Here is a 115343-nt window from a genome sequence, read left to right as displayed (position 1 = left end):
TTAAAGAGCACGGCATGCTCGGAGCACTGATCAACGGCTACACCAACATTGGTGATAACGACACCGCGCAATATCTGGATGAGCAACCGGTATGGGAGTTTTGGGACCGTGTAGCCGCCCTCGACGTGCCGGTGTATTTGCACCCACGGGAACCACTACCATCCCAGCGCCGTATCTATGAGGGTTACTCCTCACTGATCGGCTCGGCTTGGGGCTTCGCCCATGAGACCGCAACCCATGCTATCCGTCTGATGCTCAGCGGCCTGTTTGACCGCTACCCGAACCTGACCATCATCTTGGGTCACCTTGCTGAAGGCCTGCCGTTGATGCTACCGCGCCTGGAGCATCGCCTGCATATGCAACGTGATGGCGCCGGGTTGGGTAATGCGAAAAGGCCCGTCAGCCATTACTTCAGCAACAATTTTTACCTGACCACAGCCGGGCACTTCCATACCAAGGGTTTGCTGGACTCAATCAGCGAGATCGGTGTGGATCGAGTGATGTTCTCTGCCGACTACCCGTACAAGAGCATGGACACCGCCACGCAGTGGTTTGACAGTGCACTGATCAGCGACAACGACCGCATCAAGATCGGTCGCAGCAACGCCGCACGCCTGTTTAAGCTGTAAACCTTACGCTACCGGACAGCGCCACTGTGGTCTGTCCGGCCCCTTCTGATCCAAGCCCGCCGATGCATCACGGCCCTTGTGCAACATGAAAGGGTCACACCTTATGCATTTAATCCTACTGGCAGAGTGATCATTCTCGGGCCAGCAGAGTCAAAGCTTCCAGGCAATAAAACGGAAACGCCAGCAAGCTGTTTAGTTCAAGTTAGACTCAATGTCTCAAACGAGTCAGGCACTGAGCTAACCTTGCTAAACAAAGGCATTCCCTTAATACGTTGCCTGTGTCACATTTTGCCGTTGTCATGGCAATAAGCCTTGATTCCAAAAGGCTTTTTGCTAGCCCTGACAAGGCGAAACAGTTTCGAGATGATGGGCAGAATGACAACGCCATACGGCATAACTGCTCCTCTAATGATGGTCTTGGCTAAGGATATCGACACATGCCAGGTGCATTGCTGCGCACAGGTAACCTTCAGGAATTCAAGGCGTTGGGCGTAGATGGCCAGCCGGTCTACAACGCCGCGCTGCAACTTCGCGAAGCTATTCGCCTGAAAATGGGCCGCGAGGCAGCCAGTTGCCTGGCAATCCCACAACCCAACGAAACCGGCGACCGTATCGACTGGTACGCCCCGGAAGAAGGCGACGTGGTGCCATGGTCTGCCGCCACGGCCGAAGAGCGCAGCGAAGCCTACAAGCAGCTTGAAGCCATGCACGCGCAACTGGGTAATACCAGCGTCAGCATGAAGGCCGATGAGCAGAACCGTGAGAAGCAGATTTTCGGGCGCCTGCTGGAAAAGACGGTCCACTTTCCTGATAGCAACCATGTGTACCTGGTCAACGGCAAACCGGTGATTACCTTTTGGGGCTTCACCGACCACCCTGGCACGTACGATCACGACCCACTGCTGTGCCTGCGCCCGGCAGCACCAGCGGCTAAACCCGCTGAATTCACCTTGCCCCCACAAGCCCCCGCAGTAGCACCCGAAGCAGCGCCGGTTGTGGCGGCTAAACGCCCGTGGTGGCGCTGGCTTTTGTGGCTTTTGCCCCTGCTATTGCTGCTCCTGCTGCTGTTGTTCCTGCTGCGCGCCTGCGCACCGAACGTGCCGCTGCCACTGGGCTTGGATCAGATCGACCTACCGGGCCTACCCGTCACCCGTGATGTCAACGTGCACGACGTAAATGTGCACGGTGCCGACGGCACACTGATCGGTAATGGCGGTATTAATGGCCAGGCTGTTGACGGACAACTGCCCGATGGCCAGCTCCCTGAGGGTCAACTGCCAGAAGGTGACGCACCTGAAGGTCAGCAACCTGAAGACCAAGCGCCAGCAGACGAAGCTGCTCCACCAGAAGCCCCGGCAGAAGAACCGAAGGCAGATGAAACAGGCAAAGACGAACAAACACCTCCAGGCGATGAGGGGACCGAACAGCAGCCGCCTGTAGACCCGGAAATGGGCCAGCCCAACCCGCGTCAACAGCCGCCCGGCAAGGATGTACCGCAAGACCTGAGCATTCCGCCGCAAGCGCTGCAAACAGGCTCCACCGAATTCCTCAACGGCAGCTGGAAAGCCGGCGCTGGGATCCAGGACGCCAAGACCGGCAAGCCGATGCAGCTTGAATACGATTTCAAAGACGGCAAAGGCGAGGTCAAGATGCGCCGTGGCGACGGCGTGGTCTGCTCTGGATCAGTTAACGCCGCCATGCAGGGTGGCAAGCTGGCGATCAACAATCAGGGCCAGGCCACCTGCAACGATGGCAGCACCTACAAGCTACCGGAAGTCACCTGTAGCCCGGACAGCCGCAGTGCAGCGGATTGCTCGGGCAGCTATGAAAATCAGCAGTTCCCCATGTCCATGCGACAGGGTGAAAAGCAGTAGCACTGCCACAGCGTTAAGCGAGTGCAGGCCGTAGGCCTTCAACGCATATAAATGGACGTCCCGGCGGGTTGCCTGAGCAGCCCGCCAGCCAACGAACAAGGGCGGAAGAACAGCACTATGTTTCCAGAGAAAACGGATTACGAAGAGAAGATCACGCTGATCATGGGCAGCGGCGTCCAGTTTATGGACTTTGCCGTTACCCTCGATCTGCGCCGTGAATTGCCTGGGGAGTTTGTCCGCCAGCGCCAGGATGGCCCTCTGGCACGCCTGATGTACGACGATCGCAGCGAGCAGTTCTATCATCCGGCAGCGCCCGGCCAGGCAGTGAGCCCGGCCTACAGTGTGGCGGTGGATCAATCTGTACGCCTACTTAAAGACTTGTGGCTGCCGCTGCCGTTCTTCCGCTTCAGCCCGCCGCGCCGCTTCGATGATGGCCCCTCCAACTGGGCCCGCGTGCGCGTGGTTGAACTGCAACCGGGGCAAGACCCGGACGGCCACACCCACCGCGTAACGCTGGCCTTCGACACCAAAGTATTCCAAAGCCGCAGCGACACCGCCTACCTGGCGCCGACCAACGATGACGTGCGCGCCGGTGCCGCCTTCGCCCTGGCCCATCAGGCCAACGAAATGGGTTGGTTCCTTGATCTGAACTGGGTCAACGACTGGCTGCGCGAAGTGTTCACCGAGCAAGCGCAATTACCACCACTGCGCCTGCAATTGGATGACATCGAGAACGAGTGCCTTGAGCTGTATCACCAAGCTCACTACCTGAACCTGCTGCACGTGCTGGGCACGGCCCTGACTGTGCCGGAAATCAAAGTCGTCTCCAACCGCGACAGCGACCTGCACAAAGCCATCCCCGTGGACATGGTGCTGGACGTCGGCAACTCACGCACCTGCGGCATCCTGATCGAAGATCACCCGCAAGAAAACGACGGCCTGAGCAAACGCTACGAGCTGGAGCTGCGCGACCTGACCCAGCCCGAGCACGTCTACCCGGAACCGTTCGAGAGCCGCATCGAATTCGCCCAAGCGGTGTTCGGTAAAGATCACTTCTCCGTGCAGAGTGGCCGCCGCGAAGCCTTCCAGTGGCCGACTATCGCCCGTGTCGGCCGCGAAGCTGGTCGTCTGGCCAGCCGCCGCCGTGGCACCGAAGGCTCCACCGGTCTGTCCAGCCCCAAACGCTACCTATGGGATGAGGACAACTACGAGCCGGGTTGGCGCTTCAACTGCGCCTACGTCAAAGCGGACAGCGAACCCCACGCCACCGCCGCGCCGGTCGCCAGCCTGATCAACGAAAAAGGCCAGGCGCTGTACAGCCTGCCGTTTGATGAGCGCATGCCGGTGTTCCACCCGCACTATTCACGCAGCTCGCTGATGACCTTCATGCTCTGCGAAGTGCTGGCCCAAGCGCTGATGCAGATCAACAGCCCGTCCCAGCGCCTGCGCATGAGCCATTCGCGGGTACCGCGTCACCTGCGCTCGATCATCCTCACCGTGCCGCCATCCATGCCCAAGCCTGAGCGGGAGATTTTCGCCAAGTGCATGGAGCAGGCCATCGGTCTGGTGTGGAAAGGCCTCGGCTGGCACCCGGAAGACGAGTCGATCAACATCAAAGACCCGAAAAGCCGCGAAACCGCCTGGCCCTACCTGCCGGAAGTGCACGTGCAATGGGACGAAGCCACCTGCGGCCAGGTCGTGTACCTGTTCAACGAAACCCAGAACAACTTTGCCGGCCGCCCGGAAGAGTTCTTCGCCGCCATGGCGCGCCCGGATCAACCGCATAAAGACCGCCTGACCATCGCCTCTATCGACATCGGCGGCGGCACCACCGATCTGGTGGTCACCGAATACCGCCTGGACGATGGCGTCGGCAGTAACGTCTACATCACACCATCGCAGCGCTTCCGCGACGGCTTCAAGGTGGCCGGTGACGACATCCTGCTGGATGTAATCCGCCTGTTTGTGTTGCCATCACTGAGCAATGCCCTGACGCAAGCCGGTGTGGATAACCCGGATGCGATGCTGTCCAAGCTGATCGGCAACGAACCGCTGACCGTGCAGGATGCCGTCCTGCGCCAGCAACTGACCCTGCAAGTGTTCAGCCCGATTGGCCTGCGCCTGCTCAAGGCTTATGAGCAGTACGATCCGCTGGATGCCGGAACACTGGTCAGTGGCACCTTCGGTGAGCTGCTGGGTGACGAGCAACCGACCGATGCGGTGCTGGAATACGTCGGCGGGGCCGTGCGCCGCCAGCTGGGCAATGGCAGCAAGCCGTTCAGCCTGCTGGATGTGGAGTTGAACGTATACCTGCGCCGCATCCACGAGGCCTTCATCACCGAGCGGATGAACATCAGCAAGACCATCAAAGCCCTGTGCGAAGTGGTCTACAGCTACCCGTGCGACGTGCTCCTGCTGACCGGTCGCCCGTCACGCCTGCCGGGCGTGCAGGCGCTGTTCCGCAAACTACTGCCGCTGCCTCCGGGACGCATCCTGCCGCTGAACCAATACCGAACCGGCGGCTGGTATCCGTTCAACAAGCTCGACCGCATCGAAGACCCGAAAACCACCGCCGCAGTTGGCGCCATGCTCTGCCTGCTCAGCCGCAGCCTGCGCCTGCCTAACTTCTTCTTCCGCTCGGCGGCGTTCAAGCCGTATTCGACCCTGAAGCACTTGGGCCTGCTGGACAACAACAACGTGATCAAGGACGGCAACGTCTACTTCCGCGACATCGACCTGGATGACCCGAACTACGAGCTGCCTGATCAAACCTTTGAAATGCGCGGCACCATGCGCCTGGGCTTCCGCCAGCTGAGCGATGAGCGCTGGTCGGCGGCGCCGCTGTACATCCTCAGCATCGAAAACCAGAAACTGCGCGAGCAAGTGGCCTCGCAAGGTCTGGTGCTGAAAGTACGGCTGGGCATCAAACCGTCGCGCAACCCGGCAGAAGGCAGCGAGAGCTTTGAGTTCCTCGGCGCCGAGTCGGACAACGGCTCCGTCAGCCGTTCGCACATTCGTCTTCGACTCAACACCCTGTCCGATGCGGGCCTGGGTGAGTCGCACTATTGGCTCGACAGCGGGAGCGTGTTTCGTAAATGAGTAACTCGCCTGAGCAACTGACCCAACACTGGTCTGCCATCCACTCCGGTTCCGGCGAAGCGATTCGCTGGATCAACGACGTGCGCCGCACTGCGCCGCGTCTGGATAACGAAGCAGACGACCTGATCCTCAGCCTGCGCCGGGTGCGCAACACCGCGCAGCGCCTGGGTGGCGTCTCTAACCTGCCGATGACCGTGGGCTTCTTCGGCCTGTCCCAGGCGGGCAAGTCCTACCTGATTTCGACACTGGCGGCAGGTGCCAACGGCAAGCTGGAAACCGACTTCGCCGGGCAACGTCTGGACTTCCTCACCCACGTTAACCCGCCGGGTGGCGGCAAGGAAGCAACCGGTCTGGTGACCCGCTTCAGCCGTACCGCCAAGGCGGGCCCTGCGGATTATCCGCTAGAGCTGAAGCTGTTCGGTGAAGTGGAAGTGGCCAAGGTGCTGGCCAACTCCTTCTTCAACGACTTCAACACCGAAAAGGTGCTCTACCGCCTCGACGAAAACGCCATCCGCCAACAGCTCAAAGAGCTGGGCAAACGCCGCCAGCACAACCCGGTGCCGGGCGTGACCGAAGATGACGTGGTGGCTCTGTGGGATTACCTGCAAGACAACTTCCCGGCCTCCATTTTTGGCCTCAGCGGCTACTACTGGCCGGCGGCTGTGGAGCTTGCGCCGTGGCTGAGCCTTGAAGACCGCACCACGCTGTTCTCGATCTTCTGGGGCGAGATCAAGGAACTCAGCGAGGCCTACCTGAGCTTCGCCAAAACCCTGAATAAGCTGGGCAACGCCGACCGCGTATTCGCGCCGCTGGACGCTCTGGTGCGCCAGACCGATAAAGGTCTGTCGCAGGCCGACAGCATCATGAACGTGGACATGCTTGAGCGCCTCGGCCGCAGCAGCGACCTGCCGATCAGCGTGCGTCCATCGAAACAGGGTGAGTTGCAGGCCCCGGTGGAACTGACCCTGGCGCAGCTGGCGGCACTGACGGCGGAAATGGTCTTCCCGCTGGTTGAGCCCACCAGCGACCCGCTGTTTGAGCAGGTCGATCTGCTCGACTTCCCCGGCTATCGCGGCCGTCTGTCCGTGGAGTCGCTGGACGACGTGCGCCGTGCGGTGAAAAGCGATGAAGCCAGCCCGGTGGCGCAGCTGATCCTGCGCGGCAAGGTCGCTTATCTGTTCGAGCGCTACACCGACAGCCAAGAAATGAACGTGCTGATCGTCTGCACGCCGTCCAACAAACAGTCGGACGTCACGGCTGTCGGCCCGGTCCTGACCCGCTGGATCGAGAAAACCCAAGGGGCCAAACCGGAAGAGCGCGCCCTGCGCAAGCCGGGCCTGCTGTGGGCCATCACCATGTTCGACATGCGTATCAGCAGCGATCTGGACAAAGGTGAAGACCTGCTGCGTCTGGGCTGGGGCAGCGGCGGCATGATGAAAATGACCATGCTTGAACGCTTCGGCCAGTACACCTGGTTGCAGGAGTGGACAGCCGGGCAGCCGTTCAATAACACCTTCCTGGTGCGTAAGCCGCGCATGAAGGTGACCTTCCTCGACGTGCAAGACGGCAACGAAACTGGCCTCAATCCGTCGGCAACCGATTCACTGGCGCTGATGCGCAGCACCTTCAGCGAGGACGAAACCGTCCAGCGCCACATTCGCAATCCAGAACAAGCCTGGGATGCCATGCTGGCCCTGAACGACGGCGGCATGAGTGCCATCAGCCAGTACCTGCGCGGCGTAGCCCTGCGCGAAGTGAAACTGGGACGGATTAAAGAGCAACTGGACGAAATCCTGCACCTGCTGGATAGCCGTCTCGGTCACTGGTTCCAATCCGAAGGCGCAGGCGAGCTGGAGAAGAAGCGCAAAATCGCCCAGCAAATCTTCGAAAGCATCTGGCCGCGCCGTGTGCTGTTGGGCGAACTGCTGCAAAAAATGCAGGTGCCGGATGACTTGCTGCGCGGCCTCTACCTGAATGTCGGTGAAGATGAAGCGCCGCCGGTGAGCAATATCAGCTCCAGCGCGCCCGCCGATTTCGGAGGCGCCTTAAACCTGGGTGACGACTTCGCCAGCGACGACGGCTTCAGCCTGTTCGGCGACGCACCGGCCAAACCGGCTGCCGACACACCGCGCACCACCGGCAGCGATGCGCGCTTCGCTCAGGCCGTACTGCGCGAGTGGATCAGCCACCTGCGTCATCTGCCGGAAGACGGTCGCCTGCTGACCTTCCTCGGCTTTAACAAGCCTGCAGTAGAAGCACTGGTGGATGAACTGGTGACTGCCGCCAACCGCCTCAACCTGCAAGATCGCCTGCTCAAAGCCATCGTCAGCACCGAACAAATCGGCACAAAGCGCGAGCAACTGGCCGGTCGCCAGGTGCTCACCGCCAAGACCGTGCTGGGCGACTTTATTGGCTGGCTGGGCTTTATCGACATGCCGTTGGAACTGCGTCCCAACAGCCGTATTGAAGCGGGCAAGAAGCTATTTGAGGCGCCACCTGCCATTGAACACGGCAAGCTGCCGGTGCTCGCGCCGCAGCCGCTGGAGCACAGCCGCAACTATGTCGGCGACTGGCTGGTGGCCCTGAGCAAAGTGGCGGAAGACAACGCAGGCCACAGCGCTGGCCGCGAAATCACCCCGGAACAGAACGAAGCGCTGGGCAAGGTGCTCGACACCCTGCACGCGAAGTGAGCGGAATAACCCATGCTGAGAATTGAACTCAAGGCCGCCCAAAGCGGCCAACCCGGCTACGGCGAACTGACCCTGCACGGCTGGGCACAGGAAAACGAAGGCCTGGAGCTGACCATTCAGCGTAACCAAGACGGCCACTATCTGGCAGCTGGTGGCAGCTGGGACAGCAACCCGGTGTGGCACGCACTGGACGGCATGAGCCTGAACGAAGAGGTCCTCAGTGGCGAAGTTGGCCCATGGCTGATCGACCCGCTGATGGCCAACCCGCAAAACGCCTACATGCTGCAACTGCGCAACCCGGACGGCAGCGATAAAGGCGTGGTGCGCATTGTCGGCACCATTCTCTCCTCGCAAGCGGCGGGCAGCTCCCAAAGTGGCGAAAAGCGCGCCGAGCGCCCGGCACCAGCGGTTACACCACCGCCACCCGAGCCAGAGCCAGAGCCGACGCCACTGCCTGAACCAGAACCGGAGCCTGTGCTGACCCTTGATCCGGAACCGGAGCCTGAGCCAATCGCTGCCGAACCGCGCCCACAGCCGACGCCTGTGCCGGAGAAAAAAGGCAGCAAGCTGGGGCTGATCATTGCCATCCTGCTTGTGCTCGCCGCACTGGCTGCCGCTGCCTGGTGGTTCTTCCTGCGTACTCCGGGTACGACGGCTCCGGCCGCCACCAGCGAAGCCAGCACCAGCGCAGCCGACACTGCACCGTGCAGTGTTGGCGCTCTGGGGCAGGACAAAGACGATCTGGTGTTTATCCAGAGCTGCCTGAAGTCCAACCCGTCCAGCGAGCAGGTACTGGCCGCCATCAATGCCGCCAAAGAAGCCAAACGCTGTGGCGTGGTGCAGCGCATTTATGCGCACAAAGCCCAGGCTGGAGATGCTGCCGTAGCCTTTGCCTATGCCCGCGAATACGACCCGGAACACTTCAAGAGCGGTGGCTGTGTCGAAGCTGCTGATGCCGAAACAGCGGCCTACTGGTACGAGATCGCCGTGAACAACGATCCGTCCAATCAGGAAGCCAAACAACGTATGGAGGCGCTGAGCAAATGAGTGCACGTCCCTTCGCTTTGACAGTAATGACCAGCCTGCTGCTGGGCAGCCTGGCCGCCCCGGCGCTGGCGGATGAAAAACCGCTGCTGCAAGAAGGCAAAAAGACCCTCTACCAGCGCGTGCTGACCACCCCGACCTGCCAACTGACTGACAGCGCAGGCGGCAGCGGCGGCAAGGCACAGCCGGCCTTCACCCGTTTTTACGTGTACCAGCGGGAAACTGCTGGCAACGCCGAATGGCTGAAAGTCGGCCCGGACAGCTACGGCAAGACCGTCGGCTGGATCAAGGGCGACTGCGCGGTGGACTGGAAGATGCAGATGACCCTGGCCCTGACCAACCCGGCAGGCCGTGAGCCACTGCTGTTCTTCAAGGACAAGGCCAAGCTGGAAGAATTGTTCGGCAAGGAAGACCCGGCACCACTGCTGGCACCGATCCAGAAGAACATGAAAGACAAAGGCCGTGACCCGGCCGTAGTCGCCCGTGAACCGGATTACGCGGTGGACCTGTCGAAAAACTTCTATCTGCTGCCAGTGCTGGACGCCGAAGAAACCTTCACCGAGAAGGGTTTTCAGGTACGCCTGCTGAATGTCGCCTCGGTCAGCGCCAAGTCCGACGACAAAGCGAAAACTGACAAGGCCGCAGAAGCCAACACCCTCAAAGGCTTCAGCGCCGCGGTGGTGTTCGTGATCGACTCGACCATATCCATGGGCCCGTACATCGACCGTACCCGTGAAGCGGTGCAGCGCATCTACGCTCAGGTCGAAAAAGAGAAACTGCTCAATCAGGTCAAATTCGGTCTGGTGGCCTTCCGCTCCAACACCAAAGCCGTGCCGAAGCTGGAATACACCAGCAAAATGTTCGTTGACCCGAGCACCGTGAAAGACGGTAAGGACTTCCTCGCCAAAGTGTCCGAGCTTAAGGAAGCCACGGTTTCCAGCAGCAGCTTTGATGAAGACCCGTACGCCGGGATCATGCAGGCGCTGGATGAGGTGAAGTGGAACGAGTTTGGTGCCCGCTACATTGTGCTTGTCACCGACGCCGGTGCCATTGATGGCGACAACAAACTCTCCAGCACCGGTCTGAATGCCGAGCAAGTTCGCTTGGAAGCGCAGTATCGCGGCGTGGCCATCTACAGCCTGCACCTGAAAACCCCGAGCGGAGCGAAGAACCACGCCTCGGCGGAGGCGCAGTACACCAACCTGTCCACCAACGCCTTCCTCAACAAGCCGCTGTACTACCCGGTGGATGCGGGCAACGTCGACAGCTTCGGCAAGATGGTCGACAGCCTAGGCGACGCCATCACCGCTCAGGTGAAAGCCGCTTACCGTGGCGATCTGGCTGCGGGCAGTGCGCTGGGTGCCGACGCCGAATACGCGAAGAAAGGCGCCAGCGAAACCGACAAAGCCATTGCCGAAGACGCCGCCCTGCTGGGCCATGCCATGCGCCTGGCGTATCTGGGCGAGAAGACTGGGGCCAGCGCACCACCGGTGTTCAAGGCGTGGATCAGCGACCGTGACTTTGTGCAGCAGAACGTGCCGACCACCGATGTGCGCGTGCTGATGACTAAGAGCCAGCTCAGTGACCTGAGTGACGTGGTGAAGCAGATTGCCGACGCCGCCAACGAAGGCCTGATCTCGCCGACCGATATGTTCGAGCGCCTGCGCTCAGTGGCTGCGACCATGGGCAAAGACCCGAACCAGCTCAAGGACAAGAACATCAAGGTCGCTGACATGGGCCTGATGGCCGAGTACCTCGATGGCCTGCCGTACCTCAGTGAGGTGCTGAGCTTGGATGAAGAAACCTGGAAGGGCATGGAAGGCCTGGAGCAGGAGAAATTCATCCGTCGCCTCAACACCAAGCTCAAGTACTACCAGCGCTACAACGCCGATGCTGACCGCTGGGTGTCCCTGGCGCAGGGCAGCGACCCGCGCGACCACGTTTATCCGGTCCCGCTGGAGGCATTGCCGTAAGCCATGTTGCAGATCGAGAACATGGGCATCCGCCGCGGTGCCGACTACCGCATCAGCCTGCCGCGCCTGAGTCTCGGGCGCGGCGAAGTGGCGGCCATCACCGGCGCCAGCGGCTGCGGTAAAAGCACCCTGCTGGAGATGATCGGCCTGATCCTGCGTCCGGAAGAGCTGGGCCGTTTCCAGTTGGGCGACAGCAACGCCCTGGACGTCGCTGCATTGGTGCAGGCCGATGAACAGGCGCGGTTGGCTGACATCCGTGCTCAGCGCCTCGGCTTTGTGTTGCAGACCGGTGGTTTGCTGCCGTTTTTAAGCGTGCGGCAAAACATCGAACTGCCACGGCGCATGCTCGGTCTGCCGAACAAAAGCGAACTGGTAGAAGAGGCCATTGGCCGCCTGCGCCTGCAAGCGTTGCTGGACAAGCGCCCGGCGCAACTGTCCATCGGTGAACGCCAGCGCGCGTCGTTCGTCCGCGCCATCGCCCATGAGCCGGATTTGCTGCTGGCGGATGAGCCAACGGCGGCGCTCGATCCGCATCAGGCGCGCAACCTATTCGAGCTTATTATCGAGATCGTCCAACGCTTCCAGATTGCGGCGCTGCTGGTGACCCACGACTGGGATCTGGTCCACGACTGCGGCATCCGCAATATCGTCGGCACCCTGCAAAACGGCAAAGGCACGGTGTTCCATGACAAAGGCTGATAAACGTCCCGGCCTCGCCCTGCTGGTCGAACTGGCCGCCCGCGACCTGTGGCACGACCGCAAGGTCTCGCTGTGCATCGTCGCCTCGCTGGTGGCGGTGATCGCGCCGCTGTTGCTGCTGTTCGGCCTTAAATACGGCGTGGTCTCACAACTGAACAACGAACTACTGAGCGACCCGCGCAATCTGGAAGTACGCATGCTCGGCAATTACAACCTCGACAGCCAGTGGTTCGAGCAACTGCGCGCCCAACCCGGCGTCGGTTTTGTCGTGCCGCTGACCCGCTCACTGAACACCACCGCCGACCTGATACGTGACAACCAACACTTTGTCGCCAACGCCGAGGTGATCCCAAGCGCCAGCGGCGACCCGCTGATCGGCGCGCTGCCTGCTCCCGCAGCGCAGGATCAAGTGCTGCTCAGCGCCAGCGCGGCGGACAAGCTCGGCGTCAAAGTGGGCGATCAGCTGCGCCTGCTGGTTTTGCGCAAGCTGGACGGCAACAACGAGCGCGGCAACTACAGCGTCACCGTCGGCGGCGTGCTGGAACACAGCCTGTTCACCCGACCGGCGGTGCTGGTTCATCTGGACTTGCTGGTGGCCATGGAAAACTTCCGCGACGGCTACGCCGAGCCACAGTTCGGCTTCGACAGCGGCAAGCCTGCGCCGGTACGCGAGCGCTTCGCCCGTGCGCGCATCTATGCGCAAGGGCTGGACGATGTAGCCCCAATCGCCAAATGGCTGGATGGCGAGCGCATAGAAAGCAGCACCCGCGCGGCTGAGATTGAATCGGTCAAAGCCATCAGCCATGTGCTCGGCCTGATCTTCGCCGTCATCGCCTGGACCGCCGTGGTCGGCTGCGTGGCCTCGCTGGTGGGCGCGTTTCTCGCCAACATCGACCGCAAGCGCAAAGACCTCGCCCTGCTGCGCCTGCTCGGCTTTCAGCGTTCCGCCGCGGGGCTGTACATCATGATTCAAGCCGCGCTGCTCACCTGCCTGGCATTCGCCCTGGGGTTCGGCGCCTACCTGATCGGCAGCAGCGTGTTTAACCATGCTCTGGGCAGCAACCTGGCGGGCGACGGTTTTGTCTGCAAACTGGAAACTATTCATATTCTGCTGGCCTTCGCCAGCGCATTGCTGCTCGCCATTGTGGTGGCAGCTGTAGGAGGCTTTCGTGCAATTCATATTCAACCGGCTGAAAGCCTGCGTGACCTCTGACGCAGGCTCCACCCTGCGCGCCTGCACCTTGCTGGGCAGCGCACTGCTGGCCCTGAGCAGCATGAGCGCACAGGCGGCATGGGATGAGAAGTATTACAACCCGAAACCGGCCGAGGGTGACGTCATCCTGCCGATGCCCTGCGATGGTTTTATGACCCTGCGCAAAGTACAGGTACCGGTTGCTAAACCGCTGGACGACTATGGCGTCACCCTCGGTCAGGACAGCGACGAGTGGGGCTACATCGAGCAAGCCCGACCGAGCTACATCGCCGGTAGCTTTACGGTGAAAAAACCTGAACCGGGCCGCTATTACCTGTTGGCCAAGTACGAGTTGAGCGAGTTGCAGTATCAGGCCGTCATGAACGACAGCTGCCCGTCACCCTCAGCCAAAATGCGCTTGCCGCAAGTGGGCATCAGCTGGTTCGACGCCACCGCATTTGCCGACAAGTACAGCCTGTGGCTGCGCAAGAACGCCGCTGACAAACTGCCGAAAGAAGACGGCGCAGCGGGCTTCCTGCGCCTGCCCACCGAGGCTGAGTGGGAGTTCGCAGCCCGTGGCGGTATGGCGGTTTCCCAGGCTGAGTTCCGTGACATTCGCTTCCCCACGCCGGATGGCGGCCTCGGCGCTTACGCCTGGTTTGCCGGTTCCCAGTCGGCCAACGGCAAGCTACAGCTGACCGGCCTGCTTAAGCCCAACCCGCTGGGGCTTTACGACATTCTGGGTAACGTCGATGAGATGCTCTTCGAGCCGTTCCGTCTGAACAAGCTGGACCGCCAGCACGGTCAAGCCGGTGGCTATATCGTCCGTGGCGGCAACTACCTGACCCCACAGGCTGAACTGCGTACCGCGCTGCGCCAGGAGCAGCCGTATTACGCCAGCGCGGGCGAGCAAAACAAGCTGAAAACCACTGGCGTGCGTCTGGCCATGGTGGCGCCGGTGCTGACCTCACGCGACCGCATCAAAGAAGTCGAACAGGACTGGAAGAAGCTCGGCACACCGGCCGCCAGCAAAGTCACCGACAGCAAGCCCGGCAGCGCCGACCCGGTCGCCGAAATCAGCAACATCGCCAGCGGCGTACAGGATGACGAGCTGAAGAAGCAGCTGGAAAAACTGCGCAACGACCTGCGTGCTAACACTCAGGCCCGGGACGAGCAGCGCGATCAGGCGATTCGCTCGGAGCTGCAACTGGGCGCCTTCCTCTGCACTAAACTGAAGGACGACGGTCTGTTCCTCGATACCCTCGAAGGCAACTTTGAACGCAGCTGTGGTGCCAACAGCGAAGAACCAGCGGCCCGCTGTGAGGCTCGTAAAGAACAACTGGAAGGGCACCGCAAAGTGCTGGACTTCATGCTCAACTACTACGCCGATACCGTGGTCAGCGCGGGCCTCAACTACACCGCTGCGACCATCGAACCGCAGGTAGATGTCGTCGCCCAGCAAATGGCTGCGCGCAGCAAAAGCAACCTGCGTGACTATCTGGACAATCACTGGAAAAATCTCTCTGCCTACATGAAGAACGGCAAAGTAGCCCGCAGCCAGTGGCTGGACTCATGCAAATCTCTCTGATTAAGGACCGTGCAATGAACGCTGTAACGTTGCTGAAATCATCCAAAAAGCTGGCCACACTCGGCTTGTTGCTGGCCTTGGCCGGCTGTCAGACCACCGGCAGCAGCACCACGGCACCGGCAGACCCACGGCTGGCCAACAGCAGCTCTGCGCAGTTCTTCAGTAAGTCGGGCTTCCAGGCCTGTGCCGGTGGTGCCTTGGTCGGCATTCTGGCCTGCCAGCTGGGCAACCCCAGCGACAAAAACGCCTGCATGATCGCTGCTGGCCTGGCCGGTTGCGGCGTAGGCATGGGCGCTAACTACTATCTGGACAACCAGCGCAGCAAGTACGCCAATGCAGAAGACCGCTTGGACGCCACCATTGCCGACGTGCGCAAAGATAACCAGGAGCTGCAAGCGCTCAGCGATACTGCACGCAGCGTGATCGCCGACGATAAACGCAAAATTGAGCAGATCAAGAAAGACATCGCCAGCAACAAGGTGCAACGCACCCAGGCTCAGCAGCAAATTGCGGCCATTGATGCCAACACAAACTACCTGAAGAAAACCCTGGCCGACGTGCGCTCCAAGCAGCAAGAGTGGATGAAGGTCGCTGAAGCCGAGCGCAACAGTGGCGCGCGCACCGATACGCTGGATGCTGAAATCAACAAGATGCAGAAGCAGGTTGCTCAGCTGGAGTCGGAAATCGACCAGCTCTATCAGCAACGCTCCTCCATCCAACTGGGCTAAGGAATACTGTCATGCTGATTCGCTCCCTTGTTCTGCTCAGTGCAGCCACCGCGCTGGCCGGTTGCGCCGTCACCGCTGAACAGTGCGACCCGCGCAACGCTGATGCAGGCTTTGCCACCAAGTTCGGCTGCAACACCCAGGGTGTCTACGCCCAACGCGTCGACGACAAGGAAAAAATCCTTCTCGACGAGCAGAAGACCAACCAGCTGTTCCGTGAGGTGTACGCCTCCATCGAGCAGGAAAAGACCGCTGTCAAAGGCGATCTGCAAAGCCAGCAGCAACAATACGCCGCGCTGAACAAGTCCCTCAATGCCCTGCTGGCTGAGTTGAAAAACAAGGCCAAAGGGAACCAGCGTATCGAAAGCGAGATCGCAGCTATTGAGAAAGACATGGCCAACATGAACCTGCAGGACAGCCCCGCAGTGCTGGAGAAACAGCACAAGTTGCAACAGCTGCGCAGCAAAGTGTCCAGCCTGGAAAGCGACCTCGGTCTGCGTTAAGCCTCACCCCGCCAGCCTGAGCTGGCGGGCGCCCCACACCTGCTACGGATAAGCCCATACCATGCAACGCATCTCTCGCCTGTCCACCGAAACCCGCAGCGCTGAAGAGGCGCTGAATGGCCATAGCGAGCTGACGCAGATTCTGCGCCGCCACTTGCCCCCAAGCACAGCGGCGCTGTTTGCCAAACCCAAGCAGGCTGACGGCAATATCGTTGAGTGGTACTCCGATCTGGGCGGCCAGTCGGTGCCGTTCGATCAGTTGAGCGAGGCGGAACAACAGCAAGTCCGTCACCTGCTCGACGAACGCCTGAATTCCATCGAAGCGCTGGCCAAACAACTGGACGCACAAGACGGCGACGGGGCCCGTCAGGCAGCATTACTGCGCCAGGCTGCCAGCTACCCGGACACCTCCACCGTTTACTCACTCAACGGCCAGCCACTGGTGACTTTCTGGGGCGGCGGCCAACCGCCAATCCCGCCGGTATCGGCAACTGCCGCAGCCGCCGCGGCGGCCGGTACTGCGCCACTGATTGAAACCGGCGAGCAACCGACGCGTAAACGCCGCTGGTGGCCATGGCTGCTGCTGGCTTTACTGCTGCTGGCCTTGCTCGCGGCCCTGTTGTGGTGGCTGTTCTGCCGCGACAAGCCCGAGCCTGAAGTGCCCGCAACACCGCCTGTTGCCGAAGAACCGGTCAAACCGGAAGAACCTAAAGCCGAACCGGAACCTGAGCCCGAACCCGTGGTTGAAGAACCCAAGGTGGAAGAGCCCGTTGTTGAACCCGAACCCGTGGTCGAGCCGCCAAAACCTGAGCCGAAGCCCGAACCCAAGCTGGAACCGAAGCCTGAGCCCAAACCAGAGCCCAAGCCCGACCCGGCAGAAATTCTGAAGAAGCGCATCGACGGCATGGCCAGCAACTGCAAAGGCCTGCAGGACCTGCAGAAGAATGAGCCGCTGCTCAAAAGCAACCCGGCGTTGCGCAAACAGGTTGAAGACAACCTGATGAAAAACTGCAAAGCGCAGATGATCGAGCAGGCGAAAAACCTCTGCCCGGATGAACGCCCGAAAGAACTGGCGCCGGAAATGGTCATCGTCTTCGATGCCTCAGGCTCCATGGACATCAGCATGCTCGCCACACAGAAGGAGATTGAACAAGCGTCGATGATGCAAGGCGTGGCCAACATTGCCACCCAGTTGCTGCTGGGCACCAACGCACCCAACACCATGCAACGCATCTTCCGCGAACCCAAGCGCATCACCACCGCGCGTGAAGCCACCACTGCGGTGGTGCAACGCCTGCCCAGTGACGTGAATGCTGGCTTGGTGTTGGTAGAAGACTGCCCCGGCGCCCGCAGCGCTGGCTTCTTCAGCCCTAGTCAGCGCGGCAGCCTGCTCTCACGCATCAACAGCATCCGCCCAGTCCAAGGTACACCGCTGGCTGACGGCATCGCCAAAGCAGGACAGATGCTCGATGGCGTCAACCGTGAATCAGTGATGCTGGTGGTGTCGGACGGTGGCGAAAGCTGCCATCAAGACCCTTGTGCCGTGGCGCAGTCGCTGGCGCGCAGCAAGCCTCACCTGAAGATCAACGTGGTGGATATTCTCGGCACCGGCGCCGGTAACTGCTTGGCAGCAGCCACTGGCGGCCAAGTTTTCACCGCCCGCAACGCCGCCGATTTGCAGATGATGACCACACAGGCCGCGAAAGACGTGCTGCCACCGGCGCACTGTAAGCCTTGATGGGTAAAGCCTAGAGCCTCCCTGCGAGGCTTTAGTTACTCGCTTACTCGGGTAGCTGTAACCCGCCAGCAGCCTTGTGCAGCCCACGCAGGTGATCGCCGAGCTGCTTGAGGTTGGCTTCCACCGCGTTAATTTCATCCCGCTGCTGCTCAGCCAACAAGCTTCGCACGTCATGATCCAGCTCGTCACTCAGGCGCCGCAGGCGCTGCTGCCGCTCGCTGCTCTGCTCCTGCAAACGCTGCCATTCGGATGCCTGCGGTAAGCCATAGCCTGACTCCAGCAGCTCAGCCGGGCGGCTAAGAAAGCCGCTCTGATCGAGAATCTGCCGCAGCTTGTCATCCGCCAGTTCAAAACCACTGCCACTGCGTTCACGGGCGTTCAGATAGCGCTGCTTGAGGTCTTCCTGAGCCAGCAACAGCTGTCGGCGCAAAGCCGCTTGCTCCAGCAGTAGCAGTGCTGCGCCGCTACGCAAGTCAGCCTGAGCAAACCAGCGCTGGCGCTCTTTTGCGGGCAGATTGAGCCAATCCTCGACCTTCTCCTGCGGCACGGCCATGCGCTCGCGCAAGATGCTGAACATGGCCTGATAGCGATCGCGGAACGAGTCGAAGCGATAGCCCAGACGCAGCGCCTTACGCGGATCATCCAGCACACTCATATCCGCCAGTCCGCGTCCGGCCAGCACTTCCAGCAGGCCGTTGGGCAGGATACTGTCCAGCGTCTGCAATTCGGGGCGCTCGACTCCACCACGCAGCAATTTGAGGTTCTCGACTGCGCAATTGTTGGAGAGGAACCAGTAATCGCCGTCGTAACTCCAGTGCAGTTCCATGGCCCGCTCGACCATCTGTTCGGTTTCGCTGCGGCTCAGCTTTAACGGAACCGACGCCAGACCACGCAGTTCAATCTTGGTGTACTCCTCAATCACCTGATCCAGCGGTAGCACGAACAGGCGGGAAGGGTAGGCGCCAGTCAGACCGTCCCAGCTGGACAGCTGCACATCCCCTACAAACGCCCGGTAAGACAGCACCAGATGGTGTTCCAGATCCAGGCGGCAATCTGGCCCGCGCGGCCTTCCTGGCGCGCACACCACTAGCCGCAACATGCTGTGCCCCCAGCGGCTGGCCCACTGGTCGTTGCCCTCGGCCAGCAGGTAATCCACCTCATAAACCCGTTCTGGGTCGAGCTTGCCCAGCGGCTCACGGGCGAAATCCCGCCCGGCATTCATATAGGCTAGACCGTCGGCGCAACCACTCTGGGCCGGTGGCGTCCAAGCAAAATGTTTACTCAGGTAACGCTGCATGCTCGGGCGGCGGCAGGCGTAGGAGGGATCTAGGAGGAAATACTCCATATTCACCGCCAGGTATTCCCGGGGGTTAGTCAGCTCGTACAGATCGGGGCTGCGCGCATCCTGATCATTGTTCTGCTCCCGCTCACCTCGTCGCCCCACGTACTGCTGCCAACCCGCCAGATCGAGAAAACGCGGGTCGTCACTGAGGGTAAAACGCCGGGCCTCCTGTCCACGGCAATCATCTGCCAGACCGACCGGCCCTGTGGTCGCCAACTGCCGTTTGCAGCGCATCAGCAGCGCACGCTCTTGAACCGGCCACAGGCGGGAACGGTCGTACAGGTGAGTCAGTTCGTGCAACACGGTGGCCAGCACTTCCCGGCGCAAGGTGCCGTGGGTGCGTCCGTTATCCGCATCCGCCTGTCGCGGATCAAGCAGCTGCGGCAGCAAGCGGGCGTTAAGCAACAACGAATGCAGCGAGTTCAGACGGCCGTAGGCATCGGCAGGCAATTCATCCGACCAAATGACGCTGACTTTACGGTCCAGGCGCTCCACAAAACTCGGAGGCAGGGCAGCTTGCGCCTGCTCAAGCAATTGCAGGCTGTAATCGCGTTGTTCAGAGGTTAGACCAGTCTCATCAAGGCTGAGCTGGAGACTGGCCTGGGCGCCAGCGCTGGCCAGCAGGGCAATCAGCGCCAGCCAGCGAAAAGGCGAGGGGATCACAATGCAAGAATGGCCTCTGCCAGTGCCTGATCATCCGCAATGCGGGCTTCCGGCAGGCGCTCACGCAGTGTCACCAGCGCAGCCTCCAACTGTGCACCACGAATCTCACCATTGCTGGCGACAAAGCTGGCTGCGTCTTCACGGGCTGCACGGATCACCTTCATGTCACGCACGGAAGTCGTGGTGTCCGACGTGAAATCCAGGCTACGGTCCAACGCCCGAATAATAATATTACTGGTTGCCACCAACGTCTGCGCCTGCACACTGGCAGCGCCCAAGCACAGAAGGGACAAGGTTAGGGCTGAAATCAAGCTGCGCATACACACTCCGCGGCTAGTCGAGGGATTGGCTTAGAAACAGGACAACGGCTGGACACGCCAGCCGTTACAACGTCACGGCATCACCCGATGACCACAGCTCAAACGGCTGGAGTCACAGGGTCAGGATAGCCTGAGCCAGCTGAGCATCGCTGGCTTGAAGTTGCGGAGCAACTTGGCGGATGTGCTGCAGAGCAGCCTCAAGGTGAGCACCACGCACCTGACCTTCACTGGCCACAAAGCTCGCCGCATCATCACGGGCAGCCAGCACAACCTTGTCATCACGCCAGGAGGAAGAAATGTCGCTGGTGACATTACCGGTACCAACCAGAGCACGGCCGATAGCGTCGGTGGTGGCGACCAAGCTGGTGGCGGAGGCTGAGGTAGCAGCTGCGAAAAGAACCGCGAAGGACATAAGACGAAGGGAAGACATGGGACAACTCCAAAAACCGAGGAGAAAAAAGGGTATACCTGAAAAATTCTAGCACTTGAAAATACAACTGACTGTCAGACCTTAATAGCCGTACATAGTTTCCGGAATACTGCTTGTAAAAATCGCATAACTGACACTTTTGCACCGGATTCTCGCCGATAAGAGCTTAATTTTTTTTGAGATATTGCTTTAAGGCAATTTTGCTGTTTGAGTGAACATCTGAGACTAGCTCGACCATCTGGAACAGGATCGTCCAGATGAGTAAAACGGATAAAAAATGATAATTCTCGTTAGCTCAAAAATTGATCAAAGCAACATCCAAGCTTCACTCGGAACCCCCGAATACAGCTACTTTTTTCTTCTCAAGGAGTTTCTTCCAGCGCTTGAGCGCCTAGGTACTGTCCGCCAGGTCCAGAGCCGAGAAGAAATTGAAGAGCTGGTGGCTCAGTATCGTACCGCTGGTGAACAAGTGGTTCTTCTAAGCTTCAGCCCTCCACACCAGACACCTATCGGACTGCCGTGCCCGACAGTGGCTGTATTCGCCTGGGAGTTCGACTCACTACCTGCCACTCAAATAGATTTAATCAATGTAGAAAGTGGATATTGGTACGCAGCCCCAGAAAATGACTGGCGGCAGGTGTTTAACCGGATTAGCGGCACAATAGCGACCAGTCGTGAAACTGCGAACCTTGTTGCTCAGGTTATTAAATCCCCGCAGAAAGTAGCAGCTATACCGGCCTCTATATGGGACCGTTATCAGAACTTGTGCCCCAATGGCGGCTGGAATCTCGCCAGTCGCACGAAACAGTTCAGTTTTAAAGGTTTGTTGATCGACAGCCGCAAACTGAAGCTGAATGCAGACGACTGTATCGCCAAACCCATCAGTGAACGCACTCGGCTGAATCGTGCCCTACTTCGTGGCTGGTGGCATGAGGTTCGCCTCCCCACCCAAGCACCATCCCCGAGTTCAAGCCTGACAGCCCCAGCCAAGCCGCCGGCAGAGGAACAGCAGCTCACGCTTAAAGGCATTGTATACACCAGCGTGTTCAACCCTGCCGACGGGCGCAAAAACTGGACTACATTGATAACCGCCTTTTGCTGGGCGTTGCGCGAGCAAGAAGATGCCACTCTGGTTCTGAAGATGTCTCACAACAACATCGACTTGTATCGCACTCAAGTACTTGCCCTATTGGCACGCTTAGCTCCATTTAAATGCCGAGTTGTCGTGGTACATGGCTTTCTTGAGGATAGCGAATACCGCAAGTTGATTGAGGTGACAGACTTCTACGTAAATTGTTCATCGGGCGAGGGTCTGTGCATCCCCCTTATGGAGTTTCTCAGCAGCGGTAAACCGGCAATTGCGCCACTGCATACAGCAATGGCGGATTACCTTGACGAGTCTTTTGCCTTCATCGTCGCAAGTAGCAAACAGCTCGGCGACTGGCCTCATGACCCTACAGGCCTGAACAACACTTGCTCTCGGCGGATCAACTGGGACTCCTTGCGCCAGGCTTACAGTGACAGCCATGTGCTATCAAGCGATGCTCAACGCTATAAAACAATGTCATGCTCAGCACATCGAGAAATGGAGCGTTTCTGCTCAGCTGAAAATGTGAGCAGTCAGCTACAGCATTTTTTGCAACATGTTTTAGATCAGGAGGAAGCAGCGTGATTCTGCTCGTTTACTCCGAGGTCAACTCCCAAACCATAGCCAGTAGCCTAGGTCAGGCCGAATACAGCTACTATTTCGTCCTCAAGAGTTTCCTTCCCACACTGAAAAGCCTTGGGCAAGTGCACGTCGTATCGGATCCTTTTCGCGAAGTCGATCTCCTGTATACCCAAGCACTTAAGCGCGGCGAAACGTGCCTGTTCCTGTCATTCACCTCACCGCAAAATACACCGCTAGGATTGCGTTGCCCGACTATTCCTGTGTTGGCATGGGAGTTTGAGGATATTCCCAACGAGCACTGGCTTGGGCAACGTCAGCAAAACTGGTGCTACGTATTAAAACGATGTGGCCAGGCAATTACCCACTCAGCACAAACAGTGAAAGCAATAAAAGATGCCTTGGGGCAGCAGTTCCCTGTTGTATCAATTCCTGCACCTGTTTGGGACAAGTATGACGAGCTCCGCAGAAAACGCACCCAACAGCGCAGGACTCACATCAGTCTAAACATCGATGGCTTGGTCTTTGACAGTCACAATGCTAACTTCGAGCAACACTTGCCATCCACCGATGTCGTCCTTGCCCATGTCGCTGCTGTGCGCCAAGGTAACAATGCCCCCATAGAAGCGGAGAGGCTCCCATCTTGGCGAAACGAGTCACAACTACGCATTACTTATCGCTATGCACTTGAGTGGCTTCGCTTGGTCGGGCGCCCACTGCTGACCGACCTGCATCAGGAAATACGCCGGCGATTGCTTAGGCAACCTGCCATCCCCCCCGCTGTACCTTTAATGCAGGCACCTGAAACTTGGCCTATAGGCAACCATAAGTTGAACCTATCCGGCGTTGTGTTTACCTCCCTGTTCAACCCCTGCGACGGACGCAAGAACTGGGTAGACATGCTCACTGCGTTCTGCACAGCAATGCGTGACGAAAGAGAGGCAACGTTGCTGTTCAAGCTGACAGCCAACGACTATGTCGAAGCCGTAAAAGCCATGTTGATCTGTATGGCCCGTTTACCGCGTTTCTCTTGTAGGGTCATTATTATCAACGGCTACCTTCAGGGTGAAGATTTCGACGCACTGATTGAAGCAAGCGACTTTGTAGTCAATGCATCTTATGGCGAAGGTCAGTGCCTGCCCTTGATGGAGTTTCTCTCATGCGGGGTTCCTGCCATTGCCCCCTATAACTCTGCAATGCGTGACTACATGGATAGCGATGTAGGCTTTATCGTAAACAGCTGGCGTGAGCTCTGGCACTGGCCGCATGACCCACGGCATGCCCTGCGTACCTGCCAGGAACAGATTGACTGGTCATCTCTGGTTAACGCCTACCAAGATGCCTACCACTGTGCCCGAAACACACCCGAACGCTATGCAGAGCTTTCACGCAATGCCATCGAGCGGATGCAGCACCATTGTTCTGAAGCAGTCGCCCGTGAACGGCTGAAGTGCGCATTAAATATTAAGGATTTGACTTGATGCTTCTGAACAAACTACGAAGTCTTCTGTTCCCACAGCAGTGCGCTAAGACTGAATGCCAAAAAGATACCCCCCCATCCAGCTATGTAGACTCAAGAGAATGCGGGTTTAAAGACGCGATCCAAAGCGGCTGGTATCTACAAACAAACGAACTGTTTAAAGGCTTTTCGATCAGCTCCGAAGATGTGGTCCTAGACGTCGGCTGTGGCCCAGGCGGCGCCACCATGTTTGCAGCCAATATTGGTGCGCATGTAATTTTCAGTGATGTTTTACCTGAAAGAATTGACGACTTGAGCAGACGTGTTGCACAGACTCCGGCCCGCCATGCTCAAGGACTGATCTCAGATAGCAACCCCTTACCATTAGAGGCCGAGACCGCCTCCCGCGTGGTTGCCATGGAGGTTCTTGAGCATGTGGCAGATCCCACTCAGGTACTGAGTGAGTTGTATCGCGTCGGCAAGCCCGGAGCCCTCTATCTTCTAGCAGTGCCTGACGCTCGCGGGGAACACATACAGAAATTCATCGCTCCTGAATCTTATTTCCAATCCCCCAATCACATCCGGATTATTGAGCGCGACGAATTCGTCAAACTAGTAGAGGACGCAGGACTGATTATTGAACAGCACACTACGTATGGATTCTTCTGGACGATCTGGATGCTGTTCTACTGGAGCTGGGCCAAATCACCTGCTGGCCAAACACAGCCTCCAGATAAAGACCTGCTGCAGCCACCTTATCCGGAGCTGCTTAATGACTGGGCTAGAACTTGGAGCAAATTGATCGAGATGCCCGAGTCTGCACCAGTAAAAGCAGCGCTGGACGAATTGCTACCGAAAAGTCAGGTCATAGTTGCTCGCAAGCCTCTTGCAACGGAACCTCAAGCCGAGGCGTCTATCCCTATATAACCAGAACAACTAGCTGCGACCGGCCGGATGGCAAGCTGCCTCAAAGCCGGAGCCCTTGAAACCATTAGCGGTTGGCCATCCAGTTTGGAACTCTCATGATAAGAAAAATTATTAAGCGCGTGTTCGGATTAAAGAGCGTTACCCCCGCGATCACAATCGCCACAGCATCAGCTGAGCAGGTTCAGGAACTCGATACCCACCATAGTGGTTGGTTCCGCGAAGAAACTGGCGAGCTATTTGAGGGATTCCCCATCAGCGCCCAGGATTCTGTCCTTGATATCGGCTGCGGTGCCGGTAGCTACGCTCATTTTACTGCCAGCCGCGGGGCAGAGATCATCGTCGCCGACATTGATGCCGAGAAAATCGCCGCCGCCGAAAAACTTCTTGCCGGCACAGCCGCACGCGCGGTTATACCGCTTGTCACGGATGCCAAGCCCATCCCACTCGAGGACGGTCGGGTCAACCGGGTTGTGGCAATGGAGGTACTGGAGCATGTCGAAGACCCCGTTCAATTCATGTCCGAGCTGGTTCGCGTAGCCAAACCTGGCAGCCTCTTCTTGCTCACAGTGCCGGATACACTCAGCGAGAACGTCCAGAAAAAACTTGCTCCGCCTGTCTATTTCGAACACCCCAACCACATTCGTATTTTCGAGCGTGACGAGTTCGAACAGCTCGTCATCAACGCCGGGCTGGTTATAGAAAAACGCACTTCGTACGGATTTTACTGGTCCATCTGGTGGTTTTTCTTCTGGGCCTGCAAGCAAGACCTTAGTCCCCCTTGGCATCCTCTGCTCAACAACTGGACTCAAACTTGGAACACTTTGTTGAACTTACCCGACGGGGAGAGGATTAAAAAAGCGCTGGATGAAACTATGCCTAAAAGTCAAGTCATCATCGCACGTAAGCCTTGATGGTAAGTGCATGAAAGAACGTATCGGCGACGTTGAGGTTCTACGCGGGATTACTGTACTTATGGTGATGATCCACCACGCCCAAGGCAACCTCTTCACCTAGAACACACCGAAGCTGGAACGGTTTTACAGCCTCTTTTGCTGGTTTTGCTGGTTTTGCTGGCGTTGATCTGTTCTTCGCTATATCTGGTTTTGTGATTGCCCGCGATCTGGTTCCCCGCTTGCAGGGACACTTTGTTGGAAACAGGAATCAACAGATGAATAAGCTTTTGATAACAGGCACAACCGGTTTTGTGGGAGGGCATCTGTTACAGCACCTAGCTACAAGTAAGACCTGGCAAGTATTACCAACCGCGCCGTTCGACCTGTGCAATCAGGCCTCACTTGAAGACATGTTGCGACCTTCTTGCCCAGATGCCGTTATTCATCTGGCCGGTAAAACATTCGTACCAGAATCCTTCCGTGACCCGGCAACCACCTTTCAGATCAACCTACTCGGCACCCTCAACTTATTACAAGCGCTGAAGGCACGGGGCTTCAACGGAACATTTCTTTATGTCAGCTCCGGAGACGTATACGGCCAAGTCGAAACCAACCAGCTGCCAATTAGTGAAAGCCTGCCCCCAAACCCTCGCAATCCATACGCTGTCAGCAAGCTTTCAGCCGAACTGCTTTGCCGGCAGTGGGGGCACAGTGAAGACTGGAGAATCCTGATAGCACGTCCCTTTAACCATATTGGCAGCGGCCAAAATCCATCATTTGTGCTTTCCAGTGTTGCTCGCCAATTAGTGCGTATACAGAAGAACTTACAGCCTGCAAAACTGGCGATTGGTGATGTGGACGTCACTCGCGACTTTCTTGACGTACGTGATGTGACTGCTGCCTACATTTTGCTACTCGAAAATGGCTGTAATGGCTCTATTTACAACGTATGCTCAGGGCAGGAACGTTTACTTCGTGACTTGATCATACAAATGAGTCAACTCGCAGGCCTTGAGGTCGAATTGCATCAGGATGAAGCACGAATGAGACGCACCGACCAGCGCCGCGTGGTTGGTAGCGCTGAAAAATTACAAGAAGAGACCGGGTGGAGACCACGCGTCTCCATAACCGAAACCCTACAGAGCATGCTCTCTGACTGGGCCAGGAGAGAATTAGAATAATGGCAAAGAATGCTTTCATTACCGGGATTACAGGCCAGGACGGCGCCTATCTCGCCAAGCTGTTACTCGAAAAGGGTTATCAGGTTTATGGGCTTGTTGCACGTCGCAGCACGGATACTCGCTGGCGCCTGCGCGAATTAGGAATAGAGGCTGATATCCAATACCTTGATGGCGATCTGGCGGATGCCTGTTCATTGCAACGGGCAATCCTGAAATCACGCCCTGATGAGGTCTATAACTTGGGCGCCCAGAGTTTTGTAGGGAGCTCATGGGATCAGCCGGTCACAACCGGCATCGTTGACGGCCTTGGGGTTACCCACCTCCTAGAAGCAATTCGGCAGCTCTCCACCGAGACCCGTTTCTACCAAGCCTCAACCAGTGAGATGTTTGGCCTCATCCAAGCTGAGCGCCAAGACGAGAACACGCCGTTCTACCCGCGCAGCCCCTATGGCGTCGCCAAGCTTTACGGTCACTGGATAACCGTGAACTACCGGGAAAGCTTCAACCTCCATGCCTCAAGCGGCATTCTCTTCAACCACGAGTCACCTCTGCGAGGCATTGAGTTTGTCACCAGAAAAGTGACTGATGCTGCTGCGCGTATCAAGCGCGGTAAACAAAAAGAGCTGCGCCTGGGCAACATCGACGCTAAGCGCGATTGGGGCTTTGCAGGCGATTACGTCGAAGCCATGTGGCTGATGCTGCAACAGGAGCAGGCAGATGACTATGTTGTTGCCACCGGCATCACAACCACTGTCCGCGACATGTGCCAGCTGGCTTTCGAGTATGTCGGCCTGAACTATCAGGATCATGTGGTGATTGATCCCCAGTTCTTCCGTCCGGCTGAGGTTGACGTTCTGCTGGGTAATCCAGCCAAGGCCCAAACTAAATTGAATTGGCAGGCTAAAACCAGTCTGCGCCAACTGATCGAGATGATGGTCGAAGCCGACCTACGCCGCGTCGGCAAGGAGTAAGCCGTGGACATCATTCCAGTGATCCTATCAGGGGGGGCGGGGACCCGGCTGTGGCCGGTTTCCCGAGAGGGGCACCCCAAGCCATTCATGCGCATGCCGGATGGCGAGTCATTACTGGCCAAAACTTACCGCCGTGCAGCTGCTGTAGCATCCAATCAATGCGAAGTCATAACGGTGACCAACCGTGAACATTACTTCGCCAGCCGAGACCACTTTAAGGCAGCCGGTATAGGCAAATTGCCAGCCCGCTACATTCTGGAACCGGAGGGCCGCAATACGGCCCCAGCCATTGCCATTGCAGCATTCAGCGTCGCTCAGCGCTACGGTGAAGATGCCTTGCTGGTCGTAATGGCGGCTGACCACCTAATTAACGATGTAGAGGCTTTCAGGCGCTCCACCCAACAGGCCGCAGAGCTAGCAAAAGCAGGATATTTGGTCACCTTCGGGATCCCACCTACCTCCCCGGAAACCGGCTTTGGATATATTGAGTCAGGCACCCCACTGGACGAGGCAGGTGCACATCGCGTCTCACAGTTTGTTGAAAAACCTGATCTTGAGACGGCTCAGGAATATTTGCGTAGCGGCCAATATTTGTGGAACTCCGGCATGTTCTGCTTTACCGCCGGAACCTTGCTACGCGAGCTAAAGCAACATGCACCAGAAATTTACGAGCTGGCTCAACAGTGCCTCGAACATAGTCCTTCAAACGACAGCAATGGGTTTATTGTTCAAGAACTGCACGCAGACAGCTTCGGCACTCTGCCAGATATATCCATCGATTACGCATTGATGGAGCGCTCCACGCAGGTAGCCGTTGTGCCAGCTCAGTTTGACTGGAGCGATATTGGTTCCTGGGGCGCCTTCTCGGAGCTGATTCCCGCAGACTCCAGTAATAACCGTGTGAACGGCCAGGCCATTCTGTTGGATACACGCAATACACTTATCTATGGCGAGGATCGGCTGGTTGCCACCGTAGGCCTAGACAACTTAATTGTTGTAGATACCAGTGATGCAGTCCTAATCGCACATGCCGATCGTGCTCAGGATGTTGGCAAAGTCGCTAAACAGCTAAAGCTGAACAAACACGATGCTTATCGTCTGCACCGTACAGTTAACCGCCCTTGGGGCACCTACACAGTTCTTGAAGAAGGCCCCCGCTTCAAAATCAAAAGGATTGTGGTGAAACCTGGGGCAACGCTGTCGTTGCAAATGCATCACCACCGCAGTGAGCACTGGATAGTGGTGCAGGGCATGGCCAAGGTCACCAATGGTAGCCCTGAGCCACAACTGATCAACACCAACGAATCCACTTACATCCCCGCAGGCCACAAGCATCGGCTTGAGAACCCGGGTGTTCTCGATTTGGTCATGATCGAAGTACAAAGCGGCGAATACTTAGGAGAAGACGATATCGTTCGCTTCGAGGATCAGTACGGCAGGATTTCTTGATGGGCGATTTGTGGTCGTACCGTGGTTTTGTTCTGAGCAGTGTCAAACGCGACTTTCAAGCCCGGTACCGTAACTCTCTGCTGGGGCCGCTCTGGCCCCTGTTACAACCGCTGGCGATGATCGTGATTTACACCTTGGTGTTCTCTCAGGTCATGCAGGCACGCCTACCCGGGTTGAATGACGGGCTGGCATATGGCGTCTACATTTGCAGCGGCATTCTCACCTGGGGACTCTTTGCAGAGGTCACTAACCGCTGCCTTAGCATGTTCCTAGATAACGCCAATCTGCTGAAAAAACTCAGTTTTCCGAGGATGTGTCTGCCGCTTATCGTCCTGCTGGGCGCTCTGCTGAACTTTGCGATCACCATGGGGCTGTTCCTGCTTGTACTGATTATCATCGGGCGCTTTCCCGGTGAAGCGGTGTTTGCACTGCCACTTCTAATCGCCCTACAACTGCTCTTTGCATTAGGCCTTGGTATGACGTTGGCCGTGCTGAACGTCTTTTTTCGAGACATCGGACAATTATTTGCCATTGCCCTACAACTCTGGTTTTGGCTAACCCCGATCGTATATCCGCTTAATATCCTTCCGGCTGGCTTGCAGCCGCTCCTCGCCTTTAACCCTGTGACAGGCCTGATGCAGTCATACCAAAACATGTTCCTTCACAATGCTTGGCCACATTGGCAAACACTGTGGCCGATCACCCTAGCCGGAATCCTGAGCTGCATCGTTGCAATCTGGATATTCCGTTCAAATGAAGCCGACATGCTGGATGAAATCTGATGGGCTTGGTGCGTGTTGTAAATGTGGGCAAAGCATACAAACAATACACATCACGCTGGGGCAGACTGGCTGAATGGTTGTTCCCGTTCAGCAAGTCACGGCACCAGCAAAGTTGGGCATTGCGTCACATCAACTTTGAAGTCAGGCCCGGCGAGGCAATTGGTTTAATTGGTGTCAATGGTGCGGGCAAAAGCACACTGCTTAAGCTCATTACCGGAACCAGCCAGCCTACAGAGGGCTCAATTGAGTTTGAAGGCCGGGTCGCCGCGTTGCTTGAGCTGGGCATGGGTTTTCACCCCGACTTTACCGGTCGCCAAAACGCCATTATGGCTGGCCAGCTACAAGGTCTAGCACTGTCCGAGATACAGTCTCTTTTACCGCAAATCGAACAGTTTGCCGAAATTGGTGCAGCCATTGACCAGCCAGTGCGCACTTATTCAAGCGGTATGCAGATGCGCCTTGCCTTCAGTGTCGCAACAGCTAAGCGCCCGGATATTTTGATTGTCGATGAGGCTCTCTCTGTTGGCGATGCCTACTTCCAGCACAAGAGCTTTGAGCGCATACGCCAGTTCCGCCGAGACGGTACTACATTATTGATAGTTTCCCATGACCGTTATGCAATCCAGTCGATATGCGACCGAGCCATACTGCTTGATAAGGGCGGTTTAGCAAAAGAAGGAAAGCCTCAGGTTGTACTGGACTACTACCATGCACTGATGGCGGATCGTGAAGGTACCTCTATACGCCAAGAGCAACTGGGTTCAGGCCATATTCAAACGATTTCTGGTTCAGCCGAAGCCATAATCGAGCAGGTCACACTGCGTGATGAAAACGGCATCGCCATTATTGATGCTGCCGTCGACCAAGCCGTCAGCATTGTTGTAGATACTAAGGTACAGCGACCCATTAATCGTTTAGGAGTGGGCATTCTGATCAAAGATCGCTTTGGTCAGGCTATGTACGGCATAAACACACACAGACTAAATCAGAGCCGAACCGACCTGATCCCCGGTGAGCGCCTGCGTTTCAAATTTGATTTCAGAATGCGCTTAGGGCCTGGTCACTACTCGGTTTCCCTTTGCTTGTCACAGGAAGACTCGCACTTGGCAGGCAATTACGAATGGCGCGACTATAGCTTAGTGTTCCAAGTTATCAATCGTGATAAAGAAAACTTTGTGGGATGTGCATGGTTGGACGCAAACGTCAGCCAAGTGACTCTCTCTCCTGTTACACAACATAGAGGTGACGTTTGAGTCGTCTTTTATTCGAATGCTCTAACGTCTTCCGCTCGCCTTACATCAACTCAGGCATTCAGCGAGTCGTACGTAACATCGTTCGGCACCTACCCTATCAGCACGATGCCGAGTGCGTGCCAGTGATATTCGCCAATAACCAGCTGTACAGGGTCAAGCAACTCCTGCCCGGACCTGAGGAAAAAAAACTACTAGCCCGCACATACCGGTGGCTCAATCGCGCTAACCATGCATTCTGGGGGCTACATAGCCACTACGAAGCGTGCCTAAGCATCTGTCGCACTCAGAACGGCCGGCGGCTGTTATTTGTCCTCTGGCGTGCGCTCGGGTTGCCACTATCCGTTCTCATGCGCCTGCTTGCTCTGCTCGGTTATGACCCAATCCAGCAGCGAGCTGAACCATTCACCAGCATGCCAGGCGATCAGTTAATCCTGCTGGACTCGTCATGGCACGAACAACATTTCGCCACTATAGAAGACCTCAAACAACAGGGTGTAGGGGTGGTCGCTGTAATCTATGACCTGATCCCAGTGACACATCCAGAGTTCTTCGACCAGCGTCTACACAGCATTTACAACACATGGTTTGACTGGGTCATTCACCAAGCAGACGGGTTCGTTTCGATCTCTCGCAGCGTGCACGATGAGCTTAAAGCAGTGCTTGAGCAGCGCCTTGGCCAGAGTCAAGCAGAGCAAAGATGGCACGGATACTTTCACTTGGGCTCTGAACTGGATCTGCGCACAGAAGAAAGCCCTAAGAATCCGGAGCTAGTCGATGTATTTAGCAAAACGTCCAAAATATACCTAGCTGTTAGCACCATTGAACCTCGCAAAAATCACAGCTATATGATCGATGCATTCGAATATGCCTGGGACGCTGGAAGCCAGGCCACTCTGTGCATTATCGGTCGCATTGGCTGGAAGTGCGCCGATCTCATTAACCGTATTCATAACCACCCTGAATACGGACAGCGTCTGTTTATGTTCAACGAGATTGACGATAACGGCCTTGAGTACGCCTACTCAAATGCACACTGCTTAGTGTTCTCATCCCATGCGGAAGGTTTTGGCCTTCCCCTTGTTGAAGCTATGCAGCGAGGACTTCCGGCTATGGGCAGTGACCTGCCGGTATTCCGTGAGATAGGTGGTGAATGCATGGCTTATTTTGATCTGCAAGATCCAAAGAGTCTCGCTCACCTGATCCAACGTTTCGAGCAAGACGGACACTTCCCGGCAAAAGCACCACTCGACCAATGGCGATGGATAAACTGGCAGGAAAGCACCAACCAGTTGATCAGCGCTGTATCAAACGCTGAAGCTCAGATTTTAAGAGAACCAGATGGTGCACATCGCACTTAATGCCAGTATTTTGCGCGCTCCGCGCACGGGCATAGGCCAATATATTGCTGGACTGAGCAAAGCGCTGGCTCAACTGCCCGACACACAGTTGAGTTTTTTTACTGGCATGGGATGGGCGCAGCAATTACCCGCTAACCCTCAAGTCGGTTACTCACGCTTGAGCGCCTTAGCTAAGTGTCTACCTAATGCCTATGAGTTGCGCCGTTATTTACAACAGCAGGCGTTTAACCGTGGTGTTAAAGAGGTGCGCCCGGCGCTGTATCACGAGCCCAGCCTGTGGCCTTTCGACTTTGACGGGCCAACGGTCATGACTCTGCATGACCTTACACACATTCATTACCCCCATACCCAGCCAGCAGATAGGCTGGCTGAGATCGAACGACGCATCGGCCCAGCGCTGGAACGTGCTCAGCACATCATCACCGACTCACAGTTCGTTGCTAACGAACTCAGCCACTACTACTCGGTTAGCCCTGATCGCATCAGCATTGCACATCTAGGTTACGCAGAGCGGTTCCACCCAAGAACAAGCAATTACTTAGAGAGCTTTACTACTCGCCTGAGCCTCAAAGCCAGACACTACTTGATCTGCGTAGGAACATTAGAACCCCGTAAAAATCTGCCATTAGCTCTCGACGCCTATAACCGTTTGCCTGAAGCAGTCCGTCAACGCTATCCACTGCTAATCGCCGGCATGGCTGGCTGGAAAGAACAGGCACTCAGCCAGCCACTTAAGGCAGCCATCAACAGAGGTAATGTCCGTCTGTTGGGCTACTTAGACGATGACACCCTTGCCGCACTCCTCGCAGGCGCCCGAATGCTGCTGTTCCCTTCACTTTACGAAGGTTTTGGCTTGCCTGTATTGGAAGCGATGGCCAGTGGTGTACCAGTAATACTTTCACCCCATGCAGCCATGCCAGAAGTAGCAGGTAATGCTGGCATTTACGCCGACCAGTCAGCTGAAGACTGGCGCGATGCAATCCTACGACTCATCGATGATGACCTTGAGTGGGAGCTCCGACGTAACCAGGGCCTTCAACAGGCACAGCAGTTTTCCTGGAGCAACTGCGCCCGAATCACATCAGCCGCTTATCAAAAGGCTCTGGAATAACTCATGCGTGTACTGCACCTGTTCAAAACCTACCTTCCTGAGACCGTAGGCGGTATCGAGCAAGTCATTTTTCAACTTTGCCAAAGCGGCTTGGCCCATGGTGTAGAGTCAGCGGTTCTAGCCCTAAGCAACACGCCAGAGTCTGGCCCCATCCAGATTGCCGACCACACCGTACACCTTATCAAACGCGACCTTGATATTGCCTCCACAGGGATGTCATACCGGCTTCTGCCAAAGTTCAAGGCTATGGCAAAGCAGTTTGACTTAATTCATTACCACTTCCCCTGGCCAATGATGGACCTGCTGCACTTCGCTGCCGCCACAGGCAAACCCTCAGTGGTGTCTTACCACTCCGACATCGTTCAGCAGAAGTACCTGCTGAAACTGTATCGACCTCTCATGCACCGCTTTCTGCGTAGCGTCGATCACATTATCACCGCCTCGCCCAACTACCTGGCAACCAGCGACGTACTGCAACACTACAAACACAAGACCACGGTAATCCCCTACGGCCTCGATAAATCTATTTATCCTCAGCCAACAATTGCGACTATAAAAAACTGGGAAAGCCGCTTCGGTAAGCGCTTCTTTCTGTTCGTAGGGGTGATGCGTTATTACAAAGGCCTCCACGTATTACTGAATGCCGCGCAAGGTAGCGACTATCCAATTGTTATTGCAGGGGCAGGCCCTCTCGAACCAGAACTGCGCGAACAAGCCCGTCGTCTTAACCTGTCGAATGTTCACTTCTTGGGACGCGTCAGTGAGGACGATAAAGCCGCCTTGCTGCAGCAATGCAGCACCTTAGTGTTTCCCTCTCATCTGCGCTCGGAAGCCTTTGGTATTTCCCTGCTGGAAGGTGCCATGTATGGTAAGTCGATGATTTCCTGCGAAATCGGCACTGGCACGAGCTATATCAATATTCACGGGCAAACCGGTCTTGTTGTTGAACCGGACAATCCCAAAGCATTTCGCTCAGCAATGGATCAACTGTGGAACAATCCTGAGCAAGCTGAAGAGATGGGCGCACACGCTGAGAAACGCTACTGGCAGCTGTTTAGCGCACAAACAATGGGCAAGCAGGTGGCCGAACTGTACCAACGAGTCATAGACGAGCACACTAACGCCAAAAGGGCTTAGACAACGCCTCCTGCCGTTGAGCCTCAGCGATTCCCGCATCTGACAGCAACCGGGGCTCCAGCCTAGCTAACTGAAGACGGCTGCGTGCGTTGTGCAGCCATATCTCGATACGCTCAAGCGCACACAGCCAGCGCTTATATAGAGCGCCTCCTATTAAAGCTACTGTCCTGACTGCAGGCGAGTTACTAATTCTAGGCATCTTCCACCCGATTACCTGATTGCTAAAGCCCAAAAGTGCGCTCAGCTAGCGCAGCAATGCAGGTACAGGCAGATAAAATTGTGCAGACGCACAGATAGCCAAACATAAACTGTAGTGGTCCACAGCTGAAGACCGATGGGACATAAAAAAGAAGCCCCAATGCAAATGGCATTGGGGCTTCAAGAAATCCCATAAAAGGGAGGAGCAGAACTCGGGGTAGCTTAGCGCCAGAAAGGCTTGCTCAGCTCAGCCATGCGCTGGGATTCAGTGATGCCGGCATCGGCCAGCAAACGTGCATCCAAGTGGGCCAGTTGTCGGCGGCTGATTGCCCGGCGGCGCCATTGCATGATTGCTGAGTAGATACGCAGCGGCAGAGCGCTGGCGTTGCTGCGAGAACCGTGATCAAAAAACAGGTCGGAACTGAGGGTACGTTCCATGGTGTTCATCCTTCCGCTTGTGGCGGGATTGTCTTACGTTGCGATGGGTTCATTATCTCCCTGGGCCACTCAACGCAGTAGTCACAGCTGCGCCAAATAGTCGATTTTTTAGTTAGCTAGCTTAACAACTGTTATTAAATTAATAGCATAAACTGTACTGGTCATAAGTAGTTATTCATTAAAAAACTATTTATTTAGCTAAAATCACTACAGATTACCTATACTCCAGGCCTTTCATTACGGTACAGTTTAAAATTGAACTCATAGCAAGATGCAATTGAAAACGCAACCAATTGCCCCCAAAACTCCAAATCCTGACGTATCACTCAGGATTCTGGTATCCATATAGCACAGCATTTGCCTCCCACCACATGTCGCCAATGCCATTGCCGCACCAACAAATTCAAGGCGTAAAAAAACCGGCCAAGGCCGGTTTTTTTACTGCGTAGCCGTCAGTCAACAGCCTTAACCATATCTTCGATGACTTTCTTCGCGTCACCGAACACCATCATGGTCTTGTCCAGATAGAACAGCTCATTGTCCAGACCGGCATAGCCGCTGGCCATAGAGCGTTTGTTAACGATGACTGTCTTGGCTTTGTAGGCCTCAAGGATCGGCATACCAGCGATTGGCGATTTCGGGTCGTTCTTCGCGGCCGGGTTGACCACGTCGTTTGCACCGAGGACCAGCACCACGTCGGCTTGGCCGAACTCGCTATTGATGTCTTCCATCTCGAACACTTGCTCGTAAGGGACTTCGGCCTCAGCCAGCAAGACGTTCATGTGGCCAGGCATACGACCAGCTACTGGGTGGATCGCGTACTTAACGGTCACGCCACGGTGAGTCAGCTTCTCAGCGAGTTCCATCAGCGCGTGCTGGGCACGGGCTACCGCCAGGCCGTAGCCCGGAACGATGATTACGGTGTCAGCGTTGGTCAGCAGGAAGGCTGCATCGTCGCTCGAACCGGATTTAACCGGACGTGCTTCCTGAGCACCCGCCGGGCCGCCTGCATCAGCAGCGCCACCGAAACCACCGAGGATCACGTTGAAGAACGAACGGTTCATCGCCTTACACATGATGTAAGACAGAATCGCACCGGACGAGCCCACCAGAGAACCCGCGATGATCAGCATCGAGTTGTTCAGCGAGAAACCGATACCAGCCGCCGCCCAGCCCGAGTAGCTGTTGAGCATGGACACCACCACCGGCATGTCAGCACCACCGATTGGGATGATGATCAGCACACCAATAATGAAGGCCAGCACAGTCAGCGCCACAAACGCACGCACGTCACCGGTAACAGTGAAGTAGACGCCCAGGCCAATGATCGCCAGACCGAACAGCAGGTTAACCAGGTGCTGGCCCTTAAACACAACAGGCGCGCCCTGGAACAGGCGGAACTTGTACTTACCAGACAGCTTGCCGAATGCGATCACCGAACCGGAGAAGGTGATGGCACCAATAGCAGAACCGAGGAACAGCTCAACGCGGTTAGCCGCCGGAATGGCATCGCCCATATTGGCCACAATGCCCAGCGACTGCGGCTCGACCACAGCAGCAATGGCAATGAACACCGCCGCCAGACCGATCATGCTGTGCATGAAGGCAACCAACTCAGGCATTTTGGTCATTTCAACGCGCTTGGCCATGATTGCGCCCGCGCCGCCACCGACCACCAACGCAGCCAAAACATAACCCAGCCCTTGAGTCAGGCTCAGTGTGATGCCTTGCTTGGCGAACTCTTCAATCTTCAGCTGGATCAGACCAACGGTGGTGATCACCGCAATGGCCATACCGATCATGCCGAAGGCATTACCACGGCGCGAAGTCGTCGGGTGCGACAGGCCTTTAAGAGCCTGAATGAAGCAGACCGAGGCAACCAGATACAGGACAGTAATAAGGTTCATGCTCATCGGTTACTTCTCCGCGGACGCCTTAGGCGCCTTCTTCTTGAACATTTCCAGCATGCGGCGAGTTACCAGGAAACCACCGAATACGTTAACGGCTGCCAATGCGACCGCCAGAGTGCCCATGGCCTTGCCCAGCGGAGTCACGGTCAAGGCCGCGGCCAGGATGGCGCCCACGATAACGATCGCAGAAACTGCGTTGGTCACCGCCATCAACGGCGTGTGCAGCGCTGGAGTCACGTTCCAAACCACGTGGTAACCCACGTAAATGGCCAGCACGAAGATGATCAGGTTGTAGATGCCGTCTGAAATCAGATCCATGTCCGTTCCCCTTAGCCGTTGTTACGGACGATCTGGCCGTCGCGGCACATCAGGCACGCGGCAACAATGTCGTCTTCGAGGTTGAGGTGATACTTGCCTTCGCCGTCGATGATCAGCTTGAGGAAGTCCAGCAGGTTGCGGGCATACAGGGCCGATGCATCAGCCGGCACCAGCGCAGCCAGGTTGCTGTGGCCAACGATGGTCACGCCATGCTTGACCACCACCTTGTCGGCTTCGGTCAACGGGCAGTTACCGCCCTGAGCAGCAGCGAGGTCAATAACCACGGAGCCAGGCTTCATCTCAGTAACAGTGGCTTCATGCAGCAGAGTCGGCGCCTTACGGCCCGGGATCAACGCGGTGGTGATGACAATATCAGCCTGCTTAGCGCGCTCATGCACAGCCTTAGCCTGACGCTCCATCCACGAGGCCGGCATCGGGCGGGCATAGCCACCAACGCCTTCGGCGCACTCGCGCTCTTCGTCAGTCTCGAACGGTACATCGACGAACTTAGCGCCCAGGGACTCAATCTGCTCTTTCACCGCCGGACGTACGTCAGAGGCTTCAATCACAGCGCCCAAACGCTTGGCCGTAGCAATCGCCTGCAGACCGGCAACACCTGCGCCGAGGATCAGCACACGTGCGGCTTTAACGGTACCGGCAGCGGTCATCAACATCGGCATAAAGCGCGGGTAATGATTGGCCGCCAGCATCACCGCCTTGTAGCCGGCAATGTTGGCCTGCGAGGACAGCACATCAAGGCTCTGTGCACGGGAGGTACGCGGGGCAGCCTCCAGCGCAAAAGCAGTAATGCCACGGGCGTTCATACGGACAATGGTTTCATTGCTGAACGGGTTCAGCATGCCAACCAGCACGGCACCGGACTTCATCAGGCCAAGCTCTGCTTCATCTGGCGCAACAACTTTCAGCACAAGGTCAGCAGCAAAGGCAGCGGCAGCGTCTGCGATTGTCGCCCCAACAGCAACATAGGCACTGTCCGGAATACTCGCATTGATGCCAGCACCGGTTTGTACAGTCACCTGATGGCCCTGGCCGATCAGTTTCTTGATGGTTTCGGGAGTTGCGGCAACGCGCGTCTCACCTACATGGGTTTCGAGAGGAACACCGATGTGCACTTCAAATCTCCTGCGTGATCTTTATGTGAACCTGCGCACTACGGGTGGCACGCCGGCGTATAGGGATGATCAGCACAATCCCGGGCTGCAACGACATGAAACAGACGGGGGCGGCATTTTGCAGGTGATGAAGACAGCCTTCAAGGCGTTTTGGAGTAAATCATTGTGATAACTACAAGACACGTAACGCTCAGCACACTCAAAAATCAGTAAAATTCCTTATAAATCAATAGGTTTATTCCATCTACAAAAAAACACATAGCGCCAAAATTGGTCCAAAAAAAATTTCAGCAAACTCGTGCCATTATTTATCAGCATTCCGCTGTAACCCTTACAGACAAAGGGTTATAGCCAATAAGTGTGCAAGAAAAAAAACACCTTACATAACGATGAATTATAATTTTGTAGCGCGCAAACAATAGCCACTACAAGGATTTATAACCGCATAAACACCGCAAATATGCGAAATTTCCTACAAATAGGGGCGCGATGAGTCAGCTGTCTTTAACGCACAGCCCCCTATGCATTGCATTTAGACTGTTCACTATTTCAGAACATTTGCCTCTACATAGCCGCGTGCTTCCGCCACTAACCAGTCGCGTAGGCGCACCAATGCGGGTGACTCCAGCTTGCGTTCTGGGATCATCAGGTAATAAGCCTTATCAGTCGGCATGGTCAGTGCGGTCGCGACCACGAGACGCCCCTCGTCCAGCTCGCGGCGAATCAGAAATGGCGGAATCAGCGCAACGCCCATCTCATGCATGGCCGCCTGAGCCAACATGGAAAACAGCTCATAACGCGGGCCCGTCATATCTCTCGGTGTACTGAATCCTTGGGCGTTGAACCACTGACGCCAGGCATAAGGGCGAGTGGACTGCTGCAGCAAGGGCAGGCTGGAGATTTCTTCAACTGTTAACTCAGAGCGCCCTGCCATCAACGCCGGGCTGCAGACCGGCATCATGTCTTCCCCCATCAGCAAGTAGGCACGGGTTCCAGGCCAGTCGGCATCGCCGAAATACACCGCAGCATCCAGCTCGGTATCGGCGAAAAGGAAAGGGCGCGTCCGGTTAGTCAGGTTTACGGTTACTTCTGGGTGCAAACGCTGGAAGTTCTTCAAGCGAGGCAACAACCACTGCGTCCCGAAAGTTGGCACAACCGCCAACTCGATAGTCATCGCCCCCTGCTGCCCCATAACCGCCAGTGTGTCTCGCTCCACCGCATCAAGCTGACTGGCCACACGCCGCGCATAGGACACACCCGCTTCGGTCAACTGCACACCACGCCGTGAACGGCGGAACAACTCAATGTTGAGAAACTCTTCAAGCCCGGCGATCTGCCGACACACGGCGCCTTGGGTCAGGCTCAGTTCCTGAGCGGCTTTGGTGAAACTCTGGTGGCGAGCGGCTGACTCGAATGCAATCAGGGCAGTTGTGCTGGGAATCTTGCGACGCATCTGTGCATCACCCTCACTCTTTAAGACTAATCTGGCTCATGAAAACCGTTTCGAAGTGAGATTTTTGCACAAGTCATTGAAGAATAGTCGTTTGCCTGCGACAAAATGCCAACCTACGATCAGTACCCATCAAGACGGGCCCGAGCCAGTTGTACGCAGCCCGCCTCTTCCGACATCACGAACACGAGGTTTTTACGATGGCCAAGCCAAGCTTTAACTGGATCGACCCACTGCTGCTCGATCTGCAACTGACTGAAGAAGAGCGCATGGTGCGCGACACCGCTCAGCAGTTTGCCGCTGACAAGCTGGCTCCTCGTGTACAGGAAGCCTTCCGCAACGAGAAGACCGATCCGGCCATCTTCCGTGAAATGGGCGAAACCGGCCTGCTCGGCGCCACTATCCCTGAAGCCTACGGTGGAAGCGGCCTGAACTACGTGTGCTACGGCCTGATCGCTCGCGAAGTAGAGCGTATCGACTCCGGCTACCGCTCCATGATGAGCGTGCAGTCGTCCCTGGTAATGGTGCCAATCAACGAATTCGGCAGCGAAGCCACCAAGCAGAAATACCTGCCGAAACTGGCCACCGGCGAGTACATCGGTTGCTTCGGCTTGACCGAGCCGGATCACGGTTCCGACCCAGGCTCGATGATCACCCGCGCCAAGAAAGTGGAAGGTGGATACCGCCTGACCGGCGCCAAAATGTGGATCACCAACTCTCCAATCGCAGACGTGTTTGTGGTCTGGGCGAAAGACGACGCTGGCGAAATCCGTGGCTTCGTACTGGAAAAAGGCTGGGAAGGTCTGAGCGCCCCGGCGATTCACGGCAAAGTCGGCCTGCGCGCTTCGATCACTGGCGAAATCGTCATGGACAACGTGTTCTGCCCTGAAGAAAACGCCTTCCCGGATGTACGGGGCCTGCGCGGCCCGTTCACCTGCCTGAACTCTGCTCGTTACGGCATCAGCTGGGGCGCCCTGGGTGCAGCGGAAGACTGCTGGCACACCGCTCGCCAGTACACCCTGGACCGTAAACAATTCGGTCGCCCTCTGGCACAAACCCAGCTGATCCAGAAGAAGCTGGCTGACATGCAGACCGAGATCACCCTGGCTCTGCAAGGCTGCCTGCGTCTGGGCCGCATGAAGGACGAAGGCATTGCAGCGGTGGAAATCACTTCCATCATGAAGCGCAACAGCTGCGGTAAATCGCTGGAAATCGCTCGCATGGCCCGTGACATGCTGGGTGGTAACGGCATCAGCGACGAGTTTGGCGTAGCCCGTCACCTGGTCAACCTGGAAGTGGTAAACACTTACGAAGGCACCCATGACGTTCACGCGCTGATCCTCGGCCGTGCGCAAACTGGCCTGCAGGCTTTCTTCTAAGTCCTGTACCTAGCGGGGAAGCGACGCTTCCCCGCCCATCTACGTTCGCTTGAGGTCTACCATGTCTGGTGCTTTGTCTCACATCCGCGTTCTTGATCTTTCCCGCGTACTGGCGGGGCCTTGGGCTGGGCAGATCCTTGGTGATCTTGGCGCCGAAGTGATCAAAGTCGAGCGACCTGGCAGTGGCGATGACACCCGTCATTGGGGCCCACCCTTTGTGAAGGATGCCGACGGTAACGACTCCCGTGAGGCGGCTTACTTCCAGAGTGCGAACCGCAATAAGCAATCCGTCACCGTTGACTTCACCCAACCGGAAGGGCAGCGCCTGATCCGCGAACTGGTGCAGCACTGCGACGTTCTGCTGGAAAACTTTAAGGTCGGTGGACTCGCGGCTTATGGCCTCGACTACGCCAGCCTGAAAGCCATCAACCCACGCCTGATTTACTGCTCTGTGACCGGTTTCGGTCAAAACGGGCCGTATGCCAAGCGGGCGGGTTACGATTTCATGATTCAGGGTCTCGGCGGCCTGATGAGCCTGACCGGTAAGCCCGACGGTGAGGAAGGCGCAGGCCCGGTAAAAGTGGGCGTCGCCCTGACCGATATCCTCACCGGCTTATACGCTACCGTTGGCGTGCTGGCTGCACTCAACCAACGCGAGCAGTCAGGTCTTGGTCAGCATATCGACGTGGCCCTGCTGGATGTACAGGTTGCCTGCCTGGCCAACCAGGCCATGAACTACCTGAACACCGGCGTCTCGCCAAAACGCCTGGGCAACGCCCATCCGAACATTGTCCCGTATCAGGATTTCCCTTCCGCTGATGGCAACTTCATCATCGCCGTGGGTAACGACGGGCAGTTCCGCAAACTTTGCGAGGTTGCCGGCCTTCCGGCTTTGGCTGACGACCCGCGTTTTTCCACCAACAAATCCCGTGTTGCTCACCGCGCGGAGCTGATCCCTCTGCTGCGCCAGGCCACGGTATTTAAAACCACAGCAGAGTGGGTTCGCCTGCTTGAAGCTGCCGGCGTACCGTGCGGCCCGATCAACGATCTGGCCCAAGTGTTTGCCGACCCGCAAGTGCAAGCCCGTGGTTTGCGCGTTGACCTGCCCAATAGCCTCGGCAGTACGACACCGCTGGTGGCCAGCCCCCTGCATCTGTCTGAGACCCCGGTTGAATACCGCAATGCGCCGCCATTGCTTGGCGAACACACCGAACAGGTACTGACCAAGCACTTGGGCTTGAGTGCTGAGCAGATCAGCACACTGCGAGCGGCAGGCGTCGTATAAACCGCTCTGAGATCACTACGGATTTTCCTCTACGCGGCCAAATGGCCGCGTTTTTTTGTCCACCCTGTCAATCCCATCCCGCCGCAAGCCCGCCCGACTGTCGTCGCCGCCACTGATAATTTGAATTATTCGCAATTGGCTGATCTAATTCCTGCTCGGCTGCGTGCATCGTGCAGCCTCCCAATGGCAATGGATTGACCACAATGGGCAACACCTCCTGCGACCTTGAGCAGTTACTCAGCACCGCGAGTCAGATTGTGCCGCGCTTAAGCGGGCATATTGGTGCCGCGCAGGCCGATCAATTGGTCTGCGGAACTCAGGACAACCCTCAACGCATCAGCAATCTCTATGCTTGGTGGCAGCACCAGCACCCTGAGGCGGGTCGCCATTACTGGTCCGTACGCAGCTGGACATTGTTAATCTGGCAGCCCATTTACCTCACCGTTCTGGCCGTGCATGTAAACGGCAAAGCGCCGTGCCTGAAGGATATTGGGCAAACAATCTGCGATGGTTTTGTGGGGGGATTTTGCCTGCCGGAACATTGCCCGCGTCAGGGACAACTCAAAGAGTTGATCGAGTTTGCCGCCGGACAAATCGTCGGGTTTCTCAATGATCAGCTGACAGAATTCAATCAGGTGGCCAGCATTTATCCCAAACTGGCACGCCTGCTCGCCGCAGATTGTGTTGTATCCGCGTTGCTCCTGGCCCATGAGCAGCTTGCGCTATCCAAGGACCATCTGGTTGAACTGGAAGGCTTGTGGATGAACGCCCTAAAGCTTGCGCCCAATAGCGGCCTGACCAGCATTTACACCGAAGACGGCAAAGAGCACATGTGCCTGCAACGGCAAGTGTGCTGTCAGCACTTCCGCCGCCATGATGGCGAGCTGTGCAGCAGTTGCCCGAAACTGAAAAAAGCCGAGCGCGATCAACGCCTGCAAGCGGAGCTGCTCGCCGCATGCTGAAACTGCACAACATCGAAGTCTTCAGGGACCAGCGCAGCATCCTCAAACTGGATCAGCTGCACATCGGTACAGGCCAGTTCACCGTGATCCTCGGCCACAACGGCTCAGGCAAATCGACCCTGATCAATCTGCTGGCCCGCCAGATTGAACCGGATACCGGTCACCTGCAGCTGCTAGACCAGCCGTTACACAGCTTCAGCCAACGGGCCTTTGCCCGCCAGATCGCCTATCTACCGCAACGCTTGCCCGATGTACCGGGGCTGACCGTACGCGAGTTGGTACGTCTGGGACGCTACCCGTGGCGCGGACTCTTCGGCTTATGGCGGGAGGACGACTATCAGCGTGTTGAACTGGCCATGCAGCAAACTGATACCGCGCAATATGCCGAGCACTTGGCCGACAGTCTGTCGGGCGGCGAGCGCCAGCGCGCCTGGATCGCCATGCTACTGGCCCAGGCAGCCCCCATGATTCTGCTGGATGAGCCCACCTCGGCACTGGACTTAGGCCACCAGTATCAGCTCCTCGACCTGCTGCACCAGCTCAACCGGGAGCAGGGCCTTGGGGTGGTGGCGATCCTGCATGACATCAACCTCAGCTGCCGCTATGCCGACCGCATCATCGCGCTCAAGCAAGGCCGCCTGTTTTTTGATGGCACGCCTGAACAGCTACTGGATGAAAAACGTCTCAGTCGACTCTACGACATCGACATTCAGCTTCTGCCGCAACCCGGCCAGCGCTTACCTGTAGCTGCTGTCAGTTGATATGTCCGCTCAACCCACATCTTTCAAGCTCGTTCCGAGCCAGCAGGCCCTGTGGCACCGTTACGGCCTGACCCTGCTGCTGGGCATCGCCCTTATGCTGCTGCATATCAACCTCGGAACCCAATTGCCCCTGGCGCAGCAATGGCAGTTGCTCTTCGCCCCGGACACAAGCGACTTCAGCGCGCTGCACTACCACCTGGCTGTACTACCGCGTACTGCTGTGGCGCTGTTGATCGGTGCGGCGCTTGGCCTGGCGGGTAGTCTGCTGCAACAGATGACGCAAAACCGCTTGGTCTCTCCCATGACCATCGGCGCATCATCCGGGGCTTGGTTGAGCCTGTTAGTCGTCGGCAGTATGGCGCCACAGTTTGCCGCCGAGCATGGCGAGTGGGCGGCATTGGGCGGCGCCCTCGGGGCGATTGTTTTAGTGCTGCTGATCGTCGGCCGTAGCGGTCTCTCTGGTTTGCCGCTGGTACTCGCGGGGATGGCGCTAAACCTGCTGCTGGGGGCCATTGCCGGGGCCATCATGCTGATCTTTCATGAGCAGAGCCGCGGCCTGTTCGTCTGGGGGGCAGGGGATCTGACCCAAATCGACTGGAGCTGGGTGCAGTGGCTGTGGCCGCGCCTGCTCATCGGGTTGCTCGCTTTGCTGCTGGCACCCCGTGCGTTGACCCTGTTGCAGCTCGGCAGCCAAGCCGCACAAGGCCGGGGGATGAACCTGCTACCGGTGCTGTTGGTACTGTTTCTGTTGGCCGTTTGGCTGAGTTCAGTGGCCATAACCGCAGTGGGCATGATTGGTTTTATCGGCCTGATTGCCCCGAACCTGGCCCGCTGGCTCGGAGCCAGATCCTCCCGTGACGAGCTCTGCTACAGCCTGTTGCTGGGCATGTTGCTGCTGCTCGGCAGCGATGCACTGGCGATTGCGCTCAACAGCGGGCTGTTCGAGCTGGTACCGACCGGGGCCACTACCGCCCTCATCGGTGCGCCAGCACTGCTATGGTTGTCCCGACGCCAATTGGCCGCGAAGGATCAGGGCGCACTGCAGTTGCCTGCTGGTGCAGTGCGCGTGTCACCCCACACGGTGCTGCTGATCGCAGTGGCTGGGCTGCTCTTGAGCGTGGCGGGTCTGTGCCTGAGTCGTACCTTGCAAGGCTGGGAGTTGGCCTGGCCAGCTGAGCCAATGTGGTCACTGCGCTGGCCCCGTGTACTTGCAGCAGCCAGCGCGGGTTGTGGCCTTGCAGTGTCCGGCCTGCTACTCCAGCGCCTGCTACGCAACCCACTGGCCAGCCCGGACCTGCTCGGCCTGACCGCAGGGGCCTCTTTGGCTGTACTGACGCTGCTGGTGGTGTTCGGCAGCTCACTGTTCTGGCTGTTCGCGCCCCTGGCAGCGTTTGCCGGAAGCCTGACTGTGCTGGCCGTCTTGCTGCTGTTGGGACGACGCCACCAGTATGCACCGGCGGTGATGGTGCTGATCGGCGTAGCCCTCAGCGCGTTACTCACCACCGCGCTGCAATTCGTACTGAGCAAGGGCTCATCAGATGCCTTGGCGCTGCTCGGCTGGTTATCTGGCTCGACCTATCGTATCAGCGGTACCCAAGCGCTCTGGCTGCTGAGCGGGGTAATCGCCCTTAGCGCCTTAACCCTGTTCGTGCACCGGGCTATCACCTTGATTTCGATTGATGGCGGCATAGCCCTAAGCAGGGGCCTTAACCTGAAGCGAACACGCCTGCTGCTATTGCTGCTGGCATCGCTGCTGTGCGCGTGGGTCACCAGTTTGCTTGGACCGACCGCCTTTGTTGGCCTGTTAGCACCGCATATGGCAGCCATGCTCGGGGCACGCAAAGTGAAACCGCAACTGTGGCTGGCCATGGCCCTTGGCGGCCTGCTGATGGTGCTGGCGGACTGGCTGGGGCGTAATCTGATTTTCCCGTTGCAGGTACCGGTCGGGCTGGTGGCTTCGGTGGTGTGCGGGCTGTATTTCGTCATCCTGCTGATTCGGGCGAGGCGAGCATGACCGACCTCACCCGCCGCACGCTGACCCAAGCCATGCTCGCTGCCGCACTGTTCCCTTGGGGCCTTGCGAGGGCAGCCACAGCACCGCGCATCGCATCCCTGAGTTGGGAGATGACCGAACACCTGTTGAAGCTGAATGTGCTGCCCGTAGCGGTGGCCGACGCACAGGTTTACCGGGAATGGGTGGTTCACCCGACGCTGCCTGCTGACGTGCCCAATGTCGGTACTCGCACCGAGCCAAATCTGGAGCTGCTGGCGCAATCGCGACCACAGCTGATTCTGATCACACCGCTGCTTGAGGACATTCGCGACAAACTGGAGCGCATAGCGCCAGTGCTCAGCTATCAGGATTTCACCCAAGAGCAGGATAATCAGACCCTGCAACGCAATAACCTGCTGCATCTGGCCACACAGGTAGGCCAACAAGCCCGTGCAGAGCTTGAACTGATGCGAATGGATCGACGCCTCATACAACTGCACCAGCAATTGCTGGCGCACTTCAACGGCCAACCGCCAAAAGTCACTGTAATCCGCTTTGCCTCCCCTACAGTGGTGTATGTCATGGGCCCCAACTCCATGCCGGAACACGCCCTGCAACGCTTAGGGCTGAGCCCGGCGATGAAAGTGGAAAAAAGCCGCTGGGGCGCCTTGCAGAAACCAGTGACCGATCTGGGCCAGATCAACGATGGTGTGGTGTTGTACATCGGCCCATTTGCTCAGCAGGAGCGCGTATTCAGCACCGCCTTGTGGCAGGGCATGCCATTTGTACGCAAAGGTCATGTGGCCGAGATGAAACCCGTGTGGACCCACGGTGGAATCTTTTGCATCGAGAATCTGGCTGAGACAATCAGCGATGCACTGCTCAATTTACCGGCAGATGCAGCCCTGAACTCTCCTCCTCCGCTAAGCTAATTTCATATTAGCTTTAATAGCAAAAGCCGTGAGCAACAAAACGTAAAATCATATATTCAAATAGATGATTCCACTCATACCAATTATATATTTAAAAACTCTATTCAGACGCTATACAAACGAGATTACCAGCAACTTCACCAAGAGGAATTGACTCCGTATTTCCAGTTCTCATCTGAACAACCTCACCTGGTGTATTGGTATGATAAAGATTACCAAATCTTTCTGCGCCGCACATCATATACAAGCGCCAACCCCACACATCACAAAGATCTGTATTTTCACTAGGAATTGAGTTCGCCGAGGTCATCGTGAGGTATAGTTTCTTTAACTCCTGAGGAGTAAGCCTTCTCCCTCCCAGAGACTCACACTTACCCGCAGTATTTGAAGCAGCCACAACTTCATCATACCTAAATATACCATACGGTATATAAGTAGAATTAACAGATATCGGCTCAGATGACGCCGGGAGTCCCTGAGACGGATCGGTCATAGCAGGGTCAGTGTATGGAGTCACCTGCAAGCTGATAGAACGCCCAACATCCTGCGCTACAACTTTATAAGTAAGGCCATTAGCACCAGATATTAACGAACCATCACTGTATACCCACTGAATTCTAGAATTACTCTCTGAATCGCCATCAGAATCCTTGAATCCATAGCTACCTTGTAGAATATCTCCTGGAGCGGAAACTTTGCTACCGGGCCAAGATGTATTAGCAACAGTCACATCATAAGCCAATGGCTCATTGCCTCGTACAGGACTAGTTTTAACCGAAGGTTCAGAAAAAGCCTGGCTGCTGCACATCAAAAAAGCCACAACTCCATACAAGAATCGCATAGGCAAAATTTCTCACACTGATATAACGCTAAAACAAAACCTGAAATTCTTCAGAGTTGATGTGCAGAGAGTTTATTAGCGAAATTAGCACATTCAAAAAAATATGCAAAAAAACAAACTTAGCGATTGACACCTAAAGATAAAATACCCTTAACACCAATAAACGCCTAAGACAAAATATAAATTTTTTCACTAAGAAAACTAAAAAACGGAGTCATCGTCAAATGACTCCGCTTGTGAATTTAGTCGACCAGATTTTGTATTTATCAATACTTCCAGGTCACCGTCGCCATGGTGTTGCGTGGTGCGGCGTAGAAGGACTGAGCCCAATACAGGCTGGTTAAGTATTTCTCGTTAAAGATGTTGTTGACGTTCAGTGCGACGTTCCAGTTTTGATCAATGTCATAGCTGGCCATGGTGTTAAACACGGCATAGGAGTCCTGCTTGCTGACGATCTCCTGTCCACTAGCGGTCTTGCCCTGATCACGGAATATCTCGCTCTGCCAGTTCATACTCGCGCCGACTTTCAGGCCTTGAATCTGCGGCACTTTATAGGAGGTGCTCAGGTAGACCTGATTCTGTGGAATGTAAGTCCGTGCAGCACTGCCATCCTTATTCCGCAGAGAGAACAGGTGGGTCATACCAGCATTCATCTGCCAGCCCGGCGACAGCTCACCACCAACCGTCAGCTCATAACCTTCCGATTTGATATCAATGCCTTTGTATCGGTTCACGGTCCCGACTTGGTCAGCATACTCCCCATAGTTGTCCTGCTTGGTGCGGAACAGGGAGATGCTGGCATTTAGGCGCTTGTCGAACCACTCACCCTTAATCCCCCCTTCAACGCTGTCTCCTTCGACCGGGTCAAGCAGGCCACCGTCCACACTGTTCTTGAACTGCGGATTGAAGATCTCGGTGTAGCTGACGTACGCCGAGTAGTTTGGATGGAAGTCATACACCAGCCCGTAATACGGAGTGACCTTGGATTTGGAGTAAGCGTGGGCATCGCCGGTCTGCTCGCCGCTACTGGTCAGCTTGGTCCAGTTGGCGCCGCCGATAAACTTCAGTCCATCAGTAAGATTTAACGTGGTTGCGGCGTAATAACTGCGGCGGAAGTTGGTGAAATCGGCGCTGCTGGTGACTTTGCCGAACTCAGGATGAGGGAACCTACCACCGAAATTCGGCGGCAGCAGTACACCGGCTGCGGCATCTTGGGAGGTCCACTGCACATCATCTTTGGCCCAACTTGTGCCAAGCACCACTTCATGAGTACGGCTAAACAACTCAAAAGGGCCTTTGACATAGAAGTCCCCCAAGATCTGCCGCTCTCCACGTTTGAACTTCGACGCGAAACTGGTCTCACCGGTATCGGGAAGACCTTGAGCGATAAACATTTCGCCATCACCACTGGTTTCGTTGTAATTCAGTGTCGCTTTGCTCTGCCAACCGTAACCTAGATCACTGGCCAGCTCGACAAAGGTCTGTTTGTCATTGGTGTCCCAGTAGGTCCAGTCTGGGCCGGTGTTGTAATGCTGACTGAAGTGATGTTTAGAACCATCACTGTTATAGAGGTTAACGCCTCCCCACATGATGCCGTTCGGGCGGTTGCGTTGCTGGGAGTGGCCCACCGTCAGGGTATTGCTGTCATTGAGGTCGAACTCAAGAATGCCGCTGAACACGTTCTTGGTTTTCGAGTAGCGATCCAAATAAGAATCACCCACCTCGTCCATTGCAATAAACCGTCCACGCACAGTGCCTGCTTCATTTAAGGCACCGGACAAATCAAACTCGCTGCGACGCTTATCCCACGAGCCATAACCAAATGAGGCAGAGGCCTGAAACTCCCGGGTTGGGCGCTTGCGTACAAAGTTGACGGTCGCTGCCGGGTTACCCGGGGTCGAGAGCAGACCGTTAGCACCTTTGAGCACGTCGATATGGTCATAGAGGATGGTGTCGATATCGCCCATCTGCTCTTCAGAACTGAATGGCAGGCCAATGCCATCCAGTTGAAAGTTGGAAACATCAAAACCGCGCACAGAGAAGTAGGTACGATCCGTTTCGACCCGCTGCACATTGACCCCTGCCGCATCCAACGTGCTGTTGATATCGGTCAGGTGGAAGTCCTTAAGCTGCTGGTTGGTGACCGTGACGATGGTCTGCGGTGTCTGCCGTGGCGACAGATCGAGCTTGGTCGCGGTGTTGCTCGACTCGATGGTGTAGGAGTCCCCCTTCTCGGTCACCGTCGGCGCTGGCGACTCTTTGCCAACAATATCCGCCCCTTTAAGCGACAAGGTTTCCCCTGCCCCAATCGGCAGTTCTTCAGCCCAAGCGTGTGGAGTGATAACGCCCAGTGCCAGGATCAGGACACAGGGGCTGGATGCAGCGCTCAGCGTTGTCAGGCGGCCATGCTTATTGATTTTTTTCATGCGGGTTACTTCGGTTGTAGGTCAATCCATAGTGCTGCGCCCTAATTACGCAGCGGTTCTTTCCTTGCTTCGCCTTAGCCTGTTGGCATCCGGCATCTACAAATGAGGCGGGCAGGGCAAATCAATGCCGCGCCCGCCCGGAAATTTATGAAATCTGCCCACTGCGATCCGGCGCATAAGCCGCCAGCGGGTTAATCAATGGTTCAGCCAGAATGGTGCTGCCAGCCGGGTTGGCCAGGTCGACCATTTGCAGGTTGTTGCGCAGTTGCAGGCGATTCAGGCACGAGTGCAGGAAAGTCGGAGCAAAGAAATCGTAGGTATCGAAACGATGCTGCAACTCTGGATGGGCACGCTGATACTCCAGCACCGACTCAGCCACCGTGCGCCAGTACAGTTGCTCGCTCATGCAACCATGCTCTTCCAGCAGCTGGCTCATATGGCGGAAAACGCCGTCGAATACGTCGATGAAGATACCCAGCAGCTTGTAGTCTTCCGGCACATCCACGGCCAGGCGCTGCAAGCCTTCTGGCATCTTCGCGTCCTTATCGAGGATGGCCGACTCTTCTGCGATGTCCTTCATAAACACGCGCACTGGCACGTGTTCCTTGAGCACCAGAATCAGGTTCTCGCCGTGAGGCATAAACACCAGCGAGTGGGCGTAGAAGCAGTGCACCAACGGCTGCAAGAAAGCTTTCAGGTACTGGCGCATCCACTGCACCGGCTCCAATCCGGAGCGGCGCATCAACTCAGGTAGCAGGGCTTCGCCGTCCGGGTCAGTGTGCAGCAGGGCGGTCATGCTCATCAGGCGCTCGCCAGCCTGCAACTGGCCAAGCGGGTTTTCCCGCCACAGCGCAGAGAGCATTTTCTTGTACGGGCTGTCGCTTTCCAGCGCAGCTTCGTAATAGCGGTTGCGATAACCCACTGACGCCACTTCACGGAGGATGCGGAAGCCGTAATCACGCAGCACCGGGTCACTTTCGATCAGCTCGTACAGGTACGCATTAATCGCCGGAGTGCCTGACATGTAGTAAGGCGACAGGCCACGCATAAAGCCCATGTTGAGGACCGACAGCGAAGTCTTCACATAGCGCTTATGCGGCTGAGAAATATTGAAGTAGGTGCGCACCGACTGCTGGGCCAGGTACTGATCGTCACTGCGCCCCAGGGCGATGATTTTGCGGTTGGCCACATCGGCGCTGAACATGATGCTCAGCTTGCTGTACCACTGCCACGGGTGGGTCGGCATAAACACATAATCCGCCGGATCGACGCCCAGATCACGCAGCTGCTGCTGAAAGCGGACCACTTGCTCGGTACCCAGTTCTTCATCCATCAAGCGCTGGTGGTCGAGGCCGGGAATGGAGGCGAAGTGGGCATTGCTGGTGTGCACTGCCAGCCAGATGATGGAGAAGGGCGAACCCGCTTCAGGTGCAAAAGCCTGATAGTCGAAGGCATCAAAGCCGAGGCGGCCGTTGTTGGCGACAAAGCCCGGATGGCCTTCAGTCATGCTGACTTCGAACTGCTGATAGTCAGCATCCGCCAGCTGTGCGCTGGTCAGGTAGTCGCGGCTGATCTTGTAAGCGGCGCCAAACAGAGTGCTGCTGATCTCATCCAGGTAAATCGGCAGCTTGTCCGCCGGTACACCGAGGGTGCGTTTGAAGTCGATGATAAAGGTCAACGCATCCAGCCCGGCTTCAGCTTTGCCATCCAGCTCGCGAACGATGCTGTCGGCATTCACCCACCAATTGCGCAGCTCCATCTGTTTGGCCTCAAACAGATAGCGGCAGTTCTCGGTATTGGCGGGCAACTGATAACGCGCCCAGCCCTCGCGAGCCGATGTGCCGATACGCTCAGGGGTAAACAGCTGCTCGTGGGAATACTCGGCTATTGCCTTGCGCACCAGATGGCGATTAACCCGAGCCCACACCTCTGGCTCTAGGTGGCTGACAACAGAGTTGGGCTGATCCATGCGTGAAGACGTCATCTGAGTCTTTATCCTTCAAGTGTTTGAGCAAAATCGCTGGCGGTACAGAACGACAGCTGGGCGGTTTTCCACGACAGCTCAATGACAGCGCTGTCGACGAAACCGACCTGATGATTGAGGCGGTGCACCTTGGTGTTGCGGATATCCGGCTCCACCACGACACGTTTGGCCTGGCAGTGATCGAACATAAAAGCCATCACCACGCGCAGTACATCGCGGGTGAAACCACGAATTGGCGCGCTGCTGGGTGCTACAAAAAAATGCATGCCGACATCGCCATCAGCGACTTCGTAGCAGGTGGACACTTCGTCCAGGCGCGGCTCATAGCGCTCGACTACAAAGGCCGGCTCGCCCCGGTAAAAGCCCATGTAAGCGCGCATCGCACCACTGGCCAGCGCGTCCGCATAAAAGGTGCGAGTGGCTTCGGGCGTCATGTTCTGCATGTTCCAGAAGTGGGCGTAATCCATCTGATACCAGGGGTGCAGAATGGCGACATCGGTATCCAGATTGAGATCGCGTAGAGCCAAGTCCGGGTTAAGCAACGGGCGCTGACGGGCCGGATAAATCAGATCAGTCATGGCCTGCGCCTCCTTGCGCGGCAAGCAGCGGGGGTTGTTCCCCAGATGTCACATCGTCGCTTTGGGCTTTCAGCGGCTGCTGACGGTCTAGTTCAAACACACTGCGGTCGAAGATCAGGGTCAGCACCATGCCAACAGCGGCAATCACAAACGTCATAGGGATGCCCAGCAGGCTCACCACATACCCGGCGCCAAAGGACGACAGCAACACCCCGAAATTCTGGAAAAAATTGGCCACACTGAAGTCTCGTGCGTAGGACTCCGGCGTGCTGACCTTGAACAGCGTCACTTCCAGCTTGACCACCAACTGGAAGATGGCCCAGCCATACAGGCAGCGTCCCAACAGAATCAGCCACATCGACGGTGTGGCCTGCATCAGCATGCCAATGGCCGCCAGCAGCAAGTTGAACTGACTGTGCTCAACCCACCAAGGTGGACTGAGCCAGCGCCGCTTCAGCATGAGGGCAATCAGCGCCACCATGCCGGGAATGGCAAAGACAAACCCCGTCAGCATCTGATTGGTGATCTGAGTGGTGTTTTCCCAATACAAGGTGAAGAACGGACGAATCAGGTAGGCACTGAAATCGAACAGCAGCATCAGCAGGCTCAGTTGCATCAACTTCACCAAAGCCTCGCGGGAACGCTTGGGGACAACCTTGGCCCGGTTATCCTCGTCACGAGAGATCACCTTCACCACTTTGCCGCTGCAGATCAGGTACAAGCACAGCAGCATTTGGATGAAGTCACCGCCGGCCATTAACATCAGCGAGAAGTCCGGCCCCAACCGCTGCAAGCTCAAACCACCCACTGCGGCCCCAAAAATACCCGCGATATAGACAATGACCGTCAGCAGACCGATCACCACCGCGTGATCCTGTGATTTCTCCAAACGCATCAGGTAAGGGAACATCAGCAGGTAACTGGCTTTGACCATGTACATCAGCATCGTCAACACCCAGAACACCTGAACCGTCGGCGCCCAAATCGCCATCAGGCACAACGCACCGGCAGCAAACTGCGTGTAGACCACCAAATGCATGGTTTCGACGTAGCGCGCGACATACGCCCACACCGGCAGCATGCACATGACAGCGATCGAAATGGCAGCAATGTAGGCACCGGTGTGAACGGCGTTGGTTACGCCATAGCGCGCCTCAAAAAACTGTGGATAAAAGGCGATCAGAATCGAATCGCTGATCACACCGAACGCCGACATGATCAAGATAGCGGTACGTAGACTCACAGACTTCGGTCCTAACCGGCCAACAAAGTGAAGTGGCCACCCGCACTCGGGCTGAACTCCTGAAAGGCAATCCGTGGGTCAGAGGGGTAGTGGTCTACGCCGGTCAGTTGATGCAGCAGACGACCGTTGCGGTAACAAGCCAGCCCCAAGTCTGGGTTGGCCATGCCATGGCTTTGCAGCCCAACGTTCTGGACGTAGATTTCGCATTCGCGATGGTCCACAGCCCAGCTGCGGGAAGCATCATATCCACCGTGTTCATCCCAGCGGATTCGCTCACGAATGCCTTCGATAAAAGCTGGCAACTGGTAACCGTAGCCACTGGCGAATACCAGTCCATCGGTGACATGCTCAAACTGAGAACCGAGTTTCTGATGTTGCAAACGTAGCGCCCACTGGCCATCTGCATCGCGCGAGGCCTGTTTCAGACTTAGGCTGGTCAGCAGTTTCACTGGAGGCAGATCATGCAGGCTGCGCTCGTCGAGATAGTCGTAAATCTTGCTGATCAGGGATTGATTGATGCCTTTGAACACGCCCTGCTGGCTACCCAAAGTGGCCGATTTCTCAGCCTCGGGCAGACCGTAAAAGTAGTCGGCATATTCCGGCGTCAGCAGCTCAAGGGTCAGCTTGGCGGTTTCCATCTGGAAGAAGCGGTCGGAGCGGGTTACCCAGCTCAGGCTGTAACCATGCTCCGCCGAGCCCTGTAGCAGGTCATAAAAGATTTCCGCGCCACTCTGGCCGCTGCCAATCACCGTTACGTTCTTGCAGCGTTGCAGGTGCGCTTTATGGTCCAGATAAAAGCCGCTGTGGATGGCCTTCGCCGCGTCTGCCGGGTCTGTAAACACATCGGGAAAGCGCGGTGAGCTGCCGATACCGATCACCAGTTTGCGCGCCAGGTATACAAAGGGCTCGCCGCTTTGCGTGTGCACGCCGCAGACTTGATAGGCCTGATGCTGTTCGTCGTAGGTGATGTCCTGCACCTCTTGAGCAAAACGAACATTGCTCAGTTGTGCTGATACCCACTGGCAGTAGCGGTTGAACTCGTGTCGATCGAGGTACCAGTTCTCGCGAATAAAGTAGCGATACAGGCGTCCCTGCTGTTTGGCGTAGTTGAGGTAGGTATAGCGGCTGGTGGGGTCAGCCAGAGTGACCATATCGGCCATGAACGGATTCTGCAGCGTCGTTCCATCCAACAACATGCCTGGATGCCAGTTGAATTCCGTCTTCCTGTCCAAAAACAGGCATTTGAGGTTTTCTACCGGCTCAGCCATGCAGGCGAGGCTGAGGTTGAACGGACCCAATCCGATAGCAATAAAGTCATACATGACAACGCGCGTCCTTGTGCAGCACCAGAGCAGGTGCAAGACGCTAAAGCCAAATGAGAATCACTGTCAACAAAAAGCGCGATTGACTCTCAGTTCTCAGCCAGACGGTCGAGTTTCAGGTTTTTCTGGGCCTTAAAGTGGTTCCAACGTGCTATTGGAGCTGGAGAAAATGGCACACAAGTACACACCATATCGCTAACGATGGCATGCCCGAAAACAGCAAAACTGAATAAAAATTGATCAGTTAGACCGGTGTATCACCACGACGCCGGAACCACCCGGTCAGGGACAACCGTTCCCGGTGTGCCAGCAATACCTCATGGGGCAGATCAGCCGACATAAAGACCACCAACGTTCCAGCCTCTGGGAGCACGTCCAGCGTCTTATCACCAGCGAAATGCAGACGCAGCGCACCACCATGCTCGGCTTGCCAATCAGCATTGAGGTACAAAACGGTGGTGACCATGCGCCGGTCGTCATCGCGGAAGCGGTCCACATGCTGCTTGTAAAACGAGCCGGGCGGGTACAGGGCGAAATGCCCTTCAAAATCCTCAAGCCCCAGATACAGGCTCTGATTGAGTTCGCTGCGCAGCGCATCCAGCACCTGCAAATACTCGTCCGTGACACTGGACTGCCCCGGCTCAAGCCACTGGATATGGTCCCCACGCACCCCTTCAAGCACTTGCTGCTGATTACCACGCCCCACTCCGGCAGGTGTTAAGGCACCCTTTTTTGCGCGTTCACGGCACTCTTGCGCCAACTGCAGGGTCAGAGCTTGTGGAATAAACTGGGGCATAACTGACCAGCCTTGCTCAACAAGGTCATCAATAATGCGTGGCAGGCAGGTGCTAGAGGTAGTGTTCATGGTGGGATTTTATCAGTGTCACCCGCCACCTCGACAAGCACGTGCACACCCCGGAAAATAATGGTTCCTCACGGGAGTCTCCAATGCGTGCCATCACCTTTGCTTTAACCTTCTTGCTCAGCCTGCCCGCCTTCGCGGATGACGTTCTACGCCTGTATCAAGCAGCTGGCTGGCCACAACAACGCACGCATTTCAGTGATGCCCTGCAAGCAGCTCAAGAGCGCTATCGCAGCAGCCTGCCCCCTGCGGTGTATCAGGCCTTGGTCAACAACAGCAACCAGCGCTTCAACCCTCAGGCCATGGATCAGCGCGCCCAGCAAGGCATGCGTGAAAATATGGCGAACCCAGCCGCTGCCTTGCAGTTCTTCGAGTCACCGCTGGGGCGCAAGATTGTCAGTGCAGAAACCAACGCCACCCGCAGTGATCAACTCGCGCGGTACGCCAACGGCCTGCCGCGCATCGAGGCCGACGCCACTCGCCGCCTGCAAATCCGCCACCTAGCACAAGCACTACCGGCCAGTCAGGCCGGTGCCGAAGTCAGCCTGGCACTGGCGGGAATCGCTGCGGACAGCCTGACCCAGATGCTTCCCGGGCTGCTCGGCGGTGACAGCACCCACATGCTGCTCAACAGCCAGCGCCAGCGTCTGGTTGAGCAAATGAATGCCGATCTGGATAACACCTTGCTGTTTGTCTATCGCGATCTGAGCGATGCCGAGCTGGAAGAGTTTATCAGCTTTGCTCAGTCGCCGGACGGCCAAGCCTACTATCAAGCCGCACTGGCAGCACTGCGTAGTGGTCTGGCAGTGGGTCAAAGCGCCGCCAGCCTGGCCCCGGCACCAACCGGGATCTGAATCACCGGCCCGCCGTCTCCACAGCGGGCCTGCGTGTCAGCGCAAGTGTTCTCCAAGAAAGCCGAAGAACTGCTCGCGGAATTCAGGCAACTCATTAGACAAGTGGTGGCGCGCCTCTTTGAGGCGCAAAATCTCTGGCTGTGCGAACTTATCCTGCAACACCTCAAGATTGTGCTGCCAAGCCACCGTCATATCCTGCTCACCCTGCACGATCAGTGGGGCGCGCGTGCTACGGCTGGCCGACTCGATACGCGGCACCCAGCGGCTTAACGCGCCAACCCAAGCGGTGGGTAACATGCGTGGCTGCAGCGGATCGCGGTTATGCACAAAGTCGATAAATTCGGCGTCGGTTGAGTTAACGCTAAAACGCCGAGGAATCTCGCTGACGAAATTGCGCATCACGTGGTAGCTGAGCTTCGACCAGTTCCACGCCCGAGGCCGCACCAGCGGCGCCATCAGGATGGTTTCTCCGATCGTGTCCAGCGGCGTGCCGTTAAGCAGGTAGTCGATCAAAATGGCACCGCCTGTACTCTGCCCAAACAAGTGCCAAGGGCGCGGCAGATCGAGCTCGCCCGCCTGGGCCAAGACGGCCTGCAACACAGTTTGGTATTCGGCAAAATCGTTGATATTGGCTCGGGGGCCGCTGGACAGGCCATGGCCTGGCAGGTCGAAGCTAAGCACAGCAAAGCCCAGGCCCAGGGCCCACTCCACCACGTGGCGGTATAAGCCGCCGTGGTCGTAGTAGCCATGCAACACAATCAACGTGGCGCGAGGCTCCTGTGGCCACCAGCCCTGCACCGCGATCTGATAGCCACCCACCTGAATCTGTCCCATGCGGGTCTGCCGCGCACCGTATTCATTGAAGCCGTAAAAGCGTCGGTAACCTTGCTCTGCTACAGTCAACTGCGTGGCTGCGGCGATGGGCCGCAGAGCAGAAATCAGATTTTCGGGTTGGAATAACTCGGGCATAAGGCTTCCATCCGTTCATGCCGTTAAATAAGGCCATTGCGCTGCCAATGTGCGAAGCTTAGGGTTATTCAGCTCTAGCGTCAGCTACAGCAAGCAAATCACCTGATTTCAGATTACCTTCATGACCCTTGTTTCCCGCCCCAAATTGCTCGCCGGCCTCATCCTTCTGGCCTGGATCGCCACCATGTTTGGCGCTTACTGGTGGTACGAAGCCCGCTATATGCGCAGCTTCAGCGACCAAACCACACTGTTCAGTGGGGAAACCCTGAGACTGCCTGAAGCACTGGCGGGTTCGGGGGATATTCGCTTAGTGCACTTCTGGGATCCGGAATGCCCGTGCAACGTCGGTAACCAGCAGCACCTTGGCGAGCTGATTGAGCGCTTCAGTCAACAAGGTGTCAGCTTCTACGTTGTACAGAAACCCGGCACCAGTGGCGAGCTGCCCGCTAACCTGAAGGCGTTGAAGCCACTGGCAGAGCTCCCCGGCAGCGAGCAGATTCCCGCCAGCCCAGCCGTCGCCATCTGGGACAAAAGCGGCAAGTTAGCCTACCTCGGCCCCTACAGCGAAGGGGCGGTGTGCAGCTCCAGCAACAGCTTTGTCGAGCCCATTCTTGAAGCCCTGCTTGCCGGGCGCCAAGTTGTCGCCAGTAATAACCTGGCGGTGGCCTGTTTCTGCGCCTGGAATCAAGACTAAAACCCACGCCTGAGCCCTAAGGGCTATACAGTGGACTTCCGCTGCGGGCCTATTTGTCCGATGCTAGCGACCGGCCGATTCTTCTAACAAAACGGAGCCCGCATGAAGCGCTTGTTTCTGACGCTGCTGTCAGCCGTGTTGATCCTGCTTGCTATCGTCCTCGGACGCACCCTTTTACAGCCTGCCGCCCAATTCAATCCTGATCCGGTTGCACGCCCCGCAGGGCTGGACCCTCAGCGCGCTGCGGAAAGCCTTTCCGCCGCCATTCGCTTACCGACCATTTCCCATCAAATTGGTGCGCCAGCGGCTCAACAAGCGGCCAGTAATGCTGCCTTTGCAGCCTTGGAAAGGTGGCTGCAAGAGCGCTATCCACACCTTGTGGCTACGGCCCTGCGGGAAGAGATCAAAGGCCCCAGCATTCTCCTGCGCTGGCCCGGCAAGGACAGACAGTTACCCCCAGCGCTGCTGATGGCCCACAGCGATGTGGTCCCCGTGACGCCTGGCACCGAAAAGGATTGGAACCATCCGCCATTCTCCGGCGCCATTGCCGAGGGTTTTGTCTGGGGCCGCGGCGCGATCGACAGCAAAGGCTCCATGGTGGCCATGCTGGAAGCGGTAGAAACCTTAATCAGCCAAGGCTTTCAGCCTCAGCGTGATGTCTTCCTGGCGTTCGGCCACGACGAAGAAATCGGCGGCCTGCAAGGCAATAAACGCATCGCCCACTACCTTCAGGAAAAGGGCACGCGCCTGGCCTGGGTGAGCGATGAAGGCGGCTTTGTGGTGCGCGGACAAATCCCCGGCGTGAAACAGGATGTGGCGGTGGTCGGCATTGCCGAGAAGGGCTACTTGAGCCTGATTCTGCAAACCACAGCTGCTGGCGGGCACTCCTCACAGCCGCCTGCGTTCAATGAAACCGCCGTGGGCCGCCTGAGCCGCGCCCTGCAACGGATGGCCGATACCCCCTTTAAACGCGACTTTGACGGCCCAACCGCAGCGCTGCTGGAAAGTTTTACACCGGCGCAGTCGTTCGGTTACCGGGTGATCTTCGCCAATCTTTGGCTGTTTGGCCCATTGGTGGCTGATCAGCTAGCCGCTACGCCCGCTGGGGCCGCGCAGATGCAAACCTCCATCGCCCCGACCATGCTGCGCGCCGGTGTGAAGGACAACGTATTGGCACCGGTTGCCCGCGCCACAGTGAATATTCGTATTCATCCACGCGACACCATCGACGAAGTCCTGGCTCACGTTCGCCACAGCATCGACGACGATCAGGTACAGGTCAAAGTGATGCCAGCCGCACGCAATCCATCCGCCGTGTCGGACATTAATGGCGAGACCTATAGGCGCTTTGCCGATGTCATCCGCCAGAGTTTCAGCCAGACCCTGGTCAGCCCTAACCTCACGGTGGGCGCCACCGATGCTCGCTATTACGAGGCGCTGACTGAAAACGTATTCCGCTTCAGCCCATTGCTGATGGAGAAGGAAGACTTGGGGCGCATGCACGCCACCAACGAGCGCGTGGCCATCGAGCACTTGGGCAATGCCAGCGGTTTTTACTACCGTTTGCTGCAAACCCTGACCGATTAGCGTTCAGCATAGGAGCGGGCCGCGCCAAGAGCAGGCAGGCCCGATCTTATGAGAGCAAGCTGACTACGGTGTAGCGGCTGATGGTGGACTGGGCCACAACGGTTTGTGCCGACGCGCCGTAGTTGTTGCCACGCAACAGATGGAAGACTTCACCGGCAAACGCGCTGGCCCACTGCTGCTCGTTCTCATCCGTATGCCGGGCAAGAAACTCGCGGACCTCATCCTGGCGCTGAGCAAGCTGTTCGCGCAGAGCGGTGATGCGGTCCAAGGACGTTACCACCTGATCCAGCACACGGCGCAAATCACGGGCCCCATCAAGCTGGGTGGCGGCAGGCAAACGCAGCAACTGATCTTCTTCGCTGGCAACATAAGCGGCTGTCTTTTCAGCCAGTTTGCCTTCACCCTGAACCCGCAGCTCATCCTTAATCGCGTACCAATCTGACTCACGGGCACTGAATTTCAGCTCCCCGCCAGCATCCAGTTCAGCGCGGATACCTGCAGGGCTCAAGCCATTGTTGAAGCGGCGCAAAATCTGCTGTTCGGTGAGGCCTTCATCCAGCACCACAGCCAAAGGCTCAGCGAGTTTGCGTCCGGCGCTGAACAGCAAGGTTTCCTTACCGGCTTGTTGAACCTGCTCGATGGAGTCAAACCCTTGCAGGGTGAATCGGCTGCGTACCGGTTCATTCAATGACAGGCGCAGACGTGAATCCAAAGACTGCGCACTGCGTTGGCTGCGCTCAGCGAGCAGCTCACGCACAGCCTGCATTTCAGCTTCCAACTCTTCGCGAGCGGCAGGGCTTGACTGGCTGTTGCCCAAGTCGCGACTCAGGCGCAATTTGAGCTGGCCAAGACGTGCTTGCAGGTCACCCAGGTAGTTATCAGCAGCCTGCATCGACGTCAGCTGCTGGTTAAGCTGCAAGCTGAACGACGCGCTTTTACTGTTGCTCTGCGGCTGCACCTGAGGCGCGCTGGCAGCGTGAGCGCGATTGCTGCGAGGTGGCAACGCAACCGGCGTGCGGCGTGTTTGCGGGGCTATGGCTCCCGCTGCGGGCAGCTGCTTATCAACCTTGATGACCATAAGTGTTCCTTACAGCAGGCTGAACAACGACATTTCATTGATCTTCAGATACGTTTTCTGCGTCGCATTCAAAGCCAACTGGTAGTTATTGAGGTCGATGGTGGCACCGGCATAATCCAGCTCGGAAAGCTCACGGGCGATCTTTTGATTCACCAGCGACACTTCCTCGTTACTGCTGTTGAGCAGCTCCAGGGCATTTTGCCGCCCACCCAGTTCGGTGATGGAGCCTAACACTCGATTGTGGCTCGCATCCAGCGCAGCCAGGGTGTCGGTCAACTGCTGGCGCAACGCGGGATCATTGGATTGCACGCCAGGGGTCTTCAAGCTGGCGATCAATCCGTGTAGTTGATTGAGCATCTCGGCGTTGTTGCCATAAATCTCCACAGCGGTGACGTTCTCGTCCACCAGCACACCGTTCGCGACTGCCGCCTGACGATGCTTGTCATTGCCCGTTACCCTGTATGTCTGTGTAGCGGCATCGTAGGTCAGTGCTGGGGTGTCACTGATCGTGCCGGAAAACAGGTAGCGCCCTTCTTCGTCACGGGCATTGGCGAAGCTGAAAATCGTCGCCTCAATGATCTCCAGCTCGGTCGCCATCGAGGCGAGGTCATCCCCGGAGTTCTTACCATTGGAGGCCCAGAGCAGGATGTCACGCACATTCAGCAGGGCATCGGAGGTTGAGGTCAGATTGGTTTCTTGTACCGACAGGCTGCTGGAGACGTTGGCGATGTTCTTGATGTACTGCTGAACACTCGCCTCTTCGCGCTCAACCCTTAGCACGCGCACACTTGAAATCGGGTCGTCGGAAGGCACCATGATGCGCTGACCAGTGGCCATCTGCTGCATGAGTTTGCCCAGCTCGGCCGAATTGGTATTCATCGAGTTGTGCATCATCGCAGTAATCTGCGCGTTAGTGATCCGCATCATGATTCAGCTCTCACAAGGGCGCGTCAGAACGCGGCCAGCATGTCTTCAAAAAGTTGGTTAGCGGTGGTGATGACTTTCATGTTGGCCTGATAGGCCTGCTGATAGGTCATCAAGTTGACCGCCTCTTCATCGAGGTTTACTGCACTGACGCTGTCACGCTGTGCCTGGGCCTGCTGTGTAACGGTGGTGGCCGAGTTCAGGTCAGCCTGATTCTGGCGGCTGTCGCTGGCCACACGGCCCAGTAGGCCTGCATAGGCATCGTTAACACTGACTTGGCTGCCGCGCAGGGTAATGGTGCTGTTCTTCAGCTCCAGCAATGCCAGCAAGGCTTCGTTGTTACCGCTCTCACCGACGGAGGAAGAAAAGCCCAGCTCCTCCGGTGTTAAGTTCTCCGCGCTGATCATGCCCGTGGTGCTGCTGGGGTCATAGTAGAACAGCGCGCGGCCTGGGTTACCTGCCAGGTCATAGCCATTGCCCAAGGCATCGTTGATCATCTGCGCCAGACCAGACGCCATGGTGTGCAGGGCCTCTTGGTTAGGCCGCAGGCTCTGGTACTCAACGTCGTAAAGACCACCGAATGCGCCACCAAAACCGTCCATGCGCAGGTTGAACCGCGTGCCCGCGAAACTCAGGCTGATGTCTTGCTCGCCGCTGGCAGTAGGCGTGACGGTGAGCTGTGCAGCGGTAGGCCCGGCGACCAAGGGCTGACCATTGGCCATGGCGACAGTGATCGAACCGTCCGGGGTTTCGTTAACGCGAATTTTGGCGTATTGGCTGAGCTGTCCGATGAGGCTCTCGCGCTGATCACGCAGTGCCGAGCTGTCACCTTGGACTGATTCGGTTTCGATGATTTTCTTGTTCAGCAGGGCGATGTTGGCGGTCACACCGTTAACTTCAGTGGCCATTGCCACGCGCTGCTCTTGCAGGGCTTTGATCTGAGCGTCGATGTTGCTGTTCAGCACATTGAAACGCTGGGCGAGGTTGCCCGCTTCGCTGATGATCTGCTGACGCAGGGCGATGGAGCTTGGCGTGGCACTGGCTTCACTGACAGCCGCAAAGAACTGATCCAGGCCCACACTGATGCTTGAGCCGTCGCCTGCCATCAAGGTTTCCAGCGAAGTCAGGTATTGCTGGGACGCGCTGTAATATTCTTGCTCGGTGGTCGCTCGCCACAATTGCTGATTGTGAAAGTCGTTGGTCATGCGGCGGATGCTGGTGACCTCAACCCCGCCCCCCACGCTCAACCCACCCTGGCCGGACAGTGATGCGGTCAGAGTTTGCAGACGGCTGAAGCCCGGTGTGTTGACGTTGGCGATGTTCTGCCCGGTGCTGGCAAGTGCGGCTTGGTTGGCGCGCACACCGCTATAGGCGATCTGACTGAGGATGCTCACAACGGACTCTCCTAACGCTCAAGCCGAACAGGCTGAGCAAACGCCGGAAGGCGCGCAGCAGCGTCGCCTTCAGCAGATAATTCACGTGTTACTGAATTTAAGGCGACACGACTGGCGTCAGACTTAAGGGTTGTTTGCAGCGGCAGGTTTAACTGTTGGCTGGCGAGGTTGCTCAACAACACACCGCTGTCGGCGCTCAGGGCGCTGGCCAGTCGCTGCTGAGACTCAGCGCGCTGCACGGCGGCCTGCTCGCGGGCCGGTGCGTCGGCGTCATCCATAGCAGCAAGAATCTTACGGGCGTAGTCCCGGGTTTCCTGATAAGGGATACGCGCAATCCAGGCCTGCTCGCCAATTTCGCCCGTACGCGGGTCACCGTTGACCTGCAGCCACTCATCCACTTTACCCGGGCCTGCGTTATAGGCCGCCAAGGCCAGCGCTGGGCTGCCGTCGTAGCGCTGCAACATACGCTGCAGGTACGCCGTACCCAGCTGCATGTTGTAGTCGGCATCAGTGGTCAAACGGGCCTGATCAAACTCAATGCCCAGCTCTGCCGCCATGTCTTGTGCCGTACCAGGCATCAGCTGCATAAGGCCCAAGGCACCTTTTGGTGACACAGCATCCACCCGGCCATCAGACTCTTGATTGATCACGCGCTGCACCAGCGACTTGAAATCCACCGGCTCATTAGCCGCCTGCGCAACAGGCCAGGGCGATTCGCTGCGGCTCCGCTGCCACGTGCTGCGTATCGGCTCCTGGAAGCTGGTGGCCGTGCGAGCAGGCAGTTCGGCCTCGCGGGCGGCCAGGGCAGCAGCCTCGTAATCGGGCAGGGCGCCTGGGGATAACTGCGCCACCAGCATATCGGCAATGCCGGTTTGCTTACGCTTGGACAGGGTGTCAGCCAGTGCCTGATCGTAAAAATCGCGCATGCTGTCCAGTTCGCGACTGCGCATGGGGTTACCGTCACTGAGCACGTCGCTGGCTTTGCGCATCTGCTTGAGGATCTGTTGCAGGAACAGCGCTTCGAATTGCTCGGCGGCCAGTTGCAACTTCTGCTCGCGGGCGCGGCTGATGGTGTCGGAGCCCGCACGTTGCGTGCCGAGGTGTTGCGTGAAAGAAACAATGCTCATGGTCAGATCACAATCAATTCAGCATTAAGGGCACCCGCACGCTCCAGGGCCTGAAGGATGCTCATCACATCATCTGGGGTCGCGCCCAGGCTGTTCACCGTGTTGATGATGCTGTCCAGGCTCGCCCCTTCCGGCCAGCGGAACATGCCGTTGCGGTCTTGCGCGACCTCTACATCAGAGCGCGGCACCACAGCGGTCTGCCCCTGAGAAAACGCATTGGGCTGGCTAACCTGCGGAGTTTCGCTGATCGTCACCGTCAAGCTGCCATGGCTGACGGCTGCCGCCTTAACCCGCACACCTTCACCCACCACAACAGTCCCCGTACGGCTGTTGAATACTACCTTTGGCCGCTCACGACCTTCGGCAATCTCCAGCCCTTCGAGCATCGCCATAAAGCTAATGCGCTGAGTGCTGGCCTGCGGGGCACGCAAGGAAATCTTGGTGGCATTCAGCGCCGTCGCGGTGCCCATACCAAAACGCTGGTTAACCGCTTCGACCACTCGCGTTGCAGTCTGGAAACTCGGCTCGCGCAGGTTAAGCATGACGTCAGGGCGCTCACTAAAGTCAGTGGGGATCATCCGCTCCACGGTCGCACCATTGGGTACGCGGCCGCTGTTGGCAGAATTGATCGCCACACTGGAACCGCTGGCGCCGCTGGCATTCAGCCCGCCAACCACGATTGCACCTTGCGCCAAGGCGTAGATTTCGCCGTCCACGCCATGCAGCGGGGTCATCATCAACTGGCCGCCGCGCAGGCTCTTGGCATCGCCCAATGAGGCGACGGTGACATCTACGGTCTGACCGGGGCTGTAGGAAGGCGGAATGTCGGCCGTGACGCTAACAGCCGCGACGTTTTTCAGTTTTGGATCCACGTTGTCCGGCAGGTTGATGCCGAACTGTTTGATCATGTTGGCCACGGACTGGCTGGTGAATTTCACCTGATTTTTGTCACCCGTGCCGTCCAGGCCCACCACCAGGCCATAGCCCACCAACTGGTTACCGCGGATGCCTTCGACATCCACCAAATCCATCAGCGGCACCGCCAGCGCTGACAGGGGAAAGCTCAAGGCGCAGGCAAGGATTAAACGTTGAAACATGACGGGCCTCTTACAGTGGGAACAGCGGGCTGCTGAAGAAACGGCTCAGCCAACCGGCACTGTTGCTGTCATTGAGCACACCGCGACCGGCGTAGGAGATGCGCGCATTGGCGACATTCTGCGAGGAGATGCGGTTGCCACGGCTGATGTCATCCATGCGCACCAGACCTTCCAGGCGGATGTATTCGTCGCCCTGGTTCAGGCGCAGGGCTTTCTCGCCACGAATCAGCAGGGTGCCGTTGGGCAATACCTGATGCACAGTGACCGCGATGGCCCCGCGCAGGGTGTTCTGCTGCGAGCTTTTGGCCGAGCCATCAAAATCCCGCTCGGCCTCAGCCTGGGTATTCAGCTGATCGAACTGCTTGTCGAGAATCGTCGGGATGCCAATGCCGATGCTTGAGCTCTTACCAAAGCTGGTACCTGCACTCTTGCTCGACTGGGTGGACTCATCCAACACCACGGTGAGGATGTCACCCACGCGCACGGCGCGCTTGTCGCTGATCAGCGAACCGGCATAGCCACTGCGGAACAGCCCACCACTGACAGTCGGCGGCTGGCTGTAGTCCAACTCCAGCGGTTCATAACGGCTGGAGTCTTCTTCAGGCAGCATTTCGTTGAAGCTGGCACAGCCACCGAGCAACAGGCTCAGCGCAAGCAGAGTCAGGCGGGTCATCCCATTACACCGTCTGGTTGAGGAACTGCTGCATGCCGGATGCGGCATCCAGCACCTTGGCATTGGCCTCATAAGCGCGCTGGATGGAGATCATATTGACCATGGCCTCGACCACTTCTACGTTGGAACCTTCCAATACACCTTGCTTGAGCTGGCCGAGGCCATCTTGACCGGCCACACCCTCAACAGGCTCACCGCTGGCGGCGGTCTCACGGTACAGGTTACCGCCCAACGCCTCCAAGCCAGTGGGGTTGGTGAAGTTCACCAAAGTGATCTGCCCCAGTTCACTGGGCAGGCTATCGCCCGGCAATACAGCGGTGACGATGCCGTCCGCACCGACGGTAAAGCGAGTGCTGCCCGCAGGCACTTCGATCCCCGGCACCAGTGGCAGGCCCTGAGAATTGACCAGCATGCTTTCGTTGTTCAGCTGAAACTGACCGTTTTCGGTGTAGTAGATGTCACCGTTTGGCGCTTCAACCTGAAAGAAGCCGCTGCCCACAATGGCCAGATCCATCGGCTGGCCGGTGGGTTCGATGTTGCCTTCAGTGAAGACTTTCTGCGTACCGGCAATGCGTACACCACTGCCTAGCTGAATGCCGGAAGGTACGGTGTTGATCTCATCAGCCTGTGCACCCGGCTGCTTTTCGATGGAATAGAACAGGTCTTCAAAAACCACGCGGTCGCTCTTGAAGCCTTTGGTGTTGACGTTGGCCAGGTTATTGGCCACAGCGCCCATGGCTTTGTCCTGGGCGGCCAGACCGGTTTTGCTGACCCACAATGCCGAACTCATATGCTTTCTCCTGTCTGCCCGCTTAGCTGCCGCGGATCATGCGGTTGCCGGCTTCGGACAGATCCTCGGCCGCTTTCATCATTTTCACCTGGGTTTCAAACAGGCGGTTGAGGCTCATGGTGGCCATCAACTGGTCAATTGAAGACACGTTGCTGGCCTCCAGGTAACCGCTGGCCAAGACCGCATTTTCAGCGTCAGCCGCAGGCGTCCCATCCAGCGTGGTGAGCAGGCCGGTCGCGTCTTTGGTCAGGTTGGTGGCGGGCACATCCACCATACGGATACGGTCAACTTCGGCTGTCAGGTAATCACCGCGCGGCACCACCGAAACGGTGCCGTCACGGCCGATGCTGAGCTGGTCGTATTCAGGCAGAACGATCGGGCCACCTTCACCCATCAGCGGCAAGCCATTCACGGTCAGGCGCAGCTGAGCATCCACCTGTAACGCACCGTGGCGGGTGTAACGCTCTTCACCTTCGGCATTTTCGACCACCAGCAGGCCTGCGCCCTGAATGGCCACATCCAGTTCACGCCCGGTCGCCATCAGCTCACCCGGCGTAAGATCAATGCCGTTGTTACGCGCCACAGCCATATGCCGGCTGTCGTAGCCATAGCCTTCCAACGAGACGCTCTCGGCCTGTTCCATGTCGGCACGGAAGCCCGGCGTGTTGACGTTGGCGAGGTTGTTAGCACGCACCGTCAGCGAACTCATGGTGCGGCTGGCTGCGCTCATTGCGGTGTAACCCAAACGGTCCATGGATCAGCCTCAGATCGCGCCAAACAGGCTTTGAATCAGTTCTTTGTTAGTGGTCAGCACGCGGGTGTTGGCCTGGTAGTTACGCTGGCCTTCCATCAACCCCACCAGCTGCTCAGTCAGGTCGACGTTGGAGTTCTCCAGGGCGCCAGCCACCAGCTCACCGAATGCACCTGCACCCGGAATACCAATCAGCACCTGGCCGGATTCAGCCGTCTCTTGCCAGGCGGTACCGTCTACGCTGCGCAGACCACCGGGGTTGGCGAAGTTAGCCAGGGCAACCTGACCTTGCAGCATGCGCTGGCCGTTGCTGTAGTTGGCGTAGACCATGCCGTCTTTCTCGATGGAAAGACCGGTTTGTTCACCTGCGGCATAGCCCGAAGCGCGGTTGCTGGTCACCACAAAGTCGGTGCCATATTGGCTGGAGTTGCTGTAGTTCACCGCCACGTTCATGGCATCAACCCCGACCAGGTTGAAGCTGACGTTTACTGGAGCCGTCGGGGAGGCCAACGCACCGCCTGTGGTGAAGCTAATCGCTTGAGGACCCGCAGCTGGCGTCACATCCACGCCATCGGCAAAGTAGTAGGCGTTCCAGTTGTTGGGCGATGTTTTAACGAAATACTGAGTCAGAGTGTGCTCTTTGCCCTGGGAGTCAAACACCTTGGTGGTGTAAGTGGAGTTGTAGGTGTTGACGTCATTGGCATCGAACGCCAGCAGCGGGACTTCTTCGTTTGAATCCAGGTTCATGACGAAATCCAGCGTCTCGGTGGCCTTAGCCGGGAGGTTAGCGCTTTGCAGCTGCATATCACCCATGACGCCTTCCAGCAGGTTGCCCGCCGCATCTACGGTGTAGCCCTGCAAACGCTGCCCTGCCGCGTTTACGATCAGGTTGTCTTTATTGGCAGTGAATACACCCGCACGGGTGTAGCTGACTTCGCCAGTAGGTGTACGCGTGATGTAGAAACCACTGCCGGCAATGGCCAGGTCGAGGGTACGACCGGTTGTGACCAGCGAGCCATTCTGGCTGATGCTCTGGGTTGTACCGAGCACCTCAACACCCATGGCCTGTGAGTCGGCATAGATGCTGCCGAACTCGGTACGGGATGATTTGAAACCCGTAGTACCGGCGTTGGCGATGTTGTTACTGATGGTGTTGAGCTGTTCGTTGACGGCGTTCAAACCAGTCAGGGCTACGTTGAAACTCATGGCGTCAAAACCTTAAATAATCGGCAAACGGGATCAGAGCAGACCGGCAACAGGGGCCGGGCCGAACTCGGTAATGTTGTAGAAGGGCACAGAGCCAATACCGGCGATATCCAGTACCGGGCCTTCAGTGCTGACACGCACCTGCTTGACCACTCCAGCCAGCTCGGTAGTCGGGTACTCACCGCTGTCACTCTTAACGGAGAGCTGATAAGTACCCGGCGTCAGCCCAAGCTTCTCGGCGTCCAGTTCGAACGGCACCTTGCCCGGCGCCTGCGAGCCCAGGTTAATTTCCCGGCTGACGCCACGGCTGTCAGTCAGCACCAGTGACAACGCGCCTGCGGCATACTCAAGATTGATGATGCCGGTCACCGGCTCATCAGCGAGCTGCACGGAATCACTGGTTACCTTTACCTCTTGCCCCACAAGGCCGGCTGCGGTGAGGGTTTGCAGGTTGTCCAGCAGCACCAGATTGCTCTGGGTCATGCTCGCCATGTTCTCCAGGCTCTTAACCTGGCTCATGGCCGAGTACTGATTGAGGAACTCGCTGCTATCAACAGGATCGGTCGGATCCTGATTCTTGATCTGGGCAACCATCAGGGTGATGAAGTTGTTCTCCATCTGCGCTGCATCGCTGACGTTAACCGCCTGTTTTACGATTTCATCCGCACCGTAGCCGCTATTGGCAGACGTGTTGTTAGTGACTTGGCTCATCAGCTCTCTCCCAGCTTAAGCAGACCCTGCTGCATGCTCTTCAGGCGATTGAGTACTTCAACACCGGTTTCAAAACTGCGGGTGGCCGACATCATGTCGGTCATTTCTTCGATCTGATTGATATCGGCGTAATAGACATAGCCACGACCATCGGCCATTGGATTGCCTGGCTCGTAGCGGCGCACGGGGTCGCGCCCAGCGCTGACCACATCCAGCACCTGCACATGGGCACCGCCCATACCGGCACCACGGCTCATCAGGTCATTGTTGTAAACCGCAGCAAACACGGGCTTGCGCGCCTGATAGACGTCCTCAGGCTTAGCCGCGGAGGAGTCGGCATTGGCCAAGTTGCTGGCTACGGTATTGAGACGAACGGTCTGCGCGTTCATGGACGAACCGGCAATCCGGTAGATGGAATCGAATGCCACGATCAGCGTCCCTCTATCGCTTGTTTCAGGCCACGGAACTTCATGCTGAGAAAGGTCAGACTGGTCTGGAAGTCCATGGAATTTTTGGAAAACTCCGCCTGCTCGACACTCAGCTCGACGCTGTTGCCATCCTGCGAAGGTTGAGTCGGTACGCGGTATTTGAGATCGGCACCGGCGGAGGCAACCAAGGATGACGAATCCAGCCGCTGCATTTCACTGGCAAAGTCGATATCCCGGGCAAGAAATCCCGGCGTATCTTCGTTGGCCAGGTTGGCCGCCAGAATTTCGCTGCGCTGCATACGCAATTCAAGCGCACGCGCGTGCGGGCCGACTACGTCATCAATCCGTATACTCATCCACCGTTACCTTTCAACCGGTTAGCATGCGGTGCACTGAGCACAAAACGTGCCCACCGCCATATAGATGACTATGCAATTGATTTATAACGATTTTACTGGCGATCACAGTGCGCAAAACCATGCTGGACTTACGCGCAATGACGCTTCAGTGCCAGCATGCGGAAGTATTTTTTCCGCATGCCTGGCGCTGCTTTTCCTCTTCCTACCCAGCCATGCCACCGCCACTACGGCCACAGGGCAAATCGAAGCGCGGGTGACTGAACACGTGCAGCACACCGTCGATGAGTACGCCCGCCAACAAGGTTGGCGAAATGTGCGACACACCGTGCAAATCAGCCTCATCGGCAAAAGCGAGCAACTCAGCCCCTGCATGCAGCCCTTACAACTACAAGCGGAACCGGTTGCCGACATCAGCGCACGCATGCGCCTGCAACTGACCTGCACCGACACCCCCGGCTGGACGCTTAGCGCATTCGCCCAGACCACCCTGTATGTACAAGCGGTGCATGCGGCCACACTCATTGATCGCAACAGCACCCTGAGCAGCAACCAACTGCGTCTTGAAGAAATTCAGTGGAGCAAAAGCAACAGGGGCTTCTTTCAGACTCCCCAAGAGGTCAGTGGCCAAGGTGCCAAACGGCGTATTCGCGAAGGGCAGCTGATAACCCCCAGCTTACTCAGCACACCCTTAATGATTCGTCGCGGCGACCCTGTGACCATACGCGCCAGCCAAGATGGCATCAGCGCAGCCACCAAAGGCCAAGCTCTGGCCAATGGCAGGGCAGGGGAAGTGATTCGGGTGCGCAACCTCTCCAGTGAAAAAGTCATTGAAGCCAAAGTGCTTGAGCCCGGCGTTGTCAGCAGCACGTTTCAATAAAATCACTGAAGCCTGTGTAATAGCTGTCTGCACAGACAGCTTTTTAGGGTGAGCAAAGCCTTTATCAGTGAGGCATCCAAGAAATTTCATATTTTTTGCACGCGCCATTTAAGCACCGCCAGAAACTGGTCGCCCTTCATCTACAGCAGGCAATTACAGCCAGCTCCAATCAAGCGATCTCGCACGAAGGAAGAATCAAATGGCTCTGTCTATTCACACTAACTACTCCTCGCTGGTTACTCAGACTAACCTGAGCAAAACCAACAACGCGCTGAGCACTAACCAACAGCGTCTGGGCACTGGCTTCCGCGTAAACAGCGCCGCTGATGATGCTGCTGGCCTGCAAATCGCCGTACGCCTGGAAACCCAATCCCGCGGCATGGCCGTTGCCATCCGCAACACTGGCGACTCCATCTCCCTGCTGCAAACTGCAGAAGGTGCGTTCAATGAGATGACCGACATCCTGCAACGCATGAAGGATCTGGCCACTCAAGGCGCCAACGGCACCAACAGCGCCGACGACCTGAAATCCATGCAGGCTGAGTACGACCAGCTGGGCGAAGAGATGGCCAACATCATGGACAACACCAGCTTTGCCGGTGAGGCCCTGTTCAGCAAAGACGGCACCGCGGGTAAATTCGCTACTGCCGTTAACTTCCAGATCGGCGCAACCTCTGCCGAAACCATGACTCTGGACCTGACCGCATCAGGTACCGACGCCGTTAAGACGCTGACTACCGCACTGGACGGCATGTCCACTGTTTACACCTCTGGTAGCGCCGCCACAGCAGGCGTCGAAATCACTGGCGCAGCTAACGCGACCATCGACCTGGTTAAGACTGCTCTGGACGCCGTTGGCACCCTGCGTTCCCAGTTCGGCGCCACCATCAACCGCCTGAACCACACCGCTAACAACCTGGCCAACATGAAGGACAACACCGACATGTCCAAAGGCCGCATCATGGATGCCGACTTCGCCCAAGAAAGCGCCAGCATGACCAAAAACAGCATGCTGATGCAGTCCGGCATCTCCATGCTGAAACAAGCGGGTCAGATGCCAGGCATGGTTATGTCCCTGCTGGGCTAATCTGCAGCATCCGGGCGTTAATCGCCCACAAAAACGCCCCGTCTTTACGGGGCGTTTTTGTTTGTGCGCTTGGCGCGCATACCCAATTTAAGTGACAATCATCACAAAATCGGAGAAAGCACAAGACTTGTAAGTGTATTTCCTTGACGCCAAAATACCATCACTCGTTTATGGTACGTAAGTTCTGCGATAGCCATGTCCTTTCCAGATCGTCTCAACACCTCCTTAGCACCTCCTCCGGCTGATCCCGCAACATCAAGTTTCCTGACGATCAAGACCGGTCGCAGTGATTGCTATGCGTTGTTCAGCCCATCGCTTTTTCAACTCACGCTGGTGCAAGGTGAGCACACGGAAAAGATTGACCTGGGTTTTTCTGGCACCCGCTTGCTTGAGCGCCTGTTGCAGGTGCCTGGGGAAGTCGTCTCCCGTGATGAGCTAATGAGTTACGCCTGGGCCGACCGGGTAGTCGGCCAGGGCAGCCTGAATCAGCAGATCTACACGTTGCGCCAAGTACTGGGCGACGAAAAAAATCGCGAAATCATTCAGACACTGCCGCGCCGCGGATACCAGATCAACCCTGGCTACCTCGCAGCGTCGGCCAACGACAGCGACGAGCAGCCCGCGCAGGCCATCGCACCCAGTCAGCCTCAGCATCACGGTCGTAGGCTTAACCGCAAGCGGATATCGGCCATGCTCGCTGGAGTTCTGGCTGCGGGAAGCGGCTTGTTTGCCCTGCTAAGCTCAGCCAGCCAACCTGGCGCCACCTACTCAGATCAAGTGACGCTGGGTATGGCCGACATGCATTACATTGAACAATCGCCGCAGCGTCTTGAGCAGCTCATGTCTGACACCCAAGCGCTGAGCACACGCCTGAGCACACTGAATACACAACCCATCACCCTTACACTCACTCAGCGTCAGGGTTACTACCAGTTGGTATGCCAACGCAGCCAGGGTCAGGCGCGCACGCTCATGTTCCACATTAACCAATTTAACCTGCTCAAGGACGCGCAGCTGCTCCGGTGCCTTTCTTGAGCACCGGAGGCGGCCTGAGCCGCGCCCGCTGGCTGATTCCAGCACTGACGGGCCTGTTACTACTGGCGATCTGCATCACGCAGTACCTGTTCTTTCGCTCAAGTTCCGAGATTGATGGCTACCACCATGCGACGGGACAAGTGCAGCTGAGCAACGGTCAGGTGCAGGAGGTGACGCACAACCTGCGCATTCACAATGGACGCTTCTACTGCATGACCCGCCAAGGGGACAGCATCCTGGAAACGTCGGGGGTGGTTGAGCATGGCTTTTTCGGCAACTTCAGACTGCGCGTCGAGAGGGGTGAGGTCAGTAGCCTGACCCCGGAGGTTGATAACTCGCTAGTTTTCAACCTGATGTATGCCAAGAATCCGGGCTCGACCATCACGCTGCGCAAGCTCAATGGCTGCTTGTATGCAGAAGAAACCCAGCAGGTTTATTGCCCGGAAACATAAAGCCCCCGGATTGTGCTCGCTGTGAATCCGGGGTACGACCTGCCACCGAAGCAGATTATTGAGCGGGGGTGGCTTTCTCGGCGCCTTTAAAGTCAGCGCGTAGCTGCCCTTCACCAAACAGCTCACGGTAGAGCCCTTCAGCCTGACTGGTCAGCACCAGCACCTCAATACGCCGGTTGGCGCCATTCCTTGGATCATCGGGTAACAGCGGCATTACATCAGCCTGCGCTGTCACCTGCAGCACGGAGGATGCGGGCAATCCAGCGGCCACCATCACATTACGAGCGCGCAGTGCGCGGTCGCCTGAGAGGTTCCAGTTGTTATAGCCATTGACCACACCTCGATAGGGTGCAGCATCGGTATGACCACTGATGATCAAGTGGTTTTCAACTTTGCCGAGAATCCCTGCCAGACGCTGCAAAAGGGTCTCGAAGTGAGGATCAAGTCGGGCACTACCGCGGGTGAACATAAAGCGATCTTTGTCGTCCTTGATCAACACTCTCAACCCTTGCGGCACCACCTGAACCTCGATATTGGCCTCGGCATTCAGTTGTTTCGCCAGTTGGTCCATCAGCTCAACCAGCACGCGCATTTGGCCCGGCTCTCCGTAATACGGACGAACCTGCTCCAGCAACTCAAGCTGCTGCGCCGTTAGCTCCGGTGCCTCCTTGTCTGAGACCGTTTCTGACTGCTTATCCTCAGGTTTTTTTGCTGTGTTAGCGACATCGTCACGACGCGCAGTCTGTACCGGCACACCATCCAGCTCCAACACCGTCACACTACTGCCATCGAAGATATCAATGCCGCCATCCACGATTGGGTTGGAGATAGAGCCATCGGACTGGCTGATCACATCAAGGCGCGGCTGAACAATCCACAACACCATGAACAGCGCCATCATGGCCAGCGTAAAGTCGGCAAAGGCCACCTTCCAGGCACCACCATGAGCCTCATCATGGCCCTTCTTGCCACGCCGTTTGACAATAATTTCGTGGCCGTCGGACCCGCGCTTTCTCATGCTGCGTCCCTTTCATCCTCGTAACGGTTTACCCAGATCTCCAACTGCTTGAAGGCAGGCTTTACGTCCTGCTCGATCAGTTTTCGACCAGCGTCCACCGCCAGCAGGGTCGGCTTGCCCGCCACATGGGCCACCAGTGTGGTGCGCACGCATTCCAACGCCGACAGCTCGGTTTTAATGCGCTGACTCATGGCATTAGAAAGCGGTTCCATCACGCAGTAGCACATGAAAATACCAATGAAAGTACCGACCAGCGCTGCGGCCACGTGGGCACCAACCTCAGCCACCGAGCCACCAATACTGCCCATGGTGATGATGATGCCGAGAATCGCCGCCAGGATGCCGAAGCCCGGCATGGCTTCGCCAATTTTGTTTAATGAGCGAGAAGGCTGCAGGAGAATGTGTTCCATGGCCTCAAGCTCCTGATCGAGGAAACCCTCCAGTTCATGGGAACTGATCTTGCCCATGGCCATAAGGCGGAAGTTGTCCGCGATGAAGGCCATCAGGTTTTTTTCCTGACGAATCAGCGGGTACTTGGCAAACAGCTCGCTCTGCTCAGGCTCTTCGATGTGGCTGTCGAGCACCTTAAGACCGCCGATCTCCACCATCTCCAACAGTTCATAGAGCAACATCAGCAGCTGCCGTTGAAACTCCTCACCGCGACGCTTGTAGACAAAAACGCCCTTAACTTGGGTAAGCATCTCAATCAGGACTTCTTTCGGGTTGCCGACAATCAGCGCGCCCAGACCAGCCCCCAGGATGATCACCAACTCGGCAGGCTGCCAGAGCATGCTCAACTGCCCCTGTGCCATCAAATAACCACCGAGCACGCACGCCACGATGATCATGATTCCAAGTAATTTCTGCACCCTAGCCTCTCTCGTTCAGGTAACGACTTGCCTTGGCAATAGCCTGTTTGCTTAGCTGGCAGACGCGGGCGTCGCTCAGATCAAGCACCAGAGCAATTTCCTTCAGGCTCAATTCGTGTTGGTAATACAGGCTCAACACCAGTTGCTCACGCTCGCTCAGCTGGCTGAGCGCCTGGGTCAGCAGACGCTCCTTAAGCACACGCTCTTCAACGTTGCTGCCGCCCTGAGCAAAGTGCTCCTGACCGCTACTAAGCAGTTCATCCAGGCTTTCAATGGCTTCACAGGCATCAGCCTGAAGGAAGTCCTGGTACTGCTTTTCGCTGAGCCCGGTGCTGGCCAAAATTTCTTCATCCTGAGGCACACGCCCCAGCTTGCGCGCCAACTCACGGATGGCATCGCGAATACGATGGGTCTGCTGCCGAACCTGCCGCGGACGCCAGTCTTGACGGCGCAATTCATCGAGGATGGCCCCACGAATGCGCAGCGCAGCAAAACGTCCAAACTGCTCATCTGGAGTGCCGTACCGACGCAAGCACTCCATCAGCCCCATCAGACCGATCTGTTCCATATCCTCCCGATCAAGCACTGCGTTGGCTTGCAGGGCCAACTGGCTGACAATACGCTTAACCAGCGGCAGGTACTGCAGCATCCACTTTTGCTCCGCAGCGGGCGCGAGCAGCGGCACACCGCCCTGTTCGGCGGCATAACCTTGCTGGTCCAGACTCGGAGCGTGCATGCAGACGGCCTTATTGCACGATCAGCTTGCTGACCAGCACATGCTCGAAAGGTCGCTGCAGGTGCTTGCTGGAAAAATCTTCAATCACTGCCGTTTCGAGACGACGTTGCAGTTCTTCGATCGGCATGTTGCGCAGGGTGTCGTAGTCCATTACAGACAGATTGGCGACCACCGAGCTACGTACCATCGGGTCAATCTGCGCGAGCTTTTTCTGGTCAGCCTTGATATCAGTTTGCAGCACCAGATCCAGCACGAAGTAGTGCTCGCGATCCTTACCTTTCAGGGTAACGATGACCTTTGGGATGGGGAAAAAACCATACTCTTTGACCTCTTCCTCCTCCTTCACTGCCTCACCGGCAACATCTGCTGAAGCAGTGCTATGCACCCCCTTGAGTGAGCGCAGCATCATGTAGTTGGCAGCGGTACCGCCCAACACCACCAGCGTGTTGAGAATGAGCAACAGGACAACAATCCGCGGCATGGTCATGAAGAATTCTGATTCCTGAAATGGGTTATACGGTCACCAGCACATCGCTGGCAGAGTCCTGCTGATTAGTGCGCTCGGCCTCAGGCTCGACTTGGGCCTGTACCTGTTCATCCAGCGATGCCAGATGCTGCATGGTTTGTCCTTGCTGACGGCCGCCCTGAGAGTCGGCCGAGACCTGTACGTTGACCTGCACAAAGTTCTGCGCCACCAGTTCCTGACGCAGGCGATCGCTGGTCTGCTGTAACAGGCGCGCCACGTCAGCGTTGGCTGCCGAGAGCTGCACGGTGATTCGACCGGCCTCATGGCTGAGGAAAATTTCCAGACTTCCCAGCTCTGGAGGATCAAGGCGGATCGTGGCGTTTTGCACACGCTGGTTAATTTGCAGCTCAACCGTCTCACGCAGGCTTTGCAGCATCTGCTCCCCCCAACGCGCCTGAGGTGCGTGTAACTTGAGGGTCGATTGCAGCTGGGCAGTCTGCGACTGCGGCGCCTCCGAGAGGCCGTTGAGTACAGCGGCATCCGTCGAAGTGGCTACTGGCAACTCACCGGCGGTTTGAGTGGTGAGCAAAGCAGCACCGGTAGCCGTCATAACCGCGGCGGTTGATGGCAGCACAGCGCTCGCCGTTGCTGCCGGTGAAGCAAGCTCACTGCCAGTGAGTACGGGGTTACGGGCTGCGAGCGATTGCCAGACGCGTGCATCCGGCTGAGTTGCAGCCTGCGACGGCACCACAGCGGCAAGCTGCAGCTCAGCCAGTTCATCCACCACAGCGGACGACTGCTCGGGAAGCGGCGTAGCGGGTAGGTCGGACTCACGGGCTTCAATTTGAGCAGCCTGTTGCTGCAGCATACTGTTCAACCAGTGCTCAGCGTCGATCACTGCAGGCTCGACGGGGAGGGGCTGCGCTTGAGTTTGGGGTTGTGCATCACCCACGAGTAAGCTCTCGGCTGCCACCTCATCAACCGCCAGTTGCAGGCCAAATGAAGCGAGCGCCAGCTCACCAGACGGCTCCAGCGGGCTTGCTGCAACGGCCTCTGCAGGCACTGGGCCTGCGGCCTGGACGGCATTTGAATGGATCGACTGCAACACCTTCACCAACTCCCGCTTAAAACTGATCGATGCGCATATACGCGCTGCGCCCTTCGGCGTATTCCAAATGACGCAACAATGTCACCCGCAGGCGCTCACACTCTTCAGCACCGGCAACCCGCACTTCATCATGCAGGTGTTTAAGCCGCCGCCTGGCCTCGAGCACTTCTGCGCTGAGGTGTGGCAAACCATTCAGCAACTCAAGGCACGTACGGATGCGCGCATCAATTTCACCGATACGCTCCCACTGTGAACTGGCAAAGGCCTCTGCGAGCTGCTCATGCAGCACCTGCAAGGCACGCAGCTCACTTCCTGGCGGCATTCACACCTTCCCAGCCTTCACGCAACACGCTGAGCAAGCCGACGACCTCGTCCAAGCCTTCCAATGAGAGACTGACGCTGACATCAGAAAGCCGGTAGATGCAGTATTCATACAAACGCGACAGGCTTTGCACCGTCTCACCACCTGCGTCGTAGTCCAGCGCACTGTTCAGGCCGTTGAGAATGTTCAGGCACTTCTCCAGCGACTGGCCTTTCTGTTGATAACGCTTGGCTTCGATATGGCCACGGGCACGGGCTAACTCATCCAGCAGGCCGTCAAACAGCACCAGCACCAGCTCGTAGGGCGAGGCAGCAGCAGCCCGCGACTCTAAATCTACAGAGCGGTAGTTTTCGTAGCTTTCGTTGGGGTGATAACTCATCCAAACATCCCTGAAGTCTGCTCCATCGACGACATGGTCTGCATCAGACTGGTGTACTGACGAAGGTAGCGGTTGTAGTAGTTGTCGTATTGCTTCTGGATGTTGTCGTACTCGGTATCCAGACGACGCAATTGGGTATTAAGCGTGTCTTTACGCTTGGTCAGCACGCCACTGGCACTGGAGGTATAGAGATTCAGATTCTTGTCGAGGGTATCGAGCAAGTTGCCCTTATCGGTGAACAACTTGTCGAAGCCTTCCGGGTTAGCAGTGATGGCTTTCTCAAAACGCGTGGCATCAATCGTCAGCTTGCCGCTGCGGTCAGCGGAAATACCGAAGTCAATCAAGCTGGCACCGCCAAAAGAGGTGCGAATCAGGTTGTTGAGCATGCTCTCAATCGCGCGCACGCTGCTGTCGCCTGCCAGTGAGCCACGGGCGGAGGTTTCGCTACCACTGGTGGTCAGACTATCGAAGGTGCTCATCAACGTGTTGAAGGCGGAAACAAAGGCCTGAGCCTTTTCCTTTGTTGCCTTCTGGTCCTGCGCAACTTCAAGGCTGATGGCTGTATCGCCACTGGCCTGTGCTTTGGTGAACGTCAGGCTGACGCCATCAATAATATTTTCGAAGGTATTGGTGGTGCTGGTCAGCTTGATGCCGCCTTCGCCCCCCAGATAAACCTCGGCATCCTTCGCTTCGCTAAGCACGGTCTGGTTGCTGAGCGCGTCACTCAGGGCTGCATTGCCGGACGCAGAGAGGCTAATGGCCTGGTCTGCTCCGGTTTTTTCGCTGCTCAGAACCAGATTGATCTCGCCATTGCTACGCACCAGCGAGGCTTTGACACCGGTGTTGTCTGCAGCGCCATTGATAGCGGCCGCTAGCTCACTTAGGGTTGCAACACCCGACATATCAACGGTGAAGGTTTCGCCGTTTTGACCCAGGGTCAGGCTGCCGCTGCCCATATCGGCATCAGTCAGCCCCGACAAGGCAATCTGACTTTTGCTGGCCAGTTGCGCGACAAAGAAGTCGTAAGAGCCCTCTACAGCCTTGGAGCTCACGGTTGCGGTGGCATAACCTTCTTGGCTGAATTTAGCACTGGTGACCAGCATCGAGCCGCCACTGCTGGTGCTTTTCAATCCACTGGCCGTTGATTTGAAACTTTTCAGCGCAGAATCAAGGGAGGTCACGGCCTTCAGCTGCGCATTGTAATTGCTCTCATTGCGCTGAGCCTTGGTCAGTTGCCCCTGAATTTCAAGCTGAGCCAACTGCGTGGCCATGCTTTGCACGTAATCTGAATCAATAGCCATAGTCGACACCCATTTTTCTGTGATTTAGCAATAGCAGTGCCAACAGCTGAAGCCCTATGAATAGTGGGCTCTGGTGCAGGCATCAGGTGAAAAGGCGCTTCCGTAATCGGCGTTTTTTCAAACATGAGGAAGTAATACTTCCGCACCCGCACCGATGACGGACTCTTCCCAGATAAGGGCGACAAAAAACGTGCGCGGCTTAAGCCGCAGAAGAAATTGCCGAAGGCAGCAAGGCACGACTCCGACTACTCAGGTGGCAGGCGCCTCTTCGCGCAGAGTTACGGTCAGCTGGGTTTCACCTGGGCGGGAGGTAATAGCCAGATTTCCGCCGATACGCTCGATACGCATACGCATACTGTTCATCCCAATGCCTTGGCCCTGTCCGCTGATTTGCTGAGGGTCAAACCCACAGCCATTGTCTTTAACACTCAGCGTCAACCCTTTTCCCGGCAGGGGCTGCATGTCGATTTCCAAACGGGTGCAACGGCTGTGCTTGAGCACGTTGGTTAGGGCCTCCTCGAGAAACCGAGTCAGGGCCAGCAAGCGCATCGCGTCAACTTCAAACGGCCATTGCTCAGGCAAACGCCACACTGTGCTCACGTCTAACTCATCAAACAGCACAGAAAAGCGGCGGCGCAGAGGCGCTATCCAGATAGATGGGGTCGAGCTATCGGCAGAGACGACCGAGGAGCTGCCATCAATGACATGGCGCAAATCATTACGCAGCTCCTTGAGCATGGATAAAAACTGAGACCGTTCAAGGGAGCGGTTCTGCTCGGTGAGGATAATTGACCGCATCAGCGAACTGCCCATGCTGTCATGCAGGTCGTGAGTCAGGCGCAATCGCTCATTAAGGCGGATGTTCGCACTCTCAAGTTCATACTCACGCTTGAGAATCCGGGTCAGTTCATCACGGGTGTTGCCCACTGCCAGCTGCAACTCCTCGTTAAAACTCTCAATGCGCCGCAAACCGGACACAAAACGCCAGGCCACGATGATAAACATCACCAACGAACCCAGTGGAGCTGACAAGGTTTTAACATCCTGTAAGTACGTCATCAGCCCCAAAAATGCCAGCAGGTCGTAGGTATTGAGCAACAGAAATATCAACATACACAGCCCCAGCAATAGCTGGTCAGACTTACGTGTTTTCAGCACGTGCACAACAAAGCCCAGACACACCAAATTAAAAATGGCCCGGTACAGCAGCGTGCAAATGAACTGCAAACCCGCGATCTGTTCGGCCTCTGCCAGGGCAATATAACCGGAGACCGCAATGGTCGAGCCCCAGAGAAGCGGCGTAAGTCTGGGGAAGTGCAGCCCAACATACGACCAAGCAAACATTGCGAATGTGCAGTTGTAGAAAATCAGGGTAATCAGGCTCAGTCGATCCCACGTCGTACCCAGCTCAAATGGCCAGGGCGAGGTGATGAACATATTGATTATGCCGAACGTCCACAGCAGTGAGCTCAGACCAAACCATCCCAAGGCGCGCTCTTTCGGACGCATGAGCCATATCACTAGGAACAGACAGGCGATCACCAACGAAATGATCATGTTGATGCTGAAAGCTTGACGCTGCTGCCAGAGATTCTTTTTATGCAGCGCCTGTATTTTCTGCGGATCGCCCAACCACACATTGCCCAAACCAGGAGCAGGATGTCGCTCACTGACCACCCGGAACAGCAATGTGTTTTCCGATTTCATGACAGACATGGGCAACAGCCAGTAACGCGGCATGTTCCAACTGCGTGATAGCGGGCTTTGCAGGGATTCGTCCTGCCAGAGCAGATCACCGTTGAAGAACACCTGGGCCGCCAGCACCATGCGATCCACAGCCAAAGATACGGGCTGGTCTGTACAGGCTGAAACCCAGCTAATGCGGTACCACAATACGCGCGGAGAGTCCCCTTCACGGGATTTCCATAAGTCGGGCAGGGCAACGTGTGTCCAGCCGTTTTGCGGCGCCTTGTGTGGGCTCTGCTCGGCTGCGACCTCAGTGCCGGTGATCTGCACCGAGCAGCCCCACACCGTGTGGGGCAACCACAGCAACAAACTCAGCAGGAGCGTTAGGCCAAAATGCCGCGCTGACGAGCTTCGTTTACCGCACGGGTACGGGAGGAGACTTCCAGCTTGCGGTAAATATGCTTGATATGACATTCGACGGTATAACGGGAAATGATCAGCTGTTCGGCAATTTCCCGGTTGCTCAAGCCTTGGGAAACCAATTGCAGGATTTCGTGTTCACGGGCGCTGAGCACGCCGGGATCAGGGGCCGTAGCAGGCTCTGCAGTGGGCAGCAGAGTCAGGATTCGTCGGGCAATAAACGGATCAATCGGCGCTCCACCACGCAGTACGCTGCGAATCGAAAGGCTCACCTCAAGGTCGTCACGCTCCTTGAGCACATAACCGGTGGCACCAGCACGCAGCGCCCCCAAAATGCATTCCTCAGTGGTCCACGCAGAGATGACCAGAATCCAAACATCTGGATTCTGCGCGCGCAATTCAGCGATCAGCTCAATACCGTTGCCATCGGGCAGTCCCAGGTCAACCAAGGCCATGGCCAGAGGATGTGCACTGATGTATTCACGCGCTTGCGCCAACGTCGAGGCGTATGAAACCGCCTCACTGCCATACCCCAACTCAACTAGCACCCGATCAAGCCGCTGGCGCATCAAGGAATCGTCTTCAACAACCAGTACAGGGGCCGGCAGCAGGTACTCACCGGAAGGAACTGAAGCATTCAACATGGGTGACTAGACTCAGTTTTTCACATTGTTTGCACTGAAGTCTTACATGGAAGGCAGGCCAATAGCCACCACCGGTTCACAATCTTAAGTCGTAGAACCCTCACCAGAGCATGCGGACGCAGCAAATGCGTGAAATCAAATTGATATCACAAAGCCTTTGCATTTTATCTGGCGTCAACTTACCGTTCGCACTGCGAACACTCTAGACAGCACACTAGTGCAATTCGCTCATTAACCGTCGATGCTTAACGCCGGTGCTACACATTGCCACTCAGGAACACCCGTAATGCGAAAGACCCCTGGTCTGCTGTTCGCAGTTGTTTGCGTCTCAGATCTTGCCCATGCGTACACGCCACCGGACGTGGCTAAACCACCAGCTGACCTGCGCTTTCAGGAAGCCCCTGGCGTTGATCTACGCAGCACGTTGATCCTGGGAGCGACACGTCACTACACCCCACAGACGGTCAACCATGACACCCCCACTGTCACCGGGAATCTTGAGTTTGATAACTATGGCAACCGCTACGTTGGGGTGAATCGTCCCGGTAGCACCCTGAATCTGAACAACCTGCTTGGCCTGAATGATCAACTCAGTTTTCGCAGCCCAGGCTCGGGTGAGGGGGGCCATTACTATCGGGTTGCCTATCACCTCACTGCGGGGCCGTGGGATACACAGGTGGGCGTGATGTGGGCTGACATGGCCTACGAGTTAAAGAAAGAACTCACCGTGCTCAAAGCGGAAGGGGATGTCAGCACGCTCAGCGCATTTGTTATTCAGCCACTGATTAAGCGCCAGGACCTCAACCTCAACCTGCGCCTGCAGTACGACGACAAGCGATTCGATGACACCATCGACCTGGTCTACATGCGCAGCGAGAAGGACAGTAAAAGCATCAGCCTGAGCCTGAATGCCGACAGCCAAGACGCGTTCTTCGGCGGTGCTACAAACCAGTTCAGCCTGGGCTGGACGCAAGGCGACGTTGAAATCAGCGGTACGCCTTACACGGTGACAGGCTATACCGATGAAGGCCGCTTCGACGTAATCCACGCCAGCTTGGCCCGCGTGCAGCACCTGACACCACGCCTGAGCCTGCATGCTCAAGTTAATGGGCAGTGGAGCAACGACAGCCTCGACGAATCCGAGAAGATGCAAATAGGCGGCGCACTGGGTGTGAACGCCTACCCGCAGAGTGAAGGCTTAGCAGACAGTGGCTGGCTGGCGAGCCTGGAACTGCGTTATGCCCTCACTGAGAGCTGGCAGGCCGCCACGTTTGTTGATCATGGCGAGTCGCGTCGCAATGCCGCCGGACTGAATACCAGCGAAGACCTCCGCACACAGCGCTCAGGCACCGGACTGGGCCTGCGCTGGGCAGCGGATAACTGGTATATCAATGCCGTGGCTGCATGGAAGCTGGGCAATGCGGACGCCACCAGCGATAACGACAAGACACCGCGTTTCTGGACACAGATCGTGCGTTACTTCTAAAGCACTGCATGCCACATAGCCCACTGTGGTTAAGTTGCCACGCGCCCCCTGCAGGGCCCGTGTCATGCAGGGTGGGTAAGGCCGAAGGCTTACCCACCCCAAACACTCAGCGCAGCTTTTCCATCATCTGGTAGTACCACATACCCGCCGCCAGCATCGGGTTGCCGAACACATCACCCAACGGCACTTTGATGTGCTTGCAGGCAGCAAAGGTGTCGTAATGGCCCAGGGTGCCGGTCAGGGCATTGGCCATGATCTCACCCATGATGTGAGTCGTCGCGATACCGTGGCCCGAGTAGCCCTGGCAGTACCAAACGTTATCCGACAGCTTGCCCAGTTGCGGAATCCGATTGATCACAATGCCCATCGCACAACTCCACTGGAAGTCGATGGCCACACCTTTAAGCTGCGGGAAGGTCTGCTCGATGCCCGGACGCAATTCAGCTGCAATATCACGGGAGTCACGACCTGAGTAGTTACAACCACCTCCGAACAGCAGGCGCTTGTCAGCCGTCAGGCGGTAATAATCCAGCACGAAGCGGCAGTCATACACCGCCAGATCCTGCGGGTTGATCTGCTCAGCCAGATCACCCAACGGAGCAGTGGTAACAATGCCACCCATGGCTGGGAAGATCATACCCTTGAGCTTCTTCTGCTCCAGCTTGTGGTAAACGTCGCCTGCCAGCATCACCTGCTTGGCATTGATCCGGCCCTTGGCTGTGACCACCGCAGGCTTGGCACCGTGGATGATTTCCAGCACTTCGGAGTTTTCAAAAATCAGCGCTCCCAGGCTGGCGGCCGCCTTGGCCTCACCGATGCACAGGTTCAGCGGGTGCAGGTGCATATTGCGGGTGTTTTTGATCGCCCCGCAGTACAACTCACTGCCCAAATGCTCACGAACGCCGCTGGCATCCAAGAGCGATACGTCCTGACTCATGCCACGGCGCACAGCCTCTTCATAGGCTGCTTCCAGCTCCTTCATGTGGCTATCTTTCATGGCCGCATGCAAGTGACCATGCTTGAGGTCGCACTGAATGCCGTATTTCTCCACACGGCTTTTGATGATCTCGTGACCGCGCCAGCGCAGGTGCCAGATAAAGTCATCGACTTCAGCCCCCAAGGTATTGCGCATCTGTTTGCGCATGGCCTCATCACCCGAGAGGCTACCCGTGACCTGCCCACCGTTACGCCCGGCCGCGCCCCAACCTATTTTGTTGGTTTCGACGATCGCAACTTTAAGCCCGCGCTCCGCCAGTTCAACGGCAGTCGCCACACCGGTAAAACCACCACCAATGATGACAACATCCGCCTCAACGGTGCCTTCCAGTGTGGGGTAATCGGTTTCTTCGTTAAGGGTTGCGCTGTAATAGGACGGACTGCGTACAGCAGCCGGCGTCACGTTTTTTATCGCGGCATTCATATCGAGGTTCCTGATGCAGGTAACAGTGGCTGCCTGGCAACGCCAGCGCAGAGCGGATAGCTAAGAAGATCAGCAGAGACCTACAGCATCCGGCGGACGGGCATGGCGACAATGCCACAGTGCCCAAAAAGCAAGAATGACCTGAAGCAAACGGCCGTCACGTGGAACGGCGAAGCGGGAGCGCTCACGCAGGTGTGAGACGGTCATGGGGATAAGAGACAGCGGCACTTGAGTACGCATGTTCTGCAGATTCACACAGCCCGATGCATGCGTTAAATCTTGTTTTTTGTATGCTTGGTTAAGTAAGGGCTAAACATTAATCAGCAACCACACCATGCGTTTACCCCCTCCACCCGCGCTCGTGGAAGCGCTTTCAACCGCGAACAGTGCATACCTATCTGAATGAACTGTTGCCCGAATGCCCGATTCACGGCTAAAGCCGTTCCCACAAAAACGGCAGCACACACGCCTCGTGGAAGCGACTTCAGTCGCGAGTACGCACGCCCACTACTTCTCCGGCTTGTAGCCCAACCGAATCCCGCCCCAGTGCCGCCCCTTGACCATGATTGGAACAGAGAGGTCGTGCATCAGCTCGCCGGTATCGCGGGTGTAAGTCTGTAGCAGCAACGGTTGCTGATGGCTGCCACAACGAATACCGGTGCGGTCGTTGAACAAACGCTTGCCACGGCTGCGTGCAGTATCCACGGTGCGGTCACCGGTTGGGGGATGGTTAAAGGCGCGGTTGTGGGTCGGCACATACCCTTCCGCCGTGGTGGCAATGGCGAATACCAGCCCTTCGTGCTGCTGCAATAAGGGTTCCTGTATCTGCGGCAAAACACGGTCAGCATAGTCATCGAAACGGGTTTTGTACTTGGCCGGATACGTATTGGGAATCGGCTGGTAATTACGGTCGAACAAATCGCCTAAGGAGATGCGATTGTTGTCCACATCACATTCAAATTGCTCGCTGATTTGTTGCGCCGCCATACGCGCGAGGTCATATACACGCTGATGGTAGTCATCCAACTTAACGGCTGAGAGTTGCTCGCTGACGCTTTCGGCCAGCTCCACAAGTCGATCAGAGGAGCTGCTCAACTGTCGGGTCTGCACTTCACTGTCACTGACGTCACTGCGCAGCTGGCCCACCGCGACAGACAGTTCAGCCAGCCGCTCATGGTTATGCCGAGTGCCACTGTCAATCTGCCCCACTTGCGCAGCGACATCTTCGGCCAGGCTGGCAATTCCTTGCAGCTGCTCACCGGTGCGCTCTACCTGCTCGGCAGCCTGGGTCAATTGCTCGGCTTGGCGCTGCATGTGCTCAACCACTGCGCCACTCTGCTGGCGTATATCGTTGACGATTTGTGCCACTTCTTCAGTGGCACTGCTGGTGCGCCCAGCCAGGTTACGCACCTCATCTGCGACCACAGCAAAGCCGCGTCCCATCTCACCGGCACGGGCGGCTTCGATAGCGGCGTTAAGCGCCAACAAATTGGTTTGGCTGGCGATGGCCTGTATCACCTGGGTGACTTTTTCGATCTGTTCTGTGCGACTACTAAGCCCGTCAATCAATTCACGGCTGGTCGCCGTTTGCGCACTGAGCTGCTGCATCGCCTCGATGGCTTCACGTAAGTCCTGCTGCCCGCTGGTACTGCTTTGGCGCACATTTTGCGCAGCGCCCAAGGTTTGTTCGGCGAGCAGGGCGTTTTCGTGCTCGGTGTGGGTAATGGCTTCAGCGGCCTGATTAATCTGCTCAGTGGCACTGAGCTGTGATTGCAAGCGACCACTGAGTTGCAAGGCCGCGTGAGCCACCTCGGCTGCTGCCAGGGCGTTATGGCAGGTATGCCGTGAGAGGTTCTGGCTCAACTCGTTAAATGACACATGCGCATTGGCAGCACCAGATTGCGCCGATGACTCCTCACGCTGCCACGGCCCCAGCCAGGGCCACAGCGCCAGCAGCAGAAATGACGGTAAGCTGATAAACCAAGGAACCTGAACGGACTGGTATACAAATGCCAGAGCAATGAGCCCGGCCGCATGCAATAGAAAGGTCTTGGGGTAGGCTACAAACGCGGAGCGCATGAGAAACCTCATTATTATTGTTCTGTGCTGCTCGGTGCTCATGTCCGTAAAGGCAGAAGACTGGGAGCGCGAAGTACCGAAAACCTGTGCAGGTGATCGGCTGCTGTCGGCAATTCTGTAGTCCATGGCGATGTCGCTCTATGCAGCCATTTCTGGCAGAGGACAAATTCGAGCATCCATGCCACGACTCGGCCATGACACTTTGGTCTAGTAGGAGCGCTACCTAAGTGGAATCTGCAGGATGGGTCAGCTACAGGCGGTGACGACGTACGAAAGTTTCGTCACGCCAGGTTTTCCACCGCCCGTAAAGCGGGCCGTTGGCGGTATAACCGTGCCACTCAAATAGGGCACTGCCATCCCCGGTATCCAGCAGCATCAAGCGCTGCTTACCGGGTCGGTATTGCTTAAGTGGCAAACCACGCAGGGCTGCCCCAAGGTTATGCGCCAAAATCGTAGCCTGCTCCTGAGCGCTGACGGCACTCTTGCGCACCCCGCTAAAGCGGGCGCAATCGCCCACCGCAAAAATCGGTGGGTGGGTGTAACTCTGCAAGGTCGGCGCAACCAGCACATAGCCTTTTTCATCGCAGCCCAGACCGCTCAGTTCGGGCCATGCCAGTGCCTTAAGACCGCTGGCCAGAATCAGCCGCGAGCCACTCCAGACACATTCTTTTTCACTGAACAGATGGTCGTGCTCAATCCGGGTTACCGGGCAATCTTCACGTACCCGAACCCCACGCAAGCGCAGCAGGCCCAAGGTGCGTAAACGCAGAGCCGGTGACTGCCGCTCAAGCAGATGCCCCGCACACATCAGTGTCACTTGTGGCACACGCCCGGCGAAGGCAAAGGCCAGTTCCACGCCCGCCGCACCAGCACCCAAAATCGCCAGCGGCTTGGGCTCTGCCTGCCACTGTTGCCAATTGCGGATAAACGCATCGAAAGGCTTAACAGCGATGACCTGCATGGCATCGCCGCTCTGCTCGGGGGCCTTGGTCTTCCCGCCCACATTCAGAGACAGCCATTTGCCACGCAATGTGCGGCCATCTTCCAGCTGCACTTGCTGCTGGGCGGCTGAAAGACTGTGTACAGGATTGACGATCAGATCGACCTTGGCCGCACGACACAATGATTGCAAATCAATCTGCGCGTCATCAGCACTGGCGCGGCCGGAGACAACGGCAGGAATCATCCCTGCATACCAGGCAAATGGGCTAGCTGCGATCAAGGCAATACGCCCCGGTGGACGCTCAATCAACGCCCAGCGCCGCAGCACACCCAAATGGGCATGGCCGGCACCAATCAGCAACAGGTCATATTCAGTCAAACGGATCATCCGTGGGCAGCACAGAACATGCTGCCCATGGTAATGACTTACACCGTCAGAAAGGAACTACCGCCGGTGTACCCAGTTCGTTTACCGGCGTTTAATCGTTCAGACGGGCACGGTGATGTGCTTGATCTGCTGAAAAGCAGCCAACCCCCACGGCCCGAGCTCACGGCCAATACCGCTGGCTTTACCACCGCCCCAGGAGGTCTGTGGATAAACCACCTGCATGGAGTTGATCCATACATGCCCAGCCTCCAGCGCATTGGCCACGCGCATGGCGCGCTGCGCGTCGGCACTGACCACTGTGGCAGCCAACGCAAACGCACAGTCATTGGCCTGGCGCAGAGCATCGGCTTCATCCGTGAAACGACGGGCACATAGCACAGGACCGAAGATTTCTGCGTTCCACAGGCGGCTAGTTGCAGGCACATCGGCATACAGCGTCGGTGCAACAAACCAGCCTTCACCGGACAGAGCGTGTCCGCCAGCGCGGCAATCCAGACCTTCCTGCTCAGCAATGACGAAAAACCCCAGTACCTTGTTCAGTTGCACTTGGCTGGTCATCGGCCCCATCTCGCAACCGTCTTCATCCGGTGCAGCGACCTTGAGGTTGTGCATGGCGCTGGCCAGACGATCCAGCAGCGCATCGGCAATCTCGTCCTGCACCAGCAGACGTGAAGTAGCCGAACACATTTGCCCAGCGTTCCAACAGATACCACCGATGATCCATTCCACGGCTTGGTCCAGATCGGCGTCGGCAAACACCACAATGGGTGACTTGCCACCCAGCTCAAGGCTCACTGGCAGCGTGCGCTCAGCTGCTGCCTGCATGACTTTGCGACCCACTGCATTGCTGCCGGTGAATGAGACTTTGGCGATCTGCGGATGAGTCGTCAGCGCCGTACCTACGTCCGCCGCACCGGGCAGGATATTCAGGACGCCAGCCGGTAGGCCAATAGTCTGGGCCATTTCGCCCAGCTTCAACTCGATCAGCGGGGTCAATTCGGACGGCTTGAGCAGCACACAGCATCCTGCTGCCAACGCCGGAGCAATCTTCCAGGCGCTGGTCACCAGCGGGAAGTTCCACGGCACAATCAAACTGACCACGCCTACCGGCTCGCGGCGAGTGTAGGAACGGAAGGCGTTGTCCGGCAGCGACACTTCGGCGTTCTGCCCAGCATCCATCGCATCCGCCTGTTCGGCGTAATAGGCGAAGGTGGCGATGGCATCGCCAATATCCACCTCAGCCTCATGCCGGGGCTTGCCGTTATTGCGCATTTGCAGGGCGATCAGCTCTTCGCTGCGACTGCTAATCTGCTCGGCAAATCCGCGCAGGTATACGGCGCGCTGGCTGCCACTGAGTTGGCTCCATGCAGGGAAAGCCGCCTGAGCAGCTTGTACGGCACGGTCTACATCCGCCGGTGCGGCGCAGGCCACGCTAGCGATTTGCTCAGCTGTTGCCGGGTTGTACACCGGCAGTTGTGTGCTGATGCTCGAAGCGCACCAGTCGCCATTGATAAAGAGTTGGGTTGTCATGAACGAGATCCTCTAATGCCAGCCCGCTGGGCTGACAATGAGTGGCTTACGGATGGAACGGCGCTTGCTCAAGCACCTCGATAATCAGCGGGCGATCCTGCGGCGCGTTGCGCAGCAGCTCCTGCAAATGCTGATGGTCGCGGGCGCGTTCCGCCTCACAACCAAAGCCTCGGGCGATCGCGAGCAGATCAGGCGTATAGATATCCACCCCCAGCGGGGTGATATCGCGGCGCTCCATGTAGCGTTTGATTTCGCCATAGCCGCTGTTATTCCACAGCAACACAATGACACCGACTTTGGCCTCAACCGCACTGGCCAGCTCAGGCAGAGTGAACTGAATGCCACCGTCGCCCATCAGGCTGATGACCGGACGCGAAGGCTCGGCCAGCTTGGCGCCAATTGCCGCAGGCAAACCGTAACCCAGCGTTCCGTAACCGGTGGAGGCGTTGAACCAGCGCCGCGCGCCGTCCATCTCGACCAGGTGATTACCGCTGTAGACGGTTTGCGTCGAATCACCGACAAAACGGGCATCTGGTAAGGCTTCCAGAATGCAGTCGAACAGCTGACGGTAGTGCGCCCAGCCGGCAAAATCTTCGGCCAACTGTTGCTGTACCGCTGCCGTACGTTGCACACCAGGGCCGTTCGGGTTGATCTCCTGCGGGCCCAGTTCGGCCAGCAGCATGCGCATGGCCAGACGGGCATCGCCCTGAATCGCCAGATGCGGGGTGAAGTTGCGTTGCAGTTGCTGGCCGTCGATGTCGATACGAATCAGGCGGCCGGGCAACTTAAAGTTGCCATCGAACACCACGTCGTAATCGGTCTCGCCCAGCTCAGTGCCAATCGCTAACACCACGTCCGCCTGCAGCGCCAACTCACGCACCGGCACCAGCGACTGATTACTGCCCAACAGCAGTGGATGGCCACCTGGCAGCAAGCCTTTGGCATTAATGGTCAGGGCCGTCGGCGCATCCAACGCAGCCGCCAGCGCACGGGCTTCTGACTCAGCAGCCACACAGCCGCCACCGAGCAATAGCAATGGCCGTTTGGCCTGCTTGAGCAGACCAGCCGCTTCACGGATCAGCGTGCGGTTCGGCGCCGGACGACGTACCGTCGGCTTGGGCGCCAACTGCATGTGCGAGGCATCGGCAGTGATGATGTCCAGCGGCAACTCGATATGCACCGGACGCGGACGCTCACCCTCAAATACGGTGAAAGCACGGGCCAACACCGCAGGCAGTTCTTCGACACTCATCAGGGTATGGCTGAAGGCCGAAACACCGGCGACCATCGCGCGCTGGTTGGGCAGCTCATGCAGATAGCCCTTGCCCAGGCCGAGGCGCTCACGCTCGTTGACGCTGGAGATCACCAGCATGGGGATTGAGTCGGCGTAGGCTTGGCCCATGGCCGTGAGGATGTTGGTCATCCCCGGTCCGGTGATGATGAAGCACACGCCGGGCTTACCCGTCACCCGTGCATAACCATCGGCCATAAAGCCTGCGCCCTGTTCGTGGCGCGGAGTGATGTGGCGGATACGGCTCTCAGGCAAACCGCGATACAGCTCCACCGTATGAACACCAGGAATGCCGAATACGGTATCCACACCCCAGGCTTGTAATTGCTGAACCAGAAACTCGCCGCATGTGCTCATGCAGTCACCTCCCTATTGAGTAAAAAGGCACCGCCATCAGGCGGTGCCATCCATTCAGGCTGTATGCGCGACGGGGGATTTGCGCGGTGAGAACAGGCTGATCAGGACAAAGCTGGTAACGCTCAGGGCCAAGCCCCAGTAAATCGGCGTGTTGGCATCCAGACCGTCGATGATCATGAACACCATTGCACCGATGCTGCCCAGCGCCATGCTGACGATAGCGGCGAAGGTGCTTGCACGTTTCCAGTACACCGCACCCAGCAGCGGAATCAGCATGCCGCCTACCAACAGGTTATAGGCCATGGTCAGGGCACTGATCACATCGCTGACCACCAGTGCGATACCCAGCACCAGCACGCCCAGCAGCAGGGTGAACACGCGGTTTACATGCACGCCCTCATTGCTCTGCTTACCGCTGACCAGCGGCCACAGATCCTGAGCGGCAGTAGTGGAGGCGGCCAACAGACCGGCACTGGCAGTGGACATCAGCGCAGCCAGAGCCGCTGCAACCACCAGACCACGGATACCGTCCGGCAGGCTGGTCTGCACAATGCTGGCAAACGCGTCGTTGGCATTGGCCAGATCCGGCAGCAGCACTTTTGCCGCCATACCGATCAGCACCATGGCCAGACCATACAGGACGCAGTAGATGCCTGCGGTTGTACCGGCAACGCGGGCAACCGTCTCGCTACGTGCGGTAAACACACGCTGCCAAATGTCCTGACCAATGAAGATGCCGAAGAAGTAGATCAGGAAGTAGGTGATGATGGTGTCCCAGCCGATCGCCGTGAAATCGAACGCGCTGGCAGGCAGAGCCGCTACCAATGCATCCCAACCACCCGCATCGCTAATGGACATCGGCATCAGTACAAACACCAGGCCGATGGTCATGATCATGAACTGCACGATGTCAGTCAGGGTTAGCGACCACATACCACCGATGGTGGAATACAGCACCACAATACCGCCGCCGAGCAATACGCACACCCAGAACGGTAGACCCAGCAGCACACTCATCACGCTGCCCATACCGATGATGGAGGTGGCACCGATCATCAGCGCGTACACCAGCATGATCGCAGCACTGGAATGGCGGGCAGTCGGGTTATAGCGACGCTCCAGTACTTGCGTCACGGTGTACACCTTCAGGCGCATCAGTGGCTTGGCCAGCAGCAGGCTGATACCGATGATGCCCAGACCCAGCGCGGCACACAGCCAGATACCGGAGACACCGTGGACATAACCCAAGCGAACGGAACCGATGGTGGAAGCACCGCCAAGCACGGTGGCCGCCATGGTGCCGGTATAAAACACCGGGCCCAGATTACGCCCGGCTACCAGATAATCTTCACGGGTTTTAGCGCGGCGCATACCGTACCAACCCAGCGCTAGCATGGCAGCTACATACAGCAGAATAACAATCAGGTCAGTGACCATGATGAAAACCTCTTATTGTTGTAGAACTTCATCTGCATCCAGCTGTTATCTAACTGAATGCAGTGGCCGGATCTCAGAACCGGCCACTTTCGTTTTTACCGGCTATTTCTCGTACGCGACCACAGGGCACCTTTCGGGCCAAACACCTCAGCCGGCTCCGGGAACACACGTAACAGCAACAGATACAGCACACAGGCCATGCCCATGGTCAGCGGCAGGCTGATATCAATCCCGCCAACCGACTCACCGAACGGGCCGACGAACTGCCCCGGCAGGTTGACGAAGCACAGACCTACCGCCGCACTCGGAATCCAGGCGATCATGGCGCGCCAGTTCCAGCCATTGCTGAACCAGTAACGACCACCGCGCTCACCGCGGGTGAACACCTGCAAGTCATGGGAATCGTAGAAGCCACGGCGGTCGAGCAGTCCGATGATCATGATCACAATCCACGGTGTGGTGCAGGTCACGATCAGCACGGCAAAGGTCGATACGCTCTGCACCAGATCCGCCACAAAGCGGCCGATAAAGATGAACGCAATCGCCGCCAAACCGATCAGCATCGTCGCCCGTACGCGGCTCAGCACACGTGGGAACATGCTCGACATATCCAACCCGGTGCCATACAGCGCCGTAGTGCCGGTGGACATACCACCAATCACTGCCAGCAGGCACACCGGCAGGAAGTACCAAGCCGGAGAGATGCTCAGCAGGCCACCCACATAGTTGTTCTGCTCGACATACTGCGGCGCCTGTACCGCCACGATGGTGGCCGTAGCCAGACCAAAGATGAACGGGATCAGCGTCGCGATCTGCGCACCGAACACCGCACCCATGATGCCCAGCTTGGAGGTTTCACGCGGGATATAACGCGACCAATCACCGAGGAAAGCCCCGAAGGAAACCGGGTTACTCATGGCGATCAGCGCAGCGCCGAGGAACGAAGCCCAGAAGCCTGCATCGTCCATGCTGATGCTACCGGCGTAGTCAAAATCGAATGCACCGGCGAAAGCAAAAATACCCAGCAGGAACAGCGCACTGGCACTGACTACAGCGATCTTGTTGACCCACAGCATGAAGCGGAAGCCATAGATACACACCGCAAGCACCAGCACCGCGAACAGGCCATAGGCCAAGCCCAGGGTCAGGTTGCTCTCCGGAAGGCCAAATAGGCGATGGGCACCGCCAACCAACGCATCACCGGAACTCCACACTGACAGCGAGAAGAACGCGACCGCCGTCAGCAGCGACAGGAACGAACCGACGATCCGGCCATGCACACCAAAGTGAGCGCTGGACGAGACTGCATTGTTGGTGCCATTCAGCGCACCAAAGATACCCATCGGCGCCAGAATCAGCGCACCGACTACCACCCCCAGCAGAATGGCCATCAGACCAGCCTGAAAAGACAACCCGAACAGCACCGGGAAACTCCCCAGCACCGCCGTTGCAAAGGTATTGGCACCACCAAATACCAACCGGAACAGATCAAGTGGCTTGGCATGCCGCTCGCTGGCCGGAATCTCCTCGATCCCGAACGTCTCAACCCGCGTTATCGGCTTAGCATTGTCAGCGTCACGCATGTTTTCTCTCCCGAGCCGCTCCTCCCGAGAACATGGAACTTCATGAGCGGCTCTTTGTTGTTTTTATGATCAGCTTGTTGGGTAAATCAGCGCTTCTCTACACCGGGCAAAACGCAGAGCATTTCGTACAGCAGGTTGGCACCCAGCAGCGAGGTGTTGCCGGTGGTGTCATAAGGCGGGGAGACCTCAACCAGGTCGCAACCGATCAGATCCAGACCCGCGCAACCACGGATGATTTCCATACCCTGAATGGTCGTGAGACCGCCGATTTCTGGGGTGCCAGTACCAGGCGCCCAAGCCGGGTCGATGCCGTCGATATCGAAAGACAGGTAAACCGGGCCACCGCCGACTTTCTCACGCACTTCAGCCATCAGCGGTTCCAGCGATTTGTGCCAGCACTCTTCAGCCTGCACCACGCGGAAGCCCTGCTTACGGCTCCAGTTGAAGTCTTCAGCGGTATAGCCCTGCGCGCGCAGACCGATTTGCACCACGCGGTCGCAGTCCAGCAGGCCTTCTTCCACAGCGCGGCGGAAGGTGGTTCCGTGGGCGATTTTTTCGCCGAACATATGGTCGTTAACGTCGGCGTGAGCATCTACGTGGACCAAACCAACCTTGCCATATTTCTTCTTGATGGCTCGCAGAATCGGCAACGTCAGGGTGTGATCACCACCCAACGTGAGCGGGATGATGCCGTGATCGAGGATGTCATCGTAGGCTTCTTCGATGATGCGCACCGCTTCGGCCATGTTGAAGGTGTTAATCGCAACGTCGCCAATATCGGCCACATTCAGCGAATCAAACGGAGCAGCACCGGTGGCCATGTTGTACGGGCGGATCATCACCGACTGAGCGCGAATTTCACGCGGACCAAAACGGGTGCCGGAGCGCAGGGAGGTGCCGATATCCAGTGGAATGCCGACAAAGGCGGCGTCGAGTTTGCGCTTCTCTTCCGAGGTCTGGATATGGGGCAAACGCATCATGGTGGCGATGCCACCGAAACGGGGCATTTCATTGCCGCCCAGGGGTTGGTGCAGGATCTTGTCCATGGGTGGGCCTCACGGTTAGTTATGGTTGTGGATTGATTCTTGGTCAGGACAATTTCCGAAAGAATCGCCAATACCAAATATTTAGTTCATGATTTTATAAACTAACTAATGAAAGCCAGTTCCCATGGGGGCCAGATAGGATTTTCAAGTGCTGCCAGAGGCCTGTTTTCAGGAAAATCTATTGATTTATGTCCTGTAATACATCAACTCACCGTGCCGATATCACCCAGAAACTCTGCTTCGAGTCATTCAAACTTCAATGAGAGTGTTCATAAATGCTCGAACTGAATGCGGAATCATTAAATACAGCCTGAATATGAGTGCTCTAGAAATGGCTATATCTCATAGCAACCGCAGCCAGATAAAAGCCTGAGAAAGCCGCCAATGCCTTTCAAAGCAAGGCTTGTAGATCTGCCTAGTCAATCTTTTCTCATGCACTTGCCGTACAACAATCGCCCGAATCCTCTCCGTGAAACCGCTAACCTAAGCATCAGCGAATGTAGCCGCATTGCTGCTCTAATAACTTTAAAAAATCGTAAACTAGCGAGTGAATACGCTCTTGAGGCGCGCTAAACTGCCTCAGGTCCAAGCCTGAATGATCGTTATGTCGTCCGTTCTGCCCGACCTCAAACTGCTGCGAATCTTCACTGCTGTCGTTCGCCATCAGGGTTTTGCTGCTGCCCAGCAGGAACTCAACCTCTCCACATCCGCCATTAGCACCTACATGAGTCAGCTGGAAAATCAGCTGGGCATTGTGCTGTGCCATCGCGGCCGGGGCGGCTTCACCCTGACCAGTAAAGGCGAGCTGTTCTATCAGGAATGTTTGCGCCTGCTGGGAGAAATGGAGAGTTTCGAGCGCTATTCCGCCGCCCTTAAAGGCGAACTGCGCGGCACCCTCAACCTCGGCGTACTGGATGCGGTGGTGGGTGACTCGGCACTGCCACTGGCCGATGTCATCGGTGCCTACAGCCAGGAATACCCGGCCGTGCACCTGTATTTATCGGTACAGAGCCCACACGAGCTGCAAATGGCCGTGATGGAAAACCGTCTCGACCTGGCCATCGGCGCATTTTTTACCCGCATGAACGGCTTGGTTTACCAGCCTCTGTACCGTGAACAGCACTGGCTGTATTGCAGCGAGCGGCACTCGCTATTTAAAGCCCGACGTATACCGGCAGAAGTGATCACCCAGCAACGCATGGTCGGGCGCGGCTACTGGAGTCAGGCGGAGTTAGCGCGGCATGGCTTCAAGCACAGCGCGGCGACGGTGGAGTCAATGGAAGCCCAGCTGATTCTCGTGTTGTCAGGCGCCTATATCGGCTACCTGCCGGAACACTACGCACAGCACTGGGTTGATCAAGGCAAGTTGCGGGTGCTGTCTCCGGCGACTTTCGGTTATCAAGCGCCATTCTCACTGATTTTGCGCCGCGGTCGCCTCCGTGAGCCCCTGATTCAGGCTTTCCGCGACCTGCTCAAAGTGCAGTTCAGCAAATAACCGATGAGGGGCGGGGTACGCACCCCAACACGCTGACATCCATCCTCAGCAAGCGCACACAGCGCTCATCCCGAAGGCTGGTCAAGGGCTTGTCAGCGGGCGTGCACATGATCAAACGGGTTAAGTTCAGCACCAATGCTTCGCGGCTGAAAACCCCTTGGCTAAGCTGATAAAACGCGGCAATCAACTCACGCAGACTCAGAGGCAAGCGCCACTGCATACGTAATGCGGAGCCGAAGCTCGCAGAGCGCATGGTGAAGCTGTCCTGAATATCAATCTCGTTCAGTTCCCCGCCAGCATCGACCCAATCCTGAAGACTGCGCAACAAAGCCAGCTCACCGATGTTGTGCAGCAAGCCTGCGGTAAAGCACAGATCGGTATTGAGCTTCTGGTCTTCAGCCAGCCAGTTTGCCAACTCAGCGCTGTCCTGAGCCTGCTGCCAGACAGTCTGAGCAAGCTCAGCCAAGCGTGGATCACTCAGACGGGCACTGCGCTGCAAGGTCATGCCCAATACCAGATTCAGCGTGCGCGCCTGGCCCAAGCGTCCAATGGCCTGATGAAGAGTCTGGCAAGGTGCGCCATTGTGCTGCGCAGCACTGTTGGCGGCGGCGATCAGCCGAGCAGTAATCTGCGGATCGCGGATAAACATCTGCTCCAGCTCACGCAGGTCAACGTTTTGACCATTTAGGCGCTGACTAACCGCGTCGCGAACCTCACTCAGCAGCGGAGCCCCCTGACCACCTAAGCGCGCAGCCTCCAAATGAGCCTGCAAGCTCTTAGCCCTGTTTACCGGCTCAGCCGATTTACTTTTCGCAGGGCCCACCAAAGCACTGAGACGCTGCCTGAGCATCTCGGCATTAAACGGTTTAGCCAGATAGGCCGAAGGTGTCAGCGGACGCACCGCACGAACACTCTGGGCATCCAAACGGTCGCTGATCAGAACAAAGGGAAGGGCAGTGGCCGGAGCCAGCCTGCGCACTTGACGCAACAGCTCCACACCATCCAGAACCGGCAGATCACAGTCAGCAATGATCAGTTTCGGCAGACGTCGTTTGCACAGAGTCAGAACCGATTGGCCATCCGAGAACTTCTCGACCCGCGCCCCCGGCCACACATCGCGAACCAGTTGAACCAGCAGATCAGCTGTCCAGGGGTCGGTATCGGCAATAACGACATCCGCACTTTTGACCGAAACAACCATAACGCCTCAAACAGGGAAATTCCGAGATTCCGAATTCTGCTTGTGGCGCAGAAAGGATATTCGAATACACAAAGTGTTGTATTTGATCATCAAAAAGTACTTTGGTACCAGATGACCAAATGACGCGTGCAATCCCTGCTTGTAAAAAAAGACCCGCAGCAGCGGGTCTTTTCTGTGACGCTTACAGAACGCTAATTATGCCAGCTCGTCGAAGCACTCGGCGACGATCGAAATACCTTTTTCCAATTGCGCGTCTGGAATAGTAACCGGCATCAGGAAGCGGATAACGTTGTAGTACGTACCGCACGACAGCAGGATCAGGCCTTTCTCGCGGGCGCGGGTCACGATCTTGCCAACCAGCTCAGCAGCTGGTTTGTGCACGTCGCCGCCTTCGAACAGCTCGATAGCAACCATCGAACCCAGACCACGCACGTCACCAATCACGTTGTGCTTGGCAGCGATAGCTTTCAGGCCTGCTTTCAGCTTCTCGCCAACAGCCTGCGAGCGCTCCAGCAGTTTCTCTTCTTCAAACACTTTCAGCACGGCCAGCGCAGCAGCACAAGCAATCGGGCTACCGGCATAAGTGCCACCCAGACCGCCCGGAGCAATAGCGTCCATGATTTCGGCTTTACCGCACACGCCGGAAATCGGGAAACCACCGCCAACGGACTTAGCAAACGTGGTCAGATCAGGAACGATGCCCAGCTGCTCAGTGGCGAAGAAGGTGCCAGTACGGCCAGCGCCAGTCTGCACTTCGTCAGCGATCAGCAGGATGCCGTGCTGGTCGCACAGGGCGCGCAGACGCTGCATGAAGGCCGGGGAGTTAACGTAGAAACCGCCTTCGCCCTGAACCGGCTCGATGATGATGGCAGCGATGTCGCTCGGCTGCGCGTCGTTCTTGAAGATGCGCTCGATGCTGGCGATAGCCTCGTCTTCACTCACGCCATGCAGCGGGCACGGTGCTTGTGCACGGTACACGCCAGCAGGCATCAGGCCCATACCGGCGGAGTAAGGCACAACCTTACCGGTCAGGGACAGGGTCATCATGGTACGACCGTGGTAAGCGCCGGTGAAAGCGATTACGCCAGCGCGGCCAGTGGCAGCACGGGCGATTTTCACGGCGTTTTCAACAGCTTCAGAACCAGAGGTGACCAGCAGGGTTTTCTTAGCGAAGTTGCCCGGTACACGCTTAGCGATTTCTTCGCACAGTTCGATGTACGGCTCATAAGCCAGAACCTGGAAGCAGGTGTGGCTCAGCTTGCCCAGTTGCTCCTGAACCGCTGCAACCACTTTCGGGTGCAGGTGGCCAGTGTTCAGTACGGCGATACCGCCTGCGAAGTCGATGTACTCACGGCCTTCCACGTCCCAAACAGTGGAGTTCTCGGCGCGCTCAGCGACAACCGGGTGGATCTGGCCGACACCGCGCGGTACAGCGGCCTGACGACGTTGCAACAGGGATTCGTTGGTCTTGCTCATAACTTCCTCATTCGCCGGAATTGCCGACGTTGATTAAGGATTTGGAACCCGCTAAGCCCCGGCAGCATTCGATGATCGACTGCCTCAACTCGCAAGTTACCTTGGTTCTTTGTGGTGTAGCTGCCCGGATGCCCGACTCTTTGGTAACACCTGGGGTGTATCGGTACTACAAAACTGTGCAGCCTGAAGCTGCTGTTCGCGGCTGAAGCCGCTCCTACAAAACACTCGCCCGTAGGAGCGGTCTCGCCGCGAAAGGTATTACTTAACTGCTCTGATTGATCAGATACCCAGGCACAGGTATTTGATTTCCAGGTAGTCCTCAATGCCGTACTTGGAACCTTCGCGACCCAGGCCCGATGCCTTGATGCCACCGAACGGAGCCACTTCGTTAGAGATCAGGCCGGTGTTCACACCCACCATGCCGTACTCCAGTGCTTCCGCAACGCGGAACACGCGGCCCAGATCACGGGCGTAGAAGTAAGAGGCCAGACCGAACTCGGTGTCGTTAGACATGGCGATCACGTCAGCTTCGTCTTTAAAGCGGAACAGCGGAGCCAGTGGGCCGAAGGTTTCTTCTTTGGCAACGGCGGCATCACGCGGCACGTCCACCAGAATGGTTGGCTCAAAGAAGCTGCCACCCAGTGCGTGCGGCTTGCCACCGGCCAGTACGCGAGCACCTTTGCTCAGCGCGTCGTCGATGTGCTCTTGCACCTTGGCCTTGGCTTTGTCGTCGATCAGCGGGCCGGTGGTGATGCCTTCTTCCAGACCGTTACCGATTTTCAGCTTAGCTACAGCGGCAGCCAGCTTCTCAGCGAATGCGTCGTACACGCCTTCCTGAACGTACAGGCGGTTAGCGCATACGCAGGTCTGACCGTTGTTGCGGTATTTGGAGATCAGTGCGCCTTCTACGGCCTTATCCAGATCGGCATCATCGAACACGATGAACGGTGCGTTACCGCCCAGTTCCAGCGACACCTTTTTGATGTCCTGAGCGCACTCAGCCATCAACTGACGGCCAATCTCAGTGGAGCCGGTGAAGCTCAGCTTGCGCACAGTCGGGTTGCTGGTCAGCTCGCCACCGACTTCGCCCGCGCTGCCGGTTACCACACTGAACACGCCTTTCGGGATGCCAGCGCGCTCAGCCAGCTCAGCCAGCGCCAGTGCAGAGTACGGAGTTTGCGAAGCAGGCTTGAGCACCATGGTGCAACCGGCAGCAAGGGCCGGGCCCGCTTTACGGGTGATCATCGCGGACGGGAAGTTCCACGGCGTAATTGCTGCGGTCACACCGATAGGCTGCTTGATCACGATCAGGCGCTTGTCTGGCTGGTGGCCCGGAATCACGTCACCGTAAATGCGTTTGGACTCTTCAGCGAACCACTCCAAGAAGGAGGCCGCGTAAGCAATCTCGCCCTTGGCTTCAGCCAGCGGCTTGCCCTGCTCAATGGTCATCAGGCGACCCAAGTCGTCCTGGTTTTCCATCATCAGCTCAAACCAACGACGCAGTTTGGCCGCACGCTCTTTAGCGGTCAGTGCACGCCAAGCCGGCAGGGCTTTCTCAGCCGCTTCAATCGCGCGACGGGTTTCAGCGGTGCCCATTTTCGGCACGCTGCCAATGATCTCGCCGGTGGCCGGGTTGTTGACCTTGATGGTCTGGCCGTTGTCCGCATCCAGCCACTGGCCATCGATATAAGCCTGCTGGCGGAACAGTTGAGGGTCTTTCAATTGCATGGCGGTCTCCTAAACCCCTGACACCCGGTGCAGAGCCAGTAATTGGCTGCGCCGCGGCGGTGCGCCTGGACTTGTTCTTGGTGGCTAAGCTCCGACTGATTGCGCCCTTAAGTGCAAAGAATCCCAGCCGAAGCGTTTGAAATCTCAAACGAATGCTAGGGTCAACGCAATTAAAGGGCAATAGCCGTTCGAAAAAATTAACGCACAATTTGACACAAGTGACGCTGTTCACGACATCGTCAATTCGTATTACGCGTTCAGAATCACCAACATAGCGACCGTACACATGGACGCCCGCAAACGAGATGCGTATGATTGCGCCCCGCAACGCACTCGTAGCTCAGCTGGATAGAGTACTGCCCTCCGAAGGCAGGGGTCGTGGGTTCGAATCCCGCCGAGTGCGCCATCTTCCCGAGCGTCAAGCATCTCCCCTCTTATGGTTTCAGGTCTTTCTGACCTCTAAGTCGATTCCCGCCAAAAAATCTTTTCCATCCAGTCTGGCCAAATAGCGACGAACGCTTGCCTAGACCTCAGCTAGGCGAGCCTTAGACCTTGCTTTCGCCTCGGCCTTATCGAGTGCCGCAAACAGGGATGGAATATCGATTACTTCATTAAGAATTGGTAATCACTGCGTCAGGCATTGCCCCATCCTGAGTCAAGCCCCTTACTGCCTCAGTTGCTGAGCTGATTTAGCCATCAAATAGGAGGTCTAGCGAGTTGAGCCTTTCAACAGCATCTCGACTGGCGAGCTTAGCGCTGCGCGTGTAGCGGGAACAGCCACGCAACAGAGTCAGCCTATCTTCTAGGTAATTCATATAGAAGAAGGCGGCATGAAGCTAATCTGACGCAAACTCCATAGAGCCCCTACTGCAAAAAAACAAATTGACAGCAGCGCTCAAGCGAGCGATATTCATCTCGCCTTCATCTCAGTACGATTCGTACGGAGTAAAAATAAGGTGCGGCAGGTTGCAGCCTGCCGCGAGTGCAATAACTGACCCGTTAGGAGAGCTAAAGCTATGAAACTGTATCAAATCGCCTACGACCTGCGTAAGCAGCGTAACTACCAAGCCCTATATGACCGGATTAAAGCCTATGGCACTTGGTGCCATGCGCTGGAGTCCACTTGGATCATCGCCACCGACCAATCCGCAGCCCAGGTTAGAGATAATCTCTGGTCCGCGATGGACGCTGACGACGGCCTGCTGGTGACCCGACTACAGGGAGACGCCGCCTGGTTTGGGTTAAGCGCTGAAAAAACTCAGTGGCTACAAAATCAATATCAGCGCTGCGAAGCTTGATAAACATCTGCGCCAAGGATGGCGCTTTTACTCCGAGTTACTTATGCCAAACCCGTTATTCAAATTGAGCGATGTGGCCGATATCCGTTCCGGATACACCTTTCGCGGCGCGTTGGAGCATGACCCGGCTGGTGATATTCGTGTTCTACAGATCAAGGATCTGCGCCAGAACTCGATAATTGAACCGGACACGCTAACGGCCATCAACTGGGATGCGCGCACCTCGCCGCCACTGCTCCAGTCCGGCGATATCGCTGTGATCGCCCGTGGTGATACCAACAAGGCCGCTCTGTTTACCGGGCAGCACGCCGTTGTTGTCACCAGCCAATTCTTTATTGTCAGCACAAAAAAACAGGACGTCTTACCCGAATACCTGTGCTGGCTTATCAACCTGCCTCAAAGCCAGAGAAGCCTTGAGCGCAGCGGCAGTGCGATTCAAGCCATCAGCAAAGCGTCGTTGATGGACATGAAAATCCCCCTTCCACCCCTCGCCACTCAGCAGAAGCTGATTGCGCTGCAAGCGCTGTGGGACGAGGAGGATAGGCTGATCGCGCGCCTGCAAACCAACAGAGAGCACATGCTGCAAGGCATCTACCAGCAGCTTATTAAGGAATAGATATGAACAGCAAAGTAAACCAGGACGCCATCAACAAAGCCCTTTGGGCGGCCTGCGACACCTTCCGTGGCACCATCAGCGCGGACACCTATAAAGACTTCGTGCTGACCATGCTGTTTTTGAAATACATCAGCGATGTCTGGCAGGACCACTACGACGCCTACAAAAAAGAATATGGCGATGAGCCAGAGTTGATTGAGGAAATGCTCAATAACGAGCGTTTTGTGCTCCCGCCTAGCGCTAACTTTTACGCCCTTTATGAGCAGCGGCACGAGCCCGGTAACGGCGAGCGTATTGATCAGGCACTGCACGCCATCGAAGAAGCCAACGGCACCAAGCTAAAAGATGCCGGCAAAAGCGTGTTCCAGGACATCTCCTTTAATACCGACAAGCTTGGCGAAGAGAAGCAGAAGAACACCATCCTGCGTCACCTGCTGGAAGACTTTGCCAAAGACGAACTCAACCTTAAGCCATCCCGCGTTGGCAGCTTGGACGTGATTGGCAACGGCTATGAGTTTTTGATTAAAAACTTCGCCGCCAGCGGTGGGCAGAAAGCCGGTGAGTTCTACACCCCGCCAGAAGTCTCCGAGCTGATTGCCGAACTGCTCGACCCGCAACCGGGCGACAGCATTTGCGACCCGGCCTGTGGCTCCGCCTCGCTGCTGATGAAGTGCGGGCGCAAAGTGCGCGAACACCACAACAGCAAGCACTACGCCCTGTATGGCCAGGAGGCCATCGGCTCTACTTGGTCGCTGGCCAAAATGAACATGTTCCTGCACGGCGAGGACAACCACAAAATCGAATGGGGCGACACCCTGCGCAACCCCAAGCTGCTCGATAGCAATGGCCAGTTACTGCAGTTCGACATCGTGACCGCCAATCCACCGTTCTCCCTCGACAAGTGGGGGCATGATGAAGCCGAAAACGACAAGTTCGGCCGCTTTAATCGCGGCATTCCGCCGAAAACCAAAGGCGACTACGCCTTTATTCTGCACATGATCGAAACGCTCAAGGCTAAGACCGGGCGCATGGCCGTTATCGTGCCCCACGGCGTACTGTTTCGCGGCTCCAGTGAAGGCAAAATTCGCCAAAAGCTGATTGAAGAAAACCTGCTGGATGCCGTCATCGGCCTGCCGGAAAAACTCTTTTACGGCACCGGGATTCCGGCCGCCATTCTGCTGTTTAGCAAAGGCAAAACCGATGACACCGTGCTGTTTATCGATGCCAGCCGCGAGTTTATCGCAGGCAAAAACCAGAACCTGCTGGGCGAAGAACAGATCAACAATATCCTGGTCACCTACCGCCACCGCATCAACTCCGACAAATACAGCCACCGCGCCAAGCTGCAAGAAATTCGCGATAACGATTACAACCTCAACATCCCCCGCTATGTGGACACCTTTGAGGAGGAGAAAGAGATTGATCTGGAGGCCGTGCGCGCTGAGCGTTTGCAGCTGCAAGCAGAGATGGCGGCCTTAGAGAAAGAAATGGAAAGCTACCTCGTAGAGCTGGGTTATCACACCGAGACCAAGTAAGGAGGCCATCAATGGAGCAGCAGCAAATTCACTCGCTTACCGCTACGTTTGAAAGCCATGCACAGCACACCCAAGAGGGTCTGGAGTATTGGTTGGCGCGTGACCTCCAGCACCTACTGGGGTATGGCAAATGGGACAATTTTGTCAGTGTTATCTCAAAGGCAAAGACCGCCTGTGAAGTCAGCGGCCATGCGGCATCAGACCATTTTGCCGACGTTGGGAAAATGGTCGAGCTTGGTTCAGGCAGCCAACGCGAAATCGACGACGTGATGCTGACTCGGTATGCCTGCTACCTGATCGCCCAGAATGGCGACTCGCGTAAGCAGCAGGTTGCCTTTGCCCAAACCTATTTTGCTATGCAGACAAGGAAGGCAGAGCTGATAGAGCAACGGCTGCTTGAGGCCGAGCGTGTACAAGCACGCCAAAAGCTATCTTCCACAGAGAAAGAACTCTCCAGTGTGATTTTTGAACAGACGGGAGGTAACGAAAACTTTGCTTTGATCCGAAGCAAAGGCGACACCGCATTATTTGGGCGAAATACCAAAGCAATGAAAGATCAATGGCAGGTGCCCGACAGTCGCCCGCTGGCTGACTTTGCCCCGACCATAATCCTAAAAGCAAAGGACTTTGCCACCGAGATCACCATACATAATGCCCGCGCCCAAAAAATGAGCGTCGAAAAACAGATATCCAATGAGCACGTCATTAACAACGAAGCAGTAAGGCAGACATTGATTAACCGAGGCATCTTTCCAGAAGCCCTGCCGCCCGCCGAAGATGTGAAGAAAGTAGAACGACGCCTAGCATCTGCAGATAAAAAATCTCTGCAAAATCCAGAAACGCTTAACTTCAAGGATATCGGTGATGAATAAAATGCGCGCTTTTATTTATTCGAACAGTAGGCAGACGAAGTGTATAGAGGGCTTGGGTAATGGTGCCTGAGGGGTGGAAAATTCGTGAGCTCGGCGATTTAGCAAAGTTCACATCCGGCGGCACACCCAGTAAATCCAACACGGCATATTGGGCTGGAAGCCATCCTTGGATTTCAGGTAAAGACCTAAAGCAGCACTACCTAGCTAGTAGTATCGACATGCTGTCTGACGAAGGTTTTGAGTCAACTAATAAAGCTCCAGCTGGCTCAACTCTGATCCTCGTCCGTGGCATGACATTGCTAAAAGACTTTCCTGTAGGGTTTGCGACAAGACCTTTAGCGTTTAATCAAGATATAAAGGCCTTGATCCCAGAGAAAAACGTTGATGGGCTTTATCTTTCTTTTTTGCTGGCAGGCAATAAAGAAAAAATCAGACAATTAGTTACTACAGCAGGGCATGGTACTGGACGGCTAGAGACTGACAGTCTTAAATCTTATCCCTTGCTAATTCCGCCCCAATTAGAACAGGTAAAAATCGCCAAAATACTTTCAACATGGGATAAGGCGATCACCACCACAGAACAACTGCTCGCCAACAGCCGCAGCCAAAAACAAGCGTTGATGCAGCAACTGCTCACTGGAAAAAAACGTCTGTTCGACGATAACGGCAAGCGGTTTGAGGAAGAGTGGAGTTATACAAAGTTTAACAATCTTTTTAAGGTTAAAAATAAAAAATCAGCCCAAGTTAAATCTACAAATTATCAAGAATCAGGTTCTACTCCAGTGGTCGATCAAGGTAAACAGCTGATCGCAGGATATTGTAATAATGACGACACATACTCTGATATTCCTGCGATAGTTTTTGGCGATCACACGCGTTGTTTAAAATGGATTGACTTTGAGTTTTGCCCTGGGGCGGATGGCACACAAGTTTTAGATACTAAAGATGGATTCCATAAAAAGTTTGGGTACTACTTACTCTGCTTTAAGGAAATCCCAAATCTCGGTTACAGCCGCCATATGCGCGAATTGAAAGAGAGCGAATTTAGGGCGACCTTAGATACCAAAGAACAACAAAAAATCGCCCGCGTTCTTTCCGTTGCCGACAGAGAAATTGAGTTGTTAGAGAAAAAGCTAGACCACTTAAAAACCGAAAAGAAAGCCCTGATGCAGCAACTGTTGACCGGCAAGCGTCGAGTGAAAGTCGATAAATCTGAGGTCGCCTAATGGCTAAAAAACACGTCCCCTTTGTGATTGCTTATGACTTTGACGGCACCTTGTCTCCCGGCAATATGCAGGAGTATGACTTTGTTCCGGCACTGGGTATCAAACCGGCTGAGTTCTGGCGCGAGGCGAAAGGCATGGCGCAGGAGCAGCAGGCGGACGAGATTTTGGCCTATATGCGCTTAATGATCGAAAAGGCTCAGGCTGCGAAGGTACCGGTACGCAAAGAGAATTTTGCGGATTTCGGCGCACATATCCAGTTATTTCCGGGGGTGCAGGAGTGGTTCAAGCGCGTCACCGAATATGGCCGCGCCAAGGGCGTAAAGGTCGAGCATTTCATCATTTCATCGGGGCTACGCGAAATGATTGAGGGCACACCTATTAACAAGTACTTCACCCGCGTCTATGCCTCGGGCTTTATGTACGACCATAACGATGTCGCACACTGGCCAGCCTTAGCGGTGAATTACACCACCAAGACCCAGTATCTATTCCGCATCAACAAGGGCAGTTTGGATGTGCACGATAACTCTGTAATCAACAAATTCGTTGAACCTACCGAGCGACCTGTGCCATTCAGCAATATGGTTTTTATTGGCGACGGCGAGACCGATATCCCCTCAATGCGCCTAGTAAAAAGCCAAGGTGGCCACTCGATTGCTGTCTACGGAAAAGGCAAACGAGGCGCTCGCGATAAAGCGCTGCAACTGGTTAAAGACGGTCGCACCAATCTGGCCACTACCGCCGATTACACTGAAGGCTCAGCCATTGATTGCGCAGTGAAGGCAATGATCGACAAGGTAGCCGCAAACCGTGCGATTGCTGAGGCGAATGGCTGATATGGCAGGCAATGACCTGATTCTCTACACCACCGAGGACGGCCAAGCGCAATTGGTCATGCGCGTGCTGGATGGCCAAGTGTGGCTGACCCAGTTGGAAATGGCGGAGCTGTACCAGACCAGCAAACAAAACATCAGTTTGCATGTACAGAACATCCTTTCTGAGGGCGAATTGGCAGAGGAGGCAACCGTCAAGGAAAACTTGACAGTTCAAGCTGAGGGCTCGCGCCAGGTCAGGAGAAATCTCGCGTACTACGCCCTACCGATGATCATCGCCGTCGGCTACCGGGTGCGTTCAACCCGTGGTACCCAATTCCGGCAGTGGGCCACCCGGACTTTGGGTGAATACCTACAAAAAGGCTTTGTGATGGACGATGCCCGCTTGAAGGAGCCACGTTGGGACTACTTCGACGAGCTGCTCAAGCGCATCCGTGACATACGGGCCTCGGAGAAACGTTTTTACCAAAAAGTGCGCGACCTCTTTACCTTGGCCGAGGATTACCGCGCCAATGAACAAGACACAGCTCGCCTGTTTTCCGAGGTACAAAACAAGCTGTTCTTTGCCGTAACTGGCTGTACGGCTGCTGAGCTGATTGTTAAACGCGCGGATGCCGATGCGCCCAATATGAACCTGATGAGTTTTCAAGGGGATCGGGTGCGCAAGGCCGATGTTGTCGTGGCGAAGAACTATCTCAATGGTGAAGAGCTGGATCAGCTCAACCGTTTGGTCAGTATGTTTTTGGACTTCGCCGAATTACGTGCTGAACAGCGCCAGCACTTAACCCTCGCGGATTGGCGCACATACATCGACAGTTTTATGGCCTTCAACGAGCAACCGCTGTTGCGTGGCTCCGGCAACATTAGCCACGAGCAAATGAAGCAGGTTGCCCATGAGCGCTACGAGCAGTTTGATCAACACCGCCGTCACGCAGAAGCCCAAGCCGCAGATACGCTAGAGCTCGCTGAGCTTGAGCGTCTAGAAAAGCGTTTGAGTGCAAAGAAGAAAGCCAACAAATAGACGGGAATAGCCCGCACACTCGATTAAGAGGCTAGACCATGCATCTGGAGCAACTGCGCGAACTGCTGACCAAGGCCGAGCGCTTTTATCAGACTGAGCGTGAGCCAAGCATTTTTGCTTTGGGAGGGCGCGGTTACTACGAGAACCCTACGACTGATTTGCTGGCGTTTTTCCTCGATCCGGCGCAGGCACATGGGCTAGAAGAGTGCTTCCTCAGCGCGCTGCTGAACTGCCTGCCCAACGCCTCAGACCTATCCCCCAGTTTGCGATCAGCGCCCAAGCGCGAGGTGATGACCCATAAGAGCAATCGCATAGACCTGGTGCTCCCCGGTGATGGATGGGATCTGATCTTGGAAAACAAGATTTTCCACGGTCAGATAAACCCCTTTGCCGACTATGAAGCCTTCACTCAGCGCGAACTCAACGATGGCGAGCGCCCGTTGGTTTATGTCGTACTTTCACCCTCTGGCAAAAGCTCACAAGCCGCATGGTATGGCCTGAGTTATGCAAAATTTATTGCGGTTGCACGTCAGCAACTGGCTCAGCGCATGCTGAGTCATCCTGTTGATAAGTGGCAGGTATTTGCCCGCGACTTTCTGCTGCATTTGGAGAACATCACCGTGGAAAAAGCCATGGACTCGAAAGCCGTTAACTTCGTCATCGAGCATATGCATCAAATCAACAAGCTGACGCGCCTTAAGGATCAGGTCATCGATGCACTCGACGCTAAGGTTCTAGAAAAGCTAGAAACCGAAGTGGCTGGATATGAGCGTTATACCCGGCGGCACAATTGGAAGAATGGCCCCGCACTGCGTTATGCCTCCAACCAATGGGAGACTTGGTCAGACGTTGTGCTGTATCTGAAAGGAACCGACGGCTTCACCCAGCCTGCTATATGGGTTTATCTCTGTGATGTAGACGAGCCCTTGCAAGCGCTAGGAAGACAGCTCTTCTCGGGCAATGAAGCCTCCACTTGGATTGAGGGAAAAAACAACAACATTCTGGGTTTTAGCTGGGCCCTGGAGCACTTTGATGAGGAGGAAGTACTTAGCCTGATCGTCGAGAAAATGAAGCTGCTGATGATTTTTGAAACTGAACTGCGCCCTCAATTTTCGGAGCCTTCAGTAGGGGGCCTTACACAATGATCGCTGCACCTAAGTTTCAGGAGGAATACAGCGCGAAGCTTCCGGCATTAGCCCTGCTATGCAATCTGGGCTGGGAGTTCATCTCTCCTGAACAGGCTTTGTCTGCGCGAGCTGGTAAGAGCGATGAAGTCGTGCTGCGCGATGTGCTGCGTGAGCAACTGAGCAAGCGGCGCTTTGTCTTTGCCGGTAAGGAGTATCCACTCTCGTCCAAGGCAATCGACAACCTGATCAATGAGGTTTGCAGCCCAGCGCTTAATGAAGGGCTGCTGGCCGCCAACGAACGGCTTTACAACCATTTGCTGTACGGCATTTCGGTCACCGAGTTTGTAGATGGCAAAAAGGCCAACCCGACTGTTGCGTTGATCGACTGGCACACGCCCGAGAACAACAGTTTTATTTTTACCGAAGAGTTCCGTGTGCTGCGCAGCGGCGGCGTTGAGACCCGCAGGCCGGATATTGTCTGCTTTGTTAACGGCATTCCCTTGGTTGTTATCGAAGCCAAGCGGCCCGACGGCAATGCGAAAAAAGGCCCAACCATTGATGAAGGTGTTTCGCAAAACCTGCGCAACCAGCGCCATGACGAGATTCCCAAGCTGTTTGCCTATAGCCAGTTGCTGTTGGCGGTTAATGGCAGCGATGGGCGCTATGCCACCTGCGGCACTCCGGCCAAGTTCTGGGCCGCTTGGCGTGAGGAAGATATGCCTGCGTCAGAGTCATACGCCCTCAAAAATCGCCAACTGACGAGCGTGCAGAAGGCCGCTCTCTTCAGTCACCGTCCAGCGGCGGATTTGCACTGGTACGAAAGCCTGATCGCTGGCGGCGAGCTTGCACTGACAGGCCAGGACCAGTTGCTCATTAGCCTGCTGTCGCCAGACCGGCTGCTGGAAATGACTCGCCTTTTTACCTTGTTCGATAAGAAAGTCGGCAAGATCGTTGCGCGTTATCAACAGGTCTTTGGCATCAAACGGCTGATCGAACGAATCAAGCAGAAACGTAAAGATGGTGGTCGTGAAGGGGGGGTTATCTGGCACACAACCGGCTCGGGTAAATCATTCACCATGGTGTTTTTAAGCAAAGCGCTGATTCTGCACGACACGCTCAAGCAGTGCCGGATTGTGGTGGTCACCGACCGGGTTGACCTTGAAGCCCAGCTCAGCAAGACCTTTGCTTCCGGGGGCGAACTGGCAGGCAAGAAGGATCGTGAAGCTGCCATGGCCACTTCTGGCACGCGCCTGGCTGAGCAAATCGGCAAGGGCAACGAGCGCATCATTTTCTCGCTGATCCAGAAGTTCAACAGCGCCACTAAGCTGCCACAGTGCAAGAACACCAGCCCCGACATTATTGTGCTTATCGATGAAGGGCACCGTAGCCAAGGCGGTGAGAACAACATTCGTATGAAGCAAGCGTTGCCCAATGCCGCCTATGTGGCATTTACCGGTACACCGCTGCTCAAGGACGATAAGACAACCAATAAGTTTGGCCCCATCGTGCATGCCTACACCATGCAGCGCGCGGTTGAGGATCAAGCCGTGACACCGCTGCTCTATGAGGAGCGCATCCCTGATCTGGATGTGAATGCGCGCGCCATCGACAGCTGGTTTGAGCGCATTACGGAAGGGCTGAGCGAGCCGCAGAAAGAAGATCTCAAGCGCAAGTCCGCCAAGAAGGGGCACATCTATAGCGCGGATGACCGTATTCGCCTGATCGCTTTAGACATTGCTAACCACTTCGTGAAGAACATCGACGAGGGGCTCAAAGGGCAATTAGCCTGTGACAGCAAAGCCTCAGCAATCAAGTACAAACAGTATTTAGATGAGGCCGGGTTATTCGAAAGCGCCGTGGTAATGAGCCCGCCGGATAGCCGTGAGGGCAATACCGATATCGATGAGGCCAACTCTCCCGAGGTAACTAAGTGGTGGAAGAACAACGTCGGCAACATGGATGAGCAGGTCTACACCAAGAAAGTGATCGAGCGTTTTGACAAGGATGAGGCGCTTAAACTTTTGATCGTGGTGGACAAGCTACTTACGGGGTTTGATGAGCCGAAGAACACGGTGCTCTACATCGATAAACCGCTCAAAGAGCACAACCTGATTCAGGCGATTGCGCGGGTAAACCGCCTGCATCCTTTGAAGAAATTCGGTCTGCTGATCGACTACAGGGGCATTCTGGCCGAGCTGGATACCACGATTCAGAACTACCAGGATCTGGCCTCTCGCACCCAAGGCGGCTATGACATTAACGACATCGCTGGCCTCTACAACCAAATGAGCAGCGAGTACAAACGGCTACCCCAGCTGCATAAGAACCTCTGGGCGATCTTCTCCGGGGTGAAAAACAAAGGCGATATCGAACAGTTGCGCCAAGTACTAGTGCCCAAAATGCAAGAGTTTGATGGCGAGCTGGTGGATGTAAATCTTAAGACGCGTGATGACTTCTACGAAGCGCTGACAGAGTTTGCCAGCTGCTTAAAAGTGGCTTTGCAGTCAGCCTCGTTCTTTGATGACACCAGCTTCAGCGATGCCGATCGCGCTCAGTACAAGGAAACCCTTAAGCAGTTCTCCAGTCTGCGCCAGCTCGCCAAGCAAGATGCTGGTGAAACGGTGAACTACGACCAGTATGCCGAGCAAGTACGTAAGCTGCTGGACAAGCATGTGGTCGGCGTGGAGGTGAAAGACCCCGGGGGCGTTTATGAAGTTGGCAAGATGGGGCAGCAAAAGCCTGAGCAATGGAGCGATGAAAAGACGCGCAACGAAACGGACATCATCAAGACCCGTGTCAGTAAGATGATCGAGCAGGAGCTGCGCGATGATCCTTACGCCCAAGAGGCGTTCTCCAAACTGCTACGCCAGGCCATTGAGGAAGCGGAAAAGTTGTTTGATCACCCGCTTAAACAATACCTGCTCTTCCACGAGTTTGAGCAGCAGGTACAGGCCCGCAAGCTTGATGAACTGCCTGATGTTTTTTCAGGTAATCGGCATGCCCAGGCTTACTTCGGCGTCTTCAAGAAGAGCCTTCCTGAAGCCTTAGCGTCGACTGATGAACAGACACAGGAGCACTGGGTCAAACTGGCTTTCAGCCTGGATGAAATGGTCATGGCCTCGGTGGCTGAGCATTCGATCAACCCACAAAATATTGAAAGCGATATTCGCAAGAAGCTACTGCCGCTGCTCTTCAAGGAGTGCAAAGCGGTGGGCGCTGGCATGGATCAGGCAAAGGCCATGGTTGAGTGGGTGGTGCAAATCACGCGGGTGGGCTTGTCCGGCTTATGAGCGTGCCCATCGTCCTTAACGCATCGCCTGCTCCCAAAGTGGCAGGCTGGCTGAGCTTTCATTACGCCGATGAGTTGATTCAGGTTGAAAGGGCACGAAGGACTCGCGAGGTTTCCCGCATTCTGATTAAGGTCGATCCAGACTGCCGCGTACGCGTCAGCGCACCAGACTGGGCCACCGATGAGCAGGTATTAGCTGCACTGAAGCGACGCGGTCGCTGGATCTATGAGCAGCTTCGTGAGTTCCGCGCCCAGCTCACGCACGTTCGCCCAAGGCAGTACATCAGCGGAGAGGGTCACTACTACTTGGGCAA

Annotated in this window: 100 protein-coding genes, 1 tRNA gene and 1 pseudogene (2 of these 102 running past the window's edge); 51 read left to right on the top strand and 51 right to left on the bottom strand. The window is 56.5% G+C overall.

Translation table 11 applies throughout. The annotated features are described in order from the left end of the window. The 12 genes from WG219_00965 to WG219_00910 all read left to right on the top strand — a co-directional run. On the top strand, positions 1–629 hold the 3' portion of the coding sequence (locus WG219_00965; protein WXL26093.1) for an amidohydrolase family protein. Its footprint begins 364 nt before the window's first position; only the last 629 of its 993 coding nucleotides appear in the window; the start codon falls outside the window, past its left edge; its stop codon occupies positions 627–629. A 437-nt stretch (positions 630–1066) separates the two neighbouring features. Further along, positions 1067–2503 carry an SrfA family protein gene (locus tag WG219_00960; GenBank protein WXL26092.1) on the top strand — a complete coding sequence of 479 codons (1437 nt, stop codon included), beginning with the start codon at positions 1067–1069 and terminating at the stop codon, positions 2501–2503. Between the two features lie 117 nt (positions 2504–2620). Further along, entirely contained in the window at positions 2621–5602 is a 2982-nt protein-coding gene (locus WG219_00955) for a virulence factor SrfB (GenBank protein WXL26091.1), read from the top strand. Further along, complete coding sequence (locus WG219_00950; GenBank protein WXL26090.1) at positions 5599–8292, top strand: putative virulence factor; 2694 nt, start codon at positions 5599–5601, stop codon at positions 8290–8292. Before WG219_00955 ends, WG219_00950 begins: the two co-directional genes overlap by 4 nt. A gap of 12 nt (positions 8293–8304) precedes the next feature. Further along, the gene (locus WG219_00945; protein WXL26089.1) at positions 8305–9339 is read left to right on the top strand and encodes a hypothetical protein; all 1035 of its coding nucleotides are present in this window, start codon (positions 8305–8307) and stop codon (positions 9337–9339) included. Positions 9340–9365: 26 nt separating this feature from the next. After that, a complete protein-coding gene (locus WG219_00940) occupies positions 9366–11309 on the top strand; it encodes a vWA domain-containing protein (protein WXL28079.1) in 1944 nt (647 codons plus the stop codon). Between the two features lie 3 nt (positions 11310–11312). Further along, complete coding sequence (locus tag WG219_00935) at positions 11313–12008, top strand: ATP-binding cassette domain-containing protein (protein WXL26088.1); 696 nt, start codon at positions 11313–11315, stop codon at positions 12006–12008. Beyond that, positions 11995–13221: an ABC transporter permease gene (locus tag WG219_00930; GenBank protein WXL26087.1), complete on the top strand. Its 1227-nt coding sequence runs from the start codon at positions 11995–11997 to the stop codon at positions 13219–13221. Before WG219_00935 ends, WG219_00930 begins: the two co-directional genes overlap by 14 nt. Positions 13222–13282: 61 nt before the next feature. Continuing rightward, positions 13283–14788 carry an SUMF1/EgtB/PvdO family nonheme iron enzyme gene (locus WG219_00925; GenBank protein WXL28078.1) on the top strand — a complete coding sequence of 502 codons (1506 nt, stop codon included), beginning with the start codon at positions 13283–13285 and terminating at the stop codon, positions 14786–14788. A gap of 14 nt (positions 14789–14802) precedes the next feature. After that, positions 14803–15516, top strand: a complete 714-nt coding sequence (locus WG219_00920; GenBank protein ID WXL26086.1) for a hypothetical protein — start codon at positions 14803–14805, stop codon at positions 15514–15516. A gap of 11 nt (positions 15517–15527) precedes the next feature. Further along, positions 15528–16016 (top strand): hypothetical protein, encoded by a 489-nt coding sequence (locus WG219_00915; protein ID WXL26085.1) that lies wholly within the window; start codon positions 15528–15530, stop codon positions 16014–16016. Positions 16017–16077: 61 nt separating this feature from the next. Further along, positions 16078–17754, top strand: a complete 1677-nt coding sequence (locus tag WG219_00910; protein WXL26084.1) for a VWA domain-containing protein — start codon at positions 16078–16080, stop codon at positions 17752–17754. A gap of 43 nt (positions 17755–17797) precedes the next feature. Here the strand turns inward: WG219_00910 and WG219_00905 are convergent, their stop codons facing one another. The 3 genes from WG219_00905 to WG219_00895 all read right to left on the bottom strand — a co-directional run bounded on the left by WG219_00905 (position 17798) and on the right by WG219_00895 (position 20509). Then, positions 17798–19759: a DUF4105 domain-containing protein gene (locus tag WG219_00905; GenBank protein WXL26083.1), complete on the bottom strand. Its 1962-nt coding sequence runs from the start codon at positions 19757–19759 to the stop codon at positions 17798–17800. Then, complete coding sequence (locus tag WG219_00900) at positions 19756–20079, bottom strand: DUF2388 domain-containing protein (protein WXL26082.1); 324 nt, start codon at positions 20077–20079, stop codon at positions 19756–19758. Before WG219_00900 ends, WG219_00905 begins: the two co-directional genes overlap by 4 nt. A 112-nt stretch (positions 20080–20191) precedes the next feature. Next, positions 20192–20509 (bottom strand): DUF2388 domain-containing protein, encoded by a 318-nt coding sequence (locus WG219_00895; GenBank protein ID WXL26081.1) that lies wholly within the window; start codon positions 20507–20509, stop codon positions 20192–20194. Positions 20510–20786: 277 nt separating this feature from the next. Here WG219_00895 and WG219_00890 point away from each other — a divergent pair, with 277 nt between their 5' ends. The 12 genes from WG219_00890 to WG219_00835 all read left to right on the top strand — a co-directional run bounded on the left by WG219_00890 (position 20787) and on the right by WG219_00835 (position 34696). Further along, positions 20787–22181 carry a glycosyltransferase gene (locus tag WG219_00890; GenBank protein WXL26080.1) on the top strand — a complete coding sequence of 465 codons (1395 nt, stop codon included), beginning with the start codon at positions 20787–20789 and terminating at the stop codon, positions 22179–22181. Continuing rightward, complete coding sequence (locus tag WG219_00885; protein ID WXL26079.1) at positions 22178–23656, top strand: glycosyltransferase; 1479 nt, start codon at positions 22178–22180, stop codon at positions 23654–23656. Before WG219_00890 ends, WG219_00885 begins: the two co-directional genes overlap by 4 nt. Continuing rightward, positions 23656–24561, top strand: coding sequence for a class I SAM-dependent methyltransferase (locus WG219_00880; protein WXL26078.1), 906 nt, complete (start codon positions 23656–23658; stop codon positions 24559–24561). The genes WG219_00885 and WG219_00880 overlap by 1 nt, the downstream gene beginning before the upstream one ends. 95 nt (positions 24562–24656) lie before the next feature. Further along, complete coding sequence (locus WG219_00875) at positions 24657–25472, top strand: class I SAM-dependent methyltransferase (GenBank protein WXL26077.1); 816 nt, start codon at positions 24657–24659, stop codon at positions 25470–25472. Positions 25473–25729: 257 nt separating this feature from the next. Further along, positions 25730–26635: a GDP-mannose 4,6-dehydratase gene (locus WG219_00870; protein WXL26076.1), complete on the top strand. Its 906-nt coding sequence runs from the start codon at positions 25730–25732 to the stop codon at positions 26633–26635. After that, the gene (gene gmd / locus WG219_00865) at positions 26635–27606 is read left to right on the top strand and encodes a GDP-mannose 4,6-dehydratase (protein WXL26075.1); all 972 of its coding nucleotides are present in this window, start codon (positions 26635–26637) and stop codon (positions 27604–27606) included. Before WG219_00870 ends, gmd begins: the two co-directional genes overlap by 1 nt. Positions 27607–27609: 3 nt before the next feature. Beyond that, positions 27610–29055, top strand: a complete 1446-nt coding sequence (locus WG219_00860; GenBank protein WXL26074.1) for a mannose-1-phosphate guanylyltransferase/mannose-6-phosphate isomerase — start codon at positions 27610–27612, stop codon at positions 29053–29055. Next, a complete protein-coding gene (locus WG219_00855; protein WXL26073.1) occupies positions 29055–29837 on the top strand; it encodes an ABC transporter permease in 783 nt (260 codons plus the stop codon). Before WG219_00860 ends, WG219_00855 begins: the two co-directional genes overlap by 1 nt. After that, positions 29837–31090 (top strand): ABC transporter ATP-binding protein, encoded by a 1254-nt coding sequence (locus WG219_00850; protein ID WXL26072.1) that lies wholly within the window; start codon positions 29837–29839, stop codon positions 31088–31090. Before WG219_00855 ends, WG219_00850 begins: the two co-directional genes overlap by 1 nt. A gap of 347 nt (positions 31091–31437) precedes the next feature. Next, a complete protein-coding gene (locus WG219_00845) occupies positions 31438–32448 on the top strand; it encodes a glycosyltransferase family 1 protein (GenBank protein ID WXL26071.1) in 1011 nt (336 codons plus the stop codon). Continuing rightward, positions 32432–33559, top strand: coding sequence for a glycosyltransferase family 1 protein (locus tag WG219_00840; GenBank protein WXL28077.1), 1128 nt, complete (start codon positions 32432–32434; stop codon positions 33557–33559). The genes WG219_00845 and WG219_00840 overlap by 17 nt, the downstream gene beginning before the upstream one ends. Before the next feature lie 3 nt (positions 33560–33562). After that, positions 33563–34696, top strand: a complete 1134-nt coding sequence (locus tag WG219_00835; GenBank protein ID WXL26070.1) for a glycosyltransferase family 4 protein — start codon at positions 33563–33565, stop codon at positions 34694–34696. Here WG219_00835 and WG219_00830 read toward each other — a convergent pair. The 6 genes and pseudogenes from WG219_00830 to WG219_00805 all read right to left on the bottom strand — a co-directional run bounded on the left by WG219_00830 (position 34677) and on the right by WG219_00805 (position 40146). After that, positions 34677–34778: pseudogene (locus WG219_00830) on the bottom strand (hypothetical protein). The gene WG219_00835 and the pseudogene WG219_00830 sit on opposite strands and share 20 nt — an antisense overlap. 338 nt (positions 34779–35116) lie before the next feature. Then, positions 35117–35332: a DUF1127 domain-containing protein gene (locus tag WG219_00825; GenBank protein ID WXL26069.1), complete on the bottom strand. Its 216-nt coding sequence runs from the start codon at positions 35330–35332 to the stop codon at positions 35117–35119. 452 nt (positions 35333–35784) lie between these two features. Further along, positions 35785–37245, bottom strand: coding sequence for an NAD(P)(+) transhydrogenase (Re/Si-specific) subunit beta (locus WG219_00820; protein WXL26068.1), 1461 nt, complete (start codon positions 37243–37245; stop codon positions 35785–35787). Between the two features lie 3 nt (positions 37246–37248). Then, a complete protein-coding gene (locus WG219_00815) occupies positions 37249–37560 on the bottom strand; it encodes an NAD(P) transhydrogenase subunit alpha (protein ID WXL26067.1) in 312 nt (103 codons plus the stop codon). Between the two features lie 11 nt (positions 37561–37571). Further along, positions 37572–38693: a Re/Si-specific NAD(P)(+) transhydrogenase subunit alpha gene (locus tag WG219_00810; protein WXL26066.1), complete on the bottom strand. Its 1122-nt coding sequence runs from the start codon at positions 38691–38693 to the stop codon at positions 37572–37574. Positions 38694–39237: 544 nt separating this feature from the next. Continuing rightward, entirely contained in the window at positions 39238–40146 is a 909-nt protein-coding gene (locus WG219_00805; GenBank protein ID WXL26065.1) for a LysR family transcriptional regulator, read from the bottom strand. Between the two features lie 197 nt (positions 40147–40343). Here WG219_00805 and WG219_00800 point away from each other — a divergent pair, with 197 nt between their 5' ends. The 6 genes from WG219_00800 (at position 40344) to WG219_00775 (ending at position 47455) form a co-directional block, all read left to right on the top strand. Beyond that, positions 40344–41522: an acyl-CoA dehydrogenase gene (locus WG219_00800; protein WXL26064.1), complete on the top strand. Its 1179-nt coding sequence runs from the start codon at positions 40344–40346 to the stop codon at positions 41520–41522. A gap of 61 nt (positions 41523–41583) precedes the next feature. After that, positions 41584–42807, top strand: coding sequence for a CaiB/BaiF CoA-transferase family protein (locus WG219_00795; protein WXL26063.1), 1224 nt, complete (start codon positions 41584–41586; stop codon positions 42805–42807). A 203-nt stretch (positions 42808–43010) separates the two neighbouring features. Then, positions 43011–43769, top strand: coding sequence for a siderophore ferric iron reductase (locus tag WG219_00790; GenBank protein ID WXL26062.1), 759 nt, complete (start codon positions 43011–43013; stop codon positions 43767–43769). Next, positions 43763–44530: an ABC transporter ATP-binding protein gene (locus tag WG219_00785; GenBank protein ID WXL26061.1), complete on the top strand. Its 768-nt coding sequence runs from the start codon at positions 43763–43765 to the stop codon at positions 44528–44530. The genes WG219_00790 and WG219_00785 overlap by 7 nt, the downstream gene beginning before the upstream one ends. Position 44531: 1 nt before the next feature. Then, positions 44532–46544, top strand: a complete 2013-nt coding sequence (gene fhuB, locus WG219_00780) for a Fe(3+)-hydroxamate ABC transporter permease FhuB (GenBank protein ID WXL26060.1) — start codon at positions 44532–44534, stop codon at positions 46542–46544. Next, positions 46541–47455 carry an ABC transporter substrate-binding protein gene (locus WG219_00775; protein WXL26059.1) on the top strand — a complete coding sequence of 305 codons (915 nt, stop codon included), beginning with the start codon at positions 46541–46543 and terminating at the stop codon, positions 47453–47455. Before fhuB ends, WG219_00775 begins: the two co-directional genes overlap by 4 nt. A gap of 100 nt (positions 47456–47555) precedes the next feature. Here the strand turns inward: WG219_00775 and WG219_00770 are convergent, their stop codons facing one another. The 7 genes from WG219_00770 to WG219_00740 form a co-directional block, all read right to left on the bottom strand. Then, on the bottom strand, positions 47556–48296 hold the full coding sequence (locus tag WG219_00770) for a hypothetical protein (protein ID WXL26058.1): 741 nt from the start codon (positions 48294–48296) through the stop codon (positions 47556–47558). A gap of 266 nt (positions 48297–48562) precedes the next feature. Then, positions 48563–50722 carry a TonB-dependent siderophore receptor gene (locus WG219_00765; protein WXL26057.1) on the bottom strand — a complete coding sequence of 720 codons (2160 nt, stop codon included), beginning with the start codon at positions 50720–50722 and terminating at the stop codon, positions 48563–48565. Positions 50723–50867: 145 nt separating this feature from the next. Continuing rightward, the gene (locus WG219_00760) at positions 50868–52706 is read right to left on the bottom strand and encodes an IucA/IucC family siderophore biosynthesis protein (GenBank protein WXL26056.1); all 1839 of its coding nucleotides are present in this window, start codon (positions 52704–52706) and stop codon (positions 50868–50870) included. 8 nt (positions 52707–52714) lie between these two features. Then, positions 52715–53284 carry a GNAT family N-acetyltransferase gene (locus WG219_00755; GenBank protein WXL26055.1) on the bottom strand — a complete coding sequence of 190 codons (570 nt, stop codon included), beginning with the start codon at positions 53282–53284 and terminating at the stop codon, positions 52715–52717. Continuing rightward, a complete protein-coding gene (locus WG219_00750) occupies positions 53277–54527 on the bottom strand; it encodes an MFS transporter (GenBank protein WXL26054.1) in 1251 nt (416 codons plus the stop codon). The genes WG219_00755 and WG219_00750 overlap by 8 nt, the downstream gene beginning before the upstream one ends. Positions 54528–54538: 11 nt before the next feature. Beyond that, positions 54539–55849: a SidA/IucD/PvdA family monooxygenase gene (locus tag WG219_00745; protein WXL26053.1), complete on the bottom strand. Its 1311-nt coding sequence runs from the start codon at positions 55847–55849 to the stop codon at positions 54539–54541. Positions 55850–56093: 244 nt separating this feature from the next. Then, entirely contained in the window at positions 56094–56714 is a 621-nt protein-coding gene (locus WG219_00740; GenBank protein WXL26052.1) for a 2OG-Fe(II) oxygenase, read from the bottom strand. Positions 56715–56797: 83 nt separating this feature from the next. Between WG219_00740 and WG219_00735 the strand changes: the two genes are divergently transcribed. Then, complete coding sequence (locus WG219_00735; protein WXL26051.1) at positions 56798–57565, top strand: hypothetical protein; 768 nt, start codon at positions 56798–56800, stop codon at positions 57563–57565. A gap of 36 nt (positions 57566–57601) precedes the next feature. On the opposite strand, the gene WG219_00730 is transcribed toward WG219_00735, so the two are convergent. After that, positions 57602–58534 carry an alpha/beta hydrolase gene (locus tag WG219_00730; GenBank protein ID WXL26050.1) on the bottom strand — a complete coding sequence of 311 codons (933 nt, stop codon included), beginning with the start codon at positions 58532–58534 and terminating at the stop codon, positions 57602–57604. Between the two features lie 184 nt (positions 58535–58718). Here WG219_00730 and WG219_00725 point away from each other — a divergent pair, with 184 nt between their 5' ends. Together WG219_00725 and WG219_00720 are read left to right on the top strand one after the other, a co-directional pair. Then, positions 58719–59228 (top strand): DUF6436 domain-containing protein, encoded by a 510-nt coding sequence (locus WG219_00725; GenBank protein ID WXL28076.1) that lies wholly within the window; start codon positions 58719–58721, stop codon positions 59226–59228. Between the two features lie 102 nt (positions 59229–59330). Continuing rightward, positions 59331–60815 carry a M20 family peptidase gene (locus WG219_00720; GenBank protein ID WXL26049.1) on the top strand — a complete coding sequence of 495 codons (1485 nt, stop codon included), beginning with the start codon at positions 59331–59333 and terminating at the stop codon, positions 60813–60815. 46 nt (positions 60816–60861) lie between these two features. Here WG219_00720 and WG219_00715 read toward each other — a convergent pair whose 3' ends face one another. The 12 genes from WG219_00715 to flgB are packed head-to-tail and all read right to left on the bottom strand — an operon-like array spanning position 60862 to position 71350. Next, positions 60862–61893 (bottom strand): hypothetical protein, encoded by a 1032-nt coding sequence (locus WG219_00715; GenBank protein ID WXL26048.1) that lies wholly within the window; start codon positions 61891–61893, stop codon positions 60862–60864. Positions 61894–61902: 9 nt separating this feature from the next. Next, positions 61903–62817 (bottom strand): flagellar hook-associated protein FlgL, encoded by a 915-nt coding sequence (gene flgL, locus WG219_00710; GenBank protein WXL28075.1) that lies wholly within the window; start codon positions 62815–62817, stop codon positions 61903–61905. Between the two features lie 26 nt (positions 62818–62843). Further along, positions 62844–64211, bottom strand: a complete 1368-nt coding sequence (gene flgK, locus WG219_00705; GenBank protein WXL26047.1) for a flagellar hook-associated protein FlgK — start codon at positions 64209–64211, stop codon at positions 62844–62846. 11 nt (positions 64212–64222) lie between these two features. After that, positions 64223–65338 carry a transglycosylase SLT domain-containing protein gene (locus tag WG219_00700; GenBank protein ID WXL26046.1) on the bottom strand — a complete coding sequence of 372 codons (1116 nt, stop codon included), beginning with the start codon at positions 65336–65338 and terminating at the stop codon, positions 64223–64225. Positions 65339–65340: 2 nt separating this feature from the next. Next, positions 65341–66435: a flagellar basal body P-ring protein FlgI gene (locus WG219_00695; protein ID WXL26045.1), complete on the bottom strand. Its 1095-nt coding sequence runs from the start codon at positions 66433–66435 to the stop codon at positions 65341–65343. A 10-nt stretch (positions 66436–66445) separates the two neighbouring features. After that, entirely contained in the window at positions 66446–67108 is a 663-nt protein-coding gene (gene flgH / locus WG219_00690; protein WXL26044.1) for a flagellar basal body L-ring protein FlgH, read from the bottom strand. 4 nt (positions 67109–67112) lie between these two features. Further along, a complete protein-coding gene (gene flgG, locus WG219_00685) occupies positions 67113–67898 on the bottom strand; it encodes a flagellar basal-body rod protein FlgG (GenBank protein WXL26043.1) in 786 nt (261 codons plus the stop codon). Positions 67899–67920: 22 nt separating this feature from the next. Next, a complete protein-coding gene (locus WG219_00680; protein WXL26042.1) occupies positions 67921–68652 on the bottom strand; it encodes a flagellar basal body rod protein FlgF in 732 nt (243 codons plus the stop codon). A 9-nt stretch (positions 68653–68661) separates the two neighbouring features. Then, on the bottom strand, positions 68662–69855 hold the full coding sequence (gene flgE / locus WG219_00675) for a flagellar hook protein FlgE (GenBank protein ID WXL26041.1): 1194 nt from the start codon (positions 69853–69855) through the stop codon (positions 68662–68664). Between the two features lie 33 nt (positions 69856–69888). Then, entirely contained in the window at positions 69889–70566 is a 678-nt protein-coding gene (gene flgD, locus WG219_00670) for a flagellar hook assembly protein FlgD (protein ID WXL26040.1), read from the bottom strand. Beyond that, a complete protein-coding gene (gene flgC / locus WG219_00665) occupies positions 70566–70994 on the bottom strand; it encodes a flagellar basal body rod protein FlgC (protein ID WXL26039.1) in 429 nt (142 codons plus the stop codon). The genes flgD and flgC overlap by 1 nt, the downstream gene beginning before the upstream one ends. A 2-nt stretch (positions 70995–70996) precedes the next feature. Beyond that, positions 70997–71350 (bottom strand): flagellar basal body rod protein FlgB, encoded by a 354-nt coding sequence (gene flgB, locus WG219_00660; GenBank protein WXL26038.1) that lies wholly within the window; start codon positions 71348–71350, stop codon positions 70997–70999. A gap of 73 nt (positions 71351–71423) precedes the next feature. Between flgB and flgA the strand changes: the two genes are divergently transcribed. From flgA to WG219_00640, 4 genes are all read left to right on the top strand, one after another. Beyond that, positions 71424–72230 carry a flagellar basal body P-ring formation chaperone FlgA gene (gene flgA, locus WG219_00655; protein ID WXL26037.1) on the top strand — a complete coding sequence of 269 codons (807 nt, stop codon included), beginning with the start codon at positions 71424–71426 and terminating at the stop codon, positions 72228–72230. Between the two features lie 199 nt (positions 72231–72429). After that, positions 72430–73317, top strand: a complete 888-nt coding sequence (gene lafA / locus WG219_00650) for a lateral flagellin LafA (protein WXL26036.1) — start codon at positions 72430–72432, stop codon at positions 73315–73317. A gap of 195 nt (positions 73318–73512) precedes the next feature. Beyond that, the gene (locus WG219_00645) at positions 73513–74352 is read left to right on the top strand and encodes a winged helix-turn-helix domain-containing protein (GenBank protein ID WXL26035.1); all 840 of its coding nucleotides are present in this window, start codon (positions 73513–73515) and stop codon (positions 74350–74352) included. Further along, the gene (locus tag WG219_00640; protein ID WXL26034.1) at positions 74349–74804 is read left to right on the top strand and encodes a hypothetical protein; all 456 of its coding nucleotides are present in this window, start codon (positions 74349–74351) and stop codon (positions 74802–74804) included. Before WG219_00645 ends, WG219_00640 begins: the two co-directional genes overlap by 4 nt. Before the next feature lie 55 nt (positions 74805–74859). On the opposite strand, the gene WG219_00635 is transcribed toward WG219_00640, so the two are convergent. From WG219_00635 to WG219_00590, 10 genes are all read right to left on the bottom strand, one after another. Beyond that, entirely contained in the window at positions 74860–75822 is a 963-nt protein-coding gene (locus WG219_00635; GenBank protein ID WXL26033.1) for an OmpA family protein, read from the bottom strand. Continuing rightward, positions 75819–76691 (bottom strand): flagellar motor stator protein MotA, encoded by an 873-nt coding sequence (gene motA, locus WG219_00630; protein ID WXL26032.1) that lies wholly within the window; start codon positions 76689–76691, stop codon positions 75819–75821. The genes WG219_00635 and motA overlap by 4 nt, the downstream gene beginning before the upstream one ends. A gap of 1 nt (position 76692) precedes the next feature. Next, entirely contained in the window at positions 76693–77427 is a 735-nt protein-coding gene (locus WG219_00625; protein ID WXL26031.1) for a FliA/WhiG family RNA polymerase sigma factor, read from the bottom strand. Between the two features lie 10 nt (positions 77428–77437). Continuing rightward, positions 77438–77914, bottom strand: coding sequence for a flagellar basal body-associated FliL family protein (locus WG219_00620; protein WXL26030.1), 477 nt, complete (start codon positions 77912–77914; stop codon positions 77438–77440). 25 nt (positions 77915–77939) lie between these two features. Further along, on the bottom strand, positions 77940–79001 hold the full coding sequence (locus tag WG219_00615) for a flagellar hook-length control protein FliK (protein WXL26029.1): 1062 nt from the start codon (positions 78999–79001) through the stop codon (positions 77940–77942). A 16-nt stretch (positions 79002–79017) separates the two neighbouring features. Beyond that, complete coding sequence (locus tag WG219_00610) at positions 79018–79323, bottom strand: hypothetical protein (protein ID WXL26028.1); 306 nt, start codon at positions 79321–79323, stop codon at positions 79018–79020. Beyond that, positions 79307–79702: a flagellar export chaperone FliS gene (gene fliS / locus WG219_00605; GenBank protein ID WXL26027.1), complete on the bottom strand. Its 396-nt coding sequence runs from the start codon at positions 79700–79702 to the stop codon at positions 79307–79309. Before fliS ends, WG219_00610 begins: the two co-directional genes overlap by 17 nt. Then, on the bottom strand, positions 79699–81003 hold the full coding sequence (gene fliD / locus WG219_00600; protein ID WXL26026.1) for a flagellar filament capping protein FliD: 1305 nt from the start codon (positions 81001–81003) through the stop codon (positions 79699–79701). Before fliD ends, fliS begins: the two co-directional genes overlap by 4 nt. 249 nt (positions 81004–81252) lie before the next feature. Beyond that, on the bottom strand, positions 81253–83055 hold the full coding sequence (locus WG219_00595; GenBank protein WXL26025.1) for an ATP-binding protein: 1803 nt from the start codon (positions 83053–83055) through the stop codon (positions 81253–81255). Between the two features lie 17 nt (positions 83056–83072). Next, positions 83073–83753, bottom strand: coding sequence for a response regulator transcription factor (locus tag WG219_00590; protein WXL26024.1), 681 nt, complete (start codon positions 83751–83753; stop codon positions 83073–83075). A 286-nt stretch (positions 83754–84039) separates the two neighbouring features. Here WG219_00590 and WG219_00585 point away from each other — a divergent pair, with 286 nt between their 5' ends. Next, positions 84040–85239 (top strand): ShlB/FhaC/HecB family hemolysin secretion/activation protein, encoded by a 1200-nt coding sequence (locus tag WG219_00585; GenBank protein ID WXL26023.1) that lies wholly within the window; start codon positions 84040–84042, stop codon positions 85237–85239. Between the two features lie 106 nt (positions 85240–85345). On the opposite strand, the gene WG219_00580 is transcribed toward WG219_00585, so the two are convergent. The 3 genes from WG219_00580 to WG219_00570 all read right to left on the bottom strand — a co-directional run bounded on the left by WG219_00580 (position 85346) and on the right by WG219_00570 (position 88738). Beyond that, positions 85346–86659 carry an FAD-binding oxidoreductase gene (locus tag WG219_00580; protein ID WXL26022.1) on the bottom strand — a complete coding sequence of 438 codons (1314 nt, stop codon included), beginning with the start codon at positions 86657–86659 and terminating at the stop codon, positions 85346–85348. Positions 86660–86728: 69 nt separating this feature from the next. Further along, entirely contained in the window at positions 86729–86899 is a 171-nt protein-coding gene (locus tag WG219_00575) for a hypothetical protein (protein WXL26021.1), read from the bottom strand. Positions 86900–87166: 267 nt separating this feature from the next. Next, positions 87167–88738 (bottom strand): methyl-accepting chemotaxis protein, encoded by a 1572-nt coding sequence (locus tag WG219_00570; protein WXL26020.1) that lies wholly within the window; start codon positions 88736–88738, stop codon positions 87167–87169. On the opposite strand from WG219_00570, the gene WG219_00565 reads away from it, so the two are divergent. After that, positions 88737–88859: a hypothetical protein gene (locus WG219_00565; protein WXL26019.1), complete on the top strand. Its 123-nt coding sequence runs from the start codon at positions 88737–88739 to the stop codon at positions 88857–88859. The genes WG219_00570 and WG219_00565 overlap by 2 nt on opposite strands. A 129-nt stretch (positions 88860–88988) precedes the next feature. On the opposite strand, the gene WG219_00560 is transcribed toward WG219_00565, so the two are convergent. The 6 genes from WG219_00560 to speB all read right to left on the bottom strand — a co-directional run bounded on the left by WG219_00560 (position 88989) and on the right by speB (position 97312). After that, entirely contained in the window at positions 88989–90059 is a 1071-nt protein-coding gene (locus WG219_00560; GenBank protein WXL26018.1) for an FAD-dependent oxidoreductase, read from the bottom strand. A 108-nt stretch (positions 90060–90167) separates the two neighbouring features. Beyond that, complete coding sequence (locus tag WG219_00555; protein WXL26017.1) at positions 90168–91598, bottom strand: aldehyde dehydrogenase family protein; 1431 nt, start codon at positions 91596–91598, stop codon at positions 90168–90170. Between the two features lie 46 nt (positions 91599–91644). Beyond that, positions 91645–93246 carry a 5-guanidino-2-oxopentanoate decarboxylase gene (locus WG219_00550; GenBank protein ID WXL26016.1) on the bottom strand — a complete coding sequence of 534 codons (1602 nt, stop codon included), beginning with the start codon at positions 93244–93246 and terminating at the stop codon, positions 91645–91647. A 54-nt stretch (positions 93247–93300) separates the two neighbouring features. Beyond that, positions 93301–94683 (bottom strand): sodium:solute symporter, encoded by a 1383-nt coding sequence (locus tag WG219_00545; GenBank protein ID WXL26015.1) that lies wholly within the window; start codon positions 94681–94683, stop codon positions 93301–93303. Positions 94684–94778: 95 nt separating this feature from the next. Beyond that, complete coding sequence (locus WG219_00540; GenBank protein ID WXL26014.1) at positions 94779–96266, bottom strand: cytosine permease; 1488 nt, start codon at positions 96264–96266, stop codon at positions 94779–94781. A gap of 86 nt (positions 96267–96352) precedes the next feature. Beyond that, positions 96353–97312, bottom strand: coding sequence for an agmatinase (gene speB, locus WG219_00535; protein WXL26013.1), 960 nt, complete (start codon positions 97310–97312; stop codon positions 96353–96355). Positions 97313–97916: 604 nt separating this feature from the next. Between speB and WG219_00530 the strand changes: the two genes are divergently transcribed. Then, positions 97917–98807 carry a LysR family transcriptional regulator gene (locus tag WG219_00530; GenBank protein ID WXL26012.1) on the top strand — a complete coding sequence of 297 codons (891 nt, stop codon included), beginning with the start codon at positions 97917–97919 and terminating at the stop codon, positions 98805–98807. On the opposite strand, the gene WG219_00525 is transcribed toward WG219_00530, so the two are convergent. The 3 genes from WG219_00525 to gabD all read right to left on the bottom strand — a co-directional run bounded on the left by WG219_00525 (position 98797) and on the right by gabD (position 103212). Beyond that, positions 98797–100008 (bottom strand): HDOD domain-containing protein, encoded by a 1212-nt coding sequence (locus WG219_00525; protein WXL26011.1) that lies wholly within the window; start codon positions 100006–100008, stop codon positions 98797–98799. The two genes, WG219_00530 and WG219_00525, sit on opposite strands and share 11 nt — an antisense overlap. Before the next feature lie 195 nt (positions 100009–100203). After that, positions 100204–101484 (bottom strand): 4-aminobutyrate--2-oxoglutarate transaminase, encoded by a 1281-nt coding sequence (gene gabT, locus WG219_00520; GenBank protein WXL26010.1) that lies wholly within the window; start codon positions 101482–101484, stop codon positions 100204–100206. A 279-nt stretch (positions 101485–101763) separates the two neighbouring features. Beyond that, entirely contained in the window at positions 101764–103212 is a 1449-nt protein-coding gene (gabD, locus tag WG219_00515) for an NADP-dependent succinate-semialdehyde dehydrogenase (GenBank protein WXL26009.1), read from the bottom strand. Positions 103213–103541: 329 nt separating this feature from the next. Here gabD and WG219_00510 point away from each other — a divergent pair. The 11 genes from WG219_00510 to WG219_00460 all read left to right on the top strand — a co-directional run. Continuing rightward, positions 103542–103618 (top strand) — tRNA-Arg (locus tag WG219_00510). 610 nt (positions 103619–104228) lie between these two features. Further along, entirely contained in the window at positions 104229–104510 is a 282-nt protein-coding gene (locus tag WG219_00505; protein WXL26008.1) for a hypothetical protein, read from the top strand. Between the two features lie 43 nt (positions 104511–104553). Then, positions 104554–105126 (top strand): restriction endonuclease subunit S, encoded by a 573-nt coding sequence (locus WG219_00500; GenBank protein ID WXL26007.1) that lies wholly within the window; start codon positions 104554–104556, stop codon positions 105124–105126. 2 nt (positions 105127–105128) lie between these two features. Next, entirely contained in the window at positions 105129–106661 is a 1533-nt protein-coding gene (locus tag WG219_00495) for a type I restriction-modification system subunit M (GenBank protein ID WXL26006.1), read from the top strand. 11 nt (positions 106662–106672) lie between these two features. Further along, positions 106673–107533, top strand: a complete 861-nt coding sequence (dinD, locus tag WG219_00490) for a DNA damage-inducible protein D (protein ID WXL26005.1) — start codon at positions 106673–106675, stop codon at positions 107531–107533. 59 nt (positions 107534–107592) lie between these two features. Then, positions 107593–108759: a restriction endonuclease subunit S gene (locus WG219_00485; GenBank protein ID WXL26004.1), complete on the top strand. Its 1167-nt coding sequence runs from the start codon at positions 107593–107595 to the stop codon at positions 108757–108759. Then, a complete protein-coding gene (locus WG219_00480) occupies positions 108759–109595 on the top strand; it encodes an HAD family hydrolase (GenBank protein ID WXL26003.1) in 837 nt (278 codons plus the stop codon). Before WG219_00485 ends, WG219_00480 begins: the two co-directional genes overlap by 1 nt. A 1-nt stretch (position 109596) precedes the next feature. Beyond that, the gene (locus WG219_00475; GenBank protein ID WXL28074.1) at positions 109597–110613 is read left to right on the top strand and encodes a virulence RhuM family protein; all 1017 of its coding nucleotides are present in this window, start codon (positions 109597–109599) and stop codon (positions 110611–110613) included. A 38-nt stretch (positions 110614–110651) separates the two neighbouring features. Beyond that, positions 110652–111758 carry a PD-(D/E)XK nuclease family protein gene (locus WG219_00470; GenBank protein WXL26002.1) on the top strand — a complete coding sequence of 369 codons (1107 nt, stop codon included), beginning with the start codon at positions 110652–110654 and terminating at the stop codon, positions 111756–111758. Then, positions 111755–115030 carry a type I restriction endonuclease subunit R gene (locus tag WG219_00465; GenBank protein WXL26001.1) on the top strand — a complete coding sequence of 1092 codons (3276 nt, stop codon included), beginning with the start codon at positions 111755–111757 and terminating at the stop codon, positions 115028–115030. The genes WG219_00470 and WG219_00465 overlap by 4 nt, the downstream gene beginning before the upstream one ends. Then, on the top strand, positions 115027–115343 hold the 5' end (the start) of the coding sequence (locus WG219_00460; protein ID WXL26000.1) for a SprT family zinc-dependent metalloprotease. It continues 460 nt past the right edge of the window; the window shows 317 of its 777 coding nt (coding positions 1–317); the start codon lies at positions 115027–115029; its stop codon lies off the right edge, out of view. Before WG219_00465 ends, WG219_00460 begins: the two co-directional genes overlap by 4 nt.

Origin of the sequence: Pseudomonas mendocina (genome assembly GCA_037482215.1) — a bacterium.
Lineage (GTDB): Bacteria > Pseudomonadota > Gammaproteobacteria > Pseudomonadales > Pseudomonadaceae > Aquipseudomonas > Aquipseudomonas mendocina_E.
The sequence above is the reverse complement of the archived record's forward strand: the minus strand, read 5'-3'. Positions and strand labels throughout refer to the sequence as shown.

Coding starts and splice junctions, on each gene's coding strand:
- flgG (WXL26043.1), bottom strand. CDS start 67,898: ATGAGTTCGGCATTGTGGGTCAGCAAAACCGGTCTGGCCGCCCAGGAC.
- gabT (WXL26010.1), bottom strand. CDS start 101,484: ATGAGCAAGACCAACGAATCCCTGTTGCAACGTCGTCAGGCCGCTGTA.
- WG219_00755 (WXL26055.1), bottom strand. CDS start 53,284: ATGACTGATCTGATTTATCCGGCCCGTCAGCGCCCGTTGCTTAACCCG.
- WG219_00715 (WXL26048.1), bottom strand. CDS start 61,893: ATGGTCATCAAGGTTGATAAGCAGCTGCCCGCAGCGGGAGCCATAGCC.
- WG219_00775 (WXL26059.1), top strand. CDS start 46,541: ATGACCGACCTCACCCGCCGCACGCTGACCCAAGCCATGCTCGCTGCC.
- WG219_00765 (WXL26057.1), bottom strand. CDS start 50,722: ATGAAAAAAATCAATAAGCATGGCCGCCTGACAACGCTGAGCGCTGCA.
- WG219_00545 (WXL26015.1), bottom strand. CDS start 94,683: ATGGTCACTGACCTGATTGTTATTCTGCTGTATGTAGCTGCCATGCTA.
- WG219_00680 (WXL26042.1), bottom strand. CDS start 68,652: ATGGACCGTTTGGGTTACACCGCAATGAGCGCAGCCAGCCGCACCATG.
- WG219_00795 (WXL26063.1), top strand. CDS start 41,584: ATGTCTGGTGCTTTGTCTCACATCCGCGTTCTTGATCTTTCCCGCGTA.
- flgE (WXL26041.1), bottom strand. CDS start 69,855: ATGAGTTTCAACGTAGCCCTGACTGGTTTGAACGCCGTCAACGAACAG.
- WG219_00695 (WXL26045.1), bottom strand. CDS start 66,435: ATGTTTCAACGTTTAATCCTTGCCTGCGCCTTGAGCTTTCCCCTGTCA.
- WG219_00500 (WXL26007.1), top strand. CDS start 104,554: ATGCCAAACCCGTTATTCAAATTGAGCGATGTGGCCGATATCCGTTCC.
- gmd (WXL26075.1), top strand. CDS start 26,635: ATGGCAAAGAATGCTTTCATTACCGGGATTACAGGCCAGGACGGCGCC.
- WG219_00820 (WXL26068.1), bottom strand. CDS start 37,245: ATGAGCATGAACCTTATTACTGTCCTGTATCTGGTTGCCTCGGTCTGC.
- WG219_00925 (WXL28078.1), top strand. CDS start 13,283: ATGAGCGCACAGGCGGCATGGGATGAGAAGTATTACAACCCGAAACCG.
- WG219_00930 (WXL26087.1), top strand. CDS start 11,995: ATGACAAAGGCTGATAAACGTCCCGGCCTCGCCCTGCTGGTCGAACTG.
- WG219_00955 (WXL26091.1), top strand. CDS start 2,621: ATGTTTCCAGAGAAAACGGATTACGAAGAGAAGATCACGCTGATCATG.
- WG219_00700 (WXL26046.1), bottom strand. CDS start 65,338: ATGAGCATTGTTTCTTTCACGCAACACCTCGGCACGCAACGTGCGGGC.
- WG219_00760 (WXL26056.1), bottom strand. CDS start 52,706: ATGACGTCTTCACGCATGGATCAGCCCAACTCTGTTGTCAGCCACCTA.
- WG219_00745 (WXL26053.1), bottom strand. CDS start 55,849: ATGTATGACTTTATTGCTATCGGATTGGGTCCGTTCAACCTCAGCCTC.
- flgL (WXL28075.1), bottom strand. CDS start 62,817: ATGCGGATCACTAACGCGCAGATTACTGCGATGATGCACAACTCGATG.
- WG219_00735 (WXL26051.1), top strand. CDS start 56,798: ATGCGTGCCATCACCTTTGCTTTAACCTTCTTGCTCAGCCTGCCCGCC.
- WG219_00475 (WXL28074.1), top strand. CDS start 109,597: ATGGCAGGCAATGACCTGATTCTCTACACCACCGAGGACGGCCAAGCG.
- fliS (WXL26027.1), bottom strand. CDS start 79,702: ATGAGTTATCACCCCAACGAAAGCTACGAAAACTACCGCTCTGTAGAT.
- WG219_00550 (WXL26016.1), bottom strand. CDS start 93,246: ATGAGCACATGCGGCGAGTTTCTGGTTCAGCAATTACAAGCCTGGGGT.
- WG219_00935 (WXL26088.1), top strand. CDS start 11,313: ATGTTGCAGATCGAGAACATGGGCATCCGCCGCGGTGCCGACTACCGC.
- WG219_00920 (WXL26086.1), top strand. CDS start 14,803: ATGAACGCTGTAACGTTGCTGAAATCATCCAAAAAGCTGGCCACACTC.
- WG219_00900 (WXL26082.1), bottom strand. CDS start 20,079: ATGCGCAGCTTGATTTCAGCCCTAACCTTGTCCCTTCTGTGCTTGGGC.
- fhuB (WXL26060.1), top strand. CDS start 44,532: ATGTCCGCTCAACCCACATCTTTCAAGCTCGTTCCGAGCCAGCAGGCC.
- WG219_00825 (WXL26069.1), bottom strand. CDS start 35,332: ATGGAACGTACCCTCAGTTCCGACCTGTTTTTTGATCACGGTTCTCGC.
- WG219_00835 (WXL26070.1), top strand. CDS start 33,563: ATGCGTGTACTGCACCTGTTCAAAACCTACCTTCCTGAGACCGTAGGC.
- WG219_00485 (WXL26004.1), top strand. CDS start 107,593: ATGGTGCCTGAGGGGTGGAAAATTCGTGAGCTCGGCGATTTAGCAAAG.
- WG219_00540 (WXL26014.1), bottom strand. CDS start 96,266: ATGCGTGACGCTGACAATGCTAAGCCGATAACGCGGGTTGAGACGTTC.
- WG219_00815 (WXL26067.1), bottom strand. CDS start 37,560: ATGGATCTGATTTCAGACGGCATCTACAACCTGATCATCTTCGTGCTG.
- WG219_00565 (WXL26019.1), top strand. CDS start 88,737: ATGAGAAACCTCATTATTATTGTTCTGTGCTGCTCGGTGCTCATGTCC.
- fliD (WXL26026.1), bottom strand. CDS start 81,003: ATGGCTATTGATTCAGATTACGTGCAAAGCATGGCCACGCAGTTGGCT.
- WG219_00525 (WXL26011.1), bottom strand. CDS start 100,008: ATGGTTGTTTCGGTCAAAAGTGCGGATGTCGTTATTGCCGATACCGAC.
- WG219_00790 (WXL26062.1), top strand. CDS start 43,011: ATGGGCAACACCTCCTGCGACCTTGAGCAGTTACTCAGCACCGCGAGT.
- flgB (WXL26038.1), bottom strand. CDS start 71,350: ATGAGTATACGGATTGATGACGTAGTCGGCCCGCACGCGCGTGCGCTT.
- WG219_00645 (WXL26035.1), top strand. CDS start 73,513: ATGTCCTTTCCAGATCGTCTCAACACCTCCTTAGCACCTCCTCCGGCT.
- WG219_00530 (WXL26012.1), top strand. CDS start 97,917: ATGTCGTCCGTTCTGCCCGACCTCAAACTGCTGCGAATCTTCACTGCT.
- WG219_00580 (WXL26022.1), bottom strand. CDS start 86,659: ATGAATGCCGCGATAAAAAACGTGACGCCGGCTGCTGTACGCAGTCCG.
- WG219_00730 (WXL26050.1), bottom strand. CDS start 58,534: ATGCCCGAGTTATTCCAACCCGAAAATCTGATTTCTGCTCTGCGGCCC.
- WG219_00945 (WXL26089.1), top strand. CDS start 8,305: ATGCTGAGAATTGAACTCAAGGCCGCCCAAAGCGGCCAACCCGGCTAC.
- WG219_00555 (WXL26017.1), bottom strand. CDS start 91,598: ATGACAACCCAACTCTTTATCAATGGCGACTGGTGCGCTTCGAGCATC.
- speB (WXL26013.1), bottom strand. CDS start 97,312: ATGGACAAGATCCTGCACCAACCCCTGGGCGGCAATGAAATGCCCCGT.
- WG219_00470 (WXL26002.1), top strand. CDS start 110,652: ATGCATCTGGAGCAACTGCGCGAACTGCTGACCAAGGCCGAGCGCTTT.
- WG219_00725 (WXL28076.1), top strand. CDS start 58,719: ATGTTTGGCGCTTACTGGTGGTACGAAGCCCGCTATATGCGCAGCTTC.
- WG219_00910 (WXL26084.1), top strand. CDS start 16,078: ATGCAACGCATCTCTCGCCTGTCCACCGAAACCCGCAGCGCTGAAGAG.
- WG219_00845 (WXL26071.1), top strand. CDS start 31,438: ATGCGCCTGCTTGCTCTGCTCGGTTATGACCCAATCCAGCAGCGAGCT.
- dinD (WXL26005.1), top strand. CDS start 106,673: ATGGAGCAGCAGCAAATTCACTCGCTTACCGCTACGTTTGAAAGCCAT.
- WG219_00505 (WXL26008.1), top strand. CDS start 104,229: ATGAAACTGTATCAAATCGCCTACGACCTGCGTAAGCAGCGTAACTAC.
- WG219_00590 (WXL26024.1), bottom strand. CDS start 83,753: ATGTTGAATGCTTCAGTTCCTTCCGGTGAGTACCTGCTGCCGGCCCCT.
- WG219_00895 (WXL26081.1), bottom strand. CDS start 20,509: ATGTCTTCCCTTCGTCTTATGTCCTTCGCGGTTCTTTTCGCAGCTGCT.
- WG219_00575 (WXL26021.1), bottom strand. CDS start 86,899: ATGCGTACTCAAGTGCCGCTGTCTCTTATCCCCATGACCGTCTCACAC.
- WG219_00465 (WXL26001.1), top strand. CDS start 111,755: ATGATCGCTGCACCTAAGTTTCAGGAGGAATACAGCGCGAAGCTTCCG.
- WG219_00805 (WXL26065.1), bottom strand. CDS start 40,146: ATGCGTCGCAAGATTCCCAGCACAACTGCCCTGATTGCATTCGAGTCA.
- WG219_00800 (WXL26064.1), top strand. CDS start 40,344: ATGGCCAAGCCAAGCTTTAACTGGATCGACCCACTGCTGCTCGATCTG.
- WG219_00610 (WXL26028.1), bottom strand. CDS start 79,323: ATGCCGCCAGGAAGTGAGCTGCGTGCCTTGCAGGTGCTGCATGAGCAG.
- WG219_00870 (WXL26076.1), top strand. CDS start 25,730: ATGAATAAGCTTTTGATAACAGGCACAACCGGTTTTGTGGGAGGGCAT.
- WG219_00915 (WXL26085.1), top strand. CDS start 15,528: ATGCTGATTCGCTCCCTTGTTCTGCTCAGTGCAGCCACCGCGCTGGCC.
- WG219_00480 (WXL26003.1), top strand. CDS start 108,759: ATGGCTAAAAAACACGTCCCCTTTGTGATTGCTTATGACTTTGACGGC.
- WG219_00770 (WXL26058.1), bottom strand. CDS start 48,296: ATGCGATTCTTGTATGGAGTTGTGGCTTTTTTGATGTGCAGCAGCCAG.
- flgH (WXL26044.1), bottom strand. CDS start 67,108: ATGACCCGCCTGACTCTGCTTGCGCTGAGCCTGTTGCTCGGTGGCTGT.
- flgD (WXL26040.1), bottom strand. CDS start 70,566: ATGAGCCAAGTCACTAACAACACGTCTGCCAATAGCGGCTACGGTGCG.
- WG219_00950 (WXL26090.1), top strand. CDS start 5,599: ATGAGTAACTCGCCTGAGCAACTGACCCAACACTGGTCTGCCATCCAC.
- lafA (WXL26036.1), top strand. CDS start 72,430: ATGGCTCTGTCTATTCACACTAACTACTCCTCGCTGGTTACTCAGACT.
- WG219_00855 (WXL26073.1), top strand. CDS start 29,055: ATGGGCGATTTGTGGTCGTACCGTGGTTTTGTTCTGAGCAGTGTCAAA.
- WG219_00635 (WXL26033.1), bottom strand. CDS start 75,822: ATGAGAAAGCGCGGGTCCGACGGCCACGAAATTATTGTCAAACGGCGT.
- gabD (WXL26009.1), bottom strand. CDS start 103,212: ATGCAATTGAAAGACCCTCAACTGTTCCGCCAGCAGGCTTATATCGAT.
- flgA (WXL26037.1), top strand. CDS start 71,424: ATGCAATTGATTTATAACGATTTTACTGGCGATCACAGTGCGCAAAAC.
- WG219_00940 (WXL28079.1), top strand. CDS start 9,366: ATGACCAGCCTGCTGCTGGGCAGCCTGGCCGCCCCGGCGCTGGCGGAT.
- WG219_00585 (WXL26023.1), top strand. CDS start 84,040: ATGCGAAAGACCCCTGGTCTGCTGTTCGCAGTTGTTTGCGTCTCAGAT.
- WG219_00890 (WXL26080.1), top strand. CDS start 20,787: ATGATAATTCTCGTTAGCTCAAAAATTGATCAAAGCAACATCCAAGCT.
- WG219_00570 (WXL26020.1), bottom strand. CDS start 88,738: ATGCGCTCCGCGTTTGTAGCCTACCCCAAGACCTTTCTATTGCATGCG.
- WG219_00850 (WXL26072.1), top strand. CDS start 29,837: ATGGGCTTGGTGCGTGTTGTAAATGTGGGCAAAGCATACAAACAATAC.
- WG219_00620 (WXL26030.1), bottom strand. CDS start 77,914: ATGACCATGCCGCGGATTGTTGTCCTGTTGCTCATTCTCAACACGCTG.
- WG219_00720 (WXL26049.1), top strand. CDS start 59,331: ATGAAGCGCTTGTTTCTGACGCTGCTGTCAGCCGTGTTGATCCTGCTT.
- WG219_00880 (WXL26078.1), top strand. CDS start 23,656: ATGCTTCTGAACAAACTACGAAGTCTTCTGTTCCCACAGCAGTGCGCT.
- WG219_00495 (WXL26006.1), top strand. CDS start 105,129: ATGAACAGCAAAGTAAACCAGGACGCCATCAACAAAGCCCTTTGGGCG.
- WG219_00625 (WXL26031.1), bottom strand. CDS start 77,427: ATGCACGCTCCGAGTCTGGACCAGCAAGGTTATGCCGCCGAACAGGGC.
- WG219_00740 (WXL26052.1), bottom strand. CDS start 56,714: ATGAACACTACCTCTAGCACCTGCCTGCCACGCATTATTGATGACCTT.
- WG219_00960 (WXL26092.1), top strand. CDS start 1,067: ATGCCAGGTGCATTGCTGCGCACAGGTAACCTTCAGGAATTCAAGGCG.
- WG219_00785 (WXL26061.1), top strand. CDS start 43,763: ATGCTGAAACTGCACAACATCGAAGTCTTCAGGGACCAGCGCAGCATC.
- WG219_00875 (WXL26077.1), top strand. CDS start 24,657: ATGATAAGAAAAATTATTAAGCGCGTGTTCGGATTAAAGAGCGTTACC.